This is a genomic window from Mitsuaria sp. BK041 (assembly GCF_014193085.1).
Taxonomy (GTDB): Bacteria; Pseudomonadota; Gammaproteobacteria; order Burkholderiales; family Burkholderiaceae_C; genus Roseateles.
On record NZ_JACHYT010000001.1, the window covers coordinates 1,731,496 to 1,841,776 of the forward strand.

Here is a 110,281-nt window from a genome sequence, read left to right on the forward strand (position 1 = left end):
AGCTTCAGGTCGGCCACGTAGTTGGCGTGGACGTCGCCGCCCAGCACCACCGTGTTGGGCACGCGCCGCGCCTGGAGGTCGCGCAGCAGGCGCTCGCGCGCGAAGGGATAACCGTCCCAGCCGTCGGTCCAGTAGCGCCCCGGCCCCTGCGCCGGATCCTGCCGGTTGAAGCGCGCCATCAGGGTCTGCTGCGCCAGCAGGTTCCACGGCCGCGTGGCGTCCCAGCTGTCGCGCAGCCATTGCTCCTGCGGCCCGCCCAGCAGCGTGCGGCGCGTGTCCAGGAGCTCTGGACAGCCCTTCACGTTCACGGTGTTGGAGCCGCCGCGGCCGGGCTTGGGGCAAACCTGCGGATCGCGCCAGGAGCGATCGTCGAGGGTGATCAGCCGCGCCAGTCGGCCCCAGTCGACGCGGTGGCTGAGCGCGATGTCCACGCCCTTGGGCCGCATCGATGCCGGGAAGGGCTGGTGCTCCCAGTACGCCTGCGCCGCGGCGACGCGACGTTGATGGAAGTCCGGCGCCAGGTCCTGCGACACGTCGCCGGCCCAGTCGTTCTGCACCTCGTGGTCGTCCCAGGTCAGGATCCAGGGCGCGTTCGCATGCATCGCCTGCAGCTGCGGGTCGCGCTTGTACTGGGCGTAGCGGTCGCGGTAGTCGGCCAGGCTGCGGCACTGCGGCCCATGGTGGCGCCGCGGCACGCGGGCATCGTGCGGCGTGGCGTATTCATAGATGTAGTCGCCCAGGAACAGCACCAGGTCGAGGTCCTGCCTCGCCATGTCGCCCCAGGCCGCGTACTCGCCGTGGTCGAAACGCTGGCAGGACGCGATGGCGAAGCGCAGGGCCGCCGGCATCGCGTCGGCCGCCGGCGCGGTGCGGGTGCGGCCAGCCGGGCTCTGCTGCCCCAGGGCGCGAAACCGATACCAGTACCAGCGGTCCGGGCGCAGGCCGGCGGGCTCCGCATGCACGCTGTGGGCGGTGCCGGGCTCGGCGTGCTCGATGCCGCGCGCGACCACGGTCCGGAAGGCCTCGTCCTGCGCCAGCTCCCAGTGCACCGGCACCGTCGCCGGCAGGGCCTCGCCGAGGAGCCGCGTCCACAGCACCACGCGGTCGGCGCGCGGACTGCCGGAGGCGACGCCGAGCGCGAACAGCGGCTCGGCGGCCGCATCGGCGTGCCGCAGCAGCGCCGGCGCGCAGCCGGCGACGAGAGCGGCCTGCAGCAGGCCGCGGCGGGAGAGCGATCCAGGGCAAGTCATGGCCCCGAGCGTAATCCGGGACGCTGACGGCGCCACGAGGCCATGACGCCACAGCGGCGCGACGACACGGCGGCGCGGCGCGCGGCCGCACGGGCGCCCGGTACGATCCAGCCTCATCGCTCCCGCCTACCGCCGCGCATGACCACCCAGCTCATCCTCTTCCGTCTCGCCATCCAGAGCAGCTACGTCGCCAACTCCGAGGAGCCGGCGACCGAGGACACCTTCGACACCATCCAGTTCTTCGCCTCCAACGGCGCCGCGTGGCGGATCAAGACCTATGCCACCGACCAGGACGTGCATGTCTGGTCGCTCGACGGCGGCGAGCTCGGCGACCTGGTCGAGCTGGCGGTCAGCAACACCGAGGCCAACTACGGCGACGTGCTGGAGGAGGGCTACATCATCGACTCCGAGACCGGCCTGGACGGCGTGCGGGAGCAGCTCGAGGCGCGCGGCCTGCCGCCGCATCTGAACGAGACCTCGGTCGGCGCGGTGTTCTGGACGCCGCCGGGCTCCAGCTACAAGTCCAGGAGCCGGCCCGGCAACTGAGCGCCGCCCCGCGCGCTCGCGCGTGGTCGAGCGAGGGTCCAGCTCGTCATCACCGGCTGCCGGCGCGGTTCTCCGCCCGGATCGCCAGCCCCTGCAGCGCGAAGCCGACCGCGAACGCCAGCAGCCAGCCCAGCAGCACCGCCTTCACCACCGGATCGTCCGGACCGGTGGCCAGCGGATGCGCGACCGGCAGCCGTGTCAGCGTCTCGTTGATGCCGGGCACCAGCAGCAGGAAGAAGCTGAACGAGAGGCCGAAGGTCTGCGCATAGGGCCTCAGCCGGCCGAGGACACCCAGCCGCGGCGCGACCCAGGTGCCGCCGAACGCCGCCAGCAGGGCCAGCACGCCCAGCACGTGACCGGGATTGATGCCGGTGACGCTCGACAGCCCGAAGGCGGTGAACACCGACAGCGTCAGTCCGGCGAGATAGACCTGGCCGGAGCGCGTGGAGGGCTCGATGCGACGCCTGCGCGCGAAGCCGTGCAGGCCCGCGACGAGCGGGATCAGGCTGATCAGGGTGTGCGCGATGCCGAGCGATGAAAGCGGGTGGGGCATGGGGACCTCGTTGAAGCAGGTGATGAAAGTGCGATCTACTAGTTGGTAGATTGATGGCGCGAAAGAAGGGCGGCCGAAGCCGCCCGCGGTGAATCGCCCGTCAGGCGGGCTGGGTCAGCTTGAGGATCGCCGGCTGCACGATGGCGGCGAAGGACTTGGGGTCGTCCAGCGCCCGCGCCACCAGCATCGCGCCGTGCACGACCGCCATGAACGAGCGCGCCGAGATCGCGGGGCTGTTGAGCAGGTGGAACTGGCCGGCCCCGACGCCGCGGGTGAGCACCGACGCCAGCCAGGCGTTCAGGTCGTGGAAATGGGCGCGTACCTCGGCGGCCACGTCCTCGGGAATGGTCGGCATCTCGGTGGCCAGCATCGCGCAGATGCAGAAGGGATGCTCGCCGCTGCGGATGCAGCCGGCCCAGTAGTCCGCATAGGCGTTGAGCTCGGACAGCGGATCGTCGAACTGCCGCTCCAGCGAGGCGAGCCCTTGCCGCGCTTCCTCCCGGTAACGCGCGACCACCGTCTGCACCAGCGCCGCCTTGCTCGGGAAGTGATGGTGGATGCTGGCCTTGGTGATGCCCACCCGCTCGGCCAGGTCGGCATAGCTGAAGCTGTTGTAGCCGCCGGCGACCAGCAGCGCCCGCGTGTGGGCGGCGATCTCGGCGGCTTTCGGGGAGAGCTCGATGGTCATGAATGCGGAGGCCGTCGCGTGAAACTGGGTCGCACTCTACTAGTTGGTAGGTTGTTTGTCAAAGCCCCCGAGGCTAGCCTGCGGCTCACATCGACTCGTCCAGCATCCGGCGGTAATCGCCGGCCGAAGCCTCGCGCGGGTTGGTCTTGTGGCAGTGGTCATGCAGCGCGCGCTCGACGATCTGGTCGTACAGCTCGTTCGTCACACCCATCTCGCGCAGGCCCGAGGGCAGGCCGAGCCGCTGGTTCATCGCCTTGACCGCGCCAGCCAGCTCGTCGGCCGGCGTGCCTTCCTGCAGGTTCATCGCATGGCCCATGCGGGCGATCTTGTCGTCGCGCCGCATCGAGTCGTGCATGCCGTTGAAGCGGATCACCGCCGGCAGGAAGACCGCGTTGAGCGTGCCGTGGTGCAGCCTGGGCATCAGCCCGCCGAGCGCGTGGCTCAGCGAATGCACGCAGCCCAGTCCCTTCTGGAAGGCCAGCGCCCCCATGGTGCTGGCCGCCATCATGTCGAGCCGGGCGTCGAGGTCGTCGGGATGCGTGGTGGCGCGCTCGATCTGGCGCCAGCCGCGGCGCAGGCCCTCCAGCGCGATGCCGTCGGCCGGCGGATTGAAGGCGGCCGACATGAAGGTCTCCATGCAGTGCGCGATCGCGTCCATGCCGGTGGCGGCGGTCAGCACGGCGGGCAGCTTGCGCGTCAGCTCCGGATCGCAGACGGCCGAGCGCGGCATCAGCGTCCAGTTGTGGAAGCCCAGCTTGCGGCCGTCGTCCACGATGATGATCGCGCCGCGAGCCACCTCGGAGCCGGTGCCGGCGGTGGTCGGCACGGCGATCAGCGGCGCGGCCTGCGGGCCGATGTTGCCGGCGCCGCCGAGGATGGTCGCGTACGCCGTCAGCGGGCCCTCGTGGGTGGCCGCGATCGCGACGCCCTTGGCCAGGTCGATGCTGGAGCCGCCGCCGATCGCGATCAGCCCGTCGCAGCCGTGGGCGCGGTAGAGCGCGGCGGCCTCGCGCACCGCGGCCTCGGTCGGATTCGGCGGGGTGCCGTCGTAGACGGGCAGGGCGGCGGCGTCGATCGGGGACGCGGTCCAGGCCTCGATCACCAGGTCCAGCACGCCGGCCGCGCGCACGCCCTTGTCGGTGACGATCAGCGGCCGCGTGATGCCGGCACGGGCGCATTCCGCGCCCAGCACGCGGCGCGCGCCGACCTCGAGATGGATGTGGGTGAGGTACTGGATCAGGGCCATGGGCGGAGTCCTTCTGCCGGGAGGTGGACGAGGGGGAAGGCGGGTCTTGGCGCCGCTTCGGCGACGGCGCGCGTTGTCTGGGAAAATCCCGCGATTGCGGCTCGGCGAACGGCTGAGCCTACGCCCTGGAGTTCCCGTTGAGTAGCACCTTGTTGACACCGCGGATGGCCGCGGTGCTCGAGCGCATCCACCGCGCCAACCGCCCGTCCTTCCACAGCCTCTCGCCCAAGCAGGCGCGCATCGCCTACCTGATGGGCGCGGAGATCCTGGACCTGCCGCGGGCGCCCTTGCCGCGCATCGAGAACCTGGCAATCCCCGGTCCCGCCGGCGACATCGCGGTGCGCCTGTACGCCCCGGTCACGCGCGAGGATGCCGCCGCCCGCGATCCGCGCGGCCTGCCGGTGCTGCTGTATTTCCATGGCGGCGGCTTCGTCATCGGCAGCCTGGAGACCCACGACAGCCTGTGCCGCCAGCTGGCGCTGCGCAGCGGCGCGGCGGTCGTCGCGGTGGACTACCGCCTGGCGCCCGACCACCCGTTCCCCGCCGCCGTCGACGACTGCTGGGCCGCGCTCGCCTGGCTGGCGCAGGCCGCGCCGTCGCTGGGCCTGGACCGCGCGCGCATCGCCGTCGGCGGCGACAGCGCCGGCGGCACGCTGGCCGCGGTGACCGCGCTGCATGCCCGCGACATCCGCGCGCAGCTGGGCGTCCCGCTCGCGCTGCAACTGCTGATCACGCCGGGGGCGACGGCGCATGCGGACACCGACTCGCACCGCCGCTTCGCCAAGGGCCACCTGCTGGACGCCGACACCATCGCCTGGTTCTTCAACCAGTACATCCCGGCCGAGCGACGCGAGGACTGGCGCTTCGCGCCCCTGCAGGCCGAGGATCACGAGGACCTGGCGCCCGCCTGCTTCATCCTGGCCGAGGCCGATCCGCTGATCGACGAGGGCATCGCCTACGCCGACCTGCTGCGCGCCCGCGGCAACGCGGTGCGGCTGGAGCTGTACCGCGGCGTGACCCACGACTTCATCAAGATGGGTCGCAGCATCCCCGAAGCCGAGCAGGCGCTGGACGCCTGCGCCGATGCGCTCCGGACCGCCTTCGGCCTGCCGGCGCCGGCCACCGCCCCCGTGACTTCCACGACCTCCACGACCCCCACCGGGGCCTCCGCATGAGCAGCACCAACGCCTCCGCGCTCGCGCGCGACCGCTTCCGCTTCTTCGAACGCCTGCGCGTGCGCTGGGCCGAGATCGACGCGCAGCAGATCGTCTTCAACGGCCATTACCTGACCTACTTCGACACCGCGGTGGGCGGCTACTGGCGCGCGCTGGCGCTGCCCTACGCGCCGACGATGCAGGCGCTCGAGGGCGACCTGTTCGTGCGCAAGTCGACGATCGAATACCTGGGCTCGGCGCATTACGACGAGCTGCTGGACATCGGCGTGCGCACCGAGCGCGTCGGCACGACCTCGCTGACGGTCAGCTGCGCGGTGTTCCGCGGCGACGAGTGCCTGGTGCATGGCGAGCTGGTCTATGTCTTCGCCGATCCGGTGGCGCGCGTGCCCAAGGCAGTGCCTCAGGCGCTGCGCGAGCTGCTGCTGGGCTTCGAGCGCGGCGAGCCGATGACCGAGGCGCGCGTGGGCAACTGGGCGACGCTGGGCGCGGACGCGCACCGCATCCGGCAGGCCGTGTTCGTCGAGGAGCAGAAGATCCCCGCCGACATGGAGTGGGACGCCGCCGACGAGAGCTGCACGCACGCGGTCGCCTACAACCGGCTGGGCCGGCCGCTGGCCACGGGCCGGCTGCTGGAGCATGTGCCGGGCGTGGCCAAGATCGGCCGGATGGCGGTGCTGTCGCCGATGCGCGGCAGCCGCGTCGGCCGTCAGGTCCTGGACGCGCTGATGCAGGCCGGCCGCGAGCAGGGCTACCGCGAGGTGCTGCTGCACGCGCAGCTCAGCGCCGAAGGGTTCTACACGCGCGCCGGATTCCAGCGCCGCGGGCCGGTGTTCGAGGAAGCCGGGATCGCGCACGTGGAGATGGTGCGGGGGCTGTGACCAAGGCCCGGCTTCTCCAAGCTTGCCGCTATCCAGGCCATTAGGAATTGCAAATGGCTCTCTGATTGTCGATAGCAAATACTCGCCCCACCCCTGACATTCCAGGGGACAGGAAGCACCGCGTCGAGGAGGGCTCGACATCCTGGCGACGCGGTGCCGGCAGCAAGACAACTGGAGAAGCGATGAGTGAACAAGGCAAGTGCCCGGTGATGGGGCATGGCAGCGCGCCGGTGGCGCGGACCAACCGCGACTGGTGGCCCAACCAGCTCAACCTGTCGGTGCTGCGACAGCTTTCGGCCAAGTCCGATCCCATGGGCGAGGACTTCAACTACGCCGAGGAATTCAAGCGCCTGGACCTGGAGGCGCTCAAGCGCGACCTGACCGCGCTGATGACCGATTCCCAGCCCTGGTGGCCGGCCGACTGGGGCCACTACGGCGGGCTGTTCGTCCGCATGGCCTGGCACAGCGCCGGCACCTATCGCACGGCCGATGGCCGCGGCGGCGCCAGCGCCGGCAACCAGCGCTTCGCGCCGCTGAACAGCTGGCCCGACAACGGCAACCTCGACAAGGCGCGCCGCCTGCTGTGGCCGATCAAGCGCAAGTACGGGCAGCGGATCTCCTGGGCCGACCTGATGATCCTGGCGGGCAACGTCGCGATGGAATCGATGGGCTTCAAGACCTTCGGCTTCGCCGGCGGACGCGAGGACATCTGGGCGCCGGAGGAGGACGTCTACTGGGGCGCCGAAACCGAATGGCTGGCCACCAGCGACAAGCCGGGCAGCCGCTACACCGGCGAGCGCGAGCTGCAGAAGCCGCTGGCCGCGGTGCAGATGGGCCTGATCTACGTGAACCCGGAAGGCCCGGACGGCAAGCCCGATCCGGTGGCCTCGGGCCGTGACGTGCGCGACACCTTCGGCCGCATGGGCATGAACGACGAGGAGACCGTCGCCCTGGTGGCCGGCGGCCATACCTTCGGCAAGGCGCACGGCGCCGGCGATCCGAAGCTGGTCGGCCCGGAACCGGAGGCCGCGCCGATCGAGGCGATGGGGCTGGGCTGGATCAACCAGTTCGAGTCGGGCAAGGGCGTGCACACCACCACCAGCGGTATCGAGGGCGCGTGGAAGCCGAATCCGACCACCTGGGACAACGGCTACTTCGACATGCTGTTCGGCTACGAGTGGGAGCTGACCAAGAGTCCGGCGGGCGCCCACCAGTGGGTGGCCAAGGACGTCAAGCCCGAGCACATGATCCCGGACGCGCACGATCCGTCGCGCAAGCACGCGCCGATGATGACGACGGCCGATCTGTCGCTGCGCATGGATCCGATCTATGAGCCGATCTCGCGCCGCTTCCATCAGGATCCGGCCGCCTTCGCCGATGCCTACGCCCGCGCCTGGTTCAAGCTGACCCACCGCGACATGGGCCCGAAGTCGCGCTACCTGGGCCCGGACGTGCCGGCCGAGGACCTGCTCTGGCAGGACCCGCTGCCGGCCGTCGACCACGCGCTGATCGACGCGGCCGACATCGCGGCGCTGAAGACCCAGATCCTGGCGTTCGGCCTGACAGTGAGCGAGCTGGTGTCGACCGCCTGGGCCAGCGCCTCGACCTTCCGCGGTTCCGACAAGCGCGGCGGCGCCAACGGCGCGCGCATCCGCCTCGCGCCGCAGAAGGACTGGGAAGCGAACCAGCCGGCGCAACTGGCCAAGGTGCTGTCGGCGCTCGAGACCATCCAGCGCGACTTCAACGCGGCGGCGACGGGCGGCAAGCGCGTCTCGCTGGCCGACCTGATCGTGCTGGGCGGTGTTGCCGCGATCGAGCAGGCGGCCCAGGCCGCGGGCCATGCGGTCGTGGTGCCGTTCACCCCGGGCCGCACGGACGCTTCGCAGGCGCAGACCGACGTCGAGGGCTTCGCGGTGCTGGAGCCCGTCGCCGACGGCTTCCGCAACTACCAGAAGGCCCGCTTCACCGTCTCGGCCGAGGAGCTGCTCGTCGACAAGGCGCAGCTGCTGACGCTGGGCGCGCCCGAGATGACGGCGCTGGTCGGCGGTCTGCGGGTGCTCGGCGCCAATGTCGGCGGCGTGTCGCACGGTGTCTTCACCGACCGGCCTGGCGTGCTCACCAACGACTTCTTCGTCCACCTGCTGGACATGTCGACCCAGTGGCGCGCGAGCGCGCAGGACCCCGACGTGTTCGAAGGCCTGGATCGCGAGACCGGGCAGCCGCGCTGGACCGGCACCCGCGTGGACCTGGTGTTCGGCTCGAACTCGGTGTTGCGCGCGCTGGCCGAGGTCTACGGCAGCGCCGACGCGCAGGGCCGGTTCGTCCGGGACTTCGTCGCCGCGTGGACGAAGGTGATGAACCTGGACCGCTTCGACCTCGCCTGAGCGGCGGGTGACAAGACTGGCGCGATGAGCGCGCCATGAAGGGGCGGCGGGGCGCCCCCGGCCGGCAGGTCCGGCGCGGGGAGCCTCGCCGCCGGTCCCGGTCCCTCGACGGGCCGGGACGCGACAAGCAGACGGCGCAGGCCGCAGGAGACAGCCATGGTCATCGATGTTGTCCTCGATGCCGTCATCGACCTCGTCCGCGATGCGGCGAAGCGATGGCCCGCCGCCCCGGGCGGCAAGGACTGGCACCGCGAAGCGAGCGTCGCGCCGGGGCTGCGCGCCTGGACCCGGCGCTGGCCATGACGGCCCAGCGCTGCGTGCTCGCGGCGCGGAGCGGCCGGTCCGAAGGCGGCGTCGAGGGCGCCGACGCGGCATGCCAGGCGCTGCGCGGGCTGTGGGTGCGGGTGCTCGTCCAACTGCGCGAGCTCGGCCAGTCCTGCGCGACACCGGCGGCGCAGCAGCGGCTGCGGCGCATCGGCGTGCGGCGTCCCGACGTGCTCGTGGACGGCCTGGCCGGCGAATTCCGTCGGACCCACCAACTGGCCGCGATGGGCTGCTGCCTGCCGCCGGCGATCGAGGCGCTCGTGCCCGGCGCCATCGCCCCGCGCGATGAAGACGGCCTGGATCGCGGCTTCGAGGCGCTCAGCGCGAGCTACGCGCAACTGCTCGACCGCCTGGCGCCGCCGCCGGGCAGCCACCGTCACAACTGGCTGGAGAGCCGCGTGCGGGTGCATCTGGCGAGGGCCGAGGCGCTGCGAGGGGTGCTCTGACGTGGTGCTCCGAGGTGGAGCTCTGACGTGGCGCTTTCGCCTTCATCCCGAGGCGGGTGTGAAGGCCGGGTGAGCGCGGGGTGAGCAAGCGGTGAGCATCGGACGACGATTGGCTGCCCTGCGTGTTGCGCGGCTGCTGCGTCGCTTCGTTAGCGTGCGCGCGACGCGCCGTTGCACGATCATTCGACCCCAGGGCGCATCGCCGGTCTTCCCCGCCGGCCGGTGCCCCGACCGATGGCCGTCGTCGGCCCGGTCGCTTTTCCCGTCCATCCGAAGAGGAGTTTCGAATGAAAGTCGCCAAGTCCCTGTGCCTGGGCCTGATCGTGTCCGGTGCCACCCTGACGGCCGCGCATGCCGCCGAACTGACGGTGAACCTCGCCATCGCGCAGCCCGATGGGGCCGGCGCCTCGGCGGGCACGGTGCGCATCGTCGAGACGCCGTATGGCCTGGCCTTCTATCCGCAGCTCACGGGGCTGCCCGCCGGCCTGCATGGTTTCCATGTGCATGAGAACCCGTCCTGCGGGCCCGCCACGACCAACGGCACGGTGACGCCGGCCGGCGCGGCGGGCGGGCACTTCGATCCCAAGGGCAGCAAGCGCCATGGCGAGCCCTGGGGCGACGGCCACCTGGGCGACCTGCCGCCGCTGTTCGTCGCGCAGGACGGGCAGGCGATCAATCCGGTGCTGTCGCCGCGACTGACCAAGCTCGACGAGGTCAAGGGCCATGCCTTGATGGTCCATGCCGGCGGTGACAACCACGCCGACCATCCGGCCCCGCTGGGCGGTGGTGGCGCGCGCATCGCCTGCGGCGTGATCGGCGGTTGAGCAGCAGCGCAGCAGCGGCCGCTGGACGTCCGGACCGGACCCGCGCCGTCCGCGCCGTCGATTCACCATGAACAAGGGCCCGGAGGTTCGCACCTCCGGGCCCTTGTCGTTGGCGGGGCAGGGGACTCGACGTCCCCCGCGTCGCCGCGTCGCCGCGGACCGGGGTCCGCGATGGTCCGGCCGATCAGGCGACCGACTTCGCCGTCTCCGCGTATTCCTCGATCTGGTCGAAGTTCATGTAGCGGTAGACGCTGGCCTTGTCGGCATCGATGACGCCCATTTCCTTGAGGTACTCCGCCTTGGTCGGCAGGCGGCCCAGGCGGGACGCGATCGCGGCCAGCTCGGCCGAGCCCAGGAACACGTTGGTGTTCTTGCCCAGACGGTTGGGGAAGTTGCGCGTGGAGGTCGAGATGACCGTCGCGCCCTCGCGGACCTGCGCCTGGTTGCCCATGCACAGCGAGCAGCCCGGCATCTCGGTGCGCGCACCGGCGGTGCCGAAGGCGGCGTAATGGCCTTCCTTGATCAGCTCGCTCTGGTCCATCTTGGTCGGCGGCGCGACCCACAGCTTGACCGGGATGTCGCGCTGGCCGCCCAGCAGCTTGGCCGCCGCGCGGAAGTGACCGATGTTGGTCATGCACGAGCCGATGAAGGCCTCGTCGATCTTGGTGCCGGCGACTTCGGACAGCACCTTCGCGTCGTCCGGGTCGTTCGGGCAGCAGACGATCGGCTCGGTGATGTCGGCCAGGTCGATCTCGATGACGGCGGCGTACTCGGCGTCCTTGTCCGCTTCCAGCAGGTCCGGCTTGGCCAGCCAGGCCTCGACCTTCTCGATGCGGCGCTGCAGCGTCTTCGCGTCCGCGTAGCCGTCGGCGATCATGTTCTTCATCAGGACGATGTTGGAGGTGAGGTACTCCTTGATCGGCGCCGGATTCAGCTTGATCGTGCAGCCGGCGGCCGAGCGCTCGGCCGAGGCGTCGGACAGCTCGAAGGCTTGCTCGACCTTCAGGTCGGGCAGGCCCTCGATCTCCAGGATGCGGCCCGAGAAGATGTTCTTCTTGCCGGCCTTGGCCACGGTCAGCAGACCGGCCTTGATCGCGTACAGCGGGATCGCGTGGACCAGGTCGCGCAGCGTCACGCCCGGCTGCATCTCGCCCTTGAAGCGCACCAGCACCGATTCCGGCATGTCCAGCGGCATCACGCCGGTCGCGGCGCCGAAGGCCACCAGGCCCGAACCGGCCGGGAAGGAGATGCCGATCGGGAAACGGGTGTGCGAGTCGCCGCCGGTGCCCACGGTATCGGGCAGCAGCAGGCGGTTCAGCCAGCTGTGGATCACGCCGTCGCCCGGACGCAGCGACACGCCGCCGCGGTTGGAGATGAAGGCGGGCAGCTCGCGGTGCGTCTTCACGTCCACCGGCTTCGGATACGCGGCGGTGTGGCAGAAGGACTGCATCACCAGGTCGGCCGAGAAGCCCAGGCAGGCCAGGTCCTTCAGCTCGTCGCGGGTCATCGGGCCGGTCGTGTCCTGCGAACCGACCGTCGTCATCTTGGGCTCGCAGTAGGTGCCCGGACGCACGCCCTGGCCTTCCGGCAGGCCGACCGCGCGGCCGACCATCTTCTGCGCCAGCGTGAAGCCGGCGCTCGAGGCGGCCGGGGCTTGCGGCAGGCGGAACAGGGTGGAGGCGGGCAGGCCCAGGAACTCGCGCGCCTTGGCGGTCAGCGAGCGGCCGATGATCAGGTTGATCCGGCCGCCGGCGCGGACTTCGTCGAACAGCACGTCGCTCTTGAGCTTGAACTCGGCCACGGTCTCGCCGTTCTTCACCAGCTTGCCGTCATAGGGCAACACGTCGATGACGTCGCCCATCTCCAGCTTGGACACGTCGACCTCGATCGGCAGCGAGCCCGAGTCTTCCTGCGTGTTGAAGAAGATCGGCGCGATCTTGCCGCCCAGCGTCACGCCGCCGAAGCGCTTGTTGGGGACGAAGGGGATGTCCTGGCCGGTGGCCCAGATCACCGAGTTGGTCGCCGACTTGCGCGACGAGCCGGTGCCGACGACGTCGCCGACGTAGGCCACGACGTGGCCCTTCTTCTTCAGGTCCTCGATGAACTGCATCGGGCCGCGCCTGCCGTCCTCCTCGGGCTTGAAGGCCGCGTCGGGGCGGGTGTTCTTCAGCATCGCCAGGTAATGCAGCGGGATGTCCGGACGGCTCCAGGCGTCGGGCGCGGGCGACAGGTCGTCGGTGTTGGTCTCGCCCGGCACCTTGAAGACGGTGACGGTGATCTTCTTCTCGACTTCCGGACGCGAGGTGAACCACTCGGCGTCGGCCCAGCTCTGCATCACTTCCTTGGCCTTGGCGTTGCCCGCCTTGGCCTTGGCGGCGACGTCGTTGAAGTAGTCGAACATCAGCAGGGTCTTCTTCAGACCGTCGGCGGCGACGCCGGCGACTTCGGCGTCGTCCAGCAGCTCGATCAGCGGATGCACGTTGTAGCCGCCCACCATGGTGCCCAGCAGTTCGGTGGCCTTGGCCTTGGAGATCAGGCCCACCTTCAGGTCGCCGTGCGCGACGGCGGCCAGGAAGCTGGCCTTGACCTTGGCGGCGTCATCCACGCCTGGCGGCACGCGGTGGGTCAGCAGGTCCAGCAGGAAGGCCTCCTCGCCGGCCGGCGGGGTCTTGATGAGCTCGATCAGCTCGGCGACTTGCTTCGCGTCGAGCGGCAGCGGCGGGATGCCGAGCGCGGCGCGTTCGGCTTCATGTTGGCGATAGGCTTGCAGCATGCGAACTCCAGTGTGGTCTCTGCTTGGGTCGAAAGAGCGGGTCTCGGCGGTCACGGCGCGCTGGGCACGATGACCTTGAGGCCCTTGAAATAGTCTCGGAAGAAGCCCTGGTCCCGGGTGATCAGGCCGTCGCACTGCAACATCGCGTGCGCGCCCACCAGGAAGTCGGGCATCGCCCGCGTGGCGGCGGCCTCGGGCGCGCCGGAAGGCGCCCCCTTGTCGGCCAGCCGTTGCTTGAACTTGCGTTGCATCTCGCCGGCGCGGATCGCCGCGCGCTGGTCGATGGCCAGAAAGCGCAGGCCCATCTCCTCGAGCGCGTCCATCACCTCCGAGCCGTGCCCGAGACCGGCCGTGACTTCGGCCAACACCACGTCGCACAGCACCACCGGGCCGCTGGACAGCGCCAGGCGCAGCGCGGCCTCGGCGGCGTCGGCGCCGGGGGCGTCGCCCAGGAGGTCGATGAGAACGGAGCTGTCGACGGCGATCATCGGATCAGGCGTCGGTGGGTTCGTCGAAGGACTGGTCCGGCGTGCGACCGCGCAGGTCACGCATGACGTCGTCGGTCGAGGTGCCTTCGGGCAGCTTGAAACGGCCGCGGGCGCGGGAGATGGCGTCGTCGACGTTCTTGCGCAGGATGATGCGGGCCCCGTCGAGTTCCACCTTGAGGGTGGTGCCCTTGGTCAGTCCCAGGGCGTCCCGCACGGCCTTGGGCAGGGTGATCTGACCTCGTTCGGCGACGGTGGCTTCCATGCGGGCTCCTGGCGATCCTGGGAGATTAGGCGACGGCCTTGGCGATTTCATGACCGCCCGCGGCCGGTCGCCGGTGCGGTATGAATCGGAAAGTATGCATGAATTGTACGTACTTTCGGCTCGCGAAATCCAGCCCGGCGTGCGCAAGCCCGAGGTCCGCGCTGGGGGAAGCGGTGGCGGACGGGCGTGAAAAAGCCGCCTCGAGGGCGGCTTCGTCGGGGCGCGAGGCTCAGTTCGCGCTCGGCGCGATGCCCAGGCCGGGGCCGGCGGGCGCCGACGCGGCGCGGGCGGCCTCGATGGCGGCGCGCTGTTCCGGGTGGACGCATTCGTCGACCAGGCGCTGGCCGGCCTTGACGTCCAGCAGCATCGACTTGTTGGCGATCTGGACCATCAGCGTGCGGCCGGTGACGTCCTCGAGGCGCAGGGCGCCGGTCGACGACAGCACCGGCTTCATCGTGAAGGTGTCCTTCTTGAAGCCGACGTTGATGTAGCCGGCGTGCTTCTCATCGGGAGCGATGGTGACGGACTGCTTGAATTCGCACTCGTACAGGCCGAGGTAGGCGCGCTTGGCGGCGGCCAGTTGCTCCTCGTTCGCCTCCGGCAGCGGGGGCGGGGGCGGCGGGGTCTTGGCGGCGGGCTTCTTGGCCGTCGACTTGCCGGCGGCGGGCTTCGCGGCCTTGGCCGGTGCGGCCTTGCTGCCGGCATTCGGGTCGGGCTGAGCGGCGGCGAGGCCGGCGGTCAGGGTCAGCGCGGCGGCAGCGGCGCCGGACAGGAGGAGGGCGGTCAGTCGCATTCTGGGAATGGGGAAGAGGGGCCTGGAAACACCAGCCGATGCAGGTGGCCGAAAAACAAACGCCGACAGGCGGCGATGCGCAATTGTCACCGCGGCCTCGTCCCGCAAAACCCGCATTTAATGTGTCAAACCGTTGATCGACGCTAGGGTCTTCACCGGTTGTGCGCGTCGCGGCGCGAGGCGTGACGCCGCTTTTTCGCCGTGGTGGTCCGCGGCGCGTGAAGTGCTGCACGGATGGGCGATTGCACATTGTTGCGCCCGACGCGCGACCGGCCCGCCACTGCGGCGTCGACGCGTCAAAGCGGCGACGGCCGCGGCGCGAACCAGGCCTGCGCGACCTCCGTCGGCAGGTTCTGTCCGGTGCTATGCGCGCGCTGCAGCAGGTGCCAGAACAGGCGGTAGCTGGCGCGGTCATGCAGCATGTCGCGGTGCTGGATCGGCGCCCATTGCGCCGCCTGGGCGGCCTGCAGGATCTCGATGGCCTCGTCGATCTCGGCCACGCTCGGCGCGAAGGCATCGATGATGGGCTGGATCTGGTTCGGATGGATGCTCCACATCCGCGTGTAGCCGAACTCGCGCGCCGCGCGCTCGGCGGCGGACTGGATCGCGCGCTCGCTCTTGAACTCGGTCACCACGCAGTGCGACGGCGTCTTCGCATAGGCATGCGCGGCCGCTGCGATGGACAGCTTGGCGCGCCGCACCAGCGGATGGGTGAACTGGCCCTCGACCGTCAGCGCGGAGCGCGGGATCGCGCCGCGATGCGCCGACACGAAGTCCATCAGCCCGAACGACAGCGACTCGATGCGCGGGTGTGCCGCGATCGCCATCACGTCGCGCAGCGCGCCGTGGGTCTCGATCAGCGTGTGCAGCGGCAGCGGCTTGCGGATCGCGTGGCGCTTGAGGCAGTCGTCGATGAAGGCGATGGCGCGGTCCAGGTCCGCGATGCCTTCGGGCTTGGGGATCATCAGGAAGGCGAGCTTCTCGCCGCCGCCGGCGATGACCGCCTCCACGTCCGCTTCGAAGGCCGGGTGGTTGAACGGATGCACGCGCACGCCGACGCGGCCATGCGCATTGAGCGAGCCGTTGAGCAGGTGCAGCACCAGCAGCATGTGCTCGGCCTCGCCGCCGACGGGCGCGCCGTCCTCGCAGTCCAGCGTGATGTCGAAGACCGGGCCCATCCGCGCCTGCAGCTCCAGGCTCTTGATCATGCGGGCCTCGACGCCGCAGTAATGGTCGACGACCGGCAGGACGACGGGCGCCTGGCCGTCTTCGAACAGGGCGTCGGCGGGGTGGAGGAGCGTGCTCATGCGATGACGGCGGGAGGGGTTGAACTCTGGAAGGAAGAAGGGCCGGCCTTCTTGCGAAAGGCCGGCCCGTCGAGTGTCGCTCAGCGGAAGCGGTGCGCGGGCCCCTGCGGACCCTCGCGCGGCTTACAGCAGATGCTTGACGCCGTTCTGCTCTTCCAGCAGCTCGTTCAGCGTCTTGTTGATGCACTCTTGCGAGAAGGCGTCGATCTCCAGGCCCTGGACGATCTTGTACTCGCCGTTCTCGACGGTCACCGGGTAGCCGAACATGACTTCCTTCGGAATGCCGTACGAGCCGTCCGACGGGATGCCCATCGTGACCCACTTGCCGTTGGTGCCCAGGGCCCAGTCGCGCATGTGGTCGATGGCGGCGTTGGCGGCCGAGGCGGCCGACGACAGGCCGCGCGCGGCGATGATCGCGGCGCCGCGCTTGCCCACGGTCGGCAGGAAGGTGGTGCGGTTCCACTCTTCATCGTTGATCAGGGCCTTGACCGACTGGCCGTCGATGGTGGCGTAGCGGTAGTCCGCGTACATCGTCGGCGAGTGGTTGCCCCACACGGCCAGCTTCTCGATGCCGGCGACCGGCTTGCCGGTCTTGGCGGCGATCTGCGAGGCGGCGCGGTTGTGGTCCAGGCGCAGCATGGCGGTGAAGTTCTTGGCCGGCAGGTCCGGGGCCGACTTCATCGCGATGTAGGCGTTGGTATTGGCGGGGTTGCCGACCACCAGCACCTTGACGTTGCGCGAGGCCACGGCGTTCAGCGCCTTGCCCTGCACGGTGAAGATCTGGGCGTTGGCGGCCAGCAGGTCCGAACGCTCCATGCCCGGGCCGCGCGGACGGGCGCCGACCAGCAGCGCGTAGTCGGTGTCCTTGAAGGCGGTCATCGGGTCGCTGTGGGCCTCGATGCCGGCCAGCAGCGGGAAGGCGCAGTCTTCCAGTTCCATGATCACGCCCTTGAGCGCGTTCTGGGCCTTCTCGTCCGGGATCTCCAGCAGCTGCAGGATGACGGGCTGGTCCTTGCCCAGCATCTCGCCGCTGGCGATGCGGAACAGCAGGGCGTAGCCGATCTGGCCGGCGGCGCCGGTGACGGCGACGCGAACGGGTTTCTTGCTCATCAGAAGTCTCCGGGGAAGTGCGAGTGAATGATGCGGGAGGCGCGGTCCGCGCCAGCGGCGGCAAGTGTAGGCCAGCACGGTGGCGGCACGGATCGCGATAGGGTCTTCTTCGCCCACCGGTGTGGGGAGTCGCCCCCAAATTAGCGGGCGACCATTGCGTGAAACTGACACTCTTGTGTCTTATATAAGACTAATCTCCTCGGACTCCCCTCGCAGGATGGACGCTCGCACCGCAGTTGTGCTCGAATCGCGCCCCATGTCGCCCCCCGCCGCCCCGGTTCACCCCGTCACGCCGCTCAATGAGCTGGCGCGCGCGGAAGCCGCGCCGTCGTTCAGCCCGCTGTATCGCCAGATCAAGGGGCTGATCCTCAAGGGCCTGCAGGCCGGCGAGTGGAAGGCGGGCGAGACCATCCCCAGCGAGATGGACCTGGCCGCCCGCTTCGGGGTGAGCCAGGGCACCGTCCGCAAGGCCGTCGATGAGCTCGCGGCCGACAACCTGCTGGTCCGCAAGCAAGGGAAGGGCACCTTCGTCGCCACCCATGCGGAACAGCAGCAGCAATACCGCTTCCTGCGCCTCACGCCCGACGGCGATGCCGCCGCGTCGCTCGGGCGCCAGCTGCTGGACTGCAAGCGCCAGCGCGCGCCGGCCTTCATCGCCAAGCTGATGCAGCTGCGCGCCGGCGACCCGGTCATCGAGATCCGCCGCCTGCTGCACAGCGGCGGCCAGCCGGTCGTGCTGGACGACATCTGGCTGCCCGGCGCCCTGTTCAAGGGGCTGACGGCGGAGCGGCTGCTGGAGCATCGCGGGCCGTTCTACAGCCTGCTTGAAACCGAATTCGGCGTGCCGATGATTCGCGCGCAGGAAAAGATCCGGGCGGTCGCGGCGGAGGAAGACGCCGCCGCGCTGCTGCAGGTGGCGCCCGGCAGTCCGCTGCTGAGCGTCGAGCGTCTGGCCTTCACCTACGGCGACAAGCCGGTGGAGTTGCGCCGCGGCCTCTACAACACTACTCATCACTTCTATCGCAACGACCTGAACTGATGCATTTGCGTTGCGGCGATGACGTTTTCATGGCACCGCATGAAAACGACATGCGCCCAGGACACCCTTCCGGGGTGTTGCGTTGCCATAAAATCTTCGGGTTTCACATTGATTACAAGGTCGGACATGACGGACGCCACCCAAGCCACCAAGAAGAATCGACCGGTCTACACCAACATCCATGTCACGCAGATCGTTGGCTATCGCCTGCCGCCGGCGGGCATCGTCTCGATCCTGCACCGCATCAGCGGCCTGCTGATGTTCTTCCTGCTCCCGTTCGTGATCTGGATGTTCGACACCAGCCTCACGTCGGAGATCTCTTACGAAACCTTCACCGCGGCCTTCGTCTCGGGCATCGGTTTCCTGCCGGGCTGGTTCATCAAGCTGGTCGCGCTGGCCCTGATCTGGGGCTACCTCCACCACTTCATCGCGGGCGTGCGCCATCTGTGGATGGATGCGACCCACAGCGTCAGCAAGCAGCAAGGCAAGAGCAGCGCCATCGTGACGCTGGTGCTGTCCATCGTGCTGACGATCGCGCTCGGCGCCAAGCTCTTCGGCCTGTACTGATCCCGCCGCCGGCGCGCGGCTCGGCTCGCGCGACCGGGATGAATCCCGACGATTGACCCAAGAGGCAAATCAACAATGACAACCTACGGAAGCAAGCGCATCGTCACCGGTGCGCATTACGGCCTGCGCGACTGGATGGCCCAGCGCGCCACCGCGCTGCTCATGGCGCTGTTCACCCTCGTGCTGCTGGCGCAGGTGCTGTTCACCAGCCAGCCGCTGGGCTACGACCTGTGGGCCGGCATCTTCAGCAAGCAATGGATGAAGTTCCTGACCTTCGGCCTGATCGTCTCGCTGGCGTATCACGCGTGGGTCGGCGTGCGCGACATCTGGATGGATTACGTGAAGCCGGTGGGCGTGCGGCTGGCGCTGCATGTGTTCACGCTGGTGTGGTTGACGGGTTGCGCGGGTTGGGCGATCCAAGTGCTCTGGAGGCTGTAAGAAATGCAAATCGGAACCTCGCTGCCCAAGCGCAAATTCGACGTCGTCATCGTGGGAGCCGGCGGCTCCGGCATGCGCGCGTCGCTGCAGCTGTCGCTCGCCGGCCTGAACGTGGCCGTGCTGTCCAAGGTCTTCCCGACCCGCTCGCACACCGTGGCCGCTCAAGGCGGCATCGGTGCCAGCCTGGGCAACATGTCGGAAGACAACTGGCACTACCACTTCTACGACACCGTGAAGGGCTCGGACTGGCTGGGCGACCAGGACGCCATCGAGTTCATGTGCCGTGAAGCGCCGAAGGTGGTCTACGAGCTCGAGCACTTCGGCATGCCGTTCGACCGCAACCCGGACGGCACGATCTACCAGCGTCCGTTCGGCGGCCACACCGCCAACTACGGCGAGAAGCCGGTCCAGCGCGCTTGCGCCGCGGCCGACCGCACCGGCCACGCGCTGCTGCATACGCTGTACCAGCAGAACGTCAAGGCCCGCACCAACTTCTTCGTCGAGTGGATGGCGCTGGACCTGATCCGCGACGCCGAGGGCGACGTGGTCGGCGTGACCGCGCTGGAGATGGAGACGGGCGAGATCCACATCCTCGAAGCCAAGACCGTGCTGCTGGCCACCGGCGGCGCAGGGCGCATCTTCGCGGCCTCGACCAACGCCTTCATCAACACCGGCGACGGCCTGGGCATGGCGGCGCGCGCCGACATCCCGCTGCAGGACATGGAGTTCTGGCAGTTCCACCCGACCGGCGTGGCCGGCGCCGGCGTGCTGCTGACCGAAGGCTGCCGCGGCGAGGGCGCGATCCTGCGCAACGCCAACGGCGAGCGCTTCATGGAGCGCTACGCCCCGACGCTGAAGGATCTGGCGCCGCGCGACTTCGTCTCGCGCTGCATGGACCAGGAGATCAAGGAAGGTCGCGGCTGCGGTCCCAACAAGGACTATGTCGTGCTGGACATGACCCATCTGGGCGGCGACACCATCCTCAAGCGGCTCCCGTCCGTGTTCGAGATCGGCCACAACTTCGCCAACGTCGACATCACCAAGGAGCCGATCCCGGTCGTGCCGACCATCCATTACCAGATGGGCGGCATCCCGACCAACGTCAACGGCCAGGTCGTCGTCCAGAAGGGCGAGGACCACAAGAGCGTGGTCAACGGCCTGTACGCGGTGGGCGAGTGCTCCTGCGTCTCGGTGCACGGCGCCAACCGCCTGGGCACGAACTCGCTGCTGGACCTGGTGGTCTTCGGCCGCGCCGCCGGCAACCACATCGTCGAGGCGCACAAGGGCTTCAAGGCCGCCGGCAAGGCCCACAAGCCGCTGCCCAAGGACGCCGCCGACCAGACGCTGGCGCGCCTGGCCCGCCTGGAATCCAACACCGGCGGCGAGTACGCGCAGAACGTCGCCAACGACCTGCGCGCCGCGATGCAGTCGCACGCCGGCGTGTTCCGCACCCAGGCGCTGCTGGACGAGGGCGTCACCGCCGTTGGCGCCATCCGCGAGCGGGTGAAGAACATCACGCTGAAGGACAAGTCCAAGGTCTTCAACACCGCCCGCGTCGAGGCGCTGGAAGTGGACAACCTGATCGAGGCCGCGCAGGCCACCATCGTGTCCGCCGCCGCCCGCAAGGAATGCCGTGGCGCCCACACCGTCAACGACTACGAGCGGGGTCCGGACGATGCGGAATTCCCGCTGGGCCGCAACGACAAGGAGTGGATGAAGCACACGCTGTGGCACTCCAAGACCAACAGCCTGACCTACAAGCCGGTCAACCTCCAACCGTTGACCGTCGAGAGCGTCCCGCCGAAGGTTCGTACCTTCTGAGCGCCGCAGGAGCATTCAAATGATCAAGCGCACCTTCAAGATCTACCGCTACGACCCGGACAAGGACGCCAAGCCCTACATGCAGACCATCGAGCTGGAGCTCGCCGGCAACGAACGCATGCTGCTGGACGCCCTGCTCAAGCTCAAGGAAGTGGATCCGTCGCTGTCGTTCCGCCGCTCGTGCCGCGAAGGCGTGTGCGGTTCCGACGCGATGAACATCAACGGCAAGAACGGCCTGGCCTGCCTGACCAACCTGCGCTCGCTGCCGGACGTCATCGTCCTGAAGCCGCTGCCGGGCCTGCCCGTCGTCCGCGACCTGATCGTGGACATGACGCAGTTCTTCAAGCAGTACAACTCGATCCGTCCGTTCCTGGTGAACGAGGAAGCGCCGCCCGAGAAGGAGCGTCTGCAGTCCCCCGAGGAGCGCGACGAGCTCAACGGCCTGTACGAGTGCATCCTGTGCGCCAGTTGCTCGACCAGCTGCCCCAGCTTCTGGTGGAACCCCGACAAGTTCGTCGGTCCCGCCGGCCTGCTGCAGGCCTACCGCTTCATCGCCGACAGCCGCGACCAGGCCACCGCGGAGCGCCTGGACAACCTCGAGGATCCGTACCGCCTGTTCCGCTGCCACACCATCATGAACTGCGTCGACGTCTGCCCGAAGGGTCTCAACCCGACCAAGGCGATCGGCAAGATCAAGGAACTGATGGTGCGTCGCGCCGTCTGAGGCCCGCACCGCGAGACAGCAGCGCGCACACGCATGAACGCCGTGGACACCAACACCCTCATCGATGAGAGGGATCTCTCCAAGCTCAAGTGGCGTTGCCGCCGCGGGCTGTTGGAGAATGACCTCTTCATCGAGCGGTTCTTCCAACGTCATGAAGGCGCGCTGACCGTCTTCCACGCGGAAGGCCTGCGGCAGTTGATGGACCTGTCCGACAACGACCTGCTGGACCTGCTGCTGGCCCGCAAGGAACCGGCGGACGACCTGGACCGGCCGGACGTGCATGCCGTGCTGGCGCTGCTGCGGACCCCTCAGTAACAAGAACCCCCCGAAGTCATAAGGAATGCCCATGACCCCGTCTGACGTCAAAGCCACCCTGTCGTTCTCCGACGGCAGCCCGCAAATGGATCTGCCCCTGTACAAGGGCACCATCGGTCCGGATGTGATCGACATCCGCAAGCTTTACGCGCAGACCGGCAAGTTCACCTACGACCCGGGCTTCCTGTCGACGGCGTCGTGCAACTCGACCATCACCTACATCGATGGCGACAAGGGCGAGCTGCTGTACCGCGGCTACCCGATCGAGCAGTTGGCGGTGAACTGCGACTACCTCGAGACCTGCTACCTGCTGCTCTACGGGGAACTGCCGACCCCGTCGCAGAAGGAAGAGTTCGTCAGCCGCGTGACCAACCACACGATGGTCAACGAGCAGATGCAGTTCTTCCTGCGCGGCTTCCGCCGCGACGCGCACCCGATGGCGGTGATGACGGGCCTGGTGGGCGCGCTGTCGGCCTTCTATCACGACAGCACCGACATCAATAACCCCGAGCACCGCGAGATCGCCGCGATCCGCCTGATCGCGAAGATGCCGACGCTGGTGGCGATGGCCTACAAGTACACGATCGGCCAGCCCTACATCTATCCGAAGAACGACCTCTCGTACGCCGGCAACTTCATGCGCATGATGTTCGCCACGCCCTGCGAGGAGTACAAGCCCAACGACGTGCTGGTGCGCGCGATGGACCGCATCTTCACGCTGCACGCGGACCACGAGCAGAACGCGTCGACCTCGACCGTGCGCCTGTGCGGCTCGTCGGGCACCAACCCGTTCGCGGCGATCGCGGCCGGCGTGGCCTGCCTGTGGGGCCCGGCGCACGGTGGCGCCAACGAGGCCTGCCTGAACATGCTGAACGACATCCAGCAGATGGGTGGCGTGGCCAAGATCGGCGACTTCATCAAGCAGGTCAAGGACAAGTCCAGCAACGTCAAGCTGATGGGCTTCGGTCACCGGGTCTACAAGAACTACGACCCGCGCGCCAAGCTGATGCGCGAGACCTGCCACGAAGTGCTGAACGAACTGGGCCTGCACGACGACCCGCTGTTCAAGCTGGCGATGGAGCTGGAGAAGATCGCGTTGGAAGACGAATACTTCGTCGCCCGCAAGCTGTACCCGAACGTGGACTTCTACTCGGGCATCGTGCAGCGCGCCATCGGCATCCCGGTGCCGCTGTTCACCGCGATCTTCGCGCTGGCCCGCACCGTTGGCTGGATCGCGCAGCTCAACGAGATGATCGGCGACCCCGAGTACAAGATCGGCCGTCCGCGCCAGCTGTTCGTCGGCGCCACCAAGCGCGACGTCAAGCCGATCGCCCAGCGCTGATCGGGACCGCGAGTCGCCCCGGCGGCTCGTCGCTGCGAAGCCCCTGCGCCCGAGGCCAGGGGCTTTTCTTTTGAATATTTGATGCGCGGGGTTCGCCCGAGCACGGCTTCCGTCAAGCTTGCGGTATGCTCTGCAAACGTTTGCAATTGACGGAACACGCCAGTTTGGCACGAGCAGGGGACCGAATCTACCGATGAGCACCATCAAGGATGTGGCCGCTTTGGCGGGGGTGTCCTTCACCACGGTCTCGCATGTGCTGAACAACACGCGGCCGGTCAGCGCCGAGGCGCGGGCGCGCGTCCTGGCGGCGGTCGACGAGATCGGTTATCTGCCCAGCGCGGTGGCCCGCTCGCTGCGGCGCAGCGAGACCAAGATCGTCGGCGTGCTGGTGCCCAACGTGCGCAATCCCTTCTTCGCGGAACTGGTCGTCGGCGCCGAGGAGTGGTGCCGCCAGGCGGGCTATTCGGTCTTTCTCTGCAATTCCGACAACGATCCCAAGCACCAGCAGTCCTACCTGCGCACGCTGCTCGAGAAGCGCATCGACGGCCTGCTGCTGAGCTCGGCCGGCGACACCGAGGCGCTGGCCAGCACCTTCCGCCATGCCAGCGTGCCGGTGGTGACGGTGGACCGCCTGGTGCCGGGCGCGCGCGCCGACCGCGTCAGCGTCAACAACCAGCTGGGCGCCTTCGAGGTGGTGCGCCACCTGCTGGAACTGGGCCATCGCCGCATCGGCTGCGTCAGCGGCCCGGGCGAGTTCGAGGTCACCACCGAGCGCGTCGCCGGCTGGCGCAGTGCCATGGAGCAGCGCGGCCTGGTGGCCCGCCCCGAATGGCTGGCCGAAAGCGACTTCAGCACCGCCGGCGGCTACGAGGCCGTCAAGGCGCTGCTGACGCGACAGCCCGAGCTCACCGCCGTCTTCACCTGCAACGACCTGATGGGCATGGGCGCCTTGCGCGCCGCCGCCGAGATGGGCCGGGTCGTGCCGCGCCAGCTGTCGGTCGTGGGCTTCGACGCGATCGAGCTCGGCAGCTACGTCTATCCCGCGCTGACCAGCGTGGGCTGCTCGATCCGCGAGCTCGGCCGGGAGGCCGGCCGCGCGCTGACCGAGCGCATCGAGAATCCCCAGGCGCCGTTCAAGGACCTGCAACTCGTGCCGCAGGTCGTGCTGCGCGAGAGCACCGCGGCGCCGTCGTCTCCGGAGCTTTCATGACTTCAGCCCAGGCTGCGGCCACCGTCGTGGTGGTCGGCAGCGTCAACATGGACCTCGTGGCCCACGCCGCGCGGCTGCCCGCGCCGGGCGAGACCCTGATTGGCCAGGCCTTCGCGGGCACCCCCGGCGGCAAGGGTGGCAACCAGGCGGTGGCTGCGTCGCGCCTGGGGGCTGAGGTGGCGCTGATCGGCCGCGTCGGCATGCGCCAGCATGGCCAGGACCTGCTGGGCGCGCTGGAGGCGGAACGCGTCCACACCCAGGCCGTGCGCCGCGACGAGGCCGCCTGGCCCGGCGTGGCCGTGATCATGGTCGCCAGCGAGGGCGGCGAGAACGCCATCGTCGTCGTGCCCGGCAGCAATGCGGACCTGGCGCCGGCGGACGTCGAGCAGGGCGGGGCGCTGCTGCGCCAGGCCCGGGTCGTCGTCGCCCAACTGGAGGTGCCGGTGCCGGCCATCCAGCGCGCCTTCGAGATCGCCCGACAGTCCGGCGTGACCACGGTGCTGAACGCCGCGCCGGCGCAGGAGCTGCCGGCCGCCTTGCTGGCGCTGAGCGACTGGCTGGTCGTCAACGAGACCGAAGCGCTGCAGCTGGCGCGCGCGGTGACGCTGCCCGGCGATGCCGACGAATTGACGATCGCGCGCGCGACCGCGGCGCATCTGCGCACGCTGGGGCCGCGTCACGTGCTGGTGACGCTGGGCGCCGCCGGTGCCTGGCTGCTGTGCGACGCGCATCCCGAGGGGCTGCATCTGGTCGCCGCGCGCGTCGACGCGGTGGACACGGTCGGCGCGGGCGACACGCTGGTCGGCGGCCTCGCGGTCGGGCTGGCCGAAGGGCTGGTCGCGGCGCGCGCGGTGGCGCTGGGCCAATCGGCCGCCGCGCTCGCGGTGAGCCGCGCCGGCGTCCAGCAGGCCATGCCCCACCGCTCGGAACTGCCGGAATTGCCCGAGCTCGCCGCGCTCGTCGCGAAGGCGGCACACTCCGCCGACGGCAACCCCTGACCCTGGAGCGCAGTATTCCCATGGACAGCACGAACCCGGCTTCCGCCCGCATTCCCGTCATCTTCGACACCGACCCCGGCATCGACGACGCGCTCGCGCTCGCCTTGCTGGCGCGTCATCCGCGCTTCGAGCTGCTGGCCGTCACGACGGCCTTCGGCAACGCGCCGGTCGAGACCACCACCCGCAACGCGCGCGGCCTGACCGCGCTCTACCGCCAGGACATCCCGGTCGCCGCCGGCGCCGCCGGCCCGCTGCTGGACAAGCGCCGCCGCAAGGACGCCGCGCACGTGCACGGCGACGACGGCCTGGGCGGCATGGCCGCCGGCCTGCCCGCGCCGACGCGCCCGCTGGATCCGCGTCCGGCGCATCGCCTGATCTGCGACCTCGTCAACGCGCGCCCCGGCGAGATCACGCTGGTGGCCGTCGGCCCGTTCACCAACCTGGCGCTGGCGCTGGCCCACGATCCCTCGATCGCCGGCAAGGTCCGGCGCGTGATCGTGATGGGCGGCGCCTTCGGCCTGAAGGGGCATGGCGGCAACGTCACGCCGGTGGCCGAGGCCAACATCATGGCCGACCCCGAGGCCGCCGACCAGGTCTTCACCGCGCCCTGGCCGGTCACCATCGTCGGCCTGGACGTGACGCAGGAGGCGATCATGCGCGAGGCCGACCTGGCCAGGCTGCGCGGCCGCGGCGAGGGCGCCGGCGACCTGCTCTGGCAGGCCACGCGGCACTACCAGCAGTTCTACGACGCGCGTGACGGCATCGGCGGCATCTATGCCCATGACGCGAGCGCCGCGGCCCTGCTGCTGGTCCCGGAGGCCTTCACCCTGCGCGCCGGACCGGTGCGGGTCGTGCTGGAGGGCATCGCCACCGGCCAGACCATCCAGGACTGGCGCAACGAGCACGGCAGCGGCACGCCGTGGAGCGGCCACCCGTCGCAGCAGGTCTGCGTCGCGGTCGACGCGGCGCGCGTGCTGGCGCTGTTCGACGAGATCTTCTGACGCCGGCGGCGGCCTTCGCCACGCCTTCGAGTTTCAAGACAATGCACGGCGCGCCGACCCGCGCCCCAAGGAGAACCTGATGACGACCCAAGCCGTGAAGCTGCTGTTGCCCCGCTGGCTGATCACCATGACCCCCGACAGCCCGGTGCTGGAACAGCATGCGCTGGCGATCGAGGGCGAGCGCATCGCCGCCGTCCTGCCGCGCGACGAGGCGCTCCAGCGCTACGCCGATGCCGAGCGCGTCGAGCTGCCGCACCACGTGCTGATCCCCGGCCTGATCAATGCCCACACGCACTCGGCGATGTCGCTGCTGCGCGGCGTGGCCGACGACCTGGCGCTGATGGACTGGCTCAACAACCACATCTGGCCGCTGGAGCGCCAGTGGGTGAGCGAGGACTGGACCTACCAGGGCTCGCTGCTGTCCGCGGCCGAGGCGTTGCGCGGCGGCGTGACCTACCTCAACGACATGTACTTCTTCCCCACCGCGATGGCCCGCGCGGCGGTGGACAGCGGCATCCGCGCCGGCGTGTCGATCAACGTGATCGACTTCCCGACCGGCTACGCCGCCAACGCGCAGGACTACATCGAGAAGGGCCTGGCCGCCTACGAGCAGTTCAAGGGCGAGAAGCTGCTGGACTGGACCAGCGCGCCGCATGCGCCGTACACGGTCTCGGACGAGACCTTCATCCAGCTGCGCCAGCTGGCCGAGAAGTACGACCTGCAGATGCACTGCCACATCCACGAGACGCAGGACGAGATCGACGGCAGCCTCAAGCAGTACGGCGAGCGTCCGCTGGCGCGCCTGAACAAGCTGGGCCTGCTGAACGCGAAGATGATCGCCGTGCACATGGTCCACCTGAGCGACGACGAGATCGACCTGGTCGCGAAGCAGGGCGTGCACCTGGTTCACAACCCGAGCTCCAACCTGAAGCTGGCGTCGGGCGTGGCGCCGGTGAAGGCGCTGGAAGCGGCCGGCGTGAACACCATCCTGGGCACCGACGGCGCCGCCTCCAACAACCGCCAGGACATGTTCAGCGAGATCCGCGCCGCCGCGTTGCTGGCCAAGGGCGTGACCGGCGATCCGCTGACGGTGTCGGCGCGGACCGCGCTGGAGATGGCCACCGTGCGCGCCGCCAAGGCGATGGGCCGGGCCAGCGACCTGGGCACGCTGGAGGCCGGCAAGCTGGCCGACGTCGTCGCCGTGGCGCTGGACTCGATCGAATGCCAGCCGGTTTATCACGCGGATGCGCAGCTGGTTTATGTCGCCGGGCGTGAACATGTCACGGACGTGTGGGTGGGCGGCCGGCAGGTGCTGTCGAATCGCAACGTTCTGACTTTCGACACCCAGGCCTTGCAGGGGCGCGTGGCGGACATCGTGGCTAAGATGCGCGCCGGGCGCTGATCCCCCCTGAACACGGGGGTGGCGGCGCCGAGGGGCCGGCCGTCGACCTGACCGCCGGTGTGCAGGAGACACAGCCGGCCGTCACCGCGCGCCGGTGGGACAGATCACCATGAGCAAGCCTTCCCGGAGCCGGCCCCTGAGCCGGTTGGTCGCGACCATCGCCACCGCCGCCACCGCGGTGCTGGCCCTTGGACTGGGCACCGCCGCCCGCGCGGACATCCTGATCGGCCAGACGGCCGGCTTCACCGGCCAAGTCGCCGCCAGCGTCAAGGAACTGACGCTGGGCGCCAAGCTCTACATCGACCACGTCAACGCCGCCGGCGGTGTCAACGGCCAGAAGATCGACCTGCAGTCGCTGGACGACGGCTTCGATCCCAAGCGCGCCGCGGCCAACGCGCAGACGCTGATCGACAAGGGCGCGGTCGCGCTCTTCCTCACCCGTGGCACGCCGCACACCCAGGCGGTGATGCCGCTGCTGGACAAGGCGCAGGTGCCGCTGGTGGCGCCGTCGACCGGCGCGATGCTGCTGCACAAGCCGGTGCATCCTTACGTCTTCAACGTGCGCTCGACCTACCAGCGCGAGGCTGAACGCGCCGTCCAGCTGCTGCTCGAGATGGGCAACACCCGGATCGCGCTGGTGCAGGTCAACGACACCTTCGGCGCCGATGGCGTTGCCGGCGCGATGACCGGCTTCAACGATCGGAAGATGAAGCCGGTCGCCCACTTCACCTACGAGCGCGAGAAGCCGGACATCGCCGGCGTGGTGAAGCAGCTGATCGCCGCCGATCCGCAGGTCGTGCTGCTGGTGGCCTCGCAGCAGATCACCGCCGACACGATCAACGCGCTGCGCGCCGCCGGCTCGCGCATCCTCGGCGCCACCTTGTCCAACAACGCGTCCAACGGCTTCGTCCAGCTGCTGGGCCAGAACGCCGCCGGCGTCATCGTGTCGCAGGTGTTCCCGAGCGAGCGCAGCACCAACCTGGCGATGGTCAGGGAGCTGACCGACCTGGTGAAGGCCAAGCCGGCCGAAAGCGGCGGCCTGGTCACGCCGGCCATGATGGAGGGCTTCGCGAGCGCCAAGGTGCTGGTCGAGGGGCTCAAGCGCGCCGGCAAGGACGCGAGCCGCGCCAGCCTGCTGCGCGCGCTGAACAACATGTCGCGCTACGACCTGGGCGGCATGGAACTCAACTTCAGCGCCACCGATCACACCGGCACCAACTACGCCGACATCGCCATCATCGATCCGCGAGGCCGATTCCTGCGCTGAGCCTGGACCGGTCCATTCCTCAGTTGACGGGCGCCTTCGGGCGCCCGTTGTCATTGGATATTTCGGAATTCACCGAATCCGTCAATGGACGGTATTCAAAGCCTTGACAGGGTCTTTTGATACTCGGCGGCTGAATGCCGGCGTTGGAAATATTCGCCAATCATGATCTTTCTCACGACCATCCTCGTCGAATAGCAAATTTAGGCTGATCACTCACATTTGTGAGTTATTAGCAAGTGAGGCGTACTCGGACACACTGCCGGCCGAAACCTGCAGACGGACTGCTGTCATGAAGAATATGTACGCGATCTCCATCGGTCTGGCCTTCGCCGGCGCCGGGTGCCTGCTGGCCGAGAAATCCACGCGGTCGATACCCGGGAATCCCTCATTTGAACTTACTGTCATCGGTTATCTGTTGATCAGCGGCGGACTGATGCTGCTGATCGCCTGCCTCGCCGCCTCGGCCGACGCCTGGCTGCGAGCCCGACGGCGCCGCGCTTGCGCTCCTCCCGAGCCGGATTGGGAGCGCCATCCACCGCCAATCGTCGATCACCACTGACTCCAGTCACCCAGCAGTTTTTGTTTACTTGCTTCGGTGATTGCTCGTTTCCTGCCGCTCGCGAAACTGTGCCCGCCCATGGCATTGGGATAACGAGAGAAGGAGTCGAGGAATGAGTATCGCCGTCGTGATCATCGAGGACGATCCGGCTGTCATGAAAAGGCTGGTGGACGTGATTTCAAATAGCAGTTTCTGCGAAGTGGTCGGTGTCGCCAGGAATCGCGGCGAAGCGATGGCCGCGATTCTGGCCAACCGGGCCGATCTTTATCTGATCGACCTGGGACTGCCGGACGCCGACGGGGTGGAGCTGATCCAGCTGGTGCGGGAAAGGTGTCCGGAATCCCGCAGCATGGTGCTGAGCACCTTCGGCGACAGCAAGCACGTGATGCGCAGTCTGCGCGCGGGCGCCCGGGGCTACCTGCTCAAGGACGAGATCCAGCCGTCGCTGGTGGAGAAGCTGGTCAGCGCGCACAACGGGCAGGCGCCGCTCAGCCCGGCGGTGGCCCAACTGGTGGTCGAGCGGATCTCCATGCTGGAGAACAACGTGCGGCCCCAGGTCGATCGCGAGAAGGTGCTGCGCGATCTCGGCATGGGCGAGCGCGAATGGGAGGTCCTGCGCCTGCTCATCGAGGGGCTGCCCATCGTGGAGATCGGTCGCCGGCTGAGCATCTCCCATCACACCGTCAACCAGCACCTGCGCAGCGTCTATCGCAAGCTGGGCGTGAAGTCCCGCGCGATGGCGGCCAACGCGGCGCGGCTGCATGGACTGATCGATGAATAGCCCCCGCCGCGGCTCGCTGAAGACGGTCTTCTTCTGGCTGAGCTTCTTCATCATTGCGCTGCTGGTGATCGCCACCAGCACTGTCGCTACGCGCGTCTACCACGTCGACGCGATCCGCGCCCTCGAGGTCGTCGCCGCGGCGCCCGATTCGCGCGATGCGGGCCCGGAGGCGCCGCGCCTGGCCGGGCGGGTGCTGGTCCAGGCGCCACGGGTGGCCTTGCCCCATCTCGAGGACGTGAGCCAGGCGGGGGGATTCAAGCGGGTGAGATTCCGCATCGACCTGGACCGCTACCTCGAGCGGCCGACCGCCTGCTGCGAGATCGACGCCGACGGCGGCGTGATCGGCGGCAGACGCATCCCCGGCACCAGCCTCGTGATCAGCCAGGCCCTCGACGGGATGGACGTCTACCTGAACGGGGTCTGGGTCGCGGGCCTGCCGAAGTCGAACGCGAGCGGACGCTACAAGTGGTACCGGCCGCTCCAGGTGCCGCTGGCGCGCCGACTGCTGCAGCCCGAGGGCAACCAGTTGACGGTCGAGCTGACGACCTGGGATCCGCAGATCCAGCTCGCGCCGATCTACATCGGGGACCTGGACGCCACCTCCACCATCCATGAGCTGACCCTGTTCATCGGCTCGTCGCTGGCCAATGCGTCCAACGTCTTCTGCCTGCTGGCGGGCATGTTCATGCTGGGGGCCTGGCTGGCGAGCAGGAAGGACGGCGCCGTGTTCCTGCACGCGGGCGCCACCACGGTGCTGTGGTCGGTGCTGTTCACGCTCGTGCTGCTGCCCTATGTCCCGGCGGCGTGGCTGCCGCTGTGGACCTGGGCGCAGTACGCCTGCATGGGCGGCGTGATCGCGGTGCTGACGCTCTTTCTTTTCGCCTTCGTCGGCGAGCCCCTGGGCTGGCGCGGCCGCGCGGCGCTCTTCGGCACGGCGGCGTTCGCGGCGCTCGCCTATCCGCTGCTCGGGCTGCGCGGCCGGGAATGGCTGGACCTCTGGTGGCTGCCCACCATGCTTTGCTTTCACCTGTACGCCTGTTCGCGACTGGCGCTGCACATCGCCCGTACCCGCTCGCGCACGGCGATGTCGCTGCTCTTCCAATCGGTGCTCGCGCAGGTGTTCGCGCTGCGCGATCACAACGCGGTGCAGCACCTGATCTCGATCCCGATGCCGGAAGCCGGCTGGTCGATGACGCACCTGCTGGTGGCGCCGATCTTCCTCAGCCACCTGAGCGTGCCGCTGCTGCTGTTCGTCGTCGCCCAGATCCTGCTGACGAAGTTCCAGGCCAACGTGAAGCGCATCCGCGACCACAACCGCATCCTGACCGAGACCCTGCAGCAACGCGAACGCGAACTGCTGATCAGCCACAACCGCCAGCGCGAGATGGAGAACGAAGCCGCCATGCAGCTCGAGCGCGACCGCATCTATCGCGACCTGCACGACGGCATCGGCTCCAAGCTGGTGACGACGCTGTTCAGCGTGCGTGACCGCGCCATCGACCACGAACGGCTCGAAGGGCGGCTGCTGGAGGCCTTGACGGACCTGCGGGAGATCATCTCGGTGACGCAGGTCCGGGAGCAGCGAGCCTTCCAGGACATCCTGTTCACCTACTGCAGCGGCCTCGACGAGGCGCTCACGCGCGCCGACTTCCAGGTCGAATACGAGGTGCCCGAGGGGCTGGAGCTCGTGCTGCTGGCCGACTTGTCGAAGCAGCTCATGCGCATCGTCGAGGAGTCGGTGGCCAACACCATCAAGTACGCCGGCGCGAGCCGCCTGTCGATCCGCATGGCGATCGTCGAGGCGGAATCGCTGGAGGTGGTGATTGAAGACAACGGCCAGTCCGGCGACCGGCGGGGCGAGGCGGCCGACGCGACCGGTCGTCGCGCCTCCGCCCTGCGCGGCGGCACGGGTCTGGCCGGGCTGCAGCGTCGCGCCCGGCGCATCGGTGCCAGCTTCGACTTCGAGCGCACGCCACGCGGCGCCCGCACGCTGCTGCGGCTGCCGCTGCGCGTGCCCGGCGACGCTCGGCCGGGAAACGAGTCGGTCCGCGACAGCTCTCAGTTGGGCGCGGCTGCATTCCCACCGGGCTGAGCCATCGAACGCCAGGCCGATCCTGGAAATACTGGCGTCCCGGCCCGAATCGCGGGCCAGTCGACGAAGCCCCGGCCATGCCTTCCTCCCGTCCTTCCCGCAGTGGCGTCACGCTGGTCCAACGCCTGATGGCGCCGCAGCCGCCGCAGGTCCACTTCGCCCGCCAGGCGGTGATCGATGGCTCGGTCGAACCGATGGGCCTGGAACTCGCCTTCCGCTGGAAGGAGGGGCAGCGCCGGCCCCCGCGACCGCCGAGCCCCGGCGCCACCAGCCTGCTGCTCAGCCGGGCGCTGCTCGACGGCGGCTTGATCCAGCAGCGGCGGCCCGGCTGCCTGTTCGTGGACATGGATGCCGCGGCCCTGCTCAGTCCGGTCGCCGACGTGCTCTGCGGGGCGCTCGGCGCGATCCAGCTGCCGACCGATGTGCCGGTGCAGGCGTCGACCACGCGCCGCATCGCGCAACTGCATGCCCGCGGCTACCAGTTCGCGCTGGCGGGGATCGCTTCGCCGGACGACCCGCGCCTGGCCTGGCTGCCGATGGTCGCGTTCCTGAAGCTGGACGTGTCCTTGGCGCCGCTCGATGCGTGGGCGCCGATCCAGGACCTGGCGCGCCAGGCCGGGGTGGCGCTGATCGCCGATCGGCTGACCGAACCGGCCGACTACCTGCGGCTCAAGGCCCGGGGTGTGCGCTACTTCCAGGGGGACCTGCTGGGGCCGCCTCAGGAGGAGTTTCCGCGGGCGCTGCCCAGCTGCGATCTCGATGTCCTGGCGCGCTTGTTCCGCCTGGCCCGCCTGGGCGCGCCGCACGACGCGCTGGCCATGGCCGCGGCGGCCGATCCGGCGCTGGTCGTCCGGCTGCTGATGCTTCACCGGCTCTACCTGAACCGGCTGCGGCCGCCCGCCTCGTTGACGGAGGCCTTGGCCGACCTGCCCGAGCAGGTCCTGATCGGCTGGCTGCATGTGCTGCGCACCAGCACCTTCGATCTGTCGCCGCACACCCGGAGCTGGTCGCAGGCCGTGCGTGAGCAGATCCACAACTATCGCGCCCGGCTGATCGGCGCTCGCGCCTGCAGCAGCCCGGCCGAACTCGAAGCCAAGGTGTTCGATCTCTATCGCCGCCTCTGCTCACGCGAGTCGATCCCCCCGCCGACTCGACCGACCCTGCTCGAGCGCTGCGGCCCCTTTTGACGCGCAGAAGTAAAAAGCCCCGCGGTGCGGGGCTTGCAGGGCGGCTTGCAAGGCTCAGTGGAGCGGCTCGTCCGGGTCCGGTCCGCTGACGACCGAGAAGCCCGAGTCGCCGAGCGTGCCGGCTTCGATCTCCTCCTCAGTCGCCTCGCGCACGTCGCAGACGGTCACATGGATGCGCAAGCCGACGCCGGCCAGCGGATGGTTGCCGTCGAGCACCACGTGCTCCGGATAGACCTCGGTGACGGTGTAGATGCGGTCCGCGGGCATGTCGGGCGTCGAGGAGCCTTCGGGCAGGCCCTCGAACTGCATGCCGACGTCGACGTTCTCGGGGAAGACCTCGCGCGGCTCGAAGCAGACGAGATCGCTGTCGTAATCGCCGAAGGCATCTTCGGGCTCGAGCGCGACGCTGACTTCGTCGCCGGTGGTCTTGTCGACCAACGCTTCCTCGACCTTCGCGAACAGGTCCTCGCCGCCGTAGAAGAACTCCATCGCCGGGTCCAGGACCTCGACGGATTGGCCTTGGGCGTCCTCCAGTCTCCAGGTCAAGGAGACGACGCAGGGGGCAGTGATTTGCATCGCGCGATTCTCTCAGACAATCCCTGCCCATGACTTCCAAGCCCACGTCCTCCTCGAAGCGCCCGCCGGCGCCGGCCGCCGCCTCGTCGGGGCTCGACATCGACGCCCGACTGCCGCTGCTCGGCGGCCTCAGCCCGGCGCAGTTCATGAAGCGCCATTGGCAGAAGCAGCCGCTGCTGGTGCGTCAGGCCCTGCCAGGCGTGCAGCCGCCCATCGACCGTGCCGGCCTGGCCGCGCTGGCCGCCAGCGACGAGGTGGAATCCCGTCTGGTCGCGCAGCAGCCCGGGGATCGCTGGACCTTGCGCCAGGGACCGATTCCGAAGCTGCCGGCCTGGAGCAAGCCGCAGTGGACGCTGCTGGTGCAAGGCCTGGACCTGCATGTCGACGCCGCGCACGACTTGCTCGGCCGGTTCCGTTTCGTGCCCGAGGCCCGCCTCGATGACCTGATGCTCTCCTACGCCAGCGAGGGCGGCGGGGTGGGGCCGCATTTCGATTCCTATGACGTCTTCCTGATCCAGGTCAGCGGTCGTCGTCATTGGCGCATCGGCCGCCTGGGCGTGTCGACCTCCGGCGCGCTGCGCGAGGATGTGCCGCTGAAGGTGCTCGCCGACTTCGAGCCGGAGCAGGACTTCGTGCTCGAGCCCGGTGACATGCTCTACCTCCCGCCGGGCTGGGCGCACGATGGCGTCGCCGTCGGCGGCGACTGCATGACGGCGTCGGTCGGTTTCCGCTCGCCTTGGCGAGGCGAACTGGCGAATGAACTGCTGGTGCGCCTGACCGACGACGAGGAGGCGCCGCGCGGTGACCGGATGTATGTCGATCCCCGCCAGGCGGCCACCGCCGAACCGGGAAGAATCCCCGAGGCGCTGACCGCCTTCGCGCGCGAAGCGGTGCTCAAGGCGGTGGCCCAGCCGCTTGCGCTGGAGCGGGCGCTGGGCGAGGCGCTGACGGAGCCGAAGCCGCGGGTGTTCTTCGAGCCGGGAGACGCGTTGCCGCCAGGGCAGGGCGCCAGGTTGAGCCCGCGCACGCGCATGATGTACGACGCGGCGCACGTGTTCATCAATGGCCAGTCCTTCCGCGCCGGCGGGCGCGACGCGACCCTCATGCGCCGTCTGGCGGATCGGCGGACGCTGTCCGTGGCCGAGGTGGCCCGCCTCAGCGAAGGCGCGCGCGACCTGCTCGATCAGTGGACCGAGGACGGTTGGATCCTGCCCGGTTGAACGGGCATGATCGTCGCCGCCCCATGGTCGCCTACCCTGATTTCCTGAGGAGCTCGACATGTCGCAGGAACCCCTGATCCTGGAAAACCTCCGACCGGGCCTCGTGGAAACCGTCGAGGAAGTCCGGCAATTGCTGCGGCAAGCGCTGCTGCTCGCCGCGTCGCAGGGCGGGCGGGAACTCTGCTGGCTCGACACCGACTTCGCCGCCTGGCCCTTGTCCGATCCGGAGCTCCTGGATGCCCTGCATCGCTGGGCGCTGCCGCACCGCCGGCTGCGCCTGCTCGCGGCCCTCGACTACGAAGCGCTGCGCCGCGTCCATCCGCGTTTCGTCCAGTGGCGCCAGTTGCACGACCATGTGGTGCAGGCGCGGGCCTTCGATCCGGCGGACTTGGGCGACCGCAGCACCCCGGCGCCGCAAGGCGTGGTGCTGGCACCCGGATTGCTGACCTTGAAGTTGTGGACGCCGGCGCGGGCGTCGCTGGCGCTGCGTGATGCCCGCGAAGAAGCCATGGCGCGCGAATGGTTTGACGCAATTGAGCAACGGTCTGCCGATTCGTTCGCCAGCAGCACCCTAGGGTTGTAAGACGATTACAAACTGGTGGCTATAATTGCCGGCTAGGCGAGGGAAGCGCTCGAGGTTTCTCGCGTCTTGGTCTGCTGAAGTTCGTACTGGTCATCATGTACGACTTCATTAATTACCGGTAATTGATTGTTCGTCTAAAAGTTACTTGAGGACAAGTATGAAAAAGTCGATTCTGATGGCCTCCCTGCTGGCCGCTGTTGCCCTGACCGCTTGCGGCAAGAAGGAAGAAGCTGCCGCTCCGGTGGCGACGCCCGCTCCGGAAGCTTCGGCTCCCGCCGTTGAAGCCTCGGCCCCGGCCGTTGAAGCTTCGGCTGCTGCCTCGGACGCTGCTGCTCCCGCTTCGGCCGCCAGCAACTAAGACGATCTCTCGTCCTGAGAAAGCCGCATGGGTTCGCCCATGCGGCTTTTTCTTTGGCGCCTCCATGGCGCAGGGTATCGGCGCGAACATCGCCCGCCCGCGCGCTGGTATTTGACTGGATATTCGCGCCCATGAAAAACGCCACCCGAGGGTGGCGATTTTGTTTTGCGCAAACTGAGGGCGTGCGGTTGCCCGTCGGCCAGATCAGCGGACGTCTTCCATCAGCAACTGGAGGATGCGCTTGGCCAATTCGTCGGTCTGCTGCTGGCCCTTGTCGTCCTGGATCTGGACGGTGGACTTGCCGCCATCCGATTTGACCGACACGCGATAGCGAACGGCGCTGGAGGCGCTCTTCGCGCCGAACAGGCGCTGGAAGAAATTGGGCTCTTCCTTGCCGGCCTGGTTCGGGTCGGCATAACGCAGGAAGAACAGGCCTTGCTTGCGGTCGCGGTCCTCGATCGTGAAGCCGTGGCGGTCCAGCGACTGGCCGACGCGGCGCCAGGCGCGGTCGAAGTCTTCGTTGATCTGCAGCTGGTCGGGCACGTCGGCCAGCGAGCGCGGTGCGGCGCCACGCGGCGCTTCGGCGAAGCTCGGCGCCGGCTGCTGCGCATTCGCGACCATGGTCTTGGCGTCTTCTTCCTTGCCGCCGAGCTTGAGCATCAGGCGCGAGGTCATTTCGGCCTCGAGTTCCGGATCCGACGGGCGGGGCTGCCAGCCGGTCTCGTCGCGCTGCGAGTTCGTGTAGATCTCGACCAGCCCGCGGTGCGTCACGTAGATGTCGGTGCCGCCCTGCTCGTTGCGTTCCAGGCGAGTGCGGTACTTGTCGCGCTCACCGGTCGAGTACAGCGAATCCAGCAGCGAGCCCAGCGCCTTGCGGATGAAGTCCTGGGGCAGCTTGGCCTTGTTCTCGGCCCAGTTGGTCTCCATGACGCCGACGTTCTGGTCCTCGGATTCGATGGTGAAGCCGCGCTCCTGCCAGAAGCTCTTGACCTGTGGCCAGAGTTGCTCCGGCGGCAGCGCGCTGTGCAGCCAGCGCGCGTTGCCCAGGCGATGGAACTCGACGTTGCCCGCCTTGTCCAGCGCCACGGGGGCTCCGGCGGTGGCGCCAATCGCCTGACGCTGCGCGTTCGGCTGGGCGGCCATCTGCGCGGCGCTGATCGGACCGGTCGGGCGGTTTTCCTTCGGAAGCTGGGTCAGGTCCGGCGGCACGTCCAGGCCGGTGGTCTGCTTGGCCTGGGTGCGGTAGTCGACCTTGTCGCTGGTGGTGATGCTCTCGAACGTGCTGCACGCCGTCAGCGAGGCCAGCGCCATCAGGCAGGCCACGCGCACCGGGGTGGGAGCGCCGGATTCAGGAAGGGAACGAGTCACGCTGGAGATCTCCGAGGTAGGTCGCTGCGGCCCGCGGCCGCTGAAGGAAAAGGAGCCGCCGGCGGCGCCGGCCGGCGGTGATTAGAGCAGGCCGGCCTCGCGCAGGGCAGCTTCGACCAGTTGCTGGCCCGCCGGCGTCAGCGGCGTCAGCGGCAGGCGCAGATGGTTGCTGCTGCGGCCCAGCTTGTTCAAGGCCCACTTGGCCGGGGCCGGGCTGGGCTCGCAGAACAGCTGCTTGTGCAGCGGCAGCAGCTGGAAATGCAGCGCGGTGGCCTCGCGCAGGCGGCCCTCGATCGCGGCCATGCACAGCTCGTGCATCGCCTTGGGGGCGATGTTGGCCGTGACGCTGACCGAGCCGCGGCCGCCCATCAGCATCAGCGCGATGGCGGTGCCGTCGTCGCCGGAATAGATGCTGAAGCCGGGAGGCGCATGCTTGATCAGCCAGGCGGCACGCTCGATGTTGCCGGTGGCCTCCTTGATGCCGAAGACGCCGGGCAGGGCCGCGCAGCGGATGGCCGTTTCCGGCGCCATGTCCGCCACGGTCCGGCCGGGCACGTTGTACAGCATCATCGGAATGTCGACCGCTTCCGCGATCGCCTTGAAGTGCTGGTAGATGCCCTCCTGGGAGGGCTTGTTGTAGTAGGGGACCACCGACAGCGTGGCGTCGGCCCCGACCTGCTTGGCGAAGCGGCTCAGCTCGATGGCTTCGGCGGTGGCGTTGGCGCCGGTGCCGGCCAGGACCGGCTTGCGGCCCTTCACATGCTCGACCGCGACGCGGATGACCTCGCGGTTCTCTTCCATCGTGACGGTGGGCGACTCGCCGGTGGTGCCGACGACGCCGATGACGTCCGTGCCCTGGTCGATGTGCCAGTCGATCAGGCTGCGCAGCCCGTCGAAGTCGATGCGGCCGTCTTCATGCATCGGCGTGACCAACGCGACGATGCTGCCAACAATTGCGTTCATTGAGGATTCCTCGTGATCGGCGGATTCTACTGAAGCGCCGGGGCGCTTCCGGGGCTCCGCGCTCAGCGCAACCGGTATCGCGGGTAGACCCCAGGCGCGGCCCCCGTGGCGTCCGCCGTGGGCGCGCTGGCGACGGGCCGGTTGTCGCGAACGGCAGCAACGCGCTGCACGTAACGACCGTTGACGCCGCCGGCCGCAGGGCCGGGCGGCTCCGACTCGATGAAGCCATCCTCGTACGCGATCACGCGCAGCCCGTCGACCGCGTCCAGCAGTTCCCCCGGACGCAGCAGGAACTCGAGCCGCGCGGGGCGGCCGATCGTCTGCTGTCCGTCGGTAAAGGTTTCGTAAATCAGCCAGCCGCCGGGCGCGACGGCCTCGACGATGCGCGGCAGCAGCGGCCGCCACAGGTAGTTGGTGACCAGCACGAGGTCGAACACGCGCCCCTTGAGCGGCCAGGGGCCTTGCTCGATGTCGGCCTGGATCAGCTCGACGCGACCGGAGAGTCCGGCCAGCCCCGCGAGGGCCGTCGTGTCGCGGTCGACGCCGGTGACCGCCACGCCGTCGCCCGCCAGCAGGCGCAGGTGGCGGCCCGAGCCGCAGGCCAGGTCCAGCGCGGTGAGGCCGTCGCGGTCGCGCCAGGCCTGTGACCAGCGCAGCACCCAGTCGCTGGGCAGTCCCGTGCCGTGGCCGCCGCCCACGGCCGGGCGCGACGGGCTGCCGAGGAACGTCGTCGTGCTCATGCGGGCCGCTGTTCCTTCTTCAGCGCCTTCAGCGCCATGCGGTCGACCATCGCCGGCGCCAGCAGCTTGAGCCAGCGGCCCAGCTTGCCCTTGGTCGTCATGACGATGTCGCGCTCGCGGGCCAGGGTGCCGTCGAGGATCAGCCGCGCGCATTCCTGGACGGTCATCGCGCCGCGTTCGTCCAGGCTGCTCAGCCCGGAGGCCTGGCCCTGCGCGTTGAAGCCGCGGTAGCGGATCTGGGTGTTGACGACCCCGGGATAGGCGATGGTCACGCTGACGCCGCTGGCCGCGACCTCGGTACGCAGCGCCTCGAAGAAGCCGGTCATCGCGAACTTGCTGGCGCTGTAGGCGGTGCGACCGGGGATGCCCAGCAGCCCGGCCAGGCTGGAGACCGCGACGATGCGGCCCTGGCTGGCCTTGAGCGCGGGCAGCGCCGCCTGGGTGCACCAGGCCGAGCCCCACAGGTTGATCTGCATCAGCCGCTGATACCAGGCCAGGTCCTTGACCTGGTCGAACAGCGCGTGCGCCGACATGCCGGCGTTGTTCACCAGCACGTCGATCGCGCCGAAGGCGCCGAGCGTGGCGCGCACCAGCTCCTGGCAGTCCTCCTGGGACTCCACGTCGCAGCGCTGCACCAGCGTGCGGGCGCCGAGCGCCTCGCATTCCGCCGCCACCCGTTCCAGCTTGTCGACGCTGCGCGCGGCCAGCACCAGCGAGAGCTTGGCGCCGTCGCGCCGCGCCCATTGGCGCGCCAGTTCGGCGCCGATGCCGTCCGAGGCGCCCGTGATGATCACGACCATGTTGTCTCCGTTCTCCTTGTCAGATCCAGAACCCGAGTGCCCGCCACGCCGCCGCGGTGGTCCGCGGTCTGTCGTGGCCCCTTGCCGGTGCGCATCGGCTTCGTCCGCGGCCGGCGCTCAGAAGCAGGCCCAGATCGCATCGCCCAGCTGCTGCATCAGCGAGGGCTGCGTGTAGGCCAGGAAGACCGTCGCCAGCACCGCCGCGGCGCCCAGCCCGGCGAGGATCCGACGGAGCGCGCGCCGTGTCATGGTGGGGTTCCCGGAGGCCGGCCTCAGGCCGCGGCCGGGACCGGGCGGCGCGTGATCGCGGACTCGCGCACCGGCAGGTTGGCCAGCATCGCCATCACGCCCAGCGCGATCGCCAGGTACCAGACGACGTCGTAGGAGCCGGTCGCGTCGTAGAGCTTGCCGCCCAGCCAGACGCCCAGGAAGGAGCCGATCTGGTGGCTGAAGAACACGAAGCCGCCCAGCATCGACATGTGCTGCACGCCGAAGATCTGCGCCACGATGGCGTTGGTCGGCGGCACGGTGGACAGCCACAGCACGCCCATCACGGCGGCGAAGACATAGACGCTGGCCGGCGTCAGCGGCACGTTCAGGAAGATCAGGATCGCGATCGAGCGCAGCAGGTAGATGGCCGAGAGCAGGTAGCGCTTGGGCAGTCTCTGGCCCAGCGTGCCGGCCGCATAGGTGCCGAAGACATTGAAGAGCCCGATCAACGCCAGCGCGTTGGTGGCGACCTGCGGCGTCAGGCCGTGGTCCTTCAGGTAGCTGGGCATGTGCACGCCGATGAACACGACCTGGAAGCCGCAGACGAAGTAACCCAGCATCAGGAGCTGGAAGCTGCGATAGCCGAAGGCCTCGCGCAGCGCCTGGCCGATGCTCTGGTGGTGCGCGCCGTGGGCGGCGTCCCGGGCCGGCTCGCGCAGGCCGAAGGCCAGCGGCACGATCAGGCAGGCGGCGATCGCCAGCACGAACAGCGCGTTCTGCCAGCCGCTGTAGCCGATCAGCCAGTTCTCGACCGGCACCATCAGGAACTGACCGAAGGAACCGGCCGCCGCCGCGACGCCCATCGCCCAGGAGCGCTTCTCCGGCGCGACGTTGCGGCCGATGACGCCGTAGACCACCGCGTAGGTGGTGCCCGACTGCGCCAGCCCGATCAGCACGCCGGCGCTGCCCAGGAAGCCGGCGGCGGTCGTGGAGACGGCCATCAGCGCCAGGCCGGCCGCGTAGAGGAAGGCGCCGGCGACCAGCACCCGCAGCGCGCCGAAGCGGTCGGCCAGCATGCCGGCGAACGGTCCGGCGGCGCCCCAGGCGATGTTCTGGACGGCCAGCGCCAGCGAGAAGGCTTCGCGCGTCCAGCCGCGGTCCATCGTCACCGGCGTCAGCCACAGCCCGAAGCCGTGGCGGATGCCCATCGACAGCGTGACGATCGCGGCGCCGCAGATCAGCACCTGCTGCAGCGACAGGGTGCGGGACGAGGAGGGGGAGGTCGGGATCGCGCTCATCCGGGCAATGTAATGGCTTCGGGTCGGCTTGGCTGACACCTGAATGACGCACATCCCCCGCGAGGGGCGGCCGGGTCGGCGCGATTCGCCCGATCGGGCGGGGTGGATGGCGCTCAGGCGCGCATGGTCGATGAAGGGGCGGGCTGGTCGGTCGCGCTCAGCCCGACTTGCCCGAGGCCGGTTTGGCCTTGCCCTTGGCCGGGGTCGACTTCTTCGTGCCGCGGGTGCCGGCCTTCTTGCCGGTCGCCTTCTTCTTGCCGGGGGCCGCGTTGAGGGCGTTGTTCTCCTCGCCGGCGGTGGCGGCCACGTCGTCCAGCTGGGTCAGTACGCGGCCCTGCTTGATGCGCAGCAGCGGCTTGTCCAGCGCGTCCAGGTCCTCGAGCGGATTGCCGATCAGCACCAGGAAGCTGGCCTCGCAGCCGGGCTGGAAGCAGCCGAGCTTGCGCTGCGGGAACAGCGCCCGCGGCGTGTCGACGGTGGCCAGACGCAGCAGCGCGGCCTTGTCGAGCACGCCCAGCTGGTCCAGGTGGTGCAGCTCGTTGAGCGCATTGCCGGTGAACAGGTCCGAGCCGACCAGCAGCCGCGCGCCGGCCGCCTTCAGGCGTTCCAGGTTCTGCTTCTGGACCGCCTCGATCCGCGCCAGCAGCTCCGGCGCCGGCTGGAACAGCCGCGTCGCGACGGTGGCGGTGACGATGCCGACCTGCTTCTCGGCGGCCAGCGCGGCGACCTCGGGCGGGATCAGGTGGGTCTCCGGCGCCTCGCCGTGCTGGGGGAAGTAGCCCGGCAGCTCGGCGATGAAGTCGGCGCCGGCGCGCACCGCCGCGGCGAAGTCGGCGACGCTCTCGATGTGGACCACCACGCGGCGCTGCTCGGCATGGGCGCGGCGCACGACCTCGGCCACGACCTCGGGCGTCACGCCCAGCCGGCCGCGCAACTCGGGCTGCTGGCGCAGCTCGGGGCGGTCGTGGTAACTCATGATGACCTTCACCAGGTCGCTGTGGCGGCCGGCGATCAGCGGCCACTTCCTGGCCACGTCGTCGGGCGTGTCCATCACCAGCACCGCCTTGTCGACGATCTGGTCCAGCGTCATCGGCGGCGTGCCCGATTGCAGCATCGCCAGCGGCTGGCCGTCCGACGAGGTGATGCAGGCGGTGGCGAAGAGCACGTCCGGCGTTTCCGGCTGCGAGATCCGGGCGCGGATCGGATCGATCGCGGCCGGATCGGCGCACAGCATCGCGGCGTAGAACACGCCGTCGCGCAGGTAATCCTGGCCGAACTTGTCCAGGCCCCAGGCGCCCTGCAGGTTGTGGTTGTGGGCGTCGGCGAGCGGCGCGACCAGCGTCTGGCCGCGCAGTTCCAGCAGCCGGTTGACCTTGCGCGGGCGCTTCTCGACGAAGCGGCCGTCCTCGACATAGAGGGTCCCGCTCTGCAGCTTCTCGCCGTCGAACCAGCGCGCGTGGCGCAGCTCCATCGCCATCTCGGGACTGGCCTTGAAGTCCTCCGCCCGGGCCGGGCCTCCCACGAGCAGCGCGCTCAGGGCCACGGCGAGCGGCGCCAGCAAGGCCCGCACGGGGCGGACGGCGTGGAGGGGGCGGGACGGGGCGGGCATGAAACCGGGGAGGGCGACGGTGGGGGAGTGCGGCGGACCCCCGGTAGCGGGGCCCGACAAGCCGGGAAGCGGCGGATGCTACGACAGCGCCTCCCGCTCGCCGGCGTCCGATCGGTAACCGGACGTGCCGCCGCGCACCCGCCGTGCGGCATGCGCGCGGCCTTGCAGCGCAGGCCCCGCTTCCGAGGGGAAACCCCCATGGGAGCGACCCCTGCCATCCGGCGTCAGGGAGCGTCACCGACGCTGCATAGAATCCCGCCCCATGGCAACCAAAGCAGTCAACCCACCGGGCAGCTACGGCGAAGGCTCGATCCGCGTCCTCAAGGGACTGGAGCCCGTCAAGCAGCGTCCGGGCATGTACACCCGCACCGACAACCCCCTGCACATCATCCAGGAGGTCATCGACAACGCGGCGGACGAGGCCCTGGCCGGTCACGGCAAGCGCATCGCCGTCATCCAGCACACCGACGGCTCGATCACGATCGAGGACGACGGCCGCGGCATCCCCTACGGGCTGCACCCGGAAGAAGGCGTGCCGGTCGTCGAGATCGTCTTCACGCGGCTGCACGCCGGCGGCAAGTTCGACAAGGGCTCGGGCGGCGCCTACAGCTTCTCCGGCGGCCTGCACGGCGTGGGCGTGTCGGTCACGAACGCGCTGGCCAAGCGGCTGCAGGTGACGGTCTACCGCGAAGGGCAGGTCGCGACGCTGGCCTTCTCCGGTGGCGACGTCGTCGAGCCGGTGGCCACGCGCAAGGCCGACCTCAAGGCCGGCGACCGCAAGCAGGGCACGACGGTGCGCGTCTGGCCGGACGCCAAGTACTTCGAGAGCGCCGACCTGCCCAAGAACGAGCTGGTCCATCTGCTGCGCTCCAAGGCCGTGCTGATGCCCGGTGTCACCGTGACGCTGACGCAGGAGAAGAGCGGCGAGACGCAGACCTGGACCTACAAGGGCGGCCTGCGCGACTACCTGATGCAGTCGCTGCCGGCGGATCCGCTGATCCCGCTGTTCGAGGGCGAGCAGTTCGCCACCGCCTCCGAGAGCGAGAACTTCGCCGAGGGCGAGGGCGCGAGCTGGTGCGTGGCCTTCACCGAGGAGGGCCAGGTCATGCGCGAGAGTTACGTGAACCTGATCCCGACGGTGGCCGGCGGCACGCATGAATCGGGCCTGAAGGACGGCCTGTTCGGCGCGATCAAGGGCTTCATCGAGATGCACGCGCTCGCGCCCAAGGGCGTCAAGCTGATGGCGGAGGACGTGTTCTCGCGCGCCAGCTTCGTGCTCTCGGCCAAGGTGCTGGACCCGCAGTTCCAGGGCCAGACCAAGGAACGGCTGAATTCGCGCGACGCGCTGCGGCTGGTGTCGGCCTTCGTCAAGCCGGCGCTGGAGCTGTGGCTCAACCAGCATGTCGAGCACGGCAAGAAGCTGGCCGAGCTGGTCATCAAGCAGGCGCAGACCCGTCAGCGCGCGGCGCAGAAGGTCGAGAAGCGCAAGAGCTCCGGCGTGGCCGTGCTGCCTGGCAAGCTGACCGACTGCGAGAGCACCGACCTGCTGCACAACGAGCTGTTCCTGGTCGAGGGCGACTCGGCGGGCGGCTCCGCCAAGCTGGGCCGCGACAAGGAGACGCAGGCCATCCTGCCGCTGCGCGGCAAGGTGCTCAACGCCTGGGAGGTCGAGCGCGACCGGCTGTTCGCCAACAACGAGATCCACGACATCTCGGTGGCCATCGGCGTGGACCCGCACGGCAAGAACGACGAGCCCGACCTGTCCGGCCTGCGCTACGGGAAGATCTGCATCCTCTCGGACGCGGACGTCGACGGCGCCCACATCCAGGTGCTGCTGCTGACGCTGTTCTTCCGCCACTTCCCCAAGCTGATCGCCACCGGCCACGTCTACGTGGCGCGGCCGCCGCTGTTCCGGGTCGACGCGCCGGCGCGAGGCAAGAAGCCGGCCGCCAAGCTCTACGCGCTGGACGAGGGCGAGCAGACGGCGATCCTCGACAAGCTGCGCAAGGAAGGCGCGCGCGAGGGCAGCTGGAGCATCAGCCGCTTCAAGGGCCTGGGCGAGATGAACGCCGAGCAGCTCTGGGACACGACGCTCAATCCCGAGACCCGCCGCCTGCTGCAGGTGCAGTACGGCGATCTGGACTTCGCCGACACCGAGGGCGCCATCAACAAGCTGATGGGCAAGGGCGAGGCGGCCGCCCGCCGCGAGCTGATGGAGCTGCACGGCGACGCCATCGAGGTCGACGTCTGAGGACCCTATGCCCCCACGCTCACTTCGTTCGCTGCCCCCCGAGGGGGTGCTCAACGCCCTTCGGGCGGCCGGGCGGGCGTCGGACGATGCGCCCCCACGCTCACTTCGTTCGCTGCCCCTCGAGGGGGCGCTCAACGCCCTTCGGGCGGCCGGGCGGGCGTTGAGGCCGACATGGCCAGCACCGTGATGCAAGACCACCGCGTCACCCTTCGCCCGACGATGCTGTCCGACCTGGACTTCGTCGTCGGCGTGGAGCAGGACGCGGGCAACCGGCCCTTCATCACGCCCTGGGAGCGCACGCAGCACGAGGGCGCCATCCGCTTTCCGGACGCGCGCCATTTCATCGTCGAGCTGGATGCCGAGCGCGCCGGCTTCGTGATCCTGCAGGGCTGTCGCAATCCCAACCGCTCGGTGGAGCTCAAGCGCATCGTGCTCGGTCCGAAGGGGCAGGGCGTGGGGCGGGTGTGCGTGCGGCTGCTCAAGAAGATGGCCTTCGCGCAGCTGGGCGCGCACCGCTTCTGGCTGGATGTGAAGGGCCGCAATACGCGGGCCCAGGCGCTGTATCGCAGCGAGGGCTACGTCGAGGAGGGCCGGCTGCGCGAATGCGTGCGCGCCGAGCCGCTGCCCGACGCGCAGGGCGTGATGGGCGAGGGCTTCGACGACCTGATCGTGATGTCGCTGCTCAAGCGCGAGTTCGAGGCGCGCGTGGCGCAGGGGCTGGAGCCGTCATGAGCCACGGCCGCGGCCCCACGACGCGCGGCGTGCGGCTGCGCAAGCGCCTGGCGCTGAGCATCGCCGTGGCCTTCGCGGCCAAGCTGACGCCGGCGCATGCGGAGCTGTGGGGCTACGTGGACGCCGACGGCATCGCGCACTTCGCGCCGACGCAGGTCGATGGCCGCTTCCAGCCGGTGATGTCGCCGCTCAGCGGCATCCAGCGCGTGCCCGGCAAGACCGACCACGGCCAGCGCATGCTGACCTGGCTGGACATCGCGCCCGAGGTCAAGGCGGTGCAGCCCTACCTGCGCGAGGCCGCGGCGGCGACCGGCGTGGATGCCGAACTGCTGAAGGCCATCATCGCGGTCGAGTCCGGCTTCCGGCCGGAAGCGGTGTCGCCGCGCGGCGCGTCCGGGCTGATGCAGATCACGCCGGCCACGGCCCAGCGCTACGCCACCGCGGAGGAACTGCGGCGGCCACTGCACCTGCTGGAGCCGCGGACCAACGTGATGATCGGCGCGCGCATGCTGGCGGACCTGACGCGGCGCTTCGGCCGGCTGGACGCGGCGCTGGCGGCCTGGAACGCCGGGGAAGGCGCGGTGCGGCGGGCCGGCGGGCAGATGCCCGACATCGACGAGACCCAGGCCCATGTGCACCTGGTGCTGGAGCTGTACTGGGCGCTGCTGCAGCGCAGCCTCGGCGCCCGGGCCCGGCAACTGACGATGGTCGCCACGCCGCTCGAGTGAGCGGGCGCGGCGACCGAGGATTTCCCAAGAAGATTCGAACGACCGGCGCAGGCCGGCATGAGAGAGATGACGCAAGAGACCTTTGATTTCGAGACGCCGGGCCAGCCGGGTGGCGGACAGGCGCCGTCGGGCGACGCGCTGACGCTGGCGCAGTACGCGCAGCAGGCCTACCTGGAATACGCGCTGTCGGTGGTGAAGGGCCGGGCGCTGCCCACCTACAGCGACGGCCAGAAGCCGGTGCAGCGCCGCATCCTCTACACGATGGAGCGGCTGGGCCTGGGCTTCGCCGGCGCCACCGGCGCCAAGGCGGTCAAGAGCGCCCGCGTGGTCGGCGAGGTGCTGGGCAAGTACCACCCGCACGGCGACCAGGCCGCCTACGACGCGATGGTGCGCATGGCCCAGGACTTCAGCCAGCGCTACCCGCTGGTGGACGGGCAGGGCAACTTCGGCAGCCGCGACGGCGACAACGCCGCGGCGATGCGCTACACCGAAGCCCGGCTGTCGATCTACTCGCGGCTGCTGCTGGACGAGCTCGACCAAGGCACGGTCGATTTCCAGCCCAACTACGACGGCTCAGAGAACGAGCCGCGCGAGCTGCCGGCGCGCCTGCCCTTCGTGCTGCTGAACGGCGCGTCGGGCATCGCGGTGGGCATGGCCACGGAAGTGCCCAGCCACAACCTGCGCGAGGTGGCGGAAGCGGCGGTGCTGCTGCTCAAGCGCCCGGACGCCGGCGACGACGAGCTCTATGCCGCGATCCAGGGCCCCGACTACCCGGGCGGCGGCCAACTGATCAGCTCGGCCGAGGAGATCCGCGCCGCCTACAACACCGGCCGCGGCAGCCTGAAGCTGCGCGCGCGCTGGAAGATCGAAGACCTCGCGCGCGGCCAGTGGCAGCTGGTGGTGACCGAGCTGCCGCAGGGCGTCAGCACGGCCAAGGTGCTCGAGGAGATCGAGGAGCTGACCAACCCCAAGGTCAAGACCGGCAAGAAGACGGTCACGCCGGAGCAGCTGCAGCTCAAGGCCTCGGTGCTGGCGGTGCTGGACAAGGCCCGCGACGAGTCCAACAAGGACGCGCCGGTGCGCCTGGTGCTGGAGCCCAAGAGCCGCACCATCGAGCAGCAGGACCTGATCAACACGCTGCTGGCGCACACCAGCCTGGAAACCTCGGCGCCGCTGAACCTGACCATGGTCGGCGACGACGGCCGCCCGGTGCAGAAGACGCTGCGCAAGATCCTGACCGAGTGGATCGGTTTCCGTCTCAACACGGTGACGCGCCGCACGCAGCACCGCCTGGACAAGGTCCGCGACCGCATCCACATCCTGGAAGGCCGGCACGAGATCCTGCTGCACATCGACGAGGTCATCGCGCTGATCCGTCACTCCGACGAGCCCAAGCCGGCGCTGATCGAGCGCTTCGAGCTCAGCGAGCGCCAGGCCGACGACATCCTCGAGATCCGGCTGCGCCAGCTCGCGCGCCTGGAGTTCATCAAGATCGAGCAGGAACTCAAGGGCCTGCGCGAGGAGGCCGGCAAGCTCGAGGAAATCCTGTCCAATCCGTCGGTGCTGCGCCGCACGGTGGTCAAGGAGATCGAGTCGGACGCCAAGCAGTACGGCGACGAGCGCCGCACGCTGATCCAGGAGGACAAGCGCGCCGTGGCCGAGGTGCGCATCGTCGACGAGCCGGTGACGGTCGTCGTCAGCCTGAAGGGCTGGGTGCGCGCGCTCAAGGGCCATGAGGTCGATCCGGCGGCGCTGGCCTTCAAGTCGGGCGACTCGCTCTACGGCGTGTTCCCGTGCCGCAGCGTCGATCCGCTGGTGGTGCTGGGCAGCAATGGCCGGGCCTATTCGGTGCCGGTCTCGGCGCTTCCGGGCGGCCGCGGCGACGGCCAGCCGATCACGACGTTGATCGAGCTGGAATCCGGCAGCCAGATCGCCCATTACTTCGCCGGCGCGGCGACGCAGAAGCTGCTGCTCGCGGGCACCGGCGGCTTCGGCCTGGTGGCCGAGGTCGGCGACCTGGTCGGCCGCCAGAAGGCCGGCAAGGGCTTCCTGAGCCTGGAAGGCGAGGAGCGGCCGCTGCCGCCGGCGGTGGTGCCGGTCGGCGAAGTCGCCGGGGTGCAGGTGGCCTGCCTGTCGATGGCGGGCCGCCTGCTGACCTTCGCGATCGACGAGCTCAAGCACCAGCCCAAGGGCGGCCGCGGGCTGACGCTGATCGATCTCGATGCGAAGGACGCGCTGGTGAGCGTGGCCGCGTTCACGACGCAGCTGCTGGTCAGCGGCACCGCGCGCGGCGGCAAGGCCAAGGAGAATGAGCCGCTCAAGGGCGTGGCGCTGGCGTCCTACGCCGGCAAGCGCGCCAAGAAGGGCAAGGCCTGCGATGTCATGCAGAAGCCGATGCGGGTGACGGCGGGCTGAGCGCCGGCCGGGGCGGCGGTCCGGACGCCGGTCCAGGCACCGACGACGTGCGCTGGCATGCCCGGTTCAGGCACGCAGGGGACAAGCGTGTCCCCTGTTTCTTACGGCTGTGACGCACCGCAACAAAAGTCGCGGGTTTGTGCAAGACACGAACGCATGCTGCAGTGCAAACTTCCTCACGAATCAACTCGTTTCTCGGGATGGGAGCAGCATGAAGTTCAAGTCTCTCGCCGTGGCGCTGGCCGCGGCCCTGATCGGTGGCGCCGCCGCCGCGTCGACGCTGGATCCGGTGTTCGTCACGCCGACCAACGGCAGTTTCTCGGACGTGGTCCTGGGCAACTTCACCCTGACGCAAGCGTCTGATGTGACGGGCTCGGTGTTCGCCGCGACCTCGATCGACTTCGGCAGCGGCTTCACGCTGCCCCTGCAGTCGGTGAGCTTCAGCTTCGCCGGCCTGAACGGCGCCGGCCTGGCGGTGAGCGACCTGGATGCCAGCGCGGGCGGCTTCCGCTATGCCAACCTGGCCGCGGGCACCTACCAGCTGATCGCCAGCGGCTCGCTGGGCGGCAGCGGCTTCGGCAACATCGCCGTGCTGTCGACGACGGTCAATGCCGTCGCGGCCGCGGTGCCGGAACCGGCCACCTACGCCCTGATGCTGGCCGGCATCGGCGCCCTGGGCGTCGCCGCCCGCCGCCGTCGCGCCTGAGCCCCCGCCGCGTCATCGGACGCGGCGTCCTCGCTCGAGCGAGGTCTCCCTGCGAAGCATCGCGCCCTCCCGGCGCGATGCTTTTTTCATTGGGGCGGCTCAAATTCATTGCGCCGCGACGCGGCGCGGCCACAGCGCTCGCAGCCAGCGCGGCCGCCACGACAGGGTAGCCGCGATCGCTACCGCGCCGCCGGCCAGCAGCATCAGCCACACGAGCACCGCCATCGTCGGATGGTCCGCCCCGAGGCACAGCCCCAGCGACGCGGCAAGCGCCAGCGCGCCCGCCACGCGCAGCGCGCGCGCCAGCGAAGGCGGCGGGGCGACATCGCCATGGACCTGTTCCCAATGCGTGTCCATCGCCAGCGCCAGCCAGCCGAAGCCGAGCACGGCGCTGACGGCGGCGCCGGTGAGCAGCCAGGTCGGTTCAACCATGGCGCGCCTCCGCGGTCGCCAGCACGGCGGGCGAGTGGCCAGTGGCCGTGGCCTTCGCCCGCCGACCGAGCCGACTGGCCGCGAGGATCGCCACGGCGGCGGTCGCCAGCAGGCAGAGGTCGACGCCCGCCACTGGCCAGTAGCCGGCCGCGAGGGTGCGTCCCAGGTGGTCGCCGGTGGTGACCGCATTGGCGACGACCGCCGTCACCGCGCCGGCGGCGATCAGGCCGCACTGCTCGCGCCAGGCCGGGTTCATCCGCGCGCGCGCGAGCGCGCCGCCACGGGCGAAGGCGTGCAGCATCGCCAGGCCCCAGGCGCTCCAGAACACCGTGCGCTCCCAGTCGCCCTTGTCGGCGAGCGACTCCGGCAGCAGCCGGTTGGCCACCAGCATCGCCATCGTCGCCGCCAGCATGCCGGTGACCGTGGTGACCGCCAGCGCATCGACCACGCGGCTGCCCGCGCTGCCCGCCTTCGCATGCTGCTGCTTGCGCTTCTCGACGAAGAACAGGAAGCCGGTGGCGATGCACACGCAGCCCAGCAGCCCGCCCAGCACATACAGCCAGCGCAGCAGCCAGTGACGGAAGTGCTGCAGGTGCAGCCCGGTCAGGAACTCGTTGACGCTGTCCACCGCGCTGCGCGGCGGATCCTCGCGCAGCAGCTCGCCGGTGGTCGCCTTGAAGTGGACGCCTTCGCCGGTCAGCGCGACGCGGTCGGTGCCGGCGCGATAGACGCTGACGTAGGCGTTGGCATCGCCCACATGGCTGACGTAGACGAAACCGACGTCGCCCGCCATGCCCTTGGCCTGCCAGCGCCGCTGCGCCTGCGCCACCATCGCGTCCACCGAGGCCATCGGCGCGGCCACGCCGGCGCGCTCGTGCGGCAGGCCGGTCTCGCGCGCCTCGACGCGCTCGTGCAGCTCGTGCAGTTCATGCAGCTGCGTGTGGGCCACCGGGAAGTAGATGCCCGCGAAGATCACCAGCCCGGTGAAGGCGAAGAAGAAATGGAAGGGCAGGGCGACCACGCCGGTCAGGTTGTGCAGGTCCAGCACGCTGCGCTGCACGGTCTTGTGGCGGCGGAAGGTGAAGAACTCCCGGAAGATCTTGCGGTGCATCACAACGCCGCTGACCAGCGCGGCCAGCATCATCAAGGCCGAGAAGCCGACGATCCAGGTGCCCAGGTCCTTCCATTTCAGGTGCAGGCTGTAATGCAGCGGATAGAAGAACTCGCTGCCCACGCGCAACTGCCCCTGCGGCAGCACGGCGCCGGTGCGCGGGTCCAGCGCGTGGCTGGCGAAGACGGTCTCGTCCGGGTCCTTCGCGCGCGGCACCTCGAAGCCGGCGAACACCGACACCACCGGATCGCGGTGCGTCGTGTAGGCGCCCCAGTTGCGCACGACCTCGAAGCGCTCGGGCAGCGGCCCGTCGACGCGGCCGTCGAGCAGCGCGATCGCGTCCTTGTCCGGCTGCATGCGCTCGAAGGCGGGCTTGAGGATGGTGTCGAAGGACGGCATCGGCTGCGGCGCGAAACGCGACGAGGGGATCGCCCAGCGGTCGATCTCGCGGTCGAACACCGACAGCGAGCCGAAGAAGAACACCACCATCAGCACGAAGCCCAGCACCAGGCCGAACCAGGTGTGCAGCCAGGCCATCGAGAGCCGGAAGTTCTGGAACACGGGTCGCTCCTTGTGTCAGGCGAGCAGCGCGCGCTGGATCAGCGCCGCCGCCCCGGTCATCAGCCCGCCGCCCGCCAGCAGCACCGCCCAGCACCGGCCGACACGCCGCGCCGCGAAGGTCCACAGGAAGGCCACCAGATAGAGCAGCACCCCGAGGATCGCGGCCAGGTGTTCGGCGTCGTGGAAGGGCATGCCCAGGCCATACAGCCCGGCATGGACGACGGCGATGAAGCCCCAGCAGAACGCATAGCCGCCGAGCACTGCCGCGCCGATGCGCGACAGCAGCGCCAGCGGCGGGAGCCGGCCGGGCGCGCGGGGGGGCGTGGGAGCGAGGTCGGTCATGGCGGCCGAGGGCATGAAGCGCTGTTGCAAATGCGAGGCATTATCGTCTTGTCAACGACTCAGATGCATGTAATTCGCATTTGCAGTAGCAGGTTTTTGTGGGACGAGCGCAAAAAAGAAGCGCTCCTGGGGAGCGCTTCGGTCGTGCGGGAGGCGGGGCGGCGTCAGAGCCGCGCCATCGCCCGGGCGCATTCCGGCACCAGGGCCGGGCCCTTGTAGATCAGGCCGGTGTAGAGCTGGACCAGGTCGGCCCCGGCCTGCAGCTTGGCGCGTGCGTCCTCGCCGCTGAGCACGCCGCCCACGCCGATGATGGGGTAGCCGCTGCCCAGCGCCGCGCGCAGCAGGCGGATGACGCGATTGCTGGCCTCGAAGACCGGCGCGCCCGACAGGCCGCCCGTTTCGCCGGCATGCGGCAGGCCCTGCACCGCCTCGCGGGCGATCGTCGTGTTGGTCGCGATCACGCCATCGATGCCATGGCGCTTCAGGCTCGCGGCGATCACCGCCACCTGGTCCTCGTCCAGGTCGGGCGCGATCTTCACGAACAGCGGCACCTGCCGGCCGCTCTCGTCCTGCAGCGCCAGCCGGCGCGCCTGCAGCGGGCCGAGCAGCGCATCCAGGGCCTCGTCGCTCTGCAGCTGGCGCAGGTTCTTGGTGTTGGGGCTGGAGATGTTGACGGTGATGTAGTCCGCGTGCGGGAACACGCCTTCCAGGCCGATCAGGTAATCGTCGACGGCGCGCTCGATCGGCGTGACCGCGTTCTTGCCGATGTTCAGGCCCAGCAGCCCGCCGTGGTGGCGGAAGCTGTGCGAGCGCTTCACGTTGGCGATGAAGGCGTCCAGCCCCTCGTTGTTGAAGCCCAGGCGATTGATCAGCGCCTGCCTGGCCGGCAGGCGGAACATGCGCGGCTTGTCGTTGCCCGGCTGCGCCTTGGGCGTGACGGTGCCCACCTCGATAAAGCCGAAGCCCATCGCGCCCAGGCCGTCGATGCAGCGGCCGTTCTTGTCCAGGCCGGCGGCCAGACCGATGCGATTGGGGAACTTCAGGCCGGCGACGGTCACCGGATCGGCGACCCGCGCCTGCGCCCAGGTGCACTGGGCGGGCGTGTTCTGGAGTCGGGCGATGCTGCCCAGGGTCAGTTCGTGCGCGTGTTCGGGATCCAGGCCGAACAGGAAGGGACGGGCGAAGCCGTAGGGGATGAGGGCCATGATGGGGCGGCATTGTCTCATCGCGCCCTTGCCGGGCCGGCCGCGCCTAGGCTCCGCGTGCGAACGGTGATGGGGGACTCGCCCTAGCTCCAACGGGCCCGGGCCCGGACGGGCACGCCGCCCGAGCCGGTTTCACGGGGCGTCCGGCGGGTGGTCGGAGCGATCCCAGGGCGGCACGTCCCCCCATCGCTCGACACAGAAATCGATCAGCGCCCGGACCTTGGGACTCGGAAAGCGGCTGGGCAGATAGACCGCGTAGAGCGTGTCCGCCTCGGCCGGCCCGCCCAGCGGCGTCCAGCCCGGGAGCAGGGCGGTGAGGCGGCCGGCGCGCAGGTCGCGGTCGATGGCGTAGGTCGGCAGCACCGCCAGGCCCATGCCGGCGAGCGCGGCCACGCGCAGCGATTCGCTGCTGTTGGCGGTCAGGCCGCTCTCGAAGCGCAGCGCGCCGGAGATCTCGACCTCGGCCTCGCCCCGCTCCGGGTGGCGGAAGCGCCAGCGCTCCGGCGCGTGCAGGTAGCCGAAGCGCAGGCAGCGGTGGTCCGCCAGCTCGGCGACCGAGGTCGGCGTGCCCTGCGCCGCGAGGTAGGCCGGCGATGCGCACAGCACGAAACGGATGTCCGCCAGCTTGCGTGCGACCAGGCCGGGGCTCGGCCGGCCGGTGAGCCGCAGCACCAGATCGAAACCTTCCTCGGCCAGGTCGACGTAGCGGTCGTTGAGCCCCAGCACCACCTGCAACTGCGGATGGCGAGCGCAGAACTCGGTGAGCAGCGCAGTGAATTGCAGGTTGCCGAACGCGGTGGACGTGCTCAGGCGCAGCACGCCGCGGGGCTGCTCGCGCTGGCCGGCGAGCTCGGCATCCAGCGCCTGCGCCTCCTCGAGCAACCGCAGCGCGCGCTCGTACACGCCGCGTCCCTCGGCGGTGGGGCTGATGCTGCGGGTGGTCCGATGCAGCAGCCGGGTGCCCAGCTGCTGCTCCAGTCGCGCGACCTGCTTGCTGACGGCGGACTTGGTCGCGCCCAGCAGCTTGGCCGCCCCCGAGAAGCTGCGCGCGTCGACAACGCGGGCAAAGGCCTGCAGGTCTTCCAGGCGTCCCATGGCGGTCTCCGATTGTTCTCGATCTGGAAACTCTAAAACGAAAGTAGAGCGGATTGTGTCCGAAGCGGCGCGTTTCTAGAGTGCGTCCATTGATCTTCGGAAAGGAACTGGCCATGACGACTGCCACCCACGGCGCTCTGCCGACCCCGTCGACCGCGGGCGCGGATCGGCTCGGCGCGCTGGTCGCGCTGAGCCTGCCGGCGCTCTTCATCCTGCTGTGGAGCACCGGCTACCTCGCCGGCAAGCTGGCGCTGCCGCACGCCGGTCCGTTCACCCTGCTCGCGCTGCGCTTCGGGCTGGCGGCGGTGGTGCTGCTCGGCGTGTCGGCGGCGACCGGCGCGCCGTGGCCGAAGACGCCGCGGGCCTGGATCCACCTCGGCGTGGTCGGGCTGTTGATGCAGGTGCTGCACTTCTCCGGCGTCTACTGCGCGATCGCCTGGAGGCTGCCCACCGGCGTGGCCGCGCTGCTGATCGGCCTGATGCCGCTGGCCACCGCGCTGGGCGCGCACCTGTGGCTGGCCGAGCGCCTGAGCGCGCGCCAGTGGCTGGGCATGTTGGGCGGCCTGGCGGGCGTGGCGCTGGTCATCGCGGATCGCCCCCTGGGCGGTGGCGCCTGGCAGGCCTATGGCGCCGGGTTGCTCGGCCTGGTGGGGCTGGTGGCCGGCACGCTGTACCAGAAGCGCTTTTGCGCCGGCATGGACCTGCGCACCGGCAGCGGCATCCAGATGACGGTCTCGGCGCTCGCGGTGACGGCCCTGGCGCTGTGGCGCGAGCCCGGCGTGGCGGACTGGAGCGCCGAGCTGATCGGCGCGACGCTGTGGCTGGGCCTGGTGAACTCGATCGGCGCCTTCAGCCTGATGTTCGTGATGATCCGGCGCGGCCAGGCGGCGGCGGTGGCGCGGCTGTTCTACCTGATCCCCGGCGTCTCGGCGCTGATGGGCGTGGCGCTGCTGGACGAGCACCTGGGCGCGCTGTCGCTGGCCGGATTCGTCGTCGCGGCCGCGGCGGTGGGGCTGGCGTCGATGAAGCGGGGCGGTTGATGTCCGGGATTGCGCGGCGGCGGATAATCGCCGCTTCCTTTTTCGCGTTTCCGTGTCCGAGAGGGCACGCGCCGCCGCCATGAAGCACCTCGACCATCCGCAGCACGACCGCGAAGTCGGCTCCGCCGATTCCACCCGCGACGCCACCCGCACCGACGACACCCGCATCGACGCGGTCCGCCCGCTGATCTCGCCGGCGCTGCTGCTGGACGAGCTGCCGCTGCCCGAGGCCTCGCTCGAGGTCGTCGAGACGGCGCGGCGCGAGATCAGCGACGTGCTCCACGGCCGGGACGACCGGCTGCTGTGCGTGGTGGGGCCCTGCTCGATCCACGACCACGGCCAGGCGATGGACTACGCCCGCCTGCTCAAGGACCTGCGCGAGGAGCTGAAGCAGGACCTGCTGGTCGTGATGCGGGTCTACTTCGAGAAGCCGCGCACGACGGTGGGCTGGAAGGGCTACATCAACGACCCGCACCTGGACGGCAGCTTCCACATGAACGAGGGTCTGCGTCTGGCCCGCCAGCTGCTGCTGGACGTGACCGCGCTGGGCCTGCCGGCGGGCACCGAGTTCCTGGACCTGCTGTCGCCGCAGTACATCTCGGACCTGATCGCCTGGGGCGCGATCGGCGCGCGCACCACCGAGAGCCAGAGCCACCGCCAGCTGGCGTCGGGTCTGTCCTGCCCGGTGGGCTTCAAGAACGGCACCGACGGCTCGGTGAAGATCGCCGCCGACGCGGTGCTGGCCGCGCGCGCCAGTCACGCCTTCATGGGCATGACCAAGATGGGCCTGGCCGCGATCTTCGAGACCCGCGGCAACGACGACTGCCACCTGATCCTGCGCGGCGGCAAGGCGCCGAACTACGACGCGGCCTCGGTGCAGGCGGCGGCCGAGGTGCTGAAGGCGGCGGGCCTGCGCGAGCAGCTGATGATCGATTTCTCGCACGCCAATTCGTCGAAGAAGTACGAGCGCCAGATCGACGTCGGCCAGGATGTCGGCGCGCAGATCGCCGGTGGCGACGCGCGCATCACCGGCGTGATGATCGAATCGCACCTGCAGCCGGGCCGCCAGGACCTGCTCGCGGGCCAGACCAAGGCGGACCTGCTGCCGGGCGTGTCCATCACCGATGCCTGCCTGGGCTGGAGCCAGACCGAGCCGCTGCTGCGCTCGCTGGCCGCCGCGGTGCGCCAGCGCCGCGACCGCCAAGGCGCGTGAGCGGCGTGCCGAGCCGTGTGGGACACGCTGACGGCGTTGGCGGCCCATCCCTGGGCCTACCCCGCGTTCTCGGTCGTGCACTTGATCGGGCTGGGCGCGCTGTTCGGCGGCCTGCTCGTCTTTGAACTGCGCGCGCTGGGCGCGCGTCGCGAGCTCGATCCCGGCGCGCTGGCGCGACTGGCGATTCCCACGGCGCTGGCGGGCTTCGCGCTGTGCGCCGTCTCTGGCGCAGCCATGTTCGCGACCCAGCCGCAGGAGCTGTGGGTCAATCCGGCGCTGCGGGTGAAGCTCGCGCTGATCGCTGTGGCGGGCCTGAACGCGGCCTGGTTCCACTGGCGCGGCGGCGTGCGGGCGCAGGACCGCCTGGGCCGCTGGCAATGCCTGCTGTCGTTGGGGATTTGGGTCGCTGTCATCATCTGCGGGCGCTGGATCGCCTTCGTCTGACGTCCTTCCCGCCAGCGCGTCCTTCAGGTCCTTCACGCCCTTCAAGGAGGCTTCGATGGAACGTCGTCTGTTGCTGGCCGCGCTCGCGGCCGCGCCCCTGATGCCCGCCGCCGTCCGCGCCCACCATGGGTGGAGCGGCTTCGACCAGGACCGCCCGCTGTACCTGGAGGGCCGCGCGGCCAGGGTGACCTGGCGCAATCCGCATGCGGAGCTGGATCTGGAGGTGCCGGAGCGGCTCGTGCTGCCGGCCGACCTGAAGCAGCGAGTCCTGCCCAAGCAGACGACCGCCGTCGACGGCGAGGCCCTGCTCGCGAAGACGCAGCTGCCGACGCGGCGCGACCGGCGCTGGGAGGTCGAGCTGGCGCCGCTGACGCGGCTGGAGGCCTGGCAGGTCGAAGAGATCAGACCTGGCACCCAGGTGTCGGTGATCGGCTTCGCCGCCCCGGGCGAGCAGGGGGCGGCGGTGCTGCGGGCGGAGTACCTGTTCGTCGACGGGAAGGTGTACGGGCTGCGGTCGTCGCCCGCTTGAGCGGCGGAGATAATCCCCCCTTTCCTCTCCCGCCAGTTTTCCGGCCCTCTACGACGAGCCGTCGCTCGCCCCTCCATGACCCAAGACGAATTGAAGACCCTGGTCGGCCAGGCCGCATTGCAGTACGTGACGCCGGACACGGTGGTGGGCGTGGGCACCGGCTCGACGGTGGACAAGTTCATCGATGCGCTGGCCGCCAGCGGCGTGCGCATCGCCGGCGCGGTGTCCAGCTCGGTGCGCAGCACCGAGCGCATGAAGGCGCTGGCCATTCCGGTGCTGGACGCGTCGGAGGTTGAGTCGCTGCAGGTCTACATCGACGGCGCCGACGAGATCGACCGCCAGGGCCACATGATCAAGGGCGGCGGCGCGGCGCTGACGCGCGAGAAGATCGTGGCCGACCTGGCCCAGACCTTCGTCTGCATCGCCGATGAGAGCAAGCTGGTCGACGTGCTGGGCGCGTTCCCGCTGCCGGTCGAGGTGATCCCGATGGCCGCCGCGCAGATCGCGCGCCGCTTCCGCGCGATGGGCGCCGAGCCGGTGCTGCGCCAGGACTGCGTGACCGACAACAGCTGCCGCATCCTGGACGTCAAGGGCCTGCGGATCACCGATCCCGCCGCCTTCGAGGCCGAAGTCAGCCAATGGCCCGGCGTGGTCACCGTCGGTGTCTTCGCCCGCAACAAGGCGGGCGTGTGCCTGCTGGGCACGGCGCAGGGCGTGAAGACCTTGACCTTCTGATCGACGCCTGACCCGCCAGCCTCCCGGAGCCAGGGAGCCGGCGGCGACGCGGTCGACCTCAGCGCAGGCGGAACACCGAGATCGCGCCGGCCAGCCGCTGCGACTGCTCCTTGAGGCTCTCGGCCGCGGCGGCCGACTCCTCCACCAGCGCCGCGTTCTGCTGTGTCATCTGGTCCAGCTGGCCGATGGCCGCGTTGACCTGCTGGATGCCGTCGCTCTGCTCGCGCGAGGCGGCGCTGATCTCGCCGATGATGTCGGCCACGCGCTGCACGCTGGCGACGATCTCGGTCATCGCGCCGCCGGCGTCCTCGACCAGGCGCGAGCCCGATTCCACGCGCTCGACGCTGGCGCCGATCAGCGTCTTGATCTCCTTGGCGGCCTCGGCGCTGCGCTGCGCGAGCAAGCGCACCTCGCTGGCGACCACCGCGAAGCCGCGGCCCTGCTCACCGGCACGGGCGGCTTCCACGGCCGCGTTCAGGGCCAGGATGTTGGTCTGGAAGGCGATGCCGTCGATGGTGCCGATGATGTCGGCGATGCGGCGCGAGCTCTCGCTGATCTCGCCCATGGTCGCCACCACCTGGCCCATCACCGAGCCGCCGCGCTGCGCGGTCTCCGCGGCCGAGCTCGACAGCTGGTTGGCCGTCATCGCCGAATCCGCGGTCTGGCGCACGGTGCCGGTCAGCTGCGTCATCGAGGCCGCGACCTCCTGCAGGTTGGAGGCGGTCTGCTCGGTGCGCGCGCTCAGGTCGTGGTTGCCGGTGGCGATCTCGGCGCTGGCGGTGCCGATGCTCTCGGCGGAGCCGCGCACGTCGCCGATCAGCTTGAGCAGCTGCGCCTGCATGCCGCCCAGCGAGCCCAGCAGCTTGCCGGTCTCGTCACGGCCGCCGGCCGGCACCGGCCGGGTCAGGTTGAAGTGGGCGATGGCGTCGGCGACCTCGGCCGCGCCCTGCAGCGGGCGGGTGATGGAGCGCGTCAGTGCGACCGCGAACCAGGCGCCCAGGCCCAGCGCGACCAGCGAGAACACCAGCAGCGCCGTGCGCGCGCGGCGGTTGGTCGCGTCGAGCTGCAGGGCGGCCTCGTCCAGCAGGCTGCGCTTGTGCTGCACGATGGCCTGGATCGCTTCCTGGAACCGGCCCGCGGCGGGCTGGAAGTCGCGGTCGAAGATCTCGCGCGCCTTCTCGGCGTCTCCACTCTTCTTGCTGGCGGCCACCGCGTCGCGCGAACTCAGGTAGCCCTTGCGGGCCTCGCTGAGCGTGTCGAACATCCGGCGCTCGTCCGGCGTGACCATGTAGCCGTCGAGCCGCTTCTGCAGCTCGCCCGACTGCCGGGTCGACTCGGCCGAGGTCGCGGCGAAGAACTGGGCGAGGCTGGGGTCGGCGCTGACGGCGATCGCGCTGGTGCGGTTCACGCCGTTGGTGATGTTGCGGTACCAGTCGGAGGCGACGCGCTCGGCGGCCAGGTCCTGGTTGAGCATCACGTCGGTCTCGGCGGCCACGCGGCCCAGTGCCAGGTAGCTCAGGCCCGAGCCGACGAAGGCGATCAGCAGTACCAGGCCCAGCACCACGCCGAGCCGCTGGCCGATCGATCGGCCGGCGACGAGATGAATCATGGATGTCCCCCAAAGATGGCTATGCGTTGATGGACCCGCGCCCTGGCGGGCGCGGGACGCCTTTGACGGCGTTTCCGCTCCATATCGACGCCGGCGCCCGGAACTTGAATGACGGCGGGGACGCGGCCCGGCGAATGGGCCTGCGGTGCGTCATCCGTCACGCCCGGGCGCGGGCTGCCGCCCCGTCCGATCCGAGCCACCGCGCGGTCGTTCCCGCTTGATCCTCCGCAAGAGGGATCTCACTCCCCCGTCGGCTCCCCCAAGGTTGGCAAGTCGACGGCCGCGTCCGGTGGCAGAGTCGTCGCCTGGGACGAGCAGGACTCGTCATCGAAGCTGGAGAAGGCAATGCAAGGAATCGACAGTGGGCTGCGAGGCGATCGCAGCGGTGGCGGGACGGTGGAGCTGGCGATCCAGGTCCAGGCCTTGAAGACGCGGATGGACACGGTGCTGCCTACGCTGGCGACACGGGAACAACTGGCGCAGGAGGTCGGGGCGCTGCGCAGCGAGATGAAGCATGAGATCGGCGCCCTGCGCAGCGAGATGAAGCAGGAGATCGGTGACCTGCGCAGCGAGGTGAAGCAGGAGATCGGCGCGCTTCGCAGCGAGTTGAAGCACGAGGTGGGCACGCTGCGCGCCGAGATCAAGGACTCGATCGGCGGACTGCGCGCGGAAATGCACCAGACAGTGGCGAGTGCCATCAAGTGGGGGTTGGGCATCGGGCTGAGCGCGATCACCGCGGCGGCGGCCTTCGTGACCGTCATGTCGCCGCACTTTTCGTCCTTCTCGCGGGGCCGCGAGGCCGTGGCCGCCGTGGCGGCGGAGCCGGCCGAGTTGCCGACCCGGCCGTGACGCCGTGACCCCTCGACCCGGTCGAGTTGCCGACGCGACCGTGACCAGACGCCAACCCGGCGGTGACCCGCTTCAACCGCTGTTTCAGCCGCTGCTTCTGCGCTGCTTCGCGCCGAAGCGCGCGGGGTCGACGGCCTCGGCCAGACTGGCCTCCATCGGCCACGGCGCGCCGGTGAGCTGCGCGGCGATGAGCTCCGCGCACAGCGTCGCCGAGGTGATGCCGCGCGAGCCCAGCGCGCCCAGCACCATCAGCCCGCGATGCCGCGGCCAGAAGCGCACCTGCTCGGCGCGCTGCACGGGCGCTTGCGCCGGCACGGCGCCGACGATCGGCAGCCGGTCCGGCACCAGGCTGCGCCACCCCACGCGGCCCGCAAGGGGCGGCGGATCGTCATCGCGCGCGTCGATGGCGGGCGAGGGTGGTGTCGGCGCGTCGCTCAAGGCACCGGGCAGCAACTCGGCCAGGCGCGCCAGGTTCTGCGCCTGATCCGCGGCGCGAAGCTGGGGCTCGGGGTCGTTGGCATCGGCGCTGGCGCCGAAGCACATCGTGCCGTCGGGCAGGCTCAAGGCGTAGCCGAGCCCGGCCACCGGCAGGGCAAGCGCGCATGGCGAGCGATCCGCCGGCAGGGTGCTCAACTGCCCGCGCTGCGCGATCCAGGGCCACGCCGGGCCGGCCGACCACTCCGCCATCAGCGCGGCATTGGCGGTGCCGCCGCAGAGCACGACCGCGTCGGCGGTCGCCAGCGTCGCCCCATCCGCCCCCAGCGCGATCCAGCGATCGCTGACGTCGTCGCGCCGCAGGCCCGCCACGACGGCGCTCAGGCGCAGCGAGAAACCGGGACGGCCCGCCGCCTCCGCGAGCCAGGCCGCCGCGAGCGCCGGCGGGGACACCGCGCCACCGCCCGGAAAGTGCCAGGCGGGCCGGCCCAGGGGAAGCTTGGCCAGAGCGGCGGCGGCGTCGGCGTCGAGCGCCTGGATGTATGCCTCCGGCAGGCCGCTGCGCACGAGCAGCTCGCGCATCTCGTCGAGCGCCTGCGGCGCGCGCTGGACCCGCAGCAGTCCCCATTGCAGCCAGGGCAGGGCGGGGGTGATCCGGCGCAGTTCGCGCTCGGTGGCCAGGGCCGCGGCCCGGTTGAAGCGCGCGTGTACCCCATCGTCGGCGTGGATCGTCCCGTGGAAGAGCCCGCCCGGATTGCCGGAGGCCTGGCCGGCCGGCGTGGGACCGGCCTCGAGCACCGTCACCCGCAGGCCCTCCCGCGTCAGCACCCGGGCGCAGGCCGCGCCCGCCAGGCCAGCGCCGACGATCACCACGTCGCGCGGCGCAGGATGCGGCGCGGCGCGGCCGGGTGGCTCCGGCGCGCGGTGGCGCGGCGCGAAGCTCGCGACGGTCGTCGCCCATTTGCCGCCGGTGCCGGGCCGCTTCTCCACCTGGAAACCCGCGGCCATGAGTCCGTCGCGCACCGGCCGCGCCACGCTCCAGGTCGCGGCCGTGGCGTCGGGCGCGGCCAGCCGGCCGGTCTGGCGCAGCACGGCGTCGTCCCACAACTCGGGGTTCTTCGCCGGCGCGAAGCCGTCCAGGAAAAACGCGTCGACCGACGCCACCAGCTCCGGCATCCATTCGCGCGCGTCGCCCAGCGCCAGCATCAGCCGCACCCGGCCGTCCTCGAAGTCGAGCACGTGCAGGTTGGGCGTGAGCGGCGGCCAGGCCTCGATCAGCTGCGCGGCCAGCTCGGGCGCCGGCGAAGCGGCATGGGCGCGCGCCAGGTCCTCGCGGGTCAGCGGGTGCTTCTCCAGGCTGAGGAAGACCAGGCGCTCGCAGCGCGAGGGATCGTCACGCCATGCGGCCCAGGTCGCCAGGAAGTTATTGCCCAGGCCGAAGCCGGTCTCCAGCACGACGAAGCGCGTGCGGCCGGCCCAGCGGCCGGGCAGGCCGTTGCCGGCCAGGAAGACCTGCCGCGCCTGCTCGAAGGCGCCGAAGGGGGCGTGGTAGAGGTCGCCGAACTCCGGCGCATGGGGCACGGCGCCGGAGAAGTCGACGCGGGCGGGGACGATGGGCGCGGTCTTCATGGGGAGTGGCCGCGAGTATGCCCAAGCCGGGCGGGGCGCAGCCGCCGGTGACGGCGGAAAGGAAAACGGCGCCGATGATGGCGCCGTGGTCTGCCGGCTGAAGGCCGATCAGGAGGTCGACTTCGGGCGCGTCAGTGCCGCGCCGGCCGGGCGGTTGCCCTGGCTGCCATGACGGCTGCCCTGGCCCTGGCCTTGACCGTGGCGCTGGCCGCCGGCGTTCTGGCCCGATGAGGCGCGCTGGCCTTGTCCCTGGCCACCCTGGCCGCCTTGGCCGTGACCCTGGCGCTGCTGGCCCTGGCCGCTGCCCGAGCCGCCGCTGCGCTGGCCGCCTTGCGCGCCCTGGGCCGGACGTCCGCCCTGGCCCCCGCCCTGCGGACGACCCTGGCCTTGCGGGCGACCGCCATTGCCACCGCCGCCACGACGGCCACCGCCGCCGCCGGCCGGACGCGGCGACCCCGAGGACTTGCCCACGCCGCCGTTGAGGACCATGCGGCCCATCACGATCGGTTCGGCCTTGGCGTTCGGGTCCGGCTCGAAGCCGGGCACCACCTCGCGCGGGATCTCGCGCTTGATCAGCTTCTGGATGTCGCGCAGGAAACCTTCCTCGTCGACGCACACCAGCGACAGCGCCTCGCCCTGCGCGCCCGCGCGGCCGGTGCGGCCGATGCGGTGCACGTAGTCCTCGGCGACGTTGGGCAGCTCGTAGTTGATGACGTGGGGCAGCTGGTCGATGTCGATGCCGCGCGCGGCGATGTCGGTCGCCACCAGCACCTTCAGGTCGCCGCTCTTGAACTCCGACAGCGCCTTGGTGCGGGCGCCCTGGCTCTTGTTGCCGTGGATGGCCATCGCGGTGATGCCCTGCTTGTCCAGGAACTCGGCCAGGCGGTTGGCGCCATGCTTCATCCGCGTGAACACCAGAACCTGATGCCAGTCGTGCTTGGTGATGAGGTGGGCCAGCAGTTCCTTCTTCTTGTCGCGGTCGACCGGATGGATGCGCTGGGCGATCGTGTCGGCCGTCGCGTTGCGGCGCGCGACTTCGATCAGGCCCGGGTTGTCCAGCAGGCGGTCGGCCAGCGCCTTGATCTCGTCGCTGAAGGTCGCCGAAAACAGCAGGCTCTGCTTCTTGGCCGGCAGCAGCGCCAGCACCTTCTTGATGTCGTGGATGAAGCCCATGTCCAGCATGCGGTCGGCTTCGTCCAGCACCAGGATCTCGACCTTGGACAGGTCCAGCGTGCCTTGCTGCGCGTGGTCCAGCAGGCGGCCCGGCGTCGCCACCAGGATGTCCACGCCCTTGCGCAGCTTGTCGATCTGTGGCTGCATGCCGACGCCGCCGAACATCACCATGCTGGTCAGCGGCAGGTACTTGCCGTAGGTGCGCACGCTTTCCTCGACCTGCGCGGCCAGTTCGCGCGTCGGCGTCAGCACCAGGGCGCGGATGGCGATGCGGCCCTTGGCGTCGCGCACCGGCTTGCCGGCGGACAGGCGCTCGAGCACGGGGAGGGTGAAGCCGGCGGTCTTGCCGGTGCCGGTCTGGGCGCCGGCCATCAGGTCGCCGCCGGTCAGGACGGCGGGAATCGCCTGGCTCTGGATGGGGGTGGGGGTCGAGTAGCCGGCATCGGCGATCGCGCGGAGCAGGGGCTGGGAGAGCCCCAGTGCGTCAAAACTCATAAGCTGCTTTGTTCGTGCCCGGACGGGCTTTGTGTGCAGCACGCCGGCCGGTGAGGCCTGGCGCCAGTCTTCGGCTGCCGTGGGAGAGCGTGAGCTCAGAAATGAAAACCGCGGCAAGACTGAGCCGCGGTGATGGGCGGGATTGTAGCCGAGGGGTGTCCCTCCACCGGGGGAAGGGTCCCGCCCGAAGTGGGAAGGATGCAAGTTCCGCACGGGTTGCTCACGGGATCGACACGGGCCGCGGACAGCTTCGCGCAAGCTCGGTGACAGCCGTCGCTCAGCCGCGCATGTCGGCGCCCGCAGTCGTGTTTCGGCGCGGTAAACCGCGGGTAAAAAGGGCCGCGAGGCCCGTGCTGATCGGCCTTCGGACGGGGTTGCGGCGGCATAGTCTTGCGCCAGTGTTTCCACTTGTCCCCTTGTCCATGAGCGCCTTGTTTCCCGATCCCGCCGCCGGCACCCACTTGCTGCTGCTGGACCCCGACCCGCATGCGCGCCTGCGATTCGCCGGCCTGATGCGGGCCTGGGGCTTTCGCGTCACCGACAGCAGCGAGCCGGCCCTGCTGGACCGCGTGCCGCTGCTGCCGGTGGACCTGGCCCTGATCGATCCGAGCGACGCGCGGGAGGCCGGCTGGGGCGCGCTGACGCGCTTGAGGCAGCGCTCGCGGTTGCCGGTGATCGTGCTGCTGCAGCAGGACAGCACGCTGGAGCGGGTGCTGGCGCTGGAGCGCGGCGCGGATGCGGTGCTGGCCAAGGACGGCGAGCCGCGCGAGTTGCAGGCGCGCATCAAGGCCTTGCTCCGGCCGCGTGAAGGGGATGCGGCGGAGGTGCTGATGTTCGGACGATTCAGGCTCGAGCCGATGACCCGCCGCCTGACCGGGCCGGGGGGCTTCTGCGTGGTGCTGTCGCAGAGCGAATACAAGCTGCTGCGCGCGTTCCTGGAGCGACCGCACAGCGTGCTGCAGCGGCAGGAACTGCTGCATCTGGCGCGCGGCGACGGCGTTACCGCGCTGGAGCGCAGCGTGGACCTGATGGTCTCGCGGCTGCGGCAGAAGCTGCACGACGACCCCAGTTCGCCCTTGATCCGCACCGTGCGGGGGATCGGGTATCTGTTCGATCCGCCGTTGAGGTGAGGATCTCTTACACCCTCTCCCGCGAAGTGGGAGAGGGAGGGGTGAGGGCCAGCGGCGGCGGAAGTGCCAAAGTTTTCCGTTCGCCCGAGGGACCGACGGTCACTTCCCAGCAACCGACGCCCAGCGCAGCTCGAACCAGTTGTCCGGGCGATGGACCACCGTCACGTTGGCGCGTGTCGCCCAAGGAATCATCTGGCGGTGCAGCGGGATCAGGTGCACCTGCGACCGGAACTCCCGCAGCGCGGCCTTGATCAGCTCCTCGCGCTTCTTCGGATCGGCTTCCTCGCTGGACTGCGCGGCCAGCTGGTCGAACTTGTCGTCCGTCCAGTTGCCGAAGTTGTACTGCCCCACCGACTTCTCGCCGCGGTTGCGCATCAGCGGCGTCATCGCGACTTCGGCATCGGTGATGCTGCCGCCCCAGCCATACATGTAGAGGCTGGTGTCCAGCTTCTCCAGCTTGGGGAACATCAGCACGCGCGGCTGCGCATTGACCTTGACCTTCACCTTGAGCTGCGACCACATCGAGGCCAGCGCCAGGCAGATGCGCTCGTCGTTGATGTAGCGGTTGTTGGTGCAGTCGAGCGTGACCTCGAAGCCGTTGGCATAGCCGGCGTCGGCCATCAGCTTGCGCGCCGCCGCCAGGTCGTAGGGCAGCCGGGTCTCGAGCTGCGGGTCGTTGAACGCCCCCAGCGGCGAGGGCGTCAGCCCGCCCGTGGGCAGGCTCAGGCCGTTCATCAGCTTGGTGCGCAGCGTCTGGATGTCCACCGCCTGGTAGAGCGCCTGGCGCACCCGCAGGTCCTTGAACGGGTTCTTGTCGCCCGGCACCTTCCCGTACAACAGCTTGTCGCGCGCCTGATCCATGCCGATGAAGACGATGCGGTTCTCCGGGCCTTCCTGGACCTTCACCTGCGGCGTCTGCTTGAGCTTGGGGATGTCGCGCGGTGAGGGATCCAGCACGAAGTCGATCTCGCCCGAGACCAGCGCCGCCAGCCGCGTCGCATCGTTGGCGATCGGCGTGTAGACGGCGTCCTGCACGTTGCCGTCGAACTGGCCCCACCAGGCCGGATTGCGCTTGAAGGTGGTGCGGATGCCAGGCTCGCGCGCCGTCATCTGGTAGGGGCCGGTGCCGTTCGCATGCGTCGCGGCGTAGGTCTCCTGCTTGTCCTTGAAGTTCTGCGGCTTGACGACGTTGTGCTGCTCGCACCAGCGCTTGCTCATGATGAACAGCGTGTCCAGGTGCTGCAGGAAGATGGGGTTGACCTTGTCGAGTTGGAATTCGACGGTGAAGTCGTCGATCTTGCGCGGCGTGCCCACCGCCTGCGCGTAGACGCTGATCTGCGAGTACGGGTCCTTCGCCCGGTTGATCGAGAACACGACGTCGTCGGCGGTGAACGGCGAGCCGTCGTGGAACTTCACGCCCTGGCGCAGCTTGAGCCGCCACAGCGTCGGCTTGAGCTGGGTCCACTCGGTGGCAAGGCCCGGCACCAGGTTGAGCTGGCGGTCGCGCGAGACCAGCCGCTCGTAGACCTGGCCGTTCATCGCGTTGGTGACGATCTCGTTCTGCGAATGCGGATCGGCCGTCTGCATGTCGCCCTGGCTGGCCCAGCGCAGCGTCTGGGCCTGCGCGCCGCCGGCGATCAGGGCCAGCGCCAGCGGCAGCGCGCCCAGCGCGGCGCGGGCGGCCCGGGCGCTGGCGGCGCGCGGCGCGCGCGGAGGGACGGAGATGGAACGGAACGGCATGGTGGTCATCTCGGTGTGAACGGGAGGGCGGTCGAGTTTAGGGGCATGGGCGGAAGCTGCGACAATGCCGGCCTATTGCCCGGGCGAGCCACCACCGCCCATGCACGCCCCGGCCCCTGGATCGCCCCGCGATCCCCGGCGCCCGAGGGGCCCCAGGTCAACCCACGAAACGCTGAACAACCATCGCCATGGCTCAATACGTCTTTTCGATGAACCGCGTCAACAAGACGGTTCCCCCGAAACGCCACATCCTCAAGGACATCTCGCTGTCCTTCTTCCCGGGCGCCAAGATCGGCGTGCTGGGCCTGAACGGCTCGGGCAAGTCCACGCTGCTGAAGATCATGGCCGGCGTCGACAAGGAGATCGAGGGCGAGGCGATCCCGATGCCCGGCATCAAGATCGGCTACCTGGAGCAGGAGCCCAAGCTCAACCCCGACCAGACCGTGCGTGAAGCGGTCGAGGAAGGTATCGGCGGCGTGCTGGCCGCCAAGAAGCGCCTGGATGAGGTCTACGCCGCCTATGCCGAGCCGGACGCCGACTTCGACGCACTGGCGGCCGAGCAGGGCGAGCTGGAGGCCATCATCGCCGCCGCCGGTTCCGAGAACACCGACCTGCAGCTCGAACTGGCCGCCGACGCGCTGAACCTCCCGCCCTGGGACGCCAACATCGGCGTGCTGTCCGGCGGCGAGAAGCGCCGCGTCGCGCTGTGCCGCCTGCTGCTGTCCAAGCCCGACATGCTGCTGCTGGACGAACCGACCAACCACCTGGACGCCGAATCGGTCGAGTGGCTGGAGCAGTTCCTGCAGCGCTTCCCCGGCACCGTGGTGGCCATCACCCACGATCGCTACTTCCTGGACAACGCCGCCGAGTGGATCCTGGAACTGGACCGCGGCCACGGCATCCCCTGGAAGGGCAACTACTCCGACTGGCTGGATCAGAAGGAACGCCGCCTGGAGCAGGAGCAGAAGTCCGAGGACGCCCGCGCCAAGGCGATGAAGGAAGAACTGAAGTGGGTGCGCTCGAACGCCAAGGGCCGCCAGGCCAAGAGCAAGGCGCGCCTGGCCCGCTTCGAGGAACTGAGCGACGTCGAATACCAGAAGCGCAACGAGACCAACGAAATCTTCATCCCGGTCGCCGAGCGCCTGGGCAATGAGGTGATCGAGTTCGAAGGCGTGACCAAGTCCTTCGGCGACCGCGTGCTGATCGACAACCTGTCGTTCAAGGTCCCGCCGGGCGCGATCGTCGGCATCATCGGCCCCAACGGCGCCGGCAAGTCGACGCTGTTCCGCATGATCCAGGGCGTCGAGCAGCCGGATTCGGGCACGGTCAAGATCGGCAAGACGGCCAAGCTGGCCTTCGTCGACCAGAGCCGCCAGAGCCTGGACGCCAACAAGACGGTGTGGGAAGACGTCTCGGGCGGCCTGGACAACATCGTCGTGGGCAAGTTCGTGATGCCGTCGCGCGCCTACATCGGCCGCTTCAACTTCAAGGGCAACGACCAGCAGAAGATGGTCGGCCAGCTCTCCGGCGGTGAGCGCGGCCGCCTGCATCTGGCCAAGACCCTGGCCCAGGGCGGCAACGTGCTGATGCTGGACGAACCGTCCAACGACCTGGACGTCGAAACCCTGCGCGCGCTGGAGGAGGCGCTGCTGGAGTTCGGCGGCTCGGCGATGGTGATCTCGCACGATCGCTGGTTCCTGGACCGCATCTGCACCCACATCCTGGCCTGCGAGGGCGACTCGCAGTGGTTCTTCTTCGACGGCAACTTCCACGAGTACGAAGCCGACAAGAAGAAGCGTCTGGGCGAGGAAGGCGCGCGTCCCAAGCGCGTGCGTTTCAAGCCGATCACCTGATCGATCTGGCATCCCATCCCCCGATCCGCGCCCTCTGGCACGGATCGCGCCAGGCGCCCGCGAGGCCTCGATTTCAAGAGGCGTCGCGGGCGTTTTTCATTGGGGGCGATTCATTTCACGAATCTTTACGGCGCACCCATGGGCGATTGACGCGCGCCGCCGACCATCTCCTCACCCCCAAACGAATTGGAGATTCCGAGATGGTCAAACGCATTACCCGACCCCTCACGATGCTGGCGCTGGCCGCGAGCCTGGGCCTGGGCGCGCTGGCGGCGCAGGCCCAACCCGCCCCGGGCGACACGCCGCCTCCGCCGCATGCGATGCATCGCGGCCACGACTTCGGTGGCTTCGCGATGCAGGGGCGCCTGCTGAAGGAAGCCGGGGTCACCGACGCCCAGCGCGCCCAGCTCAAGCAGATCTTCGAAGCCGCCCACAACGACCTGAAGGGCCAGCGCGAGACCGGCCGGCAACTGCACGAGCGCATGGAAGCGCTGTTCACCGCGCCGACCGTCGACGCCAACGCGGTCGAGCAACTGCGCCAGCAGATCGCCGCGCAGCACGAGGTCGCCTCCAAGCGCCTCACGCTGGCGATGATCGACGCGTCGCGGGTGCTCACGCCTGAGCAGCGCGCCAAGATCGCCGAGCTCAAGAAGCAGCAGCGCGAGAAGATGAAGCAGCGCATGAAGGATCGCGGCCAGCATCGCAAGGACCGCCAGGGTGCGAATCCGGACAACCCGGTGCCGCAGCCTTTCACCGAACGCTGAACGCGAGAGGCCGGCTATGCTTCAGTCTTTCGATGAGTCCGCGGCGCGCGGCCTGGCCGATCCGGCCCGGTCGGTGGCCGCCTCGCAACGCCCGATGAATCCACGACTGCTCCTGATCGACGACGACGCCCGGCTCACCGCGATGCTGGGCGACTACCTCAGCAGCGCCGGCTTCGATGTGAGCTTCGCCGGCTCGCTGGCGCAAGGTCGCTCGGAGCTGGAGGCCGGCCAGTTCGAGCTGCTGGTGCTGGACCTGATGCTGCCCGACGGCGATGGCCTCGAGTTCTGCCGCCAGCTGCGCGGCGACAAGCGCTGGCGCCGCCTGCCGGTGCTGATGCTGTCGGCCCGCGGCGAGCCGATGGACCGCATCCTGGGCCTGGAGCTTGGTGCCGACGACTACCTGCCCAAGCCTTTCGAGCCCCGCGAGCTGCAGGCCCGGGTGAAGGCGCTGCTGCGCCGCACCGAGCCGCAGGCGATGGGGGACGAGGTGCTGCGCTTCGGGCGGCTGGAGATCGACCTCGCGGCGCGCCAGGTGCGCCTGGACGGCAACGCCTGCGACCTGACCAGCCACCAGTTCGACCTGCTGGTCGTGCTGGCCCAGAGTCCGGGGCGCGTGCTGTCGCGCGACCAGATCATGGATGCGCTCAAGGGCCATCCGCTGGAAGCCTTCGACCGCTCGATCGACGTGCACATCTCCCGCATCCGCTCGGTGATCGAGGACGACCCCAAGAACCCGAGACGGGTGCTGACGGTGCGCGGCGCCGGCTACGTGTTCGCACGCAAGCAGGACGCCGAAGGCCTCGAGTAAGTGAAGGCGCTGTACCTCCGCATCTACGTCACCGTCGTGGTGGTGTTGCTGGCCTTCGCGCTGGGCTCGGCCTGGCTGTTCCAGGGCCGCATCGAGCAGGAGCGCGGCACCTTCGAGCAGGCAGCCTCCGAGCGGCTGGTGGCGCTTGCGGTGCTGGTGCAGCGCGCCTTGCCGCCGTCGACCGCCTCCGTCGACGAACAGGCCGATGCCGTCGAGGACTGGGGCCAGCGCCTGCGCATGGCCCTGGCGCTGGAGGATGCGCGCGGGCGCCGCATCGGCGCCTCGCCGATGTTCGAGCGGCGCGAGGACCTGCCCGGCTCCCGGGTGCAACGCGTGCCGCTGGATGACGGCCGTCACCTGCTGTTCCTGCGCCTGGCGCGGCCGCCCGGCGCGTCCGGCCCGATGGGGCAGGACAAGCTCGAGGCCGAGGCGCGCGCCGCGAGCGGACCCCGCCGCGTCTTCCGCGAGCGTCGCGATCCCTTCGTCGACGGTCCGCCGCCCGAGCTGCGCGATCCCGGGCGCCGGGAAGGCCGGACCGAAATGGACCAGATGCGCCAGCGCATGCTGGACCGGCTCGAGCAGCAGCGCCGCGAGGAAAACGCGGCCTCCTGGGTGCCGGGCTGGGTGCCGCGCCCGAGCGGCGAGGCGCTGGCGGTGTTGCTCGCGGTGCTGTTCTTGGCGGTGGCCGGCGGCGCGTACCCGGTCGTGCGCCGGCTCACGCGGCGGCTCGAATCGCTGAAGTCGGGCGTCGAGCAGTTCGGCTCCGGGGACCTGAGCTTCCGCGTGCAGGACAACGGCAAGGACGAAGTCGCGGCGCTGGCCACCAGCTTCAACCGGGCGGCCGAGCAGATCGAGACGCTGCTGCGGTCCCACAAGAGCCTGCTGGCCAACGCCAGCCACGAGCTGCGCTCGCCGCTGGCGCGGCTGAAGATGGCGTTCTCGATGCTGGACGACGCCTCGCCGGCGCAGCGGGCGCGGCTCGGCCACGAGATCAACACCAACATCGCCGAACTGGATGCGCTGGTCGAGGAAGTGCTGCTCGCCAGCCGCCTGGAGGGCGGCGCGCAGTCGCTGCGGCTCGAGCCGGTGGACCTGCTCGCGATCGCCGCCGAATCGGCCGCGCAGGGCGGCGCCGAGCTGGAGGTCGAGGAGGGCCTGGGCCAGTTGACGCTCCGCGGTGACGATCGCCTGTTGCGTCGCGCGCTGCGCAACCTGCTGGAGAACGCGCGTCGCTATGGCGGCCCGGTGGTCGAGCTGAAGGTGCGTCGCGCCGGCCAGGACCGCATCGAGCTGCAGGTCTGCGACCGCGGCCCGGGTGTGCCCGAGCCGATGCGCGAGCGGATCTTCGAGGCCTTCTTCCGCCTGCCTGGCCATGCCGAGGTGTCCGGCGGCGTGGGCCTGGGGCTGAACCTCGTCAAGCAGATCGCCACCGCCCACCAGGGCACGGTGCGCTGCGACGCCCGGGAGGGCGGCGGCAGCTGCTTCGTGATCACGCTGCCGCTGAACTGAGCGCTCGTGGGGGCTCGTCGCAGGATCTCAGACGATCCACGCAGCCCGCTCCGGGAAGTTCAAGCCTCTCTGACTTCCCGCCGATGCACGAGTGCCAGCAGCAGGCCCAATCCCAGCGCGGCCGCCGCCAACCCGACCGACGCCGCGCTCCAGAACCCACGCGCGCCCTGCATGACGGCCGGCAGTTCGACCTCATGCTCCCCGAAGGCGAGCCAGTAGCCCCCGCCCAGTCCGAGTCCCCAGATCGCGAACGCATAGATCAGCATCGGCGCGGTCGCGATGTGATGCGCGCGCAGCACGAAGGCCGCGACCGTCTGTCCGGCGTCCGACACGTGGAACAGCCACAGCCAGCCCAGCAGCGGCAGCGCCGCGGCGACGATGGCTGCGTCGCTGGTGTAGAGCCCGAGCACCTGCTCCCGCAGCGCGAAGATCACACCGCCCAGCACGAAGGCGATGACCAGCGCGATCTCCAACCCATGCCAGCCGAGCCGCCGCGCGGCCGCGTAGTCGCGGGCCCCCAGCGCCTGGGCCACCAGCGTGCTGCAGGCGTTGGCCTGCGCCAGCGGCAGCATGAACATCATCGCGACCAGGTTCGCGCAGAGCTGATGGCCGGCCACCGGCGTCGTGCCCAACCGCGCGATGAAAATCGCCATGAAGGTGAAGCCGGTGACCTCGATCAGCACCGAGGCGCCCATCGGCACACCGAGCTTGACCAGGCGGACCAGCGTCGCCCGGCGCGGCCGGTGCAGCCCCGTCCCGGCGAACCCGAACGGCGCATAGAACGGATCGCGCTTGAGTACGGCCAGTGCGATCAGCAGCTGGCTCCACATCACGATCGCCGTCGCAATCGCGCAGCCCACCGCCCCTAGCGGCGGCACCTGCAGCGGTCCGACCGAGAAGCCGGCGATCAGCAGCGCGCTGGCCGGGAATTTCAGCAGCAGCCCGCCGATCTGCAGCGCCATCACCGCCTTGGGCCGCGACACCGCCGTGTTGAAGCCGCGATACGCCGTGAACAGCAGCGCGGCCGGCAGCGCGATGCCCAGCATGCGCAGGTAGTCCCGCACCTTGACGGCGATCTCGGGGCTCACCTGCGAAATCGCCAGGAAGGGCTGCGGGAACCAGAGGATCAACTCGCCCACGACCGTCAGCGCGAGCGCCAGCCAGGCGGCCTGATGCAGGCTGTCGCCGGCCTCGGTCATGCGCCTGGCGCCGAACAGCTGCCCCGCCACCGGCGAGATCGCCAGCACCACGCCCATCAGCCCGACGAACACCGAGGTGTAGACCGCCGAGCCCACCGCCAGCGCCGCCAGGTCGATCGCCGAATGCCGCGCCACCAGCAGGGTGTCGATGGTGGAGTAGGCGAGCACCGCCAGCTGGCCGATGAACACGGGCCAGGCCAGCGGCAGGATCTGGCGCAGGCTCTGCAGCCGTCCATCCAGGGCTGCCCGTGCGCCGGCGTTCGCGGCGTGGTCGGCGTCCGCGGTGTCGGTCAAACGGACTCCCCGCTGGCCGTGTCCCGCTCCGGCGCGCCCGGCTCGAGCGGCGTCGCGTCGCCGCGCCGCTCGATGGCCCGCTCCGCATAGCGGTTGAAGCGCCAGGCCGTGCCCTCGAGCGTGATCCGCCGCCAGGTCGCGCGCTTCTCGCCCGGCGTGAACACCGGCCAGTTCTGGACCTCGTCGAAGCTGCGGCCGCAGCCCTTGCAGAGTTCGTCGCCCTGGCTGGTCGAGCAGATCGCGATGCAGGGTGCGTCCGGCGTCGTGTCGTACCAGCGCATCCAGGCGCCGAGCGCCGGGGCGGGCATCGAGTCCTCGTCGCACTCGGTTTCGTGGTGGAAGACCATCAGCGCGTAGACCTCGGCCAGGGCGCGCAGCTCGGGGCCCAGCGACACGCCGTCGCCCGGCGCGCGCTGGCGCCACCAGTTGATGGCGGATTCGATGTCGGTGATGTGGATGCCAGCCATCTCAGCCATCTCAATAGTCGATGCCCATCGCGCCGCGCACCTCGCGCAGCGTCTTGCGCGCCACTGCACGGGCACGTTCCGTGCCGACCTCGACGATCCAGTGCACCTTCTTCGGGTCGGCCAGCAGCTCGTCGGCGCGCTCGCGCCACGGGGCCTGCTCGTCGTGGATCGCCTCGATCAGCGGCTGCTTGCAGTCCAGGCAGCCGATGCCCGCGCTGCGGCAGCCGGACTCCACCCAGGCGCGGGTGTCGCTGTCGGCATAGACCTTGTGCAAGGCCCAGACCGGGCAGCGCTCGGGCTCGCCCGGATCGCCGCGGCGCACCCGCTGCGGGTCGGTCTGCATCGTGCGCACCTTCTCGGCGACGACCTCCGGTGCATCGCGCATCGCGATCGCGTTGCCGTGGGTCTTGCTCATCTTGCGGCCGTCCAGGCCGGGCAGGCGCGAGGTCTCGGTCAGCAGCGCCTGGGGCTCGGGGAACAGCGGCGCCGCCTGCTGGCGATAGAGATGGTTGAAGCGCCGCGCGACCTCGCGCGTCACCTCGACGTGCGGCGCCTGGTCCTCGCCGACCGGCACGAAGGCCGCCTTGTAGATCAGGATGTCCGCCGCCTGCAGCAGCGGATAACCGAGGAAGCCATAGGTGGCCAGCTCGCGGTTCTCCGCCACCAGGTCCTTGTAGCTGGGCATGCGCTCGAGCCAGCTCGACGGGGTGCTCATCGCCAGCAGCGTGAACAGCTCGGCGTGCTCCGGCATGCGGCTCTGGATGAACAGCGTCGCCTGGGCCGGGTCGATGCCGGCGGCCAGCCAGTCCACGACCATGTCGTAGACGCTTTGCTCCAGGCCTTCCCGGTGCTGGTAATGGGTGGTCAGCGCATGCCAGTCGGCGACGAAGAAGAAACAGTCGTAGGCCGCCTGCAGCCGCACCCAGTTCTTCAGGGCGCCGTGGTAATGGCCGAGGTGCAGCGCGCCGGTGGGGCGCATGCCGGAGAGCACGCGCTGGCGCGGGAGGGGAGGCGGATGGTCGGTCATGGCGGCGGGCTGGGCGGTGGCCGCGGCGCGGGACGGTCGCACCGCGAGGCGGGGCGGGCGGCCGTCCGGGCGAGCGGCGGGAGGGCGATTGTAGGGAGGCGCGGCCCGCGCGACGGCCGGTCATGCCCATGCCCTTGGCTACACTGCCGGCCCATGAAGCACATCGTGATCCTGATCTCCGGCCGCGGCTCCAACATGGAGGCCATCGTGCAGGCCTGCGCCGGCGGCGGATGGCCGGCGCGCATCGCCGCGGTGATCAGCAACCGGCCGGACGCCGCCGGGCTGGCGTTCGCGCAGGCGCATGGCGTGCCCACTGCGGTCGTCGACCACAAGGCCTTCGGCAAGGGCGACGCCGCGCGCGTCGCGTTCGACGCCGAGCTGCAGCGCGTCATCGACGGCTTCAGCCCCGACCTGGTCGTGCTGGCCGGCTTCATGCGCATCCTGACGCCGGGCTTCACCGCCCACTACGCGGGGCGCATGCTCAACATCCATCCCTCGCTGCTGCCGGCCTTCCCGGGCCTGCACACGCACCAGCGCGCCATCGAGGCCGGCTGCCGCGTGGCCGGCGCGACGGTCCACTTCGTGACCGCGGAGCTGGACCACGGGCCGATCGTCGCGCAGGCGGTGGTGCCGGTGCTGGACGCTGACGACGAGGCGGCGCTGGCGGCTCGGGTGCTGCGGCTGGAGCACCGCATGTACCCGAGCGCGGTGCGCTGGTTCGTCGAGGGCCAACTGGCCGTCGAGGGCGCCCGCGTGCGCCACGCCGGCGGCGAGTCGCAGATGTTCAGCTGACGCCGGGCCGGCCGGGCGTTCAGCCCAGCATGCCGGCCAGGAAGTTGATCGTCAGCGCCAGCACGACGGTGTTGAACACGAAGGCCTGCACCGCCTGCACCAGCACGAGCCGCCGGATCGGCCGCGAACTCACGACGACGTCCGAGGTCTGCGAGGTCGCCGCCACTGTCGCGGCGAAGTAGAGGAAGTCGATGTAGTCGGGCGCCTCTTCGTCGCCGGGGAACTCCAGCCCGTGCGGCGCCTTGGGCCCGCAATGGAACAGCGAAGCGTAGGCCAGCCCGAACTCGACCGGCAGCAGCAGCCAGGAGCCGGTCAGCGTCGCCGACGCCACCAGCAGGTGCGGCCAGGCTTTCAGCAGGCCCGCTTCCTTGACCTGGGCGAGCTCCAGCGCGATCGCCGCCATGCTCGCGGCACCGCCGAGGATGGCCAGCGCCAGCACCGTCGGCACGCTGTCGGCGACGGCGCGGGCCTGCTCCTCGACGTCTTCGGCGTCGGTGTGGAACATCCGCCAGCCGATCAGCAGCAGGTAGGTCCAGACGCCGGCGCTCCAGCCCAGCAGCAGGCGGGTGTGCCAGGCCAGTTCCATCGGCCAGGAGGCCGCCAGCAGCGCGCCCGTCGCCGCGCCGATCAGCAGGCGCGGGCGGCGCTGAATCTGGTGCAGCAGCGGCATGGCGGGCGAGGGCCTCAGTCGCCGATCCGGGCGAAGCGGGGCACGGCGCGGCCGCCCACCTCGACGCTGCCGAAGAACATCGCGTGGGGGCGGACCCAGAGGCCCGAGTCGCCGTAGAGCGGCCGGTAGAGCACCAGCGGCTCCAGCGTCTCGCTGTGGCGCACGACGCCGTGGACTTCGTACTCGCCGCCCTTGTAATGGCGGTAGCGCCCGGGGGGCGCCTCGGGCAGCGGGGCGAGCGGGTCGCCGGCGCCATGGCTGGAGGGGAGCGCGGTGGGTGCGGCGCTGGGGTGGGGGGAGGGCGGGGCGTCGCTCATGCGGGAAGGCTCGGGGATAATCCGGCGATGCATCCTAATGCCCTTCTTGAACTCTGCGCCGAACTGGTGGACAGCCTGCTGCTGTTCGACAAGCCGGCCGACGCCCTGGTCTCCGACTTCTTCCGCGCCAACAAGGCCCTCGGCCAGCGCGAGCGCCACACCATCGCCGAAACCGCCTACGCCGTGCTGCGCCAGCGCCCGCTGCTGCAGCACCTGGCCCAGTCTGGCCGCGGTCCGATGGCGCGGCGCCTGGCGATCCTCGCCTGGGCCGGCAACGAAGCGTTCCTGCGCGGCGCGCTCAAGGACGAGGAGCAGCAGTGGCTCAAGCAGGTGGGGTCCATCGACCGCGCCAAGCTGCCCGAGAAGCTGCGTCACAACCTGCCCGACTGGCTGGTCGAGCCGCTGAAGGCGCGCCTGGGCGACGAGCAGTTCTGGCAGCTGGCCGACGCCGTCAACACCGCCGCGCCGCTGGACCTGCGCGTGAACCTGCTCAAGGCCAAGCGCGAGGAGGTGCAGGCGGCGCTGAAGGAGAAGGGCTTCAATTCGACGCCGACGCCGTATTCGCCCTGGGGCCTGCGCCTGGACGGCAAGCCCGCGCTGCAGAAGCTGGACGTCTTCACCAGCGGCCAGGTCGAGGTCCAGGACGAGGGCAGCCAGTTGCTGTCGCTGCTGACCGAGGCCAAGCGGGGCGAGATGGTGGTCGACTTCTGCGCCGGCGCCGGCGGCAAGACACTCGCGCTGGGCGCCGCGATGCGCAACACCGGCCGGCTGTATGCGTTCGACGTGTCCGGGCACCGGCTGGACAAGCTCAAGCCGCGGCTGGCGCGCAGCGGGCTGTCCAACGTCTATCCAGTCCAGATCAGCAATGAGCGCGACGACCGGATCAAGCGCCTGGCCGGCAAGATCGACCGGGTGCTGGTCGACGCGCCGTGTTCGGGCCTGGGGACCTTGCGCCGCAATCCCGACCTGAAGTGGCGCCAGTCGCCCGACAGCGTCAAGGAACTGCATGACAAGCAGGTGGCGATCCTGAACAGCGCCGCCCGCCTGCTGAAGCCGGGCGGCCGACTGGTCTATGCGACCTGTTCGCTGCTGGATGCCGAGAACGAGGCGGTCGCGCAGGTCTTCTCCGAAGCCCATCCCGATTTCACGCTGCAGCCGGCCCAGGAGGTTCTGGCCCATGCGCAGGTCGACGCCGAGCAGGCCACGGCGCTGTCCGACAACGGTTACCTGCGCCTGTGGCCGCACCGCCATCACAGCGACGGATTCTTTGCGGCCGTCTGGGAACGCAAGAAGTAAGGCGGGCGGGCCGATTGTGATGCCGTAATTCTTATGACGAACTAATCGCCGGGGCGAACCACGCTGCGAACCGGATCGCTGGCGTTCGAGGCCCTACGAGTTCGTTCGATGGATCACGATGTCAGGCCATTCCAACTCTGGTGCGTCAAAAGCAGGCGGGAAAGCCGGTCTGATTTGGGCGATTTCTAGAGGGCCTCGCCTACAATCGTGGTTTCCTGTGGACAACTGGCTCCTCGCGAGCAGGGTTAGGACCGAATGAACGTATTGATGTCTGTGCACGATGCCGTCCTCAACTGGATGATCGACGGCTTCACCGGCGCCAGCTGGTGGCAGATCGTGGTCTTCACGCTGGTGGTGACGCACATCACCATCGCCGGGGTGACGATCTTCCTGCACCGCGCCCAGGCGCACCGCGCGCTCGACCTGGGGCCGATCCCCTCCCACTTCTTCCGCTTCTGGCTGTGGCTGACCACGGGCATGGTCACCCGCGAGTGGGTGGCGATCCACCGCAAGCATCACGCCAAGTGCGAGACCGAGGAAGACCCCCACAGCCCGGTCACCCGCGGCATCAAGACCGTGATGACCCGAGGCGCGGAGTTGTATCGCGCCGAGGCGAAGAACGAGGAAACCATCAAGAAGTTCAGCCATGGTGTGCCGGACGACTGGATGGAGCGCCATGTCTACAGCGGGCGCTCGGTCTGGGGCGTGTCCCTGATGATGATCATCGACCTGGCGCTGTTCGGTGTGGCCGGTCTGGCGGTCTGGGCCGTCCAGATGGTCTGGATCCCGTTCTGGGCCGCCGGCGTGATCAACGGCGCCGGCCACTACTGGGGTTACCGCAATTTCGAGGCGACCGACGCGTCGACCAATGTCTCCCCGTGGGGCCTGATCATTGGTGGCGAGGAGTTGCACAACAACCACCACACCTATCCGACGTCGGCCAAGTTCTCGGTCAAGCCGTTCGAATTCGACATCGGCTGGGGCTACATCCGCGCGATGGAGATGATCGGTTGGGCGAAGGTCCGCAAGACCGCGCCGCAGATGAAGACGGGCGAGATCAAGGCCGTCGCGGACAAGGACACGCTGGAAGCCATCATCGCCAATCGCTACGAGGTGATGGCGCGTTATGCCCGCGGCCTGCGCGGCGCCTGCAAGGACGAGCTGGCCAAGCTCAAGGCGGCGGGCGAGCAGCACAGTGTCAAGTTCCACCAGTTCAAGCTGGCCAAGCGCTGGCTACATCGTGACGCCGAGAAGATCCCGGCGGTCTTCCAGGCGCAGTTGGATGGGGCTCGCGCCGCCAGCCCGGTGCTGGACAAGCTGGTGACCATGCGCGAGGAACTGCGTCAGCTGTGGACTCGCACGAACGTGTCGGCCGAGCAGCTGGTGCATGACCTCCAGGCGTGGTGCCGCAAGGCCGAGGAAAGCGGTATCGCGGAACTCAAGGCCTTCGCGATGGGGCTGCGCGCAGTGCGCGCCTGATCGACTGGCACGCGTGTCGCCTGCGGTGAGGCCGTCTTGGTGATGGCTGTCACCGGTCGACGGATGAAGGAATGCAAAGGGCGCCCTTACCGGGCGCCTTTTTTCATTGGGGCGCCCATAATTTGTTGGGACCCTCACACAAGGAGACTGACATGATTGCCGCAATCCCGTTCAAGCGCATCGCGCTGGTCAGCCTGATGACCCTGAGTTTTGGGGCGATGGCGTCGGTGGCCCAGGCGCAGGCGGAGGTGAGCTTCATCAAGCCGGAGAATTTTTCGGACATCGGCTTCAACTACGTGGATCGCACCACGGCAATGAAGCAACTGGAGGATCACTTCAAGGCGCTGGCCGCCCGCGAATTGCCGGGCAAGCAACTGAAGATTGAAGTGACCGACATCGACCTGGCCGGGGAATTGGAGCCGGCGGCCCGCGTCGACCGCCTGCGGGTGCTGCGCACTGTCACCATTCCCCGGATGAGCTTCACCTACACGCTCAGCGAGAACGGCAAGGTCCTGAAGTCCGGCAAGGCGGACATCAAGGACATGGACTACCAGAACGCAAGCAACCGCTACTTCGACTCCGAGCCGCTGCGCTATGAGAAGAAGATGATCGACGACTGGATGGCCAGGGATCTGCTGGGCAAGGACCGCTTGGCGCGCGTGACGCCCTGAGCGGCGCGGGACGGCTCAGTTGGGCGGCGCGTCGCCCGCGCTCCAGAATGAAAAAACCCGCCGATTGGCGGGTTTTCTTCAAGGTGAGGGCGGTGCTGTCGCAGCCCTCGCGAGCTGAATCACTTCAGCTTGGTTTCCTTGTACAGCACGTGCTTGCGCGCTTTGGGGTCGAACTTCATGAATTCCAGCTTTTCGGGCGTGGTCTTCTTGTTCTTGTTCGTGGTGTAGAAATGACCGGTGCCGGCAGTGGATTCCAGCTTGATCTTTTCGCGTCCGCCTTTGGATGCCATGGTGTCGCTCCTGGTTCAGTGATTAGGCTTGACCGCGGGCACGCAGGTCGGCCAGCACGGCGTCGATGCCCTTCTTGTCGATCAGACGCAGCGCGGCGTTGCTGATGCGCAGACGGACCCAGCGGTTTTCGCTTTCGACCCAGAAACGGCGGTATTGCAGGTTCGGCAGGAACCGGCGCTTGGTTTTGTTGTTGGCGTGGGAAACGTTGTTCCCGACCATGGGCTTCTTGCCCGTGACTTCGCAGACGCGTGCCATGAGGACACTCCGATACTTGTCATCCGGCGACCGTCCCAATCGTCCCGACCTTGCTGTCGGATCGCGGGCGGCGGCCTCACCTCGCCATAGGGTGGCGGTTTCCCATCTTCCCCGCGTCGAGATCCTTCACAGGTTGTCGGCGCAGGAAAACGGCGAGTGTAGCAGAAACGAGCCGACCCGCGAAAGAGCGGGCCGGCTGGAATGCGGGTGTCGCCTGAATGGCGCGCGGACTCGCGGTGCTCAGCGGGCTTCCTGCTCGAGGAAGCGCTGGGCGTCGAGTGCGGCCATGCAGCCAGTGCCGGCGCTGGTGATGGCCTGGCGGTAGACGTGATCCTGCACGTCGCCGGCGGCGAAGACGCCAGGCACGCTGGTCATCGTGGCGAAACCCTCCAGGCCACTCTTCGTGCGGATGTAGCCGTCCTTCATCTCGATCTGGCCGGCGAAGATCTCGGTGTTGGGCTTGTGGCCGATGGCGATGAAGCAGCCCTGCAGCTTGACGTCGGTGGTCGCGCCGTCCTGCGTGCTCCTGATGCGCACGCCGGTCACGCCGCTGGCGTCGCCCAGTACCTCGTCCAGCGTGTGGAACAGGTGCAGCTCGATCTTGCCGGCCTGGACCTTGTCCATCAGCTTGTCGACCAGGATGGGCTCGGCGCGGAACTTGTCGCGGCGGTGGATCAGGTGGACCTTGCTGGCGATGTTGGACAGGTACAGCGCCTCCTCGACCGCGGTGTTGCCGCCGCCGACCACGCAGACCTCCTGCTCGCGATAGAAGAAGCCGTCGCAGGTCGCGCAGGCGCTGACGCCGCGGCCCATGAAGGACTCCTCGGACGGCAGGCCCAGGTACTGCGCCGAGGCGCCGGTGGCCAGGATCACCGTGTCGGCGGTGTAGACGGCGCTGTCGCCGGTCAGCGTGAAGGGGCGCTTGGAGAAGTCGACGCTGTTGATGTGGTCGAAGACGATCTCGGTCTGGAAGCGCTCGGCATGCTGCTGGAAGCGCTGCATCAGCTCGGGGCCTTGCACGCCCATCACGTCGGCGGGCCAGTTGTCGACCTCGGTGGTCGTCATCAACTGGCCCCCTTGCGCCATGCCGGTGACCAGCAGCGGCTTGAGGTTGGCGCGGGCCGCATACAGGGCGGCGGTGTAGCCGGCGGGACCGGAGCCGAGGATCAGCAGTTGGGCGTGTCGGGTGTTTTGGCTCATGACAGGCAATTGGGGATGCGCACAGCGGACGCAAGGGTCGACAGCCTACGGCCGTTACAGCGTTGACCCTATGAACAGCCGTGAACAAATTGGCACAATGCATCCATTCTAGGTGGCGGGTCCCTCTGCCATCCTGACAACCACGATTGACCCTAACCCCCGACAGGAGGCATCCCTTCATGGCCATGTTGTCCAACTTGGATCTGATCCGCAGGGTTCCCTTGTTCTCCCTGCTGACCGCCGACCAGGCCCAGTCCATCGCGGACAGCGTCGTCAAGCGGCGCTTCAAACGCGGCGAGTTGATCGTCGAGCAGGGCACCAAATCCAACGCGCTCTTCATCCTGCTGAACGGTCGGGCCCGCGTCCTGACCGCCGACAGCCGCGGCCGCGAGGTGATCCTCGCGGTGCTTCAGCCCGGCGACTATGTCGGCGAGATGAGCCTCATCGACAACGAGCCGCATTCGGCCACCGTCAGAGCCGAGGTGCAGACCGACATGCTGGTGCTGGGCCGCGCCGATTTCGCGCGTGGCCTGCCCGAGCCGTCGAGCCTGGCCTACGGCATCCTGCGCGGCCTGGTCGCGCGCCTGCGCAACGCGGACCGGCAGATCGAGTCGCTCGCGCTGCTCGACGTCTACGGCCGCGTCGCACGCACGCTGCTGGACATGGCGGAGGAAGAGAAGGGCGTGAAGATCATCCGCGGCAAGGTGTCGCGTCAGGACATGGCCAAGGTCGTCGGCGCGTCGCGCGAGATGGTCAGCCGCGTCATGAAGGACCTCGAGGACAAGGGCGTGATCGAGACGCTCGAGAACGGCTCGGTGGTCATCAAGGAACGCCTGCAGCACGATTGAGGCGTCAACGTTTCTTCACCATGGCATGTGACCCCGCGTCCGGGACGCGGGGCGCTTGCGTCACAATCACGGGATGAGTTTTCCCGGTTCCCTGCTGGGCGGTGGTGACGACGCCGCCACGTCGCCCGAGCGCCCCGCGCCGGCGCGCAAGTCCAAGAAGGCCGCCGCCGCTGCCGCGGTGGCGCCCACGCCGCCCAGCCCGCTGCGCACGCCGCTGTGGCTGCTGGTCGGCGCGCTGGTCTGGTGCCTGGTCTTGCTCGCGATGGTCAGCCATGACCGCGCCGACGCCGCCTTCAGCACCGCCGGCACCGCCGGGCCGACGCACAACCGCGTCGGATCGCTGGGCGCCTGGATCTCCGACCTGATGCTCTTCGGCTTCGGCTACTCCTGCTGGTGGCTGATGCTGGTGTCGCTGCGCGCCTGGCTGAGCGGCCTGGCCCGCCTGCTGCGCGCCGACGGCAGCCCGCTCCCCACGCTGAAGGAACGCCTGCCGGCGATCGGCGGCCTGGCGCTGCTGCTGGCGGCGAGTTGCGCGCTCGAGTGGACGCGCCTGTACGGCTGGGAGTCGCACCTGCCGGGCCATGCCGGCGGCGTCCTGGGTTACCTGCTGGGGCCGGCCAGCATGAAGCTGCTGGGCTTCGCCGGTTCGGGCGTCGTGTGGATCGCCGCGCTGGTGGCCGGCGTGTCGCTGGCGCTGAAATTCTCCTGGCTCAAGCTGTCCGAGCAGATCGGCGCCTCGATCGAACGCCTGATCGAGAAGCGCGAGGTCCGCCGCGAGATCGCCGAGGACAAGCGCGTCGGCAAGGAAGCCAAGCGCGAGCGCGAGGCCATCGTCGAGGTCGAGCGGCTGGTCGAGGAGGAGCACCACATCCCGATCGTCATCGAGCCGCCGGTGGTCGAGGTGCCCAAGTCCACGCGCGTGATCAAGGAGCGCCAGCAGACGCTGTTCACCGATCCGGCCGACGCGAAGCTGCCGCAGGTCGACCTGCTGGATGCGCCGCCGCCGCGCATCGAGACCGTCACGCCCGAGTCGCTGGAGATGACCAGCCGCATGATCGAGAAGAAGTTGAAGGACTTCGGCGTCGAGGTGCGGGTGGTGGCCGCCTCGCCCGGTCCGGTGATCACGCGCTACGAGATCGAACCGGCCACCGGCGTGAAGGGCGCGCAGATCCTGGGCCTGGCCAAGGACCTGGCGCGCTCGCTGAGCCTGGTGTCGATCCGCGTGGTCGAGACCATCCCCGGCAAGAACTACATGGCGCTGGAGTTGCCCAACGCGCGGCGCCAGACGATCCGGCTGTCGGAAATCCTCGGCTCGCAGGTCTATGCCGACGCGGCGTCGCCGCTCACGATGGGCCTGGGCAAGGACATCGTCGGCATGCCGGTCGTGGCCGACCTGGCGAAGATGCCGCACTGCCTGGTTGCCGGCACGACCGGTTCGGGCAAGTCGGTGGGCATCAACGCGATGATCCTGTCGCTGCTCTACAAGGCCGAGGCGCGCGACGTCCGCCTGATCCTGATCGACCCCAAGATGCTGGAAATGAGCGTCTACGAGGGCATCCCCCACCTGCTGGCGCCGGTCGTGACCGACATGAAGCAGGCCGGCAACGCGCTGAACTGGTGCGTCAACGAGATGGAGCGGCGCTACAAGCTCATGTCCAAGATGGGCGTGCGCAACCTGGCCGGCTACAACAAGAAGATCGCCGACGCGGCCGAGCGCGAGGAGAAGATCCCCAACCCGTTCAGCCTGACGCCCGAGGAGCCGGAGCCGCTGGACCGGTTGCCGCACATCGTCGTCGTCATCGACGAACTGGCCGACCTCATGATGGTGGTCGGCAAGAAGATCGAGGAACTGATCGCGCGCCTGGCCCAGAAGGCCCGTGCCGCCGGCATCCACCTGATCCTGGCGACGCAGCGCCCGTCGGTGGACGTGATCACCGGCCTCATCAAGGCCAACATCCCGACCCGCCTGTCCTTCCAGGTCTCGAGCAAGATCGACTCGCGCACCATCCTCGACCAGATGGGCGCCGAAGCGCTGCTGGGCATGGGCGACATGCTCTACATGGCGTCGGGCACCGGGCTGCCGGTGCGGGTGCACGGCGCGTTCGTCAGCGATGACGAGGTGCATCGCGTCGTCGACTACCTGAAGGAGCAGGGCGGCGAGCCGAACTACATCGAGGGCATCCTCGAAGGCGGCGTGCTCGACGGGGACGGCGGCGGCGATGGCCTGCCCGGGCTGGCCGCCGGCGGCGACGGCGAATCCGATCCGATGTACGACCAGGCGGTGGCCGTGGTGCTGCAGCACAAGCGGGCCTCGATCTCGCTGGTGCAACGCCACCTGCGCATCGGCTACAACCGGGCCGCCCGCTTGCTGGAGCAAATGGAGAAATCGGGCCTGGTGTCGTCGATGGCCACCAACGGCAACCGCGACATCATCGTGCCCAAGCGGGAGGAATGAACGGCGCCGGCCACCGCGTTCCTTGCCTCCAGCGCCTCTCGAACCTCCCGCTCCGTTCAAGCATCCACGCCATCGTCGACGAGCCTCCCATGGTCCATCCGCTCCATTCGTTTCAATCGCTCCGTTCCCTGTCGCTCCGCGGCCTTCGCGCGACCCGCGCGGTCGCGGGCGCGGCGCTGCTGGGGGCCGCCGCGCTGGCTCATGCCGACGGCGTGAGCGCGCTGCAGCAGTTCGTGGCCGAGGTGAAGAGTGGCCGTGCCAGCTTCACGCAGACGGTCACCGCACCGGATGGCAAGCGCAAGAAGACCACCACCGGCACCTTCGAGTTCCAGCGGCCGAACCAGTTCCGCTTCGCCTATGCGAAGCCGGCCGAGCAGCTGATCGTGGCCGATGGCAAGGAGGTCTGGATCTACGACCCGGACCTGCAGCAGGCCACGGTGCGGCAGATGGACCAGGCGCTGGGCGCGACGCCGGTGGCGCTGCTCGCCGGGGGCGACCTGTCGCGGGACTTCACGCTGAAGGCGCTGCCGGCGGCCAACGGGCTGGACTGGGTGCAGGCGACGCCGCGGCGCAACGACAGCGGCTTGCAGAGCCTGAAGCTGGGCTTCAAGGGACGCGAGCTGTCGGCGCTGGAGATCGTCGACGGCTTCGGCCAGCAATCGGTGATGCAGTTCAGCGCGGTGGAGCCCAATGCCAAGGTGTCGGCCGAGCGCTTCCGCTTCACCCCGCCGCCGGGTACGGACATCGCGCGCCAACCCTGACCGAGCTTCGAGCCTGCACCGATGAGCAACGCGTCGCTCTTCCCGGACGAGTTCGATCCCGTTCCCAGCGGGCCGCCGGCCATGGCGACGCCGGGCAAGCACGCGCCGCTGCCGGAGCGGCTGCGGCCGCGTCAGCTCGACGAGGTCGTCGGCCAGCGCCACCTGCTGGGGCCCGGCATGCCGCTGCGCGTCGCGCTGGAGAGCGGCCGGCCGCATTCGATGATCCTGTGGGGCCCGCCGGGCGTCGGCAAGACGACGCTGGCGCGGCTGATGGCGCAGTTCTTCGACGCGCAGTTCATCGCGATCTCGGCGGTGCTGGGCGGCGTCAAGGACATCCGCGAGGCGGTCGAGCGCGCGCTGGCCGCAGCCGGGCAGGGGCGGCGCACGATCGTGTTCGTCGACGAGGTCCACCGCTTCAACAAGGCGCAGCAGGATGCCTTCCTGCCGCATGTCGAGTCCGGCCTGTTCAGCTTCATCGGCGCGACGACGGAGAACCCGTCCTTCGAGGTCAATTCGGCGTTGCTCTCGCGCGCGACGGTGCATGTGCTGAAGTCGCTCGACGAGCAGGACATGCGCGAGCTGCTGGCGCGCGGGCGCGAGGCCCTGGGCGCGCCGCCGGTCAGCGAGGCCGCCACCCAGCGCCTGATCGGTTATGCCGACGGCGACGCGCGGCGGCTGCTCAACACGCTGGAGACAGTGGCGCAACTGACGCCGGCGGACACGGCGGAGATCGACGAGGCGCTGCTGGAGCGCACCCTGGGCGAGCAGCTGCGGCGCTACGACAAGGGCGGCGACCAGTTCTACGACGTGATCTCGGCGCTGCACAAGTCGGTGCGCGGCTCCAACCCCGACGCGGCGCTGTACTGGCTGGTGCGCATGCTCGATGGCGGCGTCGACGCGCGCTACATCACGCGCCGCCTGATCCGCATGGCCAGCGAGGACATCGGCAACGCCGACCCGCGCGCGCTGCGGATCTGCCTGGATGCCGCCGAGACCTACGAGCGCCTGGGCTCGCCCGAGGGCGAACTGACGCTGGCGCAGGCGGTCGTGTACCTGGCGATCGCGCCCAAGTCCAACGCCGTCTACAACGCCTACAACCAGGTGCGCGCGCTGATCAAGCAGGACAGTTCGCGGCCGGTGCCGGTGCATCTGCGCAATGCGCCGACGCGGCTCATGAAGGAGCTGGGCTACGGCAAGGCCTACCGCTACGCGCATGACTTCCCCGGCGCCTATGTCGCCGGCGAGCAGTACCTGCCGGACGGCCTCGAGGACCAGCGCTTCTACGAGCCGGTGCCGCGTGGCCTGGAGATCAAGATCGGCGCCCGGATGGACGAGCTGCGACGGCTGGACGCGGAGGCGCTCGGTCAGGAGGGCGAGGCCGCGGCCCGCCGCGGCGAGGGCCGCGAGGACTGAGCATGGGCGCGGCGTGGCGAGCCTCTTTCACGACGCGCCTGGTGCGCGCTGGGCAGGCTGTCGCGCGGATGCGCGGGCGGTGTTTCGGCGCGGTCCTGGGTTTGACCTTGAGCCTTGGCCTGGGCGTGGCCGCGCCGGTCGCGCAGGCGGCGGCCGCCAAGCCGGCGCCGGTGGTGCGTCCGGCGCAGCCGCCCGAGGGGCCGACGCTGGCCCGCATTCGCGAGACCGGCGTCATCGTCCTGGGCTACCGGCCGGCATCGGCGCCGTTCTCCTACCTCGACGCGCAGCTGCGTCCCACCGGCTATTCCGTCGAGCTGTGCGAGCGCGTGATCGCCTCGCTGCGCACGCGGCTGAAGCTGCCTGACCTGGAAGTGCGGCGCGTGGCGGTGGGCTCGGCGACGCGCATGCCGATGGTCAGCAACGGCACGCTGGACATGGAGTGCGGCATCACCACCAACACCGCGGAGCGGGCGCGCAGCCAGGCCTTCTCGGTGACGATCTTCGTGGCCGAGACCAAGCTGATGACGCGCCATGGCGAGAAGGTGCAGAGCCTGTCCGACCTGCGCGGCCGGCCGGTGGTGAGCACCATCGGCACGACCAGCATCCAGCACTTGGCCAAGGTCAACGAGCAACTGGGGCTGGGCATCCGCATCGTCGCGGGGCTGGATGATCCGGACGCTTTCCAGCTGCTGCGCAGCGGCCGCGCCGACGCCTTCATGATGGACGACGTCATCATCCGCAGCCTGCTGGCGCAGCAGGGGTCGGCGGTCTCGCCCGACGACTACGTGATCTCCGACCGGGCGCTCACGGTCGAGCCCTACGCGATCGGGCTGAATCGCGACGATCCGATGTTCAAGACCATGGTCGACGACGTGCTGGTCGGCCTGTACCGCAGCGGCGAGATCCACACGATCTACAGACGCTGGTTCGAGTCCCCGCTGCCGCCCTCCGGCATCAACCTGAAGCTGCCGATGAACGCCGCTTTCCGGCGCGTGGTGGCGCAGCCGACCGACTCGCCCGATCCGGAGCGTTATCGCTGAAGGCGCTGAAGGCCGCGGCAGATACTGCCGGCGCGGCGCGGTCGCTCGCGATCGCGCCCGAGCAGCCTGAGCGGCCGTTCAGCAACTCGACGAAGCGCCGCGCCGCCAAGCCCAGGGGCCGGGTCTGCGTCCACACCACGTCGACGTAAAGCTGCAGCGCGGTGGTGAAGTTGCCGGCGGGAATCTGGACCAGCTCGCCCGAGGCCAGCGCCGCGCGCACGAAACCGGATGGCAACCAGGCCCAGCCCAGCCCGGCCGACACCATGCGCAGCGCCGCGACCGGGCTGTCGGTGCGCCACTGCACCCGCGAGACCGAGATCCGCTTGTCGACGTCGCAGGCATCGCGGCCAGCGACCAGGATCTGGCGCTCGGCGATCAGGTGTTCGTCGCGCAACGCGGAGGCCTCACGCGCAAGCATCGGATGCGAGGCGGCGACGACGGCGACCAGCGTCTCGCGGGCCACTTCCTGGAACTGCTCGGACGGGTCCAGGCCCTGGCGCTCGAACACCAGCGCCAGCTGCGCGCGCCCGGATTTCAGCATCGCCAGCGCGTCCGCCTGCGGCGCGGTCAGCACCTCGATCTCCAGCAACGGGAACTCGGCCGACAAGGTCGTCAGCGCGTCGCTCCACGGCGTCGCCGCGACCAGTTCAGGCGCGACCGCGATCACCAGCGACGGCTCCAGGCCTTGCGTCATGGACAGCGCGTGCCGGTTGAGCTGGCCGAACTGCTCGGCCAGCCGGCGCGCCTGCGGGACCAGCGCGAGCGCCTGAGGCGTGGGGACGGGTTCGCGGCCGGCGCGGTCGAAGAGCGGCAGGTCGAGTTCGGCCTCCAGGTGGGCGATCGTCATGCTCACCGCCGACGGCACCCGGCCCAGCGCACGGGCGGCGGCGGAGAACGAGCCGTGGTCGATCGCGGCGAGGAAGACGCGGAGATTGTCCAGGTCGAAGGCCATGGCGATCCTTGGGAGAGGTTGAGAGGTTGATCTGTCAGCTGGGCTGATGGATGCTGACTTCAACTATCAGGATGGCGAACATACAGTTCGTCCCATCGTGAATCAAGGCCTCGGCGCAGGGGCGGCCAAGCTCAACGCGGAGGCCCTCAACAAGGAGTTCGACATGGTGTGGGGTGTGCTGTTCCTGGCGGGGCTGTTCGAGATCGGATGGGCGGTCGGCCTGAAGTACACGGAGGGCTTCACCCGGCCGTGGCCGACGGTGGGCACCGTGCTGGCGATGGTGACCAGCGTGGTGCTGCTGGGTTGGGCGCTGAAGCACCTGCCGGTCGGCACGGCTTATGCGATCTGGACCGGCATCGGCGCGGTCGGCACCGCGATCGCGGGCATCGTGCTGCTGGGCGAATCCGCCTCGCCGGCCCGGCTGGCCTGCATCGGGCTGATTGCCGTGGGCATCGTCGGGCTCAAGATGGTCTCGTCGCAGTGAGGGCCGGGCCGGCGTCGGCGCCGGCCCGCCAGCGGGAAGCGGGCAGGGCATGGGACTTGCCGTCCACGGTCATCCAGACCGCAGGAGTTCCTCATGCCCGACTTCGACGAACGACGAGACCACGCCTACGACCGCGAGCAGGAGGCCGCCTACTGGCGCGACAACTACGCCAAGCGGCCGTACATCCAGCAAGGCGACACCCATGACGACTTCGGCCCGGCGTATGCCTATGGCGTCGATGCGTTCGCGCGTTATCCCGACCGAGACTTCGATGATTTCGAGGCCGAGCTGCATCGCGACTGGGGCGAGCAGCGCAAAGGGTCGTCGCTCGACTGGGCGCGCGCCAAACCCGCCGTGAAGGATGCGTGGCAGCGCATCAAGGAGGCCTCGAACATGCCGCCGTCCACGCGCTGAGGCGCGCGCCGCTATTTCTTCTCTTCCAGCGAGCGTCGCACGGCCTCCATCGGGTCCTCGGCCTCGGACGCCGGCGCGGAGGCCGGTTCGCCTGGCGCGGAGGCCGCCGACGCCGCTTCCGGCGGCAGTCCGAACAGCGCGTTCGTGTCCGCATTCGGGTCGACGCGTTCCGCCTGCCCGGCATCGATGCCCTGCAGCATCTCGGTGGCCTTGTCCATGTCGACCGCCTCGGCCTTGTCCAGGAAAGCGGTCACCGTCACCGGGAAGAAGATGACGATCGCCACCAGGATCAGCTGCATCACCACCCAGGGGATGGAGCCCAGGTAGATGTCGCTCGACAGCACCCGCCGCGGCAGCGCGCCAGTCTTGAACAGCGAATCCGAGATGCCCCGCAGGTAGAACAGCGCGAAGCCGAAGGGCGGATGCATGAAGCTGGTCTGCATGTTCACGCACAGCATCACGCCGAACCACACCAGGTCGATGCCCATCTTGTCGGCGACCGGGCCCAGCAGCGGCAGGATGATGAAGGCGATCTCGAAGAAGTCCAGGAAGAACGCCAGGAAGAAGATGAACAGGTTCACCACGATCAGGAACCCGATCTGACCGCCTGGCAGGCTGGTCAGCATGTGCTCGATCCACTTGCCGCCTTCCACGCCCTGGAACACCAGCGAGAAGGTGCGCGAGCCGATCAGGATGAACACCACCATCGCGGTGATGCGCATCGTGCCGATCATGGCTTCGCGGACCACCGGCCAGTTCAGGCGCCGGTGCGACGCCGCCAGGATGAAGGCGCCCACCGCGCCCATCGCGCCGGCCTCGGTCGGCGTGCAGATCGCCGTGTTGATGCCGGGAAGGCCGCCCATCGAGCCCAGCACCGCGAAGATCAGCACCGCCGACGGGATGATGCCGCGCAGGCATTTCTTCCACAGCGCCCAGCCGTCCAGCGTGCGCGCTTCCTTGGGCACGCCGGGCACGTGCTCCGGCTTGAGCCGCGACAGCGCGAAGGTGTAGAGCGCGAAGATCAGCACCTGCAGGATCGACGGGCCCCAGGCGCCCTTGTACATGTCACCCACCGGCTTGCCGAGCTGGTCCGCCAGCACCACCAGCACCAGCGAGGGCGGCACCAGCTGCGTGATCGTTCCCGACGCCGCCAGCACCCCGGTCGCGTAGCGCATGTTGTAGCCGTAGCGCATCATCACCGGCAGCGAGATCATCGCCATCGCGATCACCTGACCGGCCACCGTGCCGGTGATCGCCCCCAGGATGAAGCCGACGATGATGACCGAGTAGCCCAGCCCGCCGCGCACCGGGCCGAAGAGCTGGCCCATCGAATCGAGCATGTCCTCGGCCAGCCCGCATTTCTCCAGCAGCGCACCCATCAGGGTGAAGAACGGGATCGCCAGCAGCAGGTCGTTGGACAGGATGCCGAAGACGTTCTGCGGCAGCGCCGTCATGAACTCCGGCGGGAACCAGCCCTGGCTGACCGCGAAGAATCCGCAGGCCAGGCCCAGGGCGGCCAGCGAGAAGGCCACGGGGAAGCCGATCAGCATGATGATGATCAGCCCCGCGAACATCAGCGGGGGGAACTGCTCCATCGTGATCATTGCAGCGGCCTCTCGTAGTGGGTGTCCATCTCGACGAGATGGGCCAGGTAACCCAGGCGCTTGATCACCTCCGAAAGTCCTTGCAGGAACACCAGCCCGAAGCCGACCGGCAAGGTCAGCGCGGCCGGCCAGCGGATCAGTCCGCCGGCGTTGCCCGACACCTCACCGCTGGTGAACAGCTTGTGCAGGTAGCCGCCCAGGCCGAGCGTCGTGATCGTGTCGTCCGGCCGCATGCCGGTCATGAGCTTGCCCAGGAAGAAGTCCCAGGACAGCCAGCCCGCGTAGGCCATCACCGGGATCAGGAAGACGATCAGGCCGAACAGGTCGATGTAGACCTTGCCGTGGCCGCGCCAGCGCGCGTAGAGGATGTCGACCCGCACATGCTCGTTCAGGCGCAGCACCTGCGCCGCGCCGCCCATCACGCAGACGGCGAACAGGTACCACTGGATCTCGAGGAAGGCGTTGGAGCTGATGTCCAGGCCGTAGCGAATCACCGCATTGGCGGCGCTGATCAAGCACGACAGCAGGACGGCCCAGGCGGCAAGCGTGCCGAACCGGTCCGTCAGCCAGTCGATGCCCTTGGCGAAAGCAAGCAGGGCGTTCATCGAGGAATCCAGGTCTCCATGTGAGCCCGCGACGGGGAGGGCTCGTTTCTTGTCGTAGACGCGGACTGTAGCCAGCGAGCGCTGACGGCGACCTGATTTCGTACGCTGTTCCGGGAAAGCCCTGAGGAAAGCTGAAGGGCGAAAAAAGAAGGCCCCGGTCGGGGACCGGGGCCTGCGGCGGCGCTCCGATGGGGCGCGGTGTTCGGGATCCGTCAGGCGTCGAGCTGCATCGCGGAGGCGAAGAGCCGGGTCGAGCGCGCGCCGGAGCGGCAGAACGCCAGCACCGGCTTGGGCGCCTCGTCGAGCAGCGCGCGCATCGCGGCGATCTCCTCCGGCGACTGGTAGCCCCCCTGCACCGGCAGGTGGTGATAGACCAGGCCCGCCGCCTCGGCCGCGACGCGGACCTGCTCGCTGGTGGGCTGGTCCGGGCCGCCCTCGAAATCCGGGCGGTTGTTGATCACCGACTTGAAGCCGGCCGCGGCCAGCGCGGCCATCGTGTCCGGCGTCAGCTGCGGCGCGACGCAGAAATCGGGCGTCAGTTGTTGGACGGTCAGTTCCATGGAGGCTCCTGTCGTTGAATCGGAAGCGGGCCGGGGAGGGAGGGGCTCAGCCCGCCAGTGCGGCCTTCACCGCGGCCGAGACCAGGCCCATGTCGGCCTTGCCCGCGAGCTTGCCCTTCACGGCGCCCATCACCTTGCCCATGTCGGCCGGGCCCTTGGCGCCCAGCTCGGCCACGATCGCGGCGACCTCGGCCTTGATCTCGTCCTCGCTCAGGCGCTGCGGCAGGTAGACCTCCAGCACCTTCAGTTCGGCGGTTTCCTTGTCGGCCAGGTCTTGCCGGCCGGCGGCGGTGAACTGGCTGATCGAGTCCTTGCGCTGCTTGATCAGCTTGTCGACGATGCTCACCAGCATCACGTCGTCCACCGTCACGCGCTCGTCCACTTCCTTCTGCTTCACGGCGGCCAGCAGCAGGCGGATCGTGCCCAGGCGCTCGCTGTCCTTGGCGCGCATCGCCGTCTTCATGTCTTCGGTGATCTGTTCCTTCAGGCTCATGAGGGCTCCTTGCTTCTCTCTCGAAATGCGTTTCGCGGTCTCGCGGGGATCATCGGCCGTCGCGGACCGGTGCGGCGCGGAGACAAAAAAGCCCGCGGCAGCGTCCTGCGCGGGCTTTCTGTGCTGTTCGGGCAGTGGGGAGCGCTCAGCGAGGGTCCCCGGTGCCGAAGCGGTCCGATCCTTCGATCAGTACAGCTTCTTGGGCAGCTGCATGCTGCGCACGCGCTTGTAGTGGCGCTTCACGGCGGCCGCCTTCTTGCGCTTGCGCTCGGCGGTCGGCTTCTCGTAGAACTCGCGGGCGCGCAGCTCGGTGAGCAGGCCCAGCTTCTCGATGGTGCGCTTGAAGCGGCGCAGGGCCACGTCGAACGGCTCGTTTTCTTTGACGCGAATGGTGGTCATGAAATTCCTTCAAATAGCGCTCGGTGTTCGCGAGGAAGGGCTTGCCTTCGAAGCGGAGTATCCGGATTCCACTTCCGAATCGACGCGCAGGGTTTGCCAGCAAAACGCGGATTCTAGCCTCATTTTTGACGGTCCGCCAAATTGAAGCGGGTCGACGTGCCCGGACGCCTGCGAGCGCGATGCGGCGGGCCCCGCGCTCATCACGTCCCGCGCCGACGGCTTCATCCCGGGCGTGACTTTTTCACGCGCTGCCGCCGCGCGCGCTTCGCGTCGGCGCGCTGGGGGAAGTGCATCGCCGTGGTCCTCTCTCGCGGCACGCTAGGATGCCTGACCCCAAGCTTAGGGGGAGAGAGCCCCCGCGATCGTGGTCGGCACTTGCCCGGGCGACCGGCACCCATCTACATTCGATCCACCACCATTCGACCGCCAGGGGAATCCCCGGCCCGGCCCGACCCATGGAATTAAACGCCGCCGCGACGCCCGCGCCCGCCAGCTTCGATGCCTGGCTGGCGTCGTCGGGAACGCCCCAGGCACATGTCGCGGCCGGCCTGCTCGGCCTGCTGGAACCGACCGGCGCCTGCCTGACCGTGAAGTCGATGGCCACCGGTCGCTACGTCTTCGCGAGCCCGGCCATGGGCGAACTGTTCGGCCGGATCGAGGCCGGCATCGTCGGCGCGACCGACGCCGACCTGATGCGCGGCGACGAAGTCCAGGCGATGCGCCGCTCCGAGCAGGCCACGCTGGCCCAGCGCGGCGTCGTGAGTTCCGAGCACCGCCTCGAGATCGGCGGCCGCCGCCGCGAGTTCATGGTCATGCGCTTCCCGCTGGGCCAGGAGCACGTGATGGCCTTGTGGAGCGACAAGACCGAGGAACGCCATCGCGAAACGCATCTGCAGCGCGCGCTGCAGCAGCTCGAGCAGCAGCAGAAGTCGCTCGAGCAGATGCGCCGCGAGCTGCAGCAGGGCAGCGGCCGCGACGAGGTGTCGGGGCTCTACATGCGCGCGCAGTTCGACGACCAGTTGCTGCGCGAGATCGATCTCTCGACGCGCGAGCACCGCGAATTCACGCTGGTGCTGATCGCGCTGGATCCGGTCACGGCCGAGACCGGACTGGGCGAGGAGGCGCGCCAGCGCCTGCTCGAGGGCCTGGGGCGCATGCTGCGCGCCAACACCCGCGCGATGGACGCGGCCTGCCGCATCGGCGACGACCTGTTCGCGGTGCTGCTGTCGGGCGTGGGCCTGGCGACGGCGCATGCGCGCATGGAACAGCTGCGCCGCCAGTGCCATGCGCAGATCGTCGTGCTGCATGGCCAGGACATCGGGCTGTCCTTGTCGATGGGCGTCGCGAGCTTCCCGCATACCGCGTCACGCCAGGAGGAACTGCTGGGCGCCGCCGAGATGGCGGTCAAGGAAGCCCAGCGCCGCGGCGGCAACCAGGTCGTGCTGGCGTCGATCCCGTTCGGCATGGGCTGAGGGGGCCCGCCGCGCCCGCCCCGTCGCCCGCCGCTCAGGCGAGCAGGGCCTGGAGGTGTCGCCACTCCGCCGCCGTGACCGGCGTGATCGACAAGCGGTTGCCCGGCTGCAGCGTGCGCATCTGCGACAACACCGGATCGCGCTTCATCTCCGCCAGGCTCAGCAGCCGCGTCTTGCGCACGAAGCGCACGTCCACATGCGACCAGCGGGGCGCTTCAGGCTTGGACTTCGGGTCGAAGTAGGGGCTGGCCGGATCGAATTGCGTGGCGTCCGGATAGGCGGTGCTGCTGACCTCGGCGAAGCCGGCGATGCCCGGCTCCGGACAGGACGAGTGATAGAACAGCACCCCGTCGCCGATGCGCATCTGATCGCGCATGAAGTTGCGCGCCTGGTAGTTGCGCACGCCGGTCCAGGGCAGCTCGCCGGCGGCCTGCAGGTGATCGATCGAGGCCTCGTCCGGCTCGGACTTCATCAGCCAGTACTGCGGCGCGTCGCCGGTGGGCTGGGAGGGCTGGGCAGTGCTCAAGGTGAAACCCCGCGAGATCGGCGGCGCCGCGGCGCCGGCCGTCGACCATGAAAAAACCGCGCTCTGAGCGGTCAGGCGCGGTTTCGGGAAGAGGTGTCCACGGCGAGCCGTGAGCCGCATTCCTGAACCCTAGGGGTACAGGTGGGCGAGGTCAACATGGCTTCGGGTTCATCTGACGCGAGACGCTCACACCAGCCAGGTAATGTTCCAAGCCCTTGCTCGCGAGAGCATCGGTTCAAGGAAATATAAAACTCACGCGAACGCAGTGGACGGAGCGGATTCTACGCGGCGAGCCGCGGCGATCACAGCAGTTGCCCGTCTTGCACCAGGGCTTCATCGAGCCGCTTCATCAGCGTTTCAAGATCCGGTGCAGGCAGCTGTCCGGCACTCGTACCGCTGTCGCCAGCGCCTGCCTCGGCGGCATCGCCAGCCGCGGGCGAGGCGCCGACTTCGGTCAGCGAATAGGCCAGGTTCAGCGCCGCCAGCACCGCGATGCGCTCACGCGCCTTGATGCGGCCCGCATCGCGGATCGCGCACATTTCCTTGTCGACCCGGGCGACCGCCTTCTGCAGCGCGGCCTCGCCGCCTTCGGGGCAGCCGAGCAGGTAGCTCTGGCCCATGATCGTGACTTCCATTTGCTTCATGCGCCCGTCTTTCGAGAGTCGGTGGCCTCGGATCCGTCGCTGCCGTCGAGGAGATCGGCCGCCTCCACCGGCAGGCGGTCGAGCAGCGCATCGATGCGCCCGCGCGCCGCGGCCAGGCGCGAACGCAGGCTGTCGCGCTCCAGCGTGAGCGCCTGCACCTGCTGCTCGAGCAGTGTGTTCGTGCGCTTCAATTCCTCGTGGCGCACCAGCAGGCGCTCCACGCGGTCGACGAGGTCGGTGATGCTGGACATGGCTTCCCTGACGGATGGACGCGCGGATTGTAGGGGGCCGGGTTCGCTCAACGCGCCGCAGCCATCGGCGCACTGTCACATTGCGCGACGACGGCGCAACGCTCGCACAGCGGCCGTCGCGCCTGGCACACATAGCGCCCATGCAGGATCAGCCAGTGGTGGGCGTCGACGAGGAATTCCTGCGGCACGCGCGCCAGCAGTTGCTGCTCGACCTCCAGCACGTTCTTGCCGGGCGCGAGGCCGGTGCGGTTGCCGACACGGAAGATGTGCGTGTCCACCGCCATCGTCGCTTCGCCGAAGGCGACGTTCAGCACCACGTTGGCCGTCTTGCGGCCGACGCCGGGCAGCGACTCCAGCGCCTCGCGGCTCTGCGGCACCGCGCCGCCATACTGCTCGACCAGGATGCGGCAGGTGGCGTGGAGGTTCTTCGCCTTGGTCTTGTAGAGGCCGATCGTCTTGATGTACTCGGCGAGCCGCTCCTCACCCAGTTCAAGGATCTTTTGCGGCGTGTTGGCCACGACGAACAGACGGCGCGTCGCCTTGTTGACGCCGACGTCGGTCGCCTGGGCCGAGAGCAGCACCGCGGCCAGCAGCTCGAAGACGCTGGCGTATTCGAGTTCGGTTTGCGGGGACGGGTTGGCGGTGCGAAGGATCTCGAAGAACTCGCGGATCTGGGTCTGGTTCATGGCGAGCGGGCTATGCGGGCAGGGCGTGCGAGCGGACGGAGGACGGGGAAGGGCGATGCGGGGCGGCTCAGGCGCCGCGCTTGGCCCGGGCGCGCGCCAGCGCGGCTTCGATGACGGCCCGCTTGCGATCGATCTGGGCCGCGTCGGTGAGCCGGGTTTCCGACTCGAGGTGATCCAGCTTGTGGCGCGCCTTGGCCTCGAGGCGGTCGTCGTGCTCGCGGCGTTCGCGCTCGACGCGGATCTCGTGCCAGCGATAGCGCTCGCGGGCGCGCTCGGCCTGCGCCGGGCTCCAGGCGGACCAGCCGCTGCGCCCCGGCGTCACTTCGGCGAGCGAGATGCAATCCACCGGGCAGACCGGGATGCAGAGTTCGCAACCGGTGCAGTCCGCGTCGATGACGTGATGCATCAGCTTGTTGCTGCCGACGATCGCGTCGACCGGGCAGGCCTTGATGCAGAGCGTGCAGCCGATGCACCAGTCCTCGTCGATGACCGCGAGCCGGCGCGGACCCTCGAGTCCGTGCTCGGGGTTGAGCGGCAGCGCCTCGCGGGCGGTGAGGGCGGCCAGTCGCGCGATGCCCTCGGCGCCGCCGGGCGGGCACTGGTTGATGGCGGCCTCGCCGCGCGCGATCGCATGCGCGTAGGAATGGCAATCGGGATAGCCGCAGCGCGTGCACTGCGTCTGCGGCAAGGCCTGGTTCAGGCCTTCGACGAGCGCGTCGAAGGCAGCGTCCACCACGCCGGCAGACGGGGGGGCGGACGGGTCAGCGGAGGCGGAATCGGACGGGGCGGGGTTCACTCGGTCGGCTTGCGCGGACGGCGCGTCGCCGGTCGGGGCGCGCGCTTGGCCGCGGCGGGCTGGTGCAACGGGGCCGCATCGTACTTGGCAATGAAGTCGCGGATCACCGGGTAGACCTTCTCGCGCCAGCGACGGCCCGAGAAGATGCCGTAGTGACCGGCGCCGATCGCGTCGTAGTGGAACTGGTTCTTCGCGTCGATGCCGCTGCACAGCTCATGCGCGGCCTTGGTCTGGCCGGCGCCGGAGATGTCGTCCAGCTCGCCCTCCACGGTCAGCAGCGCGGTCTGGGTGATGTCCTGCGGACGCACCAGGTCGCCGCCGACATCCCAGGTGCCGTTGACCAGCGCGAAGTCCTGGAACACCGTCTTGATCGTGTCCAGGTAATACTCGGCCGGCATGTCCAGCACGGCGTTGTACTCGTCGTAGAAGCGGCGATGGGACTCGGCGCTGTCGTCGTCGCCGCGCACCAGATCGAGGAAGTAGTCGTAGTGCGAGCTCAGGTGGCGGTCCGGATTCATCGCCACGAAGCCGGTGTGCTGCAGGAAGCCGGGGTAGACCTCGCGGCCGGCGCCCGGGAAGTTGGTCGGCACGCGGTAGATGACGTTGTTCTCGAACCAGCTGTAGCTCTTGTTCATCGCCAGGTTGTTGACCGCGGTCGGACTGCGGCGGGCGTCGATCGGGCCGCCCATCATCGTCATCGAGCGCGGCGTGGTCTCGCCCTTGGAGGCCATCAGCGAGATCGCCGCCAGCACCGGCACCGTCGGCTGGCAGACCGAGATCACGTGGCAGTCCTCGCCGACGTGGCGGATGAAGTCCTGGACGTAGTAGATGTAGTCGTCGAGGTGGAAGGGACCGGCTTCGAGCGGCACCATGCGGGCGTCGGTCCAGTCGGTGATGTAGACCTTGTGGTCCTTGAGCAGCTGCTTGACCGTGTCGCGCAGCAGCGTGCTGTGGTGGCCGGACAGCGGCGCCACGACCAGCACCGTCGGCTGCGCCTTCATCTTGGCCAGCACGGCCGGGTCGTCGGTGTAGCGCTTGAAGCGCAGCAGGCGGCAGAAGGGCTTCTCCAGCGCCACCAGTTCCTGCACCGCGACGTCGATGCCGTCCACCTCGACGCTGGTGATCTCGAATTCCGGCTTCTCATACTCCTTGGCCAGCCGGTGCATGAGATCCAGACCGGCGGACATCCGGTGCGACAGCGGCGTGTGCGCGAACGGCGACAGCGGATGGCTGTAGAGCTTGGCGGTGGCGCTGGCGAACTCGGAGAACGGGCTCAGCAACGCGCGCTGGGTTTCATAAAGCTGGTAGAGCATCTGGCGGACCTCTCGAGGGGGAGTGAGGCGAAAGCTGGCACCCGTTGTGCAACGCAGCAATTCTAGGTCCCGGCCATCGGAAGTGTGTGTCGCCGGCGTGCCGTCGGGGGCCGCGGCAGGGACTTCGAACCGGCGGATTTCGCCATAAATGCGCAGGGCCGGCCCGCTTGCGGCGGTACCGGCCCTGGGTTCGAGCGCCGATCGTGCGATCAGCGCATCGAAGTGTGGCGGCGAGGAAGGGTCAGACCTTCTTGACCGCGGCGATCGCGGCGGCAACCGGCTTGAGGTTCTTGCTGTTGAGCGCCGCCACGCAGATGCGGCCCGAATCGACGCCGTAGACGCCGAACTCCGAGCGCAGGCGCTGCATCTGCTCGGCGGACAGGCCGCTGTAGCTGAACATGCCCTTCTGGCGGGTGACGTAGCTCAGGTCGTCGGTGATGCCGGCGGCCTGGAGCTCGGCGACCAGCGCCTCGCGCATCTGCTTGATGCGCACCCGCATGCCGGCCAGTTCCTCTTCCCATTGGGCGCGCAGCGCGGGCGTGGACAGCACGGTGGCCACGACCTGGGCGCCGTGCGTCGGCGGGTTGGAGTAGTTGGTGCGGATCACGATCTTGAGCTGGCTCAGGACCTTGGTCGCTTCCTCGGCGGAGGCGCAGACCACGCTCAGCGCGCCGACGCGCTCGCCATAGAGCGAGAAGCTCTTGGAGAAGCTGGTCGAGACGAAGAAGTCCAGGCCGGCGGCCAGGAACTGCTGGATCACGGCGCCGTCCTCGGCGATGCCTTCGCCGAAGCCCTGGTAGGCCATGTCGAGGAAGGCGACCAGGCCGCGCGCCTTGACCGCCTCGACGACCTGCGCCCACTGGGCGGGCGTCAGGTCGTAGCCGGTCGGGTTGTGGCAGCAGGCGTGCAGCACGACGACCGTGCCGGCCGGGGCCGCGTTCAGCGCGCCCAGCATGCCGCTGAAGTCGATGCCGCGGTTGGCGGCGTCGTAGTAGGGATAGGTCTCGACCGGGAAGCCGGCGTTGGTGAACAGCGCGCGGTGGTTTTCCCAGGAAGGATCGGAGATCAGCACCTTGGCGCCGGGGTTCAGGCGCTTGAGGAAGTCGGCGCCGATCTTCAGGCCGCCGGTGCCGCCCAGGGCCTGCACGGTGGCGACGCGCTTGGCCTTGAGGACTTCGCTGTCGGCGCCGAAGACCAGGCCCTGCACGGCCGCGTCATAGGCGGCGATGCCGTCGATGGGCAGGTAGCCGCGCGGCTTGGGGGCCGCCTGCATCTGCGCCTCGGCGGCGGCCACGCAGGCCAGCAGCGGGAGCTTGCCGTTGTCGTCGTAATAGACGCCCACGCCCAGATTGACCTTGGCGGGATTCGGATCGGCGTTGAATTGCTCGTTCAGACCCAGGATGGGGTCGCGGGGGGCCATGGCGACGGCGGCGAACAGGGACATGGAGGCTTTCCTGACAGTGCGTTGGCAAGAGCGGGAAGGGCACGACGGGAGAAACCCGTCCGGCTGCGCTACGCTGTCGCGTCCTGACGCCCGAGGCGCCTCCCGCGCGCCCAGCGAAGCCCGCCGATTGTAGGCAGGGAACAAGCGTTGCCCCTGGGAAACCCTGATGAGCCGATCCACCGCCGCCACGCCCTCAACCCCCGCCGCCAAGGGGAAGAAGTCCGCTTCGCCCGAGGCGCAGACGCCCGAGGTGGGTGCGCCGCCGAAGGGCGAATTCGTCTCTTTCGAAGGCTCTCCGTTCCAGCTGTTCCAGCCTTACCCGCCGGCGGGCGACCAACCCACCGCCATCCAGCAGCTGGTGGAAGGCGTCAATGACGGCGAAAGCTTCCAGACGCTGCTGGGCGTGACGGGCTCGGGCAAGACCTTCACCATGGCCAACACGATCGCGCGGCTGGGCCGGCCGGCGATCGTCTTCGCGCCCAACAAGACGCTGGCGGCGCAGCTGTACAGCGAGTTCCGCGAGTTCTTCCCGAAGAACGCGGTCGAGTACTTCGTCAGCTACTACGACTACTACCAGCCCGAGGCCTACGTCCCGCAGCGCGACCTGTTCATCGAGAAGGACAGCGCGATCAACGAGCAGATCGAGCAGCTGCGGCTGTCCTGCACCAAGAGCCTGCTGGAGCGGCGCGACGTGGTGATCGTGGCGTCGGTGTCGGCGATCTACGGCATCGGCAACCCGAGCGACTATCACCAGATGGTGATGACGCTGCGGGTGGGCGACAAGCTCGGCCAGCGCGACATCATCCAGCAGCTGGCGCGCATGCAGTACACGCGTAACGAGATGGAATTCACCCGCGGTCACTTCCGCGTGCGCGGCGACACCATCGACGTCTTCCCGGCGGAGCACTCGGAGCTGGCGCTGCGCATCGAGCTCTTCGACGACGAGGTCGAGGGGCTGACGCTGTTCGATCCGCTGACCGGCCAGATCCGGCAGAAGATCCCGCGCTTCACCGTCTATCCGTCCAGCCATTACGTGACGCCGCGCGACCGCGTGGTGGCCGCGATCGAGACGATCAAGGAGGAGCTGCGCGAGCGCGTGGCCTTCTTCATCAAGGAGGGCAAGCTGGTCGAGGCGCAGCGGCTGGAGCAGCGCACGCGCTTCGACCTGGAGATGCTGCAGGAGGTGGGCCACTGCAAGGGCATCGAGAACTACACGCGCCACCTTTCGCAGGCCGCTCCCGGCGATCCGCCGCCGACGCTGGTCGACTACCTGCCGCCGGACGCGCTGATGTTCCTGGACGAGAGCCACGTGCTGATCGGCCAGTTCAGCGCCATGTACAACGGCGACCGGGCGCGCAAGAGCACGCTGGTCGAGTACGGCTTCAGATTGCCGTCGGCGATGGACAACCGGCCGCTGAAGTTCGAGGAGTACGAGCGCAAAATGCGCCAGGCCATCTTCGTCAGCGCGACGCCGGGCGACTACGAGAAGCGCCAGGCGGGCGCGGTCGTCGAGCAGCTGGTGCGGCCGACGGGGCTGGTGGATCCGGTGGTCGAGGTCAGACCGGCGACGCACCAGGTGGACGACGTGCTGCAGGAGATCCGCGATCGCATCGAGATCAACGAGCGCGTGCTCATCACCACGCTGACCAAGCGCATGGCCGAGCAGCTGACGGAGTACCTCAGCGACAACGGCGTGAAGGTGCGCTACCTGCACTCGGACGTGGACACGGTCGAGCGGGTCGAGATCCTGCGCGACCTGCGGCTGGGGACCTTCGACGTGCTGGTCGGCATCAACCTGCTGCGCGAAGGCTTGGACATTCCGGAAGTCTCGCTGGTGGCGATCCTGGATGCGGACAAGGAAGGCTTCCTGCGCGCCGAGCGCAGCCTGATCCAGACCATCGGCCGGGCGGCGCGCAACGTGAACGGGAAGGCGATCCTCTATGCGGATCGCATCACCGAGTCGATGAAGAAGGCCATCGGCGAGACCGAGCGCCGCCGCGCCAAGCAGATCGCGTTCAACGAGGCCAACGGCATCACGCCGCGCGGCGTGGTCAAGCGTATCCGTGACCTGATCGACGGCGTCTACAGCGACAAGCCGGGCCGCGACGACGCCAAGGTCATCGCCGAGGCCGCCGAGGTCGAGGCGATGAGCGAGAAGGATCTGAGCAAGCGCATCCAGCAGCTGGAGAAGCAGATGCTGGAGCATGCGCGCAACCTCGAGTTCGAGAAGGCGGCGCGGCTGCGCGATCAACTGGCGCAACTCAAGGAGCAGGCCTTCGGCGCGGCGGTGCACGACAACGTCGTGCCGATTTCGGCGGGCAAGGGCAAGTGACCCCGGGGCGCAGCGCGGTGCGGGAGCAGTGCGCTGGCGTCTGATGGGGCGGAAGGGCTTCGATTGACTGCGGGACGGGGAGCGCGGGCTCTCCAGGCAGCAGGGGGCATCCCGTCCGGGAACCCCCAGCAGCCTTCCGGCCCCATAGGCACTCGCTGCCTTCGGGGTGAGCGCTTGTTGTGGGAAGGGCGGCGGGGGCGGTCCTCGACTGCGGGACGGGGAGCGCGGGCTCTCCAGGCAGCAGGGGGCATCCCGTTCGGGAACCCCCAGCAGCCTTCCGGCCCCACCGGCGCTCGCTGACCCCGGGTTGAGCGCTTGTTGTGGGTGGGGCGTGCGCCGTGATGTCGTTCGGTCAGTCTTCGATGACGCGGAAGAAATGCGTGCCGTCGCGGTCCAGTTGCGCGAGGAGACCGTACTCCCAGTCGAGGTAGGCCTGCATCGCGTCGCGCGGATGGTGGGTGCCCTCGTAAGGGCGGCGGTAACGGTCGTCGCGCGGGAAGGCCAGGCGCGGGTTGGCGGATTCGATCGGCAGGCCCGCGTCGTACCAGGCCGTCGTGCCACCCTCCAGCACCAGCAGCTCGCGACCCTCGGCCGCCAGTTCCGCGGCGAGGTCGGCAGCGACGAAGCGCGGCAGCACGCCCAGGTTGCCCGTCAGCACGACGCGGCGCGCCGCGGGAATGACGGTGCGCAGCGCCTCGGCCAGCCGCGCCCGCGGGCTCCACCAGGCGCCGGGGATGTGCCGGACGATGTAGGTGATGCTCGGCGCGACGTCGATGACCACCGTGTCCGGCTGTTCGCGGTCGGCGTCCTCGTCGCGCCAACGGGCCAGCTCGGCCGGCGTCACCGTGGCCACGGTCGGGGAGAGCGGCTGCGGCGGCAGGTCCGGGCCGGTCTCGGTGTGCGCCGCGGGATCCGGCGGCAGCACCGCCACCTCCCAGCCCATCTGCGCCAGCCAGGCCGCCGCCATCGAGGCACGGATGCCGTCGTCGTCGCTCAACACGATGCGCGCGCCGCGCACCGGCACGTGGTGGTCGGTCTCCTGGATCAACTGGCCGCCCGGCGCGTGCCGGAAGCCCGGACGGTGGCCGCGTGCGTATTCGTCGGCGCCGCGGACATCGAAGCGGTAGGTGGAGCGGCGCGGATCGGCCAGCCAGTCGGCGAGCACGCGCGCATCGATGCGCTGCGCGTGCGCGCGGCGGGCCAGTGCCGTGGCGCCCTCGCGCGCCGCGTCCAGGTCGCCGAGCGGCACGTCCTCGTGCGAGCGCCCCTGGCCCTGCGCGAGCGCCAGGCCCGCGAGCGTCCAGCCGATCGTGCCGTTGCGCAGCGCGACGACAGGATTGGGCACGCCGGCGTCGATCAGCGACTGCGCGCCGATCAGGCTGCGGGTGCGGCCGGCGCAGTGGACGACGATGAGGGTCGTCGGGTCCGGCGCGAGGTCGCGGGCGCGTCGCACCAGTTCGCCGCCAGGCACGCTGATCGAGCCGGGCAGGCTCATGCTGCGGTATTCGTCGAAGCGCCGGGCATCGAGCAGGACGAGCCGGTCGCCGCGCGCGAGGCGACGCTGGAGTTCGTCGGCCGGGATCGAGGGGGTGTGGCGCCGGGCCTCGACCAGCTCGCCGAAGGCCTTGCTCGGCACGTTGACGTCGCGGAACAGCTCGAGACCGGCTTCGCGCCAGGCGCCCAGGCCACCGGCGAGCAGCGCGACGTCGGTGTAGCCCAGCGCCTGCAGCTTGCGCGCCGACGCGGCCGCCACGCCTTCCCCGTCGTCATAGACGACGATGGGCACACCGCGCCGCGGCAGGCGCCCCCAGGCGTCGAGCTCCAGCCGCGAGGCGGCGAGGTTGGCGGCCCACAGCGGATGGGCCTCGGCATAGGCCGCTTCCTCGCGCACGTCGAGCAGCGCGATCTCCACCCGCGCGAGCAGCGCGGCGCGGACGTCGGCGACCGTGCGAGTCGGCAGCGGCGCCGGATGGCGGGGCGCCTGAGGCGGGTGCAGGACCGGCGCGGCCGCGGATGCGGGCGACGAGGCGGCCGAAGCGGCCGGAGCGGTTGTGGCGTTGGACGCGGTCGTGGCGATCGTGTCGGTGGGATGCAGGACGGTCATGGCGGCGGGCTCCTGGCGGTCGGGCGGTCGGGCGGGCCGGTCAGGCGGGGCGCCAGACCGGCGATTCCTGGATGGCGACGCGCCGAGGCAGGATCTGCGCGCCGCTGAAGGCGTCGGCGATGCGCTGCTGCTCCGACAGCGACTCGGCGTCGATCGGACGCACCGCATAACTGCGGCGCTCATTGGCGGCGGCGACGATGGCGGGGTCCAGGCCAAGCGCAGGCGCGTGCCAATCGGCCGCGGCGGCGGGGTTCTTCTTGACCCATTCTCCAGCGCGCTGGAGTTCCTCGTAGACGCGCTGCAGCACCTCCGGGTGCCGCTGCGCGAAGGGCGTCGCCGCGAGATAGAAGCGCCGGTAGGCCGCGATGCGGGTGCCGTCGACCAGGATGCGAGCGCCCGATTGGCGTTGCACCGCCGCCAGGAAGGGATCCCACACGACCCAGGCGGCGATGGCGCCGTTCTCGAAGGCGGAGCGGCCGTCGGCGGGTGTGAGGTAGGCGGGCTCGATGTCGCGGATCGACAGGCCGGCCTGGCTCAGCGCCTCGAGCAGCAGGTAATGCGCGCCGGCGCCCTTGGCGAAGCCCACCTTCCTGCCCTTGAGCTGGGCGACGCTGGTGATCGGCGAATCCTTGCGCACGACGATGGCCTGGGCGGTCGGCGAGGGCGTCTCGATGGCGTAGTAGGTGAGCTTGGCGCCAGCGGCCAGCGCGAACGGCGGCACGGCGTCGGCGACGTCCGCGCTGAGGTCCAGCGCGCCGATGTTGAGCGCCTCCAGCAGCGGCAGGCCGGAGGTGAATTCATGCCAGGAGACAGCGACCTGCCGCGGGGCGAGCGCCTGCTCGAGCACCCCGCGCGACTTGAGCAGCAGCGTCAGCGTGCTGGACTTCTGGTAGCCGATGCGCAGGGTCGCGGTTTCGGCCGCGCTGACGGGGGCGGCGGGCAGGGCGACCGCGCCGGTGAGCGCGGCGGCCTGCGCAAGCCAGCGGCGGCGGGTGGATCCGGAAACGGTCGGGGCGGGCGGGACGGTCATGGCGGCGGGCGCGTGGAGCGCAAGGCATCTGAGCGCCGCAGCCTAGGGATCCCGGCCAGGGATCGGAACGAAGCAAAGCGAGGATCGATAGACGCCGGCGTCTTGCCGGCAAGCCTTACCGACCCTTCAAGCCGTGGGCGGCAGGTCCCGCTGGGGCGGAGGCTCGGTCGACGGGCGCGGCGTCGACGGCTCCTCCAGGGCCCACGCCAGCAGGGCGGCGGTTTTCTCGTCGCCTAGGTCGATCAGCTGCAGGCGTGCGGCGCGGACAGTCTCGATTTGCGTGAGGGTCATGGGGGGCTCCCAGGTGTGGAGTCGCGAAGAGGGCAATTGCCGGTCCCGGGTAGGCCCGGCCGCTCACGATCCCGCCGCCGCCTGCTGTCTCAGCCAGACCATGGCCGCCTGCGTGCTGGTCGACGGCGCCCGCTCGCTGCTGACGGCCAGGTGATAGGTGTGACCATCGATCACCGGCCCGAACGGTTGCATCAGATGACCGGCGGCGAGCTCCTCGGCGACCAGCGCCTGGCTCACCAGCGCGATCCCGTGGCCGGCGACCGCCGCCTGGATCGCATGGCCTTCGTCCGAAAAACGCAGCTGCCCGGCCGGTGACCGGCCCGGGACGCCGGCCGCGGCGAACCAGCGCTCCCAGGTCGGGTTCTCCGGCTGCGGCCGTTTCCAATCGAAGCAGATCAGCGGCACGCGCGCCAGGTCCTCGATCGAGCTCACGCCGAGCCGCGGATTGGCGACGGGCGCGAAGTGGTCCGCAAACAGCGGCTCGGTGCTGAGACCGGGATAGGGGCCGCGACCGTAGCGGATCGCGATGTCGACCGCCGTCGAGCGCAGGTCGACCACCTCATCCGACGCCTGCAGCTGCAGGTCGATGCCGGGATGCCGCAGGCGGAAGTCGGACATGCGCGGGACCAGCCACTTCACCGTGAAGGCATTGGTCGCCGAGATCACCACCTGCGGCCGGCGGCGCGGCTGGGTCAGGCGTTCAAGCGCCGACTGGATCGCGTCGAAGCCGTCGCGCAGCACGGGATAGAGCTGGGCGCCGGCTTCGGTCAGGGTCACGCGGCGCACCTGGCGCTCGAAGAGCGCGACGCCGGATTGCTCCTCCAGTCCTCGGATCTGATGGCTGATCGCCGTCGGCGTCACGGCGAGTTCCTCGGCGGCGGCCTTGAAGCTGCCCAGGCGCGCGGCCGCCTCGAAGGCGCGCAGTGCGGACAGCGGAAGTGATCGACGATCCATCGGAGGGTGCTGATGAATGAGCTCTGCTCATCTTACGGCTGACAATTGAACCTTTGTCGCCCGCTAGGTGCTTCCCTATTGTTCACCCCGAGGCCGGCGCTTCGTCGGCCTCGATGAATGAAAGGAATGCAATCATGCTGGAACGCGTCATCACCCATCCCGATCCTTATGAGCCCTACCTGCTGTCGCAAGGCATCAAGGCGGGCGGGCTGCTCTTCATCTCCGGTCAGGCCGGCGCCGGGGAAGACGGCCGCATCGTGGCGGGCGGTTTTCTGGCCCAGGGGCGCCAGGCCTTCGCGAACCTGCGTCGGGCGCTGGAAGCCGGCGGCGCGGGGCTGAAGGACGTCATCAAGGTCACCATCTTCGTGACCGACATGGGCCATTTCGACGATGTGGTGGCCCTGCGGCGCGAGTTCTTCTCGATGCCGTACCCGGCGGACACCATCGCCGAGATCAAGGCGCTCTACGCGCCGGAGGCGATGATCGAGATCGAGGCGATCGCCGAAGTGCCCGGTGCGCAGGGGCGCTGACATGAAGGCGTCCAACCTGTTCGACCCCGTTGACCTGGGGCCGCTGCGGCTTGCGAATCGATGGGCCGTGGCGCCGATGACGCGCGTCAGCGCAACCGCCGACGGCCAGGCGACGCCGCGCATGGCGCGGTATTACGCCGACTTCGCGGCGGGCGGCTTTGGGCTGGTCATCACGGAAGGGGTCTATACCGACCGCGCGTACTCGCAGGGATATCTGTTCCAGCCGGGGCTGGCTGACGACGCACAGCGCGACGCCTGGCGACCGGTGGTGGAGAGCGTCCATGCCGCAGGCGGACGCATCGTGGCGCAACTGATGCACGCGGGTGCGATCTCCCAGGGCAACGCGCACCGGGCCGTGGCGAAGGGGCCTTCGGCGGTGCAGCCGGCGGGCGTCCAGATGTCTTTCTATAGAGGGGAGGGGCCGTATCGCATGCCCGAAGCCATGACGCTCGCGGAGATCACCGCGGCGATCGACGGGTTCGCCGCGGCGGCGGTGCGGGCCAGGGAGGCCGGCTTCGATGGGGTGGAGCTGCACGGCGCCAATGGGTATCTGTTGGACCAGTTCCTCACCGAGCACACCAATCGGCGCGAGGACGGCTATGGCGGCGCCTTGGTTCAGCGGCTGCGGCTGGGCGTCGAGGTGATCGCCGCCGTGCGGGAGGCGGTGGGCGCGGGGTTCCCGGTCGGCTATCGGGTGTCGCAGGGCAAGGTCAACGACTTCGGCCACAAGTGGCGCGGCGCGGAGGCCGACGCGGCGCAGGTGTTCCGGACCTTGTCGGCGGCGCCGATCGACTACCTGCACACGACCGAGTTCGAGGCCTGGCAGCCGGCCTTCGGAGAAGGTGCGAGCCTCGCGGCACTGGCGCGGCGGTAC

General features: G+C 69.4%; 109 protein-coding genes (2 of these 109 running past the window's edge). 57 read left to right on the forward strand and 52 right to left on the reverse strand.

The features are described 5' to 3' along the window. On the reverse strand, positions 1 to 1,250 hold the 5' portion of the coding sequence (locus FHT38_RS07515; protein ID WP_183491036.1) for an alkaline phosphatase. Its footprint begins 289 nt before the window's first position; the window shows 1,250 of its 1,539 coding nt (coding positions 1-1,250); the start codon lies at positions 1,248 to 1,250; its stop codon lies beyond the left edge, outside the window. Positions 1,251 to 1,388: 138 nt separating this feature from the next. Between FHT38_RS07515 and FHT38_RS07520 the strand changes: the two genes are divergently transcribed. Next, on the forward strand, positions 1,389 to 1,796 hold the full coding sequence (locus tag FHT38_RS07520) for a hypothetical protein (protein WP_183491038.1): 408 nt from the start codon (positions 1,389 to 1,391) through the stop codon (positions 1,794 to 1,796). Between the two features lie 49 nt (positions 1,797 to 1,845). Here FHT38_RS07520 and FHT38_RS07525 read toward each other — a convergent pair whose 3' ends face one another. The 3 genes from FHT38_RS07525 to FHT38_RS07535 form a co-directional block, all read right to left on the reverse strand. Then, positions 1,846 to 2,349, reverse strand: a complete 504-nt coding sequence (locus FHT38_RS07525) for a hypothetical protein (protein ID WP_183491040.1) — start codon at positions 2,347 to 2,349, stop codon at positions 1,846 to 1,848. Positions 2,350 to 2,449: 100 nt separating this feature from the next. Then, positions 2,450 to 3,037, reverse strand: coding sequence for a TetR/AcrR family transcriptional regulator (locus FHT38_RS07530; RefSeq protein ID WP_183491042.1), 588 nt, complete (start codon positions 3,035 to 3,037; stop codon positions 2,450 to 2,452). An 85-nt stretch (positions 3,038 to 3,122) separates the two neighbouring features. Beyond that, positions 3,123 to 4,283 carry an iron-containing alcohol dehydrogenase gene (locus FHT38_RS07535; RefSeq protein WP_183491044.1) on the reverse strand — a complete coding sequence of 387 codons (1,161 nt, stop codon included), beginning with the start codon at positions 4,281 to 4,283 and terminating at the stop codon, positions 3,123 to 3,125. 164 nt (positions 4,284 to 4,447) lie between these two features. On the opposite strand from FHT38_RS07535, the gene FHT38_RS07540 reads away from it, so the two are divergent. The 6 genes from FHT38_RS07540 to sodC all read left to right on the forward strand — a co-directional run bounded on the left by FHT38_RS07540 (position 4,448) and on the right by sodC (position 10,314). Continuing rightward, positions 4,448 to 5,458, forward strand: a complete 1,011-nt coding sequence (locus tag FHT38_RS07540; RefSeq protein ID WP_091724126.1) for an alpha/beta hydrolase — start codon at positions 4,448 to 4,450, stop codon at positions 5,456 to 5,458. Further along, the gene (locus FHT38_RS07545) at positions 5,455 to 6,336 is read left to right on the forward strand and encodes a YbgC/FadM family acyl-CoA thioesterase (RefSeq protein ID WP_183491046.1); all 882 of its coding nucleotides are present in this window, start codon (positions 5,455 to 5,457) and stop codon (positions 6,334 to 6,336) included. Before FHT38_RS07540 ends, FHT38_RS07545 begins: the two co-directional genes overlap by 4 nt. Positions 6,337 to 6,518: 182 nt before the next feature. After that, the gene (gene katG / locus FHT38_RS07550) at positions 6,519 to 8,720 is read left to right on the forward strand and encodes a catalase/peroxidase HPI (protein ID WP_183491048.1); all 2,202 of its coding nucleotides are present in this window, start codon (positions 6,519 to 6,521) and stop codon (positions 8,718 to 8,720) included. Between the two features lie 156 nt (positions 8,721 to 8,876). Then, positions 8,877 to 9,023 (forward strand): hypothetical protein, encoded by a 147-nt coding sequence (locus tag FHT38_RS07555; RefSeq protein ID WP_175538215.1) that lies wholly within the window; start codon positions 8,877 to 8,879, stop codon positions 9,021 to 9,023. Further along, positions 9,020 to 9,490 (forward strand): hypothetical protein, encoded by a 471-nt coding sequence (locus tag FHT38_RS07560; RefSeq protein ID WP_091724134.1) that lies wholly within the window; start codon positions 9,020 to 9,022, stop codon positions 9,488 to 9,490. Before FHT38_RS07555 ends, FHT38_RS07560 begins: the two co-directional genes overlap by 4 nt. 287 nt (positions 9,491 to 9,777) lie before the next feature. Beyond that, positions 9,778 to 10,314, forward strand: coding sequence for a superoxide dismutase family protein (gene sodC / locus FHT38_RS07565; protein WP_183491050.1), 537 nt, complete (start codon positions 9,778 to 9,780; stop codon positions 10,312 to 10,314). 184 nt (positions 10,315 to 10,498) lie between these two features. On the opposite strand, the gene acnB is transcribed toward sodC, so the two are convergent. From acnB to FHT38_RS07595, 6 genes are all read right to left on the reverse strand, one after another. Further along, positions 10,499 to 13,087 (reverse strand): bifunctional aconitate hydratase 2/2-methylisocitrate dehydratase, encoded by a 2,589-nt coding sequence (acnB, locus tag FHT38_RS07570; RefSeq protein WP_183491052.1) that lies wholly within the window; start codon positions 13,085 to 13,087, stop codon positions 10,499 to 10,501. Positions 13,088 to 13,137: 50 nt separating this feature from the next. Next, a complete protein-coding gene (locus tag FHT38_RS07575) occupies positions 13,138 to 13,575 on the reverse strand; it encodes a type II toxin-antitoxin system VapC family toxin (protein ID WP_091724139.1) in 438 nt (145 codons plus the stop codon). Positions 13,576 to 13,579: 4 nt separating this feature from the next. Beyond that, complete coding sequence (locus tag FHT38_RS07580) at positions 13,580 to 13,837, reverse strand: AbrB/MazE/SpoVT family DNA-binding domain-containing protein (RefSeq protein ID WP_147242052.1); 258 nt, start codon at positions 13,835 to 13,837, stop codon at positions 13,580 to 13,582. 229 nt (positions 13,838 to 14,066) lie between these two features. Continuing rightward, the gene (locus FHT38_RS07585; protein WP_091724141.1) at positions 14,067 to 14,630 is read right to left on the reverse strand and encodes a hypothetical protein; all 564 of its coding nucleotides are present in this window, start codon (positions 14,628 to 14,630) and stop codon (positions 14,067 to 14,069) included. 296 nt (positions 14,631 to 14,926) lie between these two features. Beyond that, positions 14,927 to 15,937, reverse strand: a complete 1,011-nt coding sequence (locus FHT38_RS07590; RefSeq protein ID WP_183478965.1) for a CoA ester lyase — start codon at positions 15,935 to 15,937, stop codon at positions 14,927 to 14,929. Positions 15,938 to 16,060: 123 nt separating this feature from the next. After that, a complete protein-coding gene (locus FHT38_RS07595; protein ID WP_091724143.1) occupies positions 16,061 to 17,047 on the reverse strand; it encodes a malate dehydrogenase in 987 nt (328 codons plus the stop codon). Between the two features lie 256 nt (positions 17,048 to 17,303). Here FHT38_RS07595 and FHT38_RS07600 point away from each other — a divergent pair, with 256 nt between their 5' ends. The 16 genes from FHT38_RS07600 (at position 17,304) to FHT38_RS07675 (ending at position 33,790) form a co-directional block, all read left to right on the forward strand. Beyond that, on the forward strand, positions 17,304 to 18,086 hold the full coding sequence (locus FHT38_RS07600; RefSeq protein WP_091724144.1) for a GntR family transcriptional regulator: 783 nt from the start codon (positions 17,304 to 17,306) through the stop codon (positions 18,084 to 18,086). Positions 18,087 to 18,212: 126 nt separating this feature from the next. Then, positions 18,213 to 18,653: a succinate dehydrogenase, cytochrome b556 subunit gene (gene sdhC / locus FHT38_RS07605; protein ID WP_091724147.1), complete on the forward strand. Its 441-nt coding sequence runs from the start codon at positions 18,213 to 18,215 to the stop codon at positions 18,651 to 18,653. A gap of 75 nt (positions 18,654 to 18,728) precedes the next feature. After that, entirely contained in the window at positions 18,729 to 19,091 is a 363-nt protein-coding gene (gene sdhD, locus FHT38_RS07610; protein WP_091724149.1) for a succinate dehydrogenase, hydrophobic membrane anchor protein, read from the forward strand. 3 nt (positions 19,092 to 19,094) lie between these two features. Then, positions 19,095 to 20,912, forward strand: coding sequence for a succinate dehydrogenase flavoprotein subunit (gene sdhA, locus FHT38_RS07615; RefSeq protein WP_183491054.1), 1,818 nt, complete (start codon positions 19,095 to 19,097; stop codon positions 20,910 to 20,912). A 19-nt stretch (positions 20,913 to 20,931) separates the two neighbouring features. After that, a complete protein-coding gene (locus FHT38_RS07620) occupies positions 20,932 to 21,636 on the forward strand; it encodes a succinate dehydrogenase iron-sulfur subunit (protein ID WP_091724154.1) in 705 nt (234 codons plus the stop codon). 33 nt (positions 21,637 to 21,669) lie between these two features. After that, positions 21,670 to 21,951, forward strand: coding sequence for a succinate dehydrogenase assembly factor 2 (locus tag FHT38_RS07625; RefSeq protein WP_091724156.1), 282 nt, complete (start codon positions 21,670 to 21,672; stop codon positions 21,949 to 21,951). A 31-nt stretch (positions 21,952 to 21,982) separates the two neighbouring features. After that, positions 21,983 to 23,293, forward strand: coding sequence for a citrate synthase (gene gltA, locus FHT38_RS07630; protein ID WP_091724158.1), 1,311 nt, complete (start codon positions 21,983 to 21,985; stop codon positions 23,291 to 23,293). Positions 23,294 to 23,486: 193 nt separating this feature from the next. Further along, a complete protein-coding gene (locus FHT38_RS07635; RefSeq protein WP_183491056.1) occupies positions 23,487 to 24,503 on the forward strand; it encodes a LacI family DNA-binding transcriptional regulator in 1,017 nt (338 codons plus the stop codon). After that, positions 24,500 to 25,501: a ribokinase gene (locus FHT38_RS07640; protein ID WP_183491058.1), complete on the forward strand. Its 1,002-nt coding sequence runs from the start codon at positions 24,500 to 24,502 to the stop codon at positions 25,499 to 25,501. Before FHT38_RS07635 ends, FHT38_RS07640 begins: the two co-directional genes overlap by 4 nt. A gap of 20 nt (positions 25,502 to 25,521) precedes the next feature. After that, positions 25,522 to 26,502, forward strand: a complete 981-nt coding sequence (locus FHT38_RS07645) for a nucleoside hydrolase (RefSeq protein ID WP_183491060.1) — start codon at positions 25,522 to 25,524, stop codon at positions 26,500 to 26,502. 79 nt (positions 26,503 to 26,581) lie between these two features. Further along, positions 26,582 to 27,904 (forward strand): TRZ/ATZ family hydrolase, encoded by a 1,323-nt coding sequence (locus FHT38_RS07650; RefSeq protein WP_091724162.1) that lies wholly within the window; start codon positions 26,582 to 26,584, stop codon positions 27,902 to 27,904. Positions 27,905 to 28,013: 109 nt separating this feature from the next. After that, the gene (locus FHT38_RS07655; RefSeq protein ID WP_183491062.1) at positions 28,014 to 29,171 is read left to right on the forward strand and encodes an ABC transporter substrate-binding protein; all 1,158 of its coding nucleotides are present in this window, start codon (positions 28,014 to 28,016) and stop codon (positions 29,169 to 29,171) included. Positions 29,172 to 29,460: 289 nt separating this feature from the next. Then, positions 29,461 to 29,730 carry a hypothetical protein gene (locus FHT38_RS07660; RefSeq protein WP_147241977.1) on the forward strand — a complete coding sequence of 90 codons (270 nt, stop codon included), beginning with the start codon at positions 29,461 to 29,463 and terminating at the stop codon, positions 29,728 to 29,730. A 112-nt stretch (positions 29,731 to 29,842) separates the two neighbouring features. Continuing rightward, positions 29,843 to 30,511 carry a response regulator transcription factor gene (locus tag FHT38_RS07665; protein ID WP_091724163.1) on the forward strand — a complete coding sequence of 223 codons (669 nt, stop codon included), beginning with the start codon at positions 29,843 to 29,845 and terminating at the stop codon, positions 30,509 to 30,511. Beyond that, positions 30,504 to 32,603, forward strand: a complete 2,100-nt coding sequence (locus FHT38_RS07670; RefSeq protein WP_183491064.1) for an ATP-binding protein — start codon at positions 30,504 to 30,506, stop codon at positions 32,601 to 32,603. Before FHT38_RS07665 ends, FHT38_RS07670 begins: the two co-directional genes overlap by 8 nt. 77 nt (positions 32,604 to 32,680) lie before the next feature. Then, a complete protein-coding gene (locus FHT38_RS07675) occupies positions 32,681 to 33,790 on the forward strand; it encodes an EAL domain-containing protein (RefSeq protein ID WP_183491066.1) in 1,110 nt (369 codons plus the stop codon). A gap of 54 nt (positions 33,791 to 33,844) precedes the next feature. Here FHT38_RS07675 and FHT38_RS07680 read toward each other — a convergent pair whose 3' ends face one another. Then, positions 33,845 to 34,366: a peptidylprolyl isomerase gene (locus tag FHT38_RS07680; RefSeq protein ID WP_091724170.1), complete on the reverse strand. Its 522-nt coding sequence runs from the start codon at positions 34,364 to 34,366 to the stop codon at positions 33,845 to 33,847. A gap of 146 nt (positions 34,367 to 34,512) precedes the next feature. Between FHT38_RS07680 and FHT38_RS07685 the strand changes: the two genes are divergently transcribed. The 3 genes from FHT38_RS07685 to FHT38_RS07695 all read left to right on the forward strand — a co-directional run bounded on the left by FHT38_RS07685 (position 34,513) and on the right by FHT38_RS07695 (position 36,527). Further along, positions 34,513 to 35,586: a JmjC domain-containing protein gene (locus FHT38_RS07685; protein ID WP_255488762.1), complete on the forward strand. Its 1,074-nt coding sequence runs from the start codon at positions 34,513 to 34,515 to the stop codon at positions 35,584 to 35,586. Between the two features lie 58 nt (positions 35,587 to 35,644). Further along, positions 35,645 to 36,169, forward strand: coding sequence for a hypothetical protein (locus FHT38_RS07690; RefSeq protein ID WP_183491068.1), 525 nt, complete (start codon positions 35,645 to 35,647; stop codon positions 36,167 to 36,169). 157 nt (positions 36,170 to 36,326) lie between these two features. Further along, positions 36,327 to 36,527, forward strand: coding sequence for a hypothetical protein (locus tag FHT38_RS07695; RefSeq protein ID WP_091724179.1), 201 nt, complete (start codon positions 36,327 to 36,329; stop codon positions 36,525 to 36,527). Positions 36,528 to 36,731: 204 nt separating this feature from the next. Here FHT38_RS07695 and bamC read toward each other — a convergent pair whose 3' ends face one another. The 7 genes from bamC to FHT38_RS07725 all read right to left on the reverse strand — a co-directional run bounded on the left by bamC (position 36,732) and on the right by FHT38_RS07725 (position 43,476). Beyond that, positions 36,732 to 37,895, reverse strand: a complete 1,164-nt coding sequence (gene bamC / locus FHT38_RS07700) for an outer membrane protein assembly factor BamC (RefSeq protein WP_255511970.1) — start codon at positions 37,893 to 37,895, stop codon at positions 36,732 to 36,734. A gap of 81 nt (positions 37,896 to 37,976) precedes the next feature. Beyond that, positions 37,977 to 38,858: a 4-hydroxy-tetrahydrodipicolinate synthase gene (dapA, locus tag FHT38_RS07705; protein WP_183491070.1), complete on the reverse strand. Its 882-nt coding sequence runs from the start codon at positions 38,856 to 38,858 to the stop codon at positions 37,977 to 37,979. Between the two features lie 62 nt (positions 38,859 to 38,920). Continuing rightward, complete coding sequence (locus FHT38_RS07710) at positions 38,921 to 39,598, reverse strand: bifunctional 2-polyprenyl-6-hydroxyphenol methylase/3-demethylubiquinol 3-O-methyltransferase UbiG (RefSeq protein ID WP_183491072.1); 678 nt, start codon at positions 39,596 to 39,598, stop codon at positions 38,921 to 38,923. Beyond that, the gene (locus tag FHT38_RS07715; protein WP_183491073.1) at positions 39,595 to 40,398 is read right to left on the reverse strand and encodes an SDR family oxidoreductase; all 804 of its coding nucleotides are present in this window, start codon (positions 40,396 to 40,398) and stop codon (positions 39,595 to 39,597) included. Before FHT38_RS07715 ends, FHT38_RS07710 begins: the two co-directional genes overlap by 4 nt. Positions 40,399 to 40,515: 117 nt before the next feature. Further along, on the reverse strand, positions 40,516 to 40,647 hold the full coding sequence (locus FHT38_RS25270) for a hypothetical protein (protein ID WP_255488626.1): 132 nt from the start codon (positions 40,645 to 40,647) through the stop codon (positions 40,516 to 40,518). Positions 40,648 to 40,670: 23 nt separating this feature from the next. Beyond that, positions 40,671 to 41,906, reverse strand: a complete 1,236-nt coding sequence (locus FHT38_RS07720; RefSeq protein WP_183491075.1) for an MFS transporter — start codon at positions 41,904 to 41,906, stop codon at positions 40,671 to 40,673. Between the two features lie 157 nt (positions 41,907 to 42,063). Continuing rightward, entirely contained in the window at positions 42,064 to 43,476 is a 1,413-nt protein-coding gene (locus FHT38_RS07725) for an amidohydrolase family protein (RefSeq protein ID WP_183491077.1), read from the reverse strand. 301 nt (positions 43,477 to 43,777) lie between these two features. Here FHT38_RS07725 and parE point away from each other — a divergent pair, with 301 nt between their 5' ends. The 5 genes from parE to FHT38_RS07750 all read left to right on the forward strand — a co-directional run bounded on the left by parE (position 43,778) and on the right by FHT38_RS07750 (position 50,347). After that, on the forward strand, positions 43,778 to 45,766 hold the full coding sequence (parE, locus tag FHT38_RS07730; protein WP_183491079.1) for a DNA topoisomerase IV subunit B: 1,989 nt from the start codon (positions 43,778 to 43,780) through the stop codon (positions 45,764 to 45,766). Between the two features lie 171 nt (positions 45,767 to 45,937). Next, entirely contained in the window at positions 45,938 to 46,498 is a 561-nt protein-coding gene (locus tag FHT38_RS07735; protein WP_091724196.1) for a GNAT family N-acetyltransferase, read from the forward strand. Further along, positions 46,495 to 47,226 (forward strand): lytic transglycosylase domain-containing protein, encoded by a 732-nt coding sequence (locus tag FHT38_RS07740; protein WP_091724197.1) that lies wholly within the window; start codon positions 46,495 to 46,497, stop codon positions 47,224 to 47,226. The genes FHT38_RS07735 and FHT38_RS07740 overlap by 4 nt, the downstream gene beginning before the upstream one ends. A 66-nt stretch (positions 47,227 to 47,292) precedes the next feature. Further along, positions 47,293 to 49,641, forward strand: coding sequence for a DNA topoisomerase IV subunit A (gene parC / locus FHT38_RS07745; protein ID WP_183491081.1), 2,349 nt, complete (start codon positions 47,293 to 47,295; stop codon positions 49,639 to 49,641). Positions 49,642 to 49,852: 211 nt separating this feature from the next. Continuing rightward, positions 49,853 to 50,347: an FxDxF family PEP-CTERM protein gene (locus FHT38_RS07750; protein WP_183491083.1), complete on the forward strand. Its 495-nt coding sequence runs from the start codon at positions 49,853 to 49,855 to the stop codon at positions 50,345 to 50,347. A 105-nt stretch (positions 50,348 to 50,452) separates the two neighbouring features. On the opposite strand, the gene FHT38_RS07755 is transcribed toward FHT38_RS07750, so the two are convergent. From FHT38_RS07755 to FHT38_RS07775, 5 genes are all read right to left on the reverse strand, one after another. Then, the gene (locus tag FHT38_RS07755; RefSeq protein ID WP_183491085.1) at positions 50,453 to 50,779 is read right to left on the reverse strand and encodes a DUF3325 domain-containing protein; all 327 of its coding nucleotides are present in this window, start codon (positions 50,777 to 50,779) and stop codon (positions 50,453 to 50,455) included. After that, entirely contained in the window at positions 50,772 to 52,451 is a 1,680-nt protein-coding gene (locus tag FHT38_RS07760) for a PepSY domain-containing protein (RefSeq protein WP_183491087.1), read from the reverse strand. The genes FHT38_RS07755 and FHT38_RS07760 overlap by 8 nt, the downstream gene beginning before the upstream one ends. 15 nt (positions 52,452 to 52,466) lie before the next feature. Beyond that, positions 52,467 to 52,808, reverse strand: a complete 342-nt coding sequence (locus FHT38_RS07765; RefSeq protein ID WP_310737358.1) for an iron uptake protein — start codon at positions 52,806 to 52,808, stop codon at positions 52,467 to 52,469. 149 nt (positions 52,809 to 52,957) lie between these two features. Then, entirely contained in the window at positions 52,958 to 53,998 is a 1,041-nt protein-coding gene (locus FHT38_RS07770) for a quinone-dependent dihydroorotate dehydrogenase (protein ID WP_091724226.1), read from the reverse strand. Between the two features lie 132 nt (positions 53,999 to 54,130). Then, positions 54,131 to 55,093, reverse strand: a complete 963-nt coding sequence (locus FHT38_RS07775) for a LysR family transcriptional regulator (protein WP_183491089.1) — start codon at positions 55,091 to 55,093, stop codon at positions 54,131 to 54,133. 113 nt (positions 55,094 to 55,206) lie between these two features. Here FHT38_RS07775 and FHT38_RS07780 point away from each other — a divergent pair, with 113 nt between their 5' ends. From FHT38_RS07780 to rpiA, 5 genes are all read left to right on the forward strand, one after another. Then, the gene (locus FHT38_RS07780; RefSeq protein ID WP_183491091.1) at positions 55,207 to 56,133 is read left to right on the forward strand and encodes a DMT family transporter; all 927 of its coding nucleotides are present in this window, start codon (positions 55,207 to 55,209) and stop codon (positions 56,131 to 56,133) included. A 79-nt stretch (positions 56,134 to 56,212) separates the two neighbouring features. Then, positions 56,213 to 57,346: a 3-deoxy-7-phosphoheptulonate synthase gene (locus FHT38_RS07785; protein ID WP_183491093.1), complete on the forward strand. Its 1,134-nt coding sequence runs from the start codon at positions 56,213 to 56,215 to the stop codon at positions 57,344 to 57,346. Between the two features lie 15 nt (positions 57,347 to 57,361). Next, positions 57,362 to 57,790 carry a hypothetical protein gene (locus FHT38_RS07790; protein ID WP_254783263.1) on the forward strand — a complete coding sequence of 143 codons (429 nt, stop codon included), beginning with the start codon at positions 57,362 to 57,364 and terminating at the stop codon, positions 57,788 to 57,790. 55 nt (positions 57,791 to 57,845) lie between these two features. Then, positions 57,846 to 58,319, forward strand: coding sequence for a DUF6152 family protein (locus tag FHT38_RS07795; protein WP_221213746.1), 474 nt, complete (start codon positions 57,846 to 57,848; stop codon positions 58,317 to 58,319). Positions 58,320 to 58,394: 75 nt separating this feature from the next. Further along, positions 58,395 to 59,054 (forward strand): ribose-5-phosphate isomerase RpiA, encoded by a 660-nt coding sequence (gene rpiA / locus FHT38_RS07800; protein ID WP_183491094.1) that lies wholly within the window; start codon positions 58,395 to 58,397, stop codon positions 59,052 to 59,054. A gap of 58 nt (positions 59,055 to 59,112) precedes the next feature. On the opposite strand, the gene FHT38_RS07805 is transcribed toward rpiA, so the two are convergent. Continuing rightward, on the reverse strand, positions 59,113 to 60,663 hold the full coding sequence (locus FHT38_RS07805) for a methyl-accepting chemotaxis protein (RefSeq protein WP_183491096.1): 1,551 nt from the start codon (positions 60,661 to 60,663) through the stop codon (positions 59,113 to 59,115). Between the two features lie 345 nt (positions 60,664 to 61,008). On the opposite strand from FHT38_RS07805, the gene FHT38_RS07810 reads away from it, so the two are divergent. Then, positions 61,009 to 61,512 (forward strand): coiled-coil domain-containing protein, encoded by a 504-nt coding sequence (locus FHT38_RS07810; protein ID WP_183479006.1) that lies wholly within the window; start codon positions 61,009 to 61,011, stop codon positions 61,510 to 61,512. A gap of 84 nt (positions 61,513 to 61,596) precedes the next feature. On the opposite strand, the gene mnmC is transcribed toward FHT38_RS07810, so the two are convergent. Both mnmC and FHT38_RS07820 read right to left on the reverse strand, forming a co-directional pair. Next, the gene (mnmC, locus tag FHT38_RS07815) at positions 61,597 to 63,576 is read right to left on the reverse strand and encodes an FAD-dependent 5-carboxymethylaminomethyl-2-thiouridine(34) oxidoreductase MnmC (RefSeq protein WP_183491098.1); all 1,980 of its coding nucleotides are present in this window, start codon (positions 63,574 to 63,576) and stop codon (positions 61,597 to 61,599) included. Positions 63,577 to 63,684: 108 nt separating this feature from the next. Continuing rightward, entirely contained in the window at positions 63,685 to 65,244 is a 1,560-nt protein-coding gene (locus FHT38_RS07820) for a DEAD/DEAH box helicase (RefSeq protein ID WP_183491100.1), read from the reverse strand. A 422-nt stretch (positions 65,245 to 65,666) separates the two neighbouring features. On the opposite strand from FHT38_RS07820, the gene FHT38_RS07825 reads away from it, so the two are divergent. Beyond that, positions 65,667 to 66,374: a winged helix-turn-helix domain-containing protein gene (locus FHT38_RS07825; RefSeq protein WP_175538220.1), complete on the forward strand. Its 708-nt coding sequence runs from the start codon at positions 65,667 to 65,669 to the stop codon at positions 66,372 to 66,374. Between the two features lie 99 nt (positions 66,375 to 66,473). On the opposite strand, the gene FHT38_RS07830 is transcribed toward FHT38_RS07825, so the two are convergent. Then, positions 66,474 to 68,114: an ABC transporter substrate-binding protein gene (locus tag FHT38_RS07830; protein WP_183491102.1), complete on the reverse strand. Its 1,641-nt coding sequence runs from the start codon at positions 68,112 to 68,114 to the stop codon at positions 66,474 to 66,476. A 188-nt stretch (positions 68,115 to 68,302) separates the two neighbouring features. On the opposite strand from FHT38_RS07830, the gene ettA reads away from it, so the two are divergent. The 4 genes from ettA (at position 68,303) to FHT38_RS07850 (ending at position 73,048) form a co-directional block, all read left to right on the forward strand. Further along, entirely contained in the window at positions 68,303 to 69,967 is a 1,665-nt protein-coding gene (gene ettA, locus FHT38_RS07835) for an energy-dependent translational throttle protein EttA (protein WP_091724236.1), read from the forward strand. A 200-nt stretch (positions 69,968 to 70,167) separates the two neighbouring features. Then, entirely contained in the window at positions 70,168 to 70,731 is a 564-nt protein-coding gene (locus FHT38_RS07840) for a Spy/CpxP family protein refolding chaperone (RefSeq protein WP_091724237.1), read from the forward strand. A 94-nt stretch (positions 70,732 to 70,825) separates the two neighbouring features. Beyond that, positions 70,826 to 71,539, forward strand: coding sequence for a response regulator (locus tag FHT38_RS07845; RefSeq protein ID WP_091725180.1), 714 nt, complete (start codon positions 70,826 to 70,828; stop codon positions 71,537 to 71,539). Then, positions 71,540 to 73,048, forward strand: coding sequence for an ATP-binding protein (locus FHT38_RS07850; protein ID WP_310737359.1), 1,509 nt, complete (start codon positions 71,540 to 71,542; stop codon positions 73,046 to 73,048). Between the two features lie 59 nt (positions 73,049 to 73,107). Here the strand turns inward: FHT38_RS07850 and FHT38_RS07855 are convergent, their stop codons facing one another. From FHT38_RS07855 to trpS, 3 genes are read right to left on the reverse strand one after another with little or no spacing between them, the layout of a single operon-like run. Beyond that, positions 73,108 to 74,541 carry an MATE family efflux transporter gene (locus FHT38_RS07855; RefSeq protein ID WP_255488627.1) on the reverse strand — a complete coding sequence of 478 codons (1,434 nt, stop codon included), beginning with the start codon at positions 74,539 to 74,541 and terminating at the stop codon, positions 73,108 to 73,110. Then, a complete protein-coding gene (locus FHT38_RS07860; protein WP_183492420.1) occupies positions 74,538 to 75,008 on the reverse strand; it encodes a DUF3717 domain-containing protein in 471 nt (156 codons plus the stop codon). The genes FHT38_RS07855 and FHT38_RS07860 overlap by 4 nt, the downstream gene beginning before the upstream one ends. A 10-nt stretch (positions 75,009 to 75,018) precedes the next feature. After that, positions 75,019 to 76,035 carry a tryptophan--tRNA ligase gene (trpS, locus tag FHT38_RS07865; protein WP_091724238.1) on the reverse strand — a complete coding sequence of 339 codons (1,017 nt, stop codon included), beginning with the start codon at positions 76,033 to 76,035 and terminating at the stop codon, positions 75,019 to 75,021. A 153-nt stretch (positions 76,036 to 76,188) separates the two neighbouring features. On the opposite strand from trpS, the gene purN reads away from it, so the two are divergent. Beyond that, a complete protein-coding gene (purN, locus tag FHT38_RS07870; protein WP_183491104.1) occupies positions 76,189 to 76,827 on the forward strand; it encodes a phosphoribosylglycinamide formyltransferase in 639 nt (212 codons plus the stop codon). A 19-nt stretch (positions 76,828 to 76,846) separates the two neighbouring features. Here the strand turns inward: purN and FHT38_RS07875 are convergent, their stop codons facing one another. After that, positions 76,847 to 77,497, reverse strand: coding sequence for a DUF1345 domain-containing protein (locus tag FHT38_RS07875; RefSeq protein WP_183479018.1), 651 nt, complete (start codon positions 77,495 to 77,497; stop codon positions 76,847 to 76,849). A 14-nt stretch (positions 77,498 to 77,511) separates the two neighbouring features. Further along, on the reverse strand, positions 77,512 to 77,814 hold the full coding sequence (locus FHT38_RS07880; protein ID WP_183491105.1) for a DUF1653 domain-containing protein: 303 nt from the start codon (positions 77,812 to 77,814) through the stop codon (positions 77,512 to 77,514). Positions 77,815 to 77,841: 27 nt separating this feature from the next. On the opposite strand from FHT38_RS07880, the gene FHT38_RS07885 reads away from it, so the two are divergent. The 3 genes from FHT38_RS07885 to FHT38_RS07895 all read left to right on the forward strand — a co-directional run bounded on the left by FHT38_RS07885 (position 77,842) and on the right by FHT38_RS07895 (position 81,260). After that, complete coding sequence (locus tag FHT38_RS07885; protein WP_183491108.1) at positions 77,842 to 79,110, forward strand: RsmB/NOP family class I SAM-dependent RNA methyltransferase; 1,269 nt, start codon at positions 77,842 to 77,844, stop codon at positions 79,108 to 79,110. 267 nt (positions 79,111 to 79,377) lie between these two features. Further along, positions 79,378 to 80,589: a fatty acid desaturase gene (locus FHT38_RS07890; RefSeq protein ID WP_255488628.1), complete on the forward strand. Its 1,212-nt coding sequence runs from the start codon at positions 79,378 to 79,380 to the stop codon at positions 80,587 to 80,589. A gap of 152 nt (positions 80,590 to 80,741) precedes the next feature. Further along, positions 80,742 to 81,260: a DUF3016 domain-containing protein gene (locus FHT38_RS07895; RefSeq protein ID WP_183491110.1), complete on the forward strand. Its 519-nt coding sequence runs from the start codon at positions 80,742 to 80,744 to the stop codon at positions 81,258 to 81,260. Between the two features lie 119 nt (positions 81,261 to 81,379). On the opposite strand, the gene rpmG is transcribed toward FHT38_RS07895, so the two are convergent. The 3 genes from rpmG to trxB form a co-directional block, all read right to left on the reverse strand. Next, entirely contained in the window at positions 81,380 to 81,550 is a 171-nt protein-coding gene (gene rpmG, locus FHT38_RS07900; protein WP_058934741.1) for a 50S ribosomal protein L33, read from the reverse strand. Positions 81,551 to 81,572: 22 nt separating this feature from the next. Then, positions 81,573 to 81,806, reverse strand: a complete 234-nt coding sequence (rpmB, locus tag FHT38_RS07905; protein ID WP_022979438.1) for a 50S ribosomal protein L28 — start codon at positions 81,804 to 81,806, stop codon at positions 81,573 to 81,575. A 240-nt stretch (positions 81,807 to 82,046) separates the two neighbouring features. Beyond that, entirely contained in the window at positions 82,047 to 83,006 is a 960-nt protein-coding gene (gene trxB / locus FHT38_RS07910; RefSeq protein ID WP_183491112.1) for a thioredoxin-disulfide reductase, read from the reverse strand. Between the two features lie 179 nt (positions 83,007 to 83,185). Between trxB and FHT38_RS07915 the strand changes: the two genes are divergently transcribed. The 5 genes from FHT38_RS07915 to FHT38_RS07935 all read left to right on the forward strand — a co-directional run bounded on the left by FHT38_RS07915 (position 83,186) and on the right by FHT38_RS07935 (position 89,523). Next, a complete protein-coding gene (locus FHT38_RS07915; RefSeq protein WP_067067043.1) occupies positions 83,186 to 83,854 on the forward strand; it encodes a Crp/Fnr family transcriptional regulator in 669 nt (222 codons plus the stop codon). Between the two features lie 73 nt (positions 83,855 to 83,927). Then, positions 83,928 to 86,309, forward strand: a complete 2,382-nt coding sequence (locus FHT38_RS07920) for a DNA translocase FtsK (RefSeq protein WP_183491114.1) — start codon at positions 83,928 to 83,930, stop codon at positions 86,307 to 86,309. Positions 86,310 to 86,398: 89 nt separating this feature from the next. After that, the gene (gene lolA, locus FHT38_RS07925; protein ID WP_183491116.1) at positions 86,399 to 87,070 is read left to right on the forward strand and encodes an outer membrane lipoprotein chaperone LolA; all 672 of its coding nucleotides are present in this window, start codon (positions 86,399 to 86,401) and stop codon (positions 87,068 to 87,070) included. An 81-nt stretch (positions 87,071 to 87,151) separates the two neighbouring features. Then, complete coding sequence (locus FHT38_RS07930) at positions 87,152 to 88,483, forward strand: replication-associated recombination protein A (protein ID WP_183492421.1); 1,332 nt, start codon at positions 87,152 to 87,154, stop codon at positions 88,481 to 88,483. A 107-nt stretch (positions 88,484 to 88,590) separates the two neighbouring features. Beyond that, positions 88,591 to 89,523: an amino acid ABC transporter substrate-binding protein gene (locus FHT38_RS07935; RefSeq protein ID WP_183491118.1), complete on the forward strand. Its 933-nt coding sequence runs from the start codon at positions 88,591 to 88,593 to the stop codon at positions 89,521 to 89,523. Here FHT38_RS07935 and FHT38_RS07940 read toward each other — a convergent pair. Next, positions 89,438 to 90,475 carry a LysR family transcriptional regulator gene (locus tag FHT38_RS07940; protein WP_183491120.1) on the reverse strand — a complete coding sequence of 346 codons (1,038 nt, stop codon included), beginning with the start codon at positions 90,473 to 90,475 and terminating at the stop codon, positions 89,438 to 89,440. The genes FHT38_RS07935 and FHT38_RS07940 overlap by 86 nt on opposite strands. Positions 90,476 to 90,638: 163 nt before the next feature. Between FHT38_RS07940 and sugE the strand changes: the two genes are divergently transcribed. Together sugE and FHT38_RS07950 are read left to right on the forward strand one after the other, a co-directional pair. After that, a complete protein-coding gene (gene sugE, locus FHT38_RS07945; protein WP_091724250.1) occupies positions 90,639 to 90,959 on the forward strand; it encodes a quaternary ammonium compound efflux SMR transporter SugE in 321 nt (106 codons plus the stop codon). A 93-nt stretch (positions 90,960 to 91,052) separates the two neighbouring features. Beyond that, positions 91,053 to 91,373, forward strand: a complete 321-nt coding sequence (locus FHT38_RS07950) for a hypothetical protein (protein WP_147241751.1) — start codon at positions 91,053 to 91,055, stop codon at positions 91,371 to 91,373. 11 nt (positions 91,374 to 91,384) lie between these two features. Here FHT38_RS07950 and FHT38_RS07955 read toward each other — a convergent pair whose 3' ends face one another. The 5 genes from FHT38_RS07955 to rpsU form a co-directional block, all read right to left on the reverse strand. Further along, the gene (locus tag FHT38_RS07955) at positions 91,385 to 92,974 is read right to left on the reverse strand and encodes a TRAP transporter large permease subunit (protein ID WP_183492422.1); all 1,590 of its coding nucleotides are present in this window, start codon (positions 92,972 to 92,974) and stop codon (positions 91,385 to 91,387) included. Continuing rightward, entirely contained in the window at positions 92,974 to 93,582 is a 609-nt protein-coding gene (locus tag FHT38_RS07960; protein ID WP_183491122.1) for a TRAP transporter small permease subunit, read from the reverse strand. The genes FHT38_RS07955 and FHT38_RS07960 overlap by 1 nt, the downstream gene beginning before the upstream one ends. A 212-nt stretch (positions 93,583 to 93,794) precedes the next feature. Next, on the reverse strand, positions 93,795 to 94,142 hold the full coding sequence (locus tag FHT38_RS07965; protein ID WP_091724253.1) for a TIGR01244 family sulfur transferase: 348 nt from the start codon (positions 94,140 to 94,142) through the stop codon (positions 93,795 to 93,797). Positions 94,143 to 94,188: 46 nt separating this feature from the next. After that, entirely contained in the window at positions 94,189 to 94,635 is a 447-nt protein-coding gene (locus FHT38_RS07970; RefSeq protein WP_183491124.1) for a GatB/YqeY domain-containing protein, read from the reverse strand. 186 nt (positions 94,636 to 94,821) lie between these two features. After that, positions 94,822 to 95,034 (reverse strand): 30S ribosomal protein S21, encoded by a 213-nt coding sequence (rpsU, locus tag FHT38_RS07975; RefSeq protein ID WP_012346814.1) that lies wholly within the window; start codon positions 95,032 to 95,034, stop codon positions 94,822 to 94,824. Between the two features lie 455 nt (positions 95,035 to 95,489). Between rpsU and FHT38_RS07980 the strand changes: the two genes are divergently transcribed. Beyond that, complete coding sequence (locus tag FHT38_RS07980; RefSeq protein ID WP_183491126.1) at positions 95,490 to 96,506, forward strand: GGDEF domain-containing protein; 1,017 nt, start codon at positions 95,490 to 95,492, stop codon at positions 96,504 to 96,506. Positions 96,507 to 96,540: 34 nt separating this feature from the next. Here the strand turns inward: FHT38_RS07980 and FHT38_RS07985 are convergent, their stop codons facing one another. From FHT38_RS07985 to FHT38_RS08015, 7 genes are all read right to left on the reverse strand, one after another. Beyond that, on the reverse strand, positions 96,541 to 96,978 hold the full coding sequence (locus FHT38_RS07985) for an EVE domain-containing protein (protein ID WP_091725196.1): 438 nt from the start codon (positions 96,976 to 96,978) through the stop codon (positions 96,541 to 96,543). Between the two features lie 356 nt (positions 96,979 to 97,334). Next, positions 97,335 to 97,676, reverse strand: coding sequence for a cell division protein ZapA (locus FHT38_RS07990; protein WP_091724256.1), 342 nt, complete (start codon positions 97,674 to 97,676; stop codon positions 97,335 to 97,337). Then, a complete protein-coding gene (locus tag FHT38_RS07995) occupies positions 97,673 to 97,927 on the reverse strand; it encodes a cell division protein ZapB (protein ID WP_147241750.1) in 255 nt (84 codons plus the stop codon). Before FHT38_RS07995 ends, FHT38_RS07990 begins: the two co-directional genes overlap by 4 nt. A gap of 47 nt (positions 97,928 to 97,974) precedes the next feature. Beyond that, positions 97,975 to 98,613, reverse strand: a complete 639-nt coding sequence (gene nth / locus FHT38_RS08000) for an endonuclease III (RefSeq protein ID WP_183479037.1) — start codon at positions 98,611 to 98,613, stop codon at positions 97,975 to 97,977. A gap of 67 nt (positions 98,614 to 98,680) precedes the next feature. Then, positions 98,681 to 99,346, reverse strand: coding sequence for an electron transport complex subunit RsxB (gene rsxB, locus FHT38_RS08005; protein ID WP_147241757.1), 666 nt, complete (start codon positions 99,344 to 99,346; stop codon positions 98,681 to 98,683). Positions 99,347 to 99,405: 59 nt separating this feature from the next. Further along, positions 99,406 to 100,722, reverse strand: coding sequence for a polyhydroxyalkanoate depolymerase (locus FHT38_RS08010; protein WP_091724260.1), 1,317 nt, complete (start codon positions 100,720 to 100,722; stop codon positions 99,406 to 99,408). A gap of 241 nt (positions 100,723 to 100,963) precedes the next feature. Next, positions 100,964 to 102,166 (reverse strand): amino acid aminotransferase, encoded by a 1,203-nt coding sequence (locus tag FHT38_RS08015; RefSeq protein ID WP_183491128.1) that lies wholly within the window; start codon positions 102,164 to 102,166, stop codon positions 100,964 to 100,966. Between the two features lie 166 nt (positions 102,167 to 102,332). On the opposite strand from FHT38_RS08015, the gene uvrB reads away from it, so the two are divergent. Further along, positions 102,333 to 104,498: an excinuclease ABC subunit UvrB gene (uvrB, locus tag FHT38_RS08020; protein ID WP_183491130.1), complete on the forward strand. Its 2,166-nt coding sequence runs from the start codon at positions 102,333 to 102,335 to the stop codon at positions 104,496 to 104,498. 352 nt (positions 104,499 to 104,850) lie between these two features. On the opposite strand, the gene FHT38_RS08025 is transcribed toward uvrB, so the two are convergent. From FHT38_RS08025 to FHT38_RS08040, 4 genes are all read right to left on the reverse strand, one after another. Beyond that, positions 104,851 to 106,602, reverse strand: coding sequence for a rhodanese-like domain-containing protein (locus FHT38_RS08025; protein ID WP_183491132.1), 1,752 nt, complete (start codon positions 106,600 to 106,602; stop codon positions 104,851 to 104,853). A 40-nt stretch (positions 106,603 to 106,642) separates the two neighbouring features. Next, positions 106,643 to 107,632, reverse strand: coding sequence for an aliphatic sulfonate ABC transporter substrate-binding protein (locus FHT38_RS08030; protein WP_183491134.1), 990 nt, complete (start codon positions 107,630 to 107,632; stop codon positions 106,643 to 106,645). 126 nt (positions 107,633 to 107,758) lie between these two features. Beyond that, positions 107,759 to 107,923, reverse strand: a complete 165-nt coding sequence (locus FHT38_RS08035; RefSeq protein WP_175538223.1) for a hypothetical protein — start codon at positions 107,921 to 107,923, stop codon at positions 107,759 to 107,761. 63 nt (positions 107,924 to 107,986) lie between these two features. Beyond that, positions 107,987 to 108,877 (reverse strand): LysR substrate-binding domain-containing protein, encoded by an 891-nt coding sequence (locus tag FHT38_RS08040; protein ID WP_183491136.1) that lies wholly within the window; start codon positions 108,875 to 108,877, stop codon positions 107,987 to 107,989. Between the two features lie 134 nt (positions 108,878 to 109,011). Here FHT38_RS08040 and FHT38_RS08045 point away from each other — a divergent pair, with 134 nt between their 5' ends. Both FHT38_RS08045 and FHT38_RS08050 read left to right on the forward strand, forming a co-directional pair. Then, on the forward strand, positions 109,012 to 109,407 hold the full coding sequence (locus FHT38_RS08045; protein ID WP_183491138.1) for a RidA family protein: 396 nt from the start codon (positions 109,012 to 109,014) through the stop codon (positions 109,405 to 109,407). Position 109,408: 1 nt separating this feature from the next. Then, on the forward strand, positions 109,409 to 110,281 hold the 5' portion of the coding sequence (locus tag FHT38_RS08050; RefSeq protein WP_183491140.1) for an NADH:flavin oxidoreductase. Its footprint extends 237 nt past the window's final position; 873 of the gene's 1,110 nt are visible here — the first part of the coding sequence; the start codon lies at positions 109,409 to 109,411; the stop codon falls past the right edge of the window.

Excerpts from the sequence above, each read along its gene's own strand:
- FHT38_RS07520 (WP_183491038.1), top strand. The coding sequence starts at position 1,389 with ATGACCACCCAGCTCATCCTCTTCCGTCTCGCCATCCAGAGCAGCTAC.
- FHT38_RS07525 (WP_183491040.1), bottom strand. The coding sequence starts at position 2,349 with ATGCCCCACCCGCTTTCATCGCTCGGCATCGCGCACACCCTGATCAGC.
- FHT38_RS07530 (WP_183491042.1), bottom strand. The coding sequence starts at position 3,037 with ATGACCATCGAGCTCTCCCCGAAAGCCGCCGAGATCGCCGCCCACACG.
- FHT38_RS07535 (WP_183491044.1), bottom strand. The coding sequence starts at position 4,283 with ATGGCCCTGATCCAGTACCTCACCCACATCCATCTCGAGGTCGGCGCG.
- FHT38_RS07540 (WP_091724126.1), top strand. The coding sequence starts at position 4,448 with ATGGCCGCGGTGCTCGAGCGCATCCACCGCGCCAACCGCCCGTCCTTC.
- FHT38_RS07545 (WP_183491046.1), top strand. The coding sequence starts at position 5,455 with ATGAGCAGCACCAACGCCTCCGCGCTCGCGCGCGACCGCTTCCGCTTC.
- katG (WP_183491048.1), top strand. The coding sequence starts at position 6,519 with ATGAGTGAACAAGGCAAGTGCCCGGTGATGGGGCATGGCAGCGCGCCG.
- FHT38_RS07555 (WP_175538215.1), top strand. The coding sequence starts at position 8,877 with ATGGTCATCGATGTTGTCCTCGATGCCGTCATCGACCTCGTCCGCGAT.
- FHT38_RS07560 (WP_091724134.1), top strand. The coding sequence starts at position 9,020 with ATGACGGCCCAGCGCTGCGTGCTCGCGGCGCGGAGCGGCCGGTCCGAA.
- sodC (WP_183491050.1), top strand. The coding sequence starts at position 9,778 with ATGAAAGTCGCCAAGTCCCTGTGCCTGGGCCTGATCGTGTCCGGTGCC.
- acnB (WP_183491052.1), bottom strand. The coding sequence starts at position 13,087 with ATGCTGCAAGCCTATCGCCAACATGAAGCCGAACGCGCCGCGCTCGGC.
- FHT38_RS07575 (WP_091724139.1), bottom strand. The coding sequence starts at position 13,575 with ATGATCGCCGTCGACAGCTCCGTTCTCATCGACCTCCTGGGCGACGCC.
- FHT38_RS07580 (WP_147242052.1), bottom strand. The coding sequence starts at position 13,837 with ATGGAAGCCACCGTCGCCGAACGAGGTCAGATCACCCTGCCCAAGGCC.
- FHT38_RS07585 (WP_091724141.1), bottom strand. The coding sequence starts at position 14,630 with ATGCGACTGACCGCCCTCCTCCTGTCCGGCGCCGCTGCCGCCGCGCTG.
- FHT38_RS07590 (WP_183478965.1), bottom strand. The coding sequence starts at position 15,937 with ATGAGCACGCTCCTCCACCCCGCCGACGCCCTGTTCGAAGACGGCCAG.
- FHT38_RS07595 (WP_091724143.1), bottom strand. The coding sequence starts at position 17,047 with ATGAGCAAGAAACCCGTTCGCGTCGCCGTCACCGGCGCCGCCGGCCAG.
- FHT38_RS07600 (WP_091724144.1), top strand. The coding sequence starts at position 17,304 with ATGTCGCCCCCCGCCGCCCCGGTTCACCCCGTCACGCCGCTCAATGAG.
- sdhC (WP_091724147.1), top strand. The coding sequence starts at position 18,213 with ATGACGGACGCCACCCAAGCCACCAAGAAGAATCGACCGGTCTACACC.
- sdhD (WP_091724149.1), top strand. The coding sequence starts at position 18,729 with ATGACAACCTACGGAAGCAAGCGCATCGTCACCGGTGCGCATTACGGC.
- sdhA (WP_183491054.1), top strand. The coding sequence starts at position 19,095 with ATGCAAATCGGAACCTCGCTGCCCAAGCGCAAATTCGACGTCGTCATC.
- FHT38_RS07620 (WP_091724154.1), top strand. The coding sequence starts at position 20,932 with ATGATCAAGCGCACCTTCAAGATCTACCGCTACGACCCGGACAAGGAC.
- FHT38_RS07625 (WP_091724156.1), top strand. The coding sequence starts at position 21,670 with ATGAACGCCGTGGACACCAACACCCTCATCGATGAGAGGGATCTCTCC.
- gltA (WP_091724158.1), top strand. The coding sequence starts at position 21,983 with ATGACCCCGTCTGACGTCAAAGCCACCCTGTCGTTCTCCGACGGCAGC.
- FHT38_RS07635 (WP_183491056.1), top strand. The coding sequence starts at position 23,487 with ATGAGCACCATCAAGGATGTGGCCGCTTTGGCGGGGGTGTCCTTCACC.
- FHT38_RS07640 (WP_183491058.1), top strand. The coding sequence starts at position 24,500 with ATGACTTCAGCCCAGGCTGCGGCCACCGTCGTGGTGGTCGGCAGCGTC.
- FHT38_RS07645 (WP_183491060.1), top strand. The coding sequence starts at position 25,522 with ATGGACAGCACGAACCCGGCTTCCGCCCGCATTCCCGTCATCTTCGAC.
- FHT38_RS07650 (WP_091724162.1), top strand. The coding sequence starts at position 26,582 with ATGACGACCCAAGCCGTGAAGCTGCTGTTGCCCCGCTGGCTGATCACC.
- FHT38_RS07655 (WP_183491062.1), top strand. The coding sequence starts at position 28,014 with ATGAGCAAGCCTTCCCGGAGCCGGCCCCTGAGCCGGTTGGTCGCGACC.
- FHT38_RS07660 (WP_147241977.1), top strand. The coding sequence starts at position 29,461 with ATGAAGAATATGTACGCGATCTCCATCGGTCTGGCCTTCGCCGGCGCC.
- FHT38_RS07665 (WP_091724163.1), top strand. The coding sequence starts at position 29,843 with ATGAGTATCGCCGTCGTGATCATCGAGGACGATCCGGCTGTCATGAAA.
- FHT38_RS07670 (WP_183491064.1), top strand. The coding sequence starts at position 30,504 with ATGAATAGCCCCCGCCGCGGCTCGCTGAAGACGGTCTTCTTCTGGCTG.
- FHT38_RS07675 (WP_183491066.1), top strand. The coding sequence starts at position 32,681 with ATGCCTTCCTCCCGTCCTTCCCGCAGTGGCGTCACGCTGGTCCAACGC.
- FHT38_RS07680 (WP_091724170.1), bottom strand. The coding sequence starts at position 34,366 with ATGCAAATCACTGCCCCCTGCGTCGTCTCCTTGACCTGGAGACTGGAG.
- FHT38_RS07685 (WP_255488762.1), top strand. The coding sequence starts at position 34,513 with ATGAAGCGCCATTGGCAGAAGCAGCCGCTGCTGGTGCGTCAGGCCCTG.
- FHT38_RS07690 (WP_183491068.1), top strand. The coding sequence starts at position 35,645 with ATGTCGCAGGAACCCCTGATCCTGGAAAACCTCCGACCGGGCCTCGTG.
- FHT38_RS07695 (WP_091724179.1), top strand. The coding sequence starts at position 36,327 with ATGAAAAAGTCGATTCTGATGGCCTCCCTGCTGGCCGCTGTTGCCCTG.
- dapA (WP_183491070.1), bottom strand. The coding sequence starts at position 38,858 with ATGAACGCAATTGTTGGCAGCATCGTCGCGTTGGTCACGCCGATGCAT.
- FHT38_RS07710 (WP_183491072.1), bottom strand. The coding sequence starts at position 39,598 with ATGAGCACGACGACGTTCCTCGGCAGCCCGTCGCGCCCGGCCGTGGGC.
- FHT38_RS07715 (WP_183491073.1), bottom strand. The coding sequence starts at position 40,398 with ATGGTCGTGATCATCACGGGCGCCTCGGACGGCATCGGCGCCGAACTG.
- FHT38_RS25270 (WP_255488626.1), bottom strand. The coding sequence starts at position 40,647 with ATGACACGGCGCGCGCTCCGTCGGATCCTCGCCGGGCTGGGCGCCGCG.
- FHT38_RS07720 (WP_183491075.1), bottom strand. The coding sequence starts at position 41,906 with ATGAGCGCGATCCCGACCTCCCCCTCCTCGTCCCGCACCCTGTCGCTG.
- parE (WP_183491079.1), top strand. The coding sequence starts at position 43,778 with ATGGCAACCAAAGCAGTCAACCCACCGGGCAGCTACGGCGAAGGCTCG.
- FHT38_RS07735 (WP_091724196.1), top strand. The coding sequence starts at position 45,938 with ATGGCCAGCACCGTGATGCAAGACCACCGCGTCACCCTTCGCCCGACG.
- FHT38_RS07740 (WP_091724197.1), top strand. The coding sequence starts at position 46,495 with ATGAGCCACGGCCGCGGCCCCACGACGCGCGGCGTGCGGCTGCGCAAG.
- parC (WP_183491081.1), top strand. The coding sequence starts at position 47,293 with ATGACGCAAGAGACCTTTGATTTCGAGACGCCGGGCCAGCCGGGTGGC.
- FHT38_RS07750 (WP_183491083.1), top strand. The coding sequence starts at position 49,853 with ATGAAGTTCAAGTCTCTCGCCGTGGCGCTGGCCGCGGCCCTGATCGGT.
- FHT38_RS07755 (WP_183491085.1), bottom strand. The coding sequence starts at position 50,779 with ATGGTTGAACCGACCTGGCTGCTCACCGGCGCCGCCGTCAGCGCCGTG.
- FHT38_RS07765 (WP_310737358.1), bottom strand. The coding sequence starts at position 52,808 with ATGCCCTCGGCCGCCATGACCGACCTCGCTCCCACGCCCCCCCGCGCG.
- FHT38_RS07770 (WP_091724226.1), bottom strand. The coding sequence starts at position 53,998 with ATGGCCCTCATCCCCTACGGCTTCGCCCGTCCCTTCCTGTTCGGCCTG.
- FHT38_RS07775 (WP_183491089.1), bottom strand. The coding sequence starts at position 55,093 with ATGGGACGCCTGGAAGACCTGCAGGCCTTTGCCCGCGTTGTCGACGCG.
- FHT38_RS07780 (WP_183491091.1), top strand. The coding sequence starts at position 55,207 with ATGACGACTGCCACCCACGGCGCTCTGCCGACCCCGTCGACCGCGGGC.
- FHT38_RS07785 (WP_183491093.1), top strand. The coding sequence starts at position 56,213 with ATGAAGCACCTCGACCATCCGCAGCACGACCGCGAAGTCGGCTCCGCC.
- FHT38_RS07795 (WP_221213746.1), top strand. The coding sequence starts at position 57,846 with ATGGAACGTCGTCTGTTGCTGGCCGCGCTCGCGGCCGCGCCCCTGATG.
- rpiA (WP_183491094.1), top strand. The coding sequence starts at position 58,395 with ATGACCCAAGACGAATTGAAGACCCTGGTCGGCCAGGCCGCATTGCAG.
- FHT38_RS07805 (WP_183491096.1), bottom strand. The coding sequence starts at position 60,663 with ATGATTCATCTCGTCGCCGGCCGATCGATCGGCCAGCGGCTCGGCGTG.
- FHT38_RS07810 (WP_183479006.1), top strand. The coding sequence starts at position 61,009 with ATGCAAGGAATCGACAGTGGGCTGCGAGGCGATCGCAGCGGTGGCGGG.
- mnmC (WP_183491098.1), bottom strand. The coding sequence starts at position 63,576 with ATGAAGACCGCGCCCATCGTCCCCGCCCGCGTCGACTTCTCCGGCGCC.
- FHT38_RS07820 (WP_183491100.1), bottom strand. The coding sequence starts at position 65,244 with ATGAGTTTTGACGCACTGGGGCTCTCCCAGCCCCTGCTCCGCGCGATC.
- FHT38_RS07825 (WP_175538220.1), top strand. The coding sequence starts at position 65,667 with ATGAGCGCCTTGTTTCCCGATCCCGCCGCCGGCACCCACTTGCTGCTG.
- FHT38_RS07830 (WP_183491102.1), bottom strand. The coding sequence starts at position 68,114 with ATGCCGTTCCGTTCCATCTCCGTCCCTCCGCGCGCGCCGCGCGCCGCC.
- ettA (WP_091724236.1), top strand. The coding sequence starts at position 68,303 with ATGGCTCAATACGTCTTTTCGATGAACCGCGTCAACAAGACGGTTCCC.
- FHT38_RS07840 (WP_091724237.1), top strand. The coding sequence starts at position 70,168 with ATGGTCAAACGCATTACCCGACCCCTCACGATGCTGGCGCTGGCCGCG.
- FHT38_RS07845 (WP_091725180.1), top strand. The coding sequence starts at position 70,826 with ATGAATCCACGACTGCTCCTGATCGACGACGACGCCCGGCTCACCGCG.
- FHT38_RS07860 (WP_183492420.1), bottom strand. The coding sequence starts at position 75,008 with ATGGCTGGCATCCACATCACCGACATCGAATCCGCCATCAACTGGTGG.
- trpS (WP_091724238.1), bottom strand. The coding sequence starts at position 76,035 with ATGACCGACCATCCGCCTCCCCTCCCGCGCCAGCGCGTGCTCTCCGGC.
- purN (WP_183491104.1), top strand. The coding sequence starts at position 76,189 with ATGAAGCACATCGTGATCCTGATCTCCGGCCGCGGCTCCAACATGGAG.
- FHT38_RS07875 (WP_183479018.1), bottom strand. The coding sequence starts at position 77,497 with ATGCCGCTGCTGCACCAGATTCAGCGCCGCCCGCGCCTGCTGATCGGC.
- FHT38_RS07880 (WP_183491105.1), bottom strand. The coding sequence starts at position 77,814 with ATGAGCGACGCCCCGCCCTCCCCCCACCCCAGCGCCGCACCCACCGCG.
- FHT38_RS07885 (WP_183491108.1), top strand. The coding sequence starts at position 77,842 with ATGCATCCTAATGCCCTTCTTGAACTCTGCGCCGAACTGGTGGACAGC.
- FHT38_RS07890 (WP_255488628.1), top strand. The coding sequence starts at position 79,378 with ATGTCTGTGCACGATGCCGTCCTCAACTGGATGATCGACGGCTTCACC.
- FHT38_RS07895 (WP_183491110.1), top strand. The coding sequence starts at position 80,742 with ATGATTGCCGCAATCCCGTTCAAGCGCATCGCGCTGGTCAGCCTGATG.
- rpmG (WP_058934741.1), bottom strand. The coding sequence starts at position 81,550 with ATGGCATCCAAAGGCGGACGCGAAAAGATCAAGCTGGAATCCACTGCC.
- rpmB (WP_022979438.1), bottom strand. The coding sequence starts at position 81,806 with ATGGCACGCGTCTGCGAAGTCACGGGCAAGAAGCCCATGGTCGGGAAC.
- trxB (WP_183491112.1), bottom strand. The coding sequence starts at position 83,006 with ATGAGCCAAAACACCCGACACGCCCAACTGCTGATCCTCGGCTCCGGT.
- FHT38_RS07915 (WP_067067043.1), top strand. The coding sequence starts at position 83,186 with ATGGCCATGTTGTCCAACTTGGATCTGATCCGCAGGGTTCCCTTGTTC.
- FHT38_RS07920 (WP_183491114.1), top strand. The coding sequence starts at position 83,928 with ATGAGTTTTCCCGGTTCCCTGCTGGGCGGTGGTGACGACGCCGCCACG.
- lolA (WP_183491116.1), top strand. The coding sequence starts at position 86,399 with ATGGTCCATCCGCTCCATTCGTTTCAATCGCTCCGTTCCCTGTCGCTC.
- FHT38_RS07930 (WP_183492421.1), top strand. The coding sequence starts at position 87,152 with ATGGCGACGCCGGGCAAGCACGCGCCGCTGCCGGAGCGGCTGCGGCCG.
- FHT38_RS07940 (WP_183491120.1), bottom strand. The coding sequence starts at position 90,475 with ATGGCCTTCGACCTGGACAATCTCCGCGTCTTCCTCGCCGCGATCGAC.
- sugE (WP_091724250.1), top strand. The coding sequence starts at position 90,639 with ATGGTGTGGGGTGTGCTGTTCCTGGCGGGGCTGTTCGAGATCGGATGG.
- FHT38_RS07950 (WP_147241751.1), top strand. The coding sequence starts at position 91,053 with ATGCCCGACTTCGACGAACGACGAGACCACGCCTACGACCGCGAGCAG.
- FHT38_RS07960 (WP_183491122.1), bottom strand. The coding sequence starts at position 93,582 with ATGAACGCCCTGCTTGCTTTCGCCAAGGGCATCGACTGGCTGACGGAC.
- FHT38_RS07965 (WP_091724253.1), bottom strand. The coding sequence starts at position 94,142 with ATGGAACTGACCGTCCAACAACTGACGCCCGATTTCTGCGTCGCGCCG.
- FHT38_RS07970 (WP_183491124.1), bottom strand. The coding sequence starts at position 94,635 with ATGAGCCTGAAGGAACAGATCACCGAAGACATGAAGACGGCGATGCGC.
- rpsU (WP_012346814.1), bottom strand. The coding sequence starts at position 95,034 with ATGACCACCATTCGCGTCAAAGAAAACGAGCCGTTCGACGTGGCCCTG.
- FHT38_RS07980 (WP_183491126.1), top strand. The coding sequence starts at position 95,490 with ATGGAATTAAACGCCGCCGCGACGCCCGCGCCCGCCAGCTTCGATGCC.
- FHT38_RS07985 (WP_091725196.1), bottom strand. The coding sequence starts at position 96,978 with ATGAAGTCCGAGCCGGACGAGGCCTCGATCGATCACCTGCAGGCCGCC.
- FHT38_RS07990 (WP_091724256.1), bottom strand. The coding sequence starts at position 97,676 with ATGAAGCAAATGGAAGTCACGATCATGGGCCAGAGCTACCTGCTCGGC.
- FHT38_RS07995 (WP_147241750.1), bottom strand. The coding sequence starts at position 97,927 with ATGTCCAGCATCACCGACCTCGTCGACCGCGTGGAGCGCCTGCTGGTG.
- nth (WP_183479037.1), bottom strand. The coding sequence starts at position 98,613 with ATGAACCAGACCCAGATCCGCGAGTTCTTCGAGATCCTTCGCACCGCC.
- FHT38_RS08010 (WP_091724260.1), bottom strand. The coding sequence starts at position 100,722 with ATGCTCTACCAGCTTTATGAAACCCAGCGCGCGTTGCTGAGCCCGTTC.
- FHT38_RS08015 (WP_183491128.1), bottom strand. The coding sequence starts at position 102,166 with ATGTCCCTGTTCGCCGCCGTCGCCATGGCCCCCCGCGACCCCATCCTG.
- uvrB (WP_183491130.1), top strand. The coding sequence starts at position 102,333 with ATGAGCCGATCCACCGCCGCCACGCCCTCAACCCCCGCCGCCAAGGGG.
- FHT38_RS08025 (WP_183491132.1), bottom strand. The coding sequence starts at position 106,602 with ATGACCGTCCTGCATCCCACCGACACGATCGCCACGACCGCGTCCAAC.
- FHT38_RS08030 (WP_183491134.1), bottom strand. The coding sequence starts at position 107,632 with ATGACCGTCCCGCCCGCCCCGACCGTTTCCGGATCCACCCGCCGCCGC.
- FHT38_RS08035 (WP_175538223.1), bottom strand. The coding sequence starts at position 107,923 with ATGACCCTCACGCAAATCGAGACTGTCCGCGCCGCACGCCTGCAGCTG.
- FHT38_RS08040 (WP_183491136.1), bottom strand. The coding sequence starts at position 108,877 with ATGGATCGTCGATCACTTCCGCTGTCCGCACTGCGCGCCTTCGAGGCG.
- FHT38_RS08045 (WP_183491138.1), top strand. The coding sequence starts at position 109,012 with ATGCTGGAACGCGTCATCACCCATCCCGATCCTTATGAGCCCTACCTG.